This window comes from Kitasatospora sp. NPDC050543 (assembly GCF_044457565.1).
In the GTDB taxonomy this organism is placed as follows: Bacteria; Actinomycetota; Actinomycetes; order Streptomycetales; family Streptomycetaceae; genus Kitasatospora.
The window spans coordinates 1-113,032 of the sequence record NZ_JBITGZ010000003.1 but is presented as its reverse complement, the minus strand read 5'-3'; the positions used below and the strand labels follow the sequence as shown (position 1 = coordinate 113,032).

100 protein-coding genes (1 of these 100 cut by a window edge) are annotated in these 113,032 nt (G+C 74.1%); 65 read left to right on the top strand and 35 right to left on the bottom strand.

Going from position 1 to position 113,032, the window contains the following annotated elements; all coding sequences use genetic code 11:
- Positions 1–108, bottom strand: the 5' end (the start) of a protein-coding gene (locus ACIBH3_RS04895; RefSeq protein WP_396310452.1) for a CDP-glycerol glycerophosphotransferase family protein. 2,202 nt of this gene lie to the left of the window's left edge; 108 of the gene's 2,310 nt are visible here — the first part of the coding sequence; its start codon is at positions 106–108; its stop codon lies off the left edge, out of view.
- A 580-nt stretch (positions 109–688) separates the two neighbouring features.
- Between ACIBH3_RS04895 and ACIBH3_RS04890 the strand changes: the two genes are divergently transcribed.
- The 3 genes from ACIBH3_RS04890 (at position 689) to ACIBH3_RS04880 (ending at position 2,737) form a co-directional block, all read left to right on the top strand.
- Positions 689–1,594: a hypothetical protein gene (locus tag ACIBH3_RS04890; protein ID WP_396310451.1), complete on the top strand. Its 906-nt coding sequence runs from the start codon at positions 689–691 to the stop codon at positions 1,592–1,594.
- A gap of 217 nt (positions 1,595–1,811) precedes the next feature.
- Entirely contained in the window at positions 1,812–2,078 is a 267-nt protein-coding gene (locus ACIBH3_RS04885) for a hypothetical protein (RefSeq protein ID WP_396310450.1), read from the top strand.
- Positions 2,079–2,314: 236 nt separating this feature from the next.
- Positions 2,315–2,737: a YjbQ family protein gene (locus tag ACIBH3_RS04880; RefSeq protein WP_396310449.1), complete on the top strand. Its 423-nt coding sequence runs from the start codon at positions 2,315–2,317 to the stop codon at positions 2,735–2,737.
- A gap of 62 nt (positions 2,738–2,799) precedes the next feature.
- Here the strand turns inward: ACIBH3_RS04880 and ACIBH3_RS04875 are convergent, their stop codons facing one another.
- A complete protein-coding gene (locus tag ACIBH3_RS04875; RefSeq protein ID WP_396310448.1) occupies positions 2,800–3,351 on the bottom strand; it encodes a DUF1990 family protein in 552 nt (183 codons plus the stop codon).
- Between the two features lie 61 nt (positions 3,352–3,412).
- Between ACIBH3_RS04875 and ACIBH3_RS04870 the strand changes: the two genes are divergently transcribed.
- Positions 3,413–3,616 carry a hypothetical protein gene (locus ACIBH3_RS04870; RefSeq protein WP_396310447.1) on the top strand — a complete coding sequence of 68 codons (204 nt, stop codon included), beginning with the start codon at positions 3,413–3,415 and terminating at the stop codon, positions 3,614–3,616.
- 13 nt (positions 3,617–3,629) lie between these two features.
- Here the strand turns inward: ACIBH3_RS04870 and ACIBH3_RS04865 are convergent, their stop codons facing one another.
- Entirely contained in the window at positions 3,630–6,752 is a 3,123-nt protein-coding gene (locus ACIBH3_RS04865; RefSeq protein WP_396310446.1) for an AAA family ATPase, read from the bottom strand.
- A 124-nt stretch (positions 6,753–6,876) separates the two neighbouring features.
- Positions 6,877–8,046, bottom strand: a complete 1,170-nt coding sequence (locus tag ACIBH3_RS04860; protein ID WP_396310445.1) for an exonuclease SbcCD subunit D — start codon at positions 8,044–8,046, stop codon at positions 6,877–6,879.
- Positions 8,047–8,342: 296 nt separating this feature from the next.
- On the opposite strand from ACIBH3_RS04860, the gene ACIBH3_RS04855 reads away from it, so the two are divergent.
- The 4 genes from ACIBH3_RS04855 to ACIBH3_RS04840 all read left to right on the top strand — a co-directional run bounded on the left by ACIBH3_RS04855 (position 8,343) and on the right by ACIBH3_RS04840 (position 11,792).
- Positions 8,343–9,443 carry a hypothetical protein gene (locus ACIBH3_RS04855; RefSeq protein ID WP_396310444.1) on the top strand — a complete coding sequence of 367 codons (1,101 nt, stop codon included), beginning with the start codon at positions 8,343–8,345 and terminating at the stop codon, positions 9,441–9,443.
- A 302-nt stretch (positions 9,444–9,745) separates the two neighbouring features.
- Positions 9,746–10,354 carry a hypothetical protein gene (locus ACIBH3_RS04850; RefSeq protein WP_396310443.1) on the top strand — a complete coding sequence of 203 codons (609 nt, stop codon included), beginning with the start codon at positions 9,746–9,748 and terminating at the stop codon, positions 10,352–10,354.
- Positions 10,355–10,362: 8 nt separating this feature from the next.
- Complete coding sequence (locus ACIBH3_RS04845) at positions 10,363–10,857, top strand: glyoxalase (protein WP_396310442.1); 495 nt, start codon at positions 10,363–10,365, stop codon at positions 10,855–10,857.
- Positions 10,858–10,994: 137 nt separating this feature from the next.
- Entirely contained in the window at positions 10,995–11,792 is a 798-nt protein-coding gene (locus ACIBH3_RS04840) for an SGNH/GDSL hydrolase family protein (protein WP_396310441.1), read from the top strand.
- A gap of 163 nt (positions 11,793–11,955) precedes the next feature.
- Here the strand turns inward: ACIBH3_RS04840 and ACIBH3_RS04835 are convergent, their stop codons facing one another.
- Complete coding sequence (locus ACIBH3_RS04835) at positions 11,956–13,782, bottom strand: AMP-dependent synthetase/ligase (RefSeq protein WP_396310440.1); 1,827 nt, start codon at positions 13,780–13,782, stop codon at positions 11,956–11,958.
- 367 nt (positions 13,783–14,149) lie between these two features.
- Here ACIBH3_RS04835 and ACIBH3_RS04830 point away from each other — a divergent pair, with 367 nt between their 5' ends.
- From ACIBH3_RS04830 to ACIBH3_RS04805, 6 genes are all read left to right on the top strand, one after another.
- Positions 14,150–17,161 (top strand): nitrate- and nitrite sensing domain-containing protein, encoded by a 3,012-nt coding sequence (locus tag ACIBH3_RS04830; protein ID WP_396310439.1) that lies wholly within the window; start codon positions 14,150–14,152, stop codon positions 17,159–17,161.
- Entirely contained in the window at positions 17,158–17,580 is a 423-nt protein-coding gene (locus tag ACIBH3_RS04825; RefSeq protein ID WP_396310438.1) for a roadblock/LC7 domain-containing protein, read from the top strand. The genes ACIBH3_RS04830 and ACIBH3_RS04825 overlap by 4 nt, the downstream gene beginning before the upstream one ends.
- Positions 17,581–17,588: 8 nt before the next feature.
- Positions 17,589–18,020: a DUF742 domain-containing protein gene (locus ACIBH3_RS04820; RefSeq protein ID WP_396310437.1), complete on the top strand. Its 432-nt coding sequence runs from the start codon at positions 17,589–17,591 to the stop codon at positions 18,018–18,020.
- Positions 18,001–18,603 (top strand): GTP-binding protein, encoded by a 603-nt coding sequence (locus tag ACIBH3_RS04815; RefSeq protein WP_396310436.1) that lies wholly within the window; start codon positions 18,001–18,003, stop codon positions 18,601–18,603. Before ACIBH3_RS04820 ends, ACIBH3_RS04815 begins: the two co-directional genes overlap by 20 nt.
- 410 nt (positions 18,604–19,013) lie before the next feature.
- Positions 19,014–19,142, top strand: coding sequence for a hypothetical protein (locus ACIBH3_RS04810; protein ID WP_396310435.1), 129 nt, complete (start codon positions 19,014–19,016; stop codon positions 19,140–19,142).
- An 80-nt stretch (positions 19,143–19,222) separates the two neighbouring features.
- Positions 19,223–19,951 (top strand): winged helix-turn-helix domain-containing protein, encoded by a 729-nt coding sequence (locus ACIBH3_RS04805; RefSeq protein ID WP_396310434.1) that lies wholly within the window; start codon positions 19,223–19,225, stop codon positions 19,949–19,951.
- A 138-nt stretch (positions 19,952–20,089) separates the two neighbouring features.
- Here the strand turns inward: ACIBH3_RS04805 and ACIBH3_RS04800 are convergent, their stop codons facing one another.
- Entirely contained in the window at positions 20,090–21,079 is a 990-nt protein-coding gene (locus ACIBH3_RS04800; RefSeq protein WP_396310433.1) for an aldo/keto reductase, read from the bottom strand.
- 415 nt (positions 21,080–21,494) lie between these two features.
- Here ACIBH3_RS04800 and ACIBH3_RS04795 point away from each other — a divergent pair, with 415 nt between their 5' ends.
- The 7 genes from ACIBH3_RS04795 to ACIBH3_RS04765 all read left to right on the top strand — a co-directional run bounded on the left by ACIBH3_RS04795 (position 21,495) and on the right by ACIBH3_RS04765 (position 31,995).
- A complete protein-coding gene (locus tag ACIBH3_RS04795) occupies positions 21,495–25,190 on the top strand; it encodes a BTAD domain-containing putative transcriptional regulator (RefSeq protein ID WP_396310432.1) in 3,696 nt (1,231 codons plus the stop codon).
- 347 nt (positions 25,191–25,537) lie between these two features.
- Positions 25,538–27,802, top strand: a complete 2,265-nt coding sequence (locus ACIBH3_RS04790; RefSeq protein WP_396310431.1) for an MMPL family transporter — start codon at positions 25,538–25,540, stop codon at positions 27,800–27,802.
- Between the two features lie 110 nt (positions 27,803–27,912).
- A complete protein-coding gene (locus tag ACIBH3_RS04785) occupies positions 27,913–28,479 on the top strand; it encodes a TetR/AcrR family transcriptional regulator (protein ID WP_396310430.1) in 567 nt (188 codons plus the stop codon).
- 17 nt (positions 28,480–28,496) lie between these two features.
- Positions 28,497–29,075: a DUF4865 family protein gene (locus ACIBH3_RS04780; RefSeq protein WP_396310429.1), complete on the top strand. Its 579-nt coding sequence runs from the start codon at positions 28,497–28,499 to the stop codon at positions 29,073–29,075.
- A gap of 17 nt (positions 29,076–29,092) precedes the next feature.
- Positions 29,093–29,560 (top strand): carboxymuconolactone decarboxylase family protein, encoded by a 468-nt coding sequence (locus tag ACIBH3_RS04775; protein ID WP_396310428.1) that lies wholly within the window; start codon positions 29,093–29,095, stop codon positions 29,558–29,560.
- A complete protein-coding gene (locus tag ACIBH3_RS04770; protein ID WP_396310427.1) occupies positions 29,557–30,486 on the top strand; it encodes a phosphotriesterase in 930 nt (309 codons plus the stop codon). Before ACIBH3_RS04775 ends, ACIBH3_RS04770 begins: the two co-directional genes overlap by 4 nt.
- A 360-nt stretch (positions 30,487–30,846) precedes the next feature.
- A complete protein-coding gene (locus ACIBH3_RS04765; RefSeq protein WP_396310426.1) occupies positions 30,847–31,995 on the top strand; it encodes an alpha/beta hydrolase in 1,149 nt (382 codons plus the stop codon).
- 46 nt (positions 31,996–32,041) lie between these two features.
- On the opposite strand, the gene ACIBH3_RS04760 is transcribed toward ACIBH3_RS04765, so the two are convergent.
- Together ACIBH3_RS04760 and ACIBH3_RS04755 are read right to left on the bottom strand one after the other, a co-directional pair.
- On the bottom strand, positions 32,042–32,371 hold the full coding sequence (locus ACIBH3_RS04760) for a MoaF-related domain-containing protein (protein ID WP_396310425.1): 330 nt from the start codon (positions 32,369–32,371) through the stop codon (positions 32,042–32,044).
- 210 nt (positions 32,372–32,581) lie between these two features.
- Positions 32,582–32,977 carry a ribonuclease gene (locus ACIBH3_RS04755; RefSeq protein WP_396310424.1) on the bottom strand — a complete coding sequence of 132 codons (396 nt, stop codon included), beginning with the start codon at positions 32,975–32,977 and terminating at the stop codon, positions 32,582–32,584.
- Positions 32,978–33,205: 228 nt separating this feature from the next.
- Between ACIBH3_RS04755 and ACIBH3_RS04750 the strand changes: the two genes are divergently transcribed.
- Entirely contained in the window at positions 33,206–33,895 is a 690-nt protein-coding gene (locus ACIBH3_RS04750; protein WP_396310423.1) for an HAD family hydrolase, read from the top strand.
- Positions 33,896–33,909: 14 nt separating this feature from the next.
- Positions 33,910–34,410: an NUDIX domain-containing protein gene (locus tag ACIBH3_RS04745; RefSeq protein ID WP_396310422.1), complete on the top strand. Its 501-nt coding sequence runs from the start codon at positions 33,910–33,912 to the stop codon at positions 34,408–34,410.
- 207 nt (positions 34,411–34,617) lie between these two features.
- Here the strand turns inward: ACIBH3_RS04745 and ACIBH3_RS04740 are convergent, their stop codons facing one another.
- Both ACIBH3_RS04740 and ACIBH3_RS04735 read right to left on the bottom strand, forming a co-directional pair.
- Positions 34,618–35,154: a hypothetical protein gene (locus ACIBH3_RS04740; protein ID WP_396310421.1), complete on the bottom strand. Its 537-nt coding sequence runs from the start codon at positions 35,152–35,154 to the stop codon at positions 34,618–34,620.
- Positions 35,155–35,367: 213 nt separating this feature from the next.
- Positions 35,368–36,165, bottom strand: coding sequence for an IclR family transcriptional regulator (locus ACIBH3_RS04735; protein ID WP_396310420.1), 798 nt, complete (start codon positions 36,163–36,165; stop codon positions 35,368–35,370).
- 191 nt (positions 36,166–36,356) lie between these two features.
- Between ACIBH3_RS04735 and aceB the strand changes: the two genes are divergently transcribed.
- Both aceB and ACIBH3_RS04725 read left to right on the top strand, forming a co-directional pair.
- On the top strand, positions 36,357–38,009 hold the full coding sequence (aceB, locus tag ACIBH3_RS04730; RefSeq protein WP_396310419.1) for a malate synthase A: 1,653 nt from the start codon (positions 36,357–36,359) through the stop codon (positions 38,007–38,009).
- A gap of 275 nt (positions 38,010–38,284) precedes the next feature.
- Positions 38,285–38,671 carry a gamma-glutamylcyclotransferase gene (locus tag ACIBH3_RS04725; protein WP_396310418.1) on the top strand — a complete coding sequence of 129 codons (387 nt, stop codon included), beginning with the start codon at positions 38,285–38,287 and terminating at the stop codon, positions 38,669–38,671.
- Here the strand turns inward: ACIBH3_RS04725 and ACIBH3_RS04720 are convergent.
- The 8 genes from ACIBH3_RS04720 to ACIBH3_RS04685 all read right to left on the bottom strand — a co-directional run bounded on the left by ACIBH3_RS04720 (position 38,641) and on the right by ACIBH3_RS04685 (position 45,568).
- Positions 38,641–39,519 carry an MFS transporter gene (locus tag ACIBH3_RS04720; protein ID WP_396310417.1) on the bottom strand — a complete coding sequence of 293 codons (879 nt, stop codon included), beginning with the start codon at positions 39,517–39,519 and terminating at the stop codon, positions 38,641–38,643. The two genes, ACIBH3_RS04725 and ACIBH3_RS04720, sit on opposite strands and share 31 nt — an antisense overlap.
- A 76-nt stretch (positions 39,520–39,595) precedes the next feature.
- A complete protein-coding gene (locus tag ACIBH3_RS04715; RefSeq protein ID WP_396310416.1) occupies positions 39,596–40,978 on the bottom strand; it encodes an 8-oxoguanine deaminase in 1,383 nt (460 codons plus the stop codon).
- A gap of 70 nt (positions 40,979–41,048) precedes the next feature.
- On the bottom strand, positions 41,049–42,527 hold the full coding sequence (locus ACIBH3_RS04710; protein WP_396310415.1) for a nucleobase:cation symporter-2 family protein: 1,479 nt from the start codon (positions 42,525–42,527) through the stop codon (positions 41,049–41,051).
- 324 nt (positions 42,528–42,851) lie between these two features.
- Positions 42,852–43,766, bottom strand: coding sequence for a factor-independent urate hydroxylase (gene pucL / locus ACIBH3_RS04705; RefSeq protein WP_396310414.1), 915 nt, complete (start codon positions 43,764–43,766; stop codon positions 42,852–42,854).
- A gap of 27 nt (positions 43,767–43,793) precedes the next feature.
- A complete protein-coding gene (gene uraH, locus ACIBH3_RS04700) occupies positions 43,794–44,135 on the bottom strand; it encodes a hydroxyisourate hydrolase (RefSeq protein ID WP_396310413.1) in 342 nt (113 codons plus the stop codon).
- A gap of 63 nt (positions 44,136–44,198) precedes the next feature.
- Positions 44,199–44,726: a 2-oxo-4-hydroxy-4-carboxy-5-ureidoimidazoline decarboxylase gene (uraD, locus tag ACIBH3_RS04695; RefSeq protein ID WP_396310412.1), complete on the bottom strand. Its 528-nt coding sequence runs from the start codon at positions 44,724–44,726 to the stop codon at positions 44,199–44,201.
- A gap of 192 nt (positions 44,727–44,918) precedes the next feature.
- Positions 44,919–45,299 (bottom strand): helix-turn-helix domain-containing protein, encoded by a 381-nt coding sequence (locus ACIBH3_RS04690; RefSeq protein WP_396310411.1) that lies wholly within the window; start codon positions 45,297–45,299, stop codon positions 44,919–44,921.
- Complete coding sequence (locus ACIBH3_RS04685; RefSeq protein WP_396310410.1) at positions 45,296–45,568, bottom strand: thiamine-binding protein; 273 nt, start codon at positions 45,566–45,568, stop codon at positions 45,296–45,298. The genes ACIBH3_RS04690 and ACIBH3_RS04685 overlap by 4 nt, the downstream gene beginning before the upstream one ends.
- 232 nt (positions 45,569–45,800) lie before the next feature.
- On the opposite strand from ACIBH3_RS04685, the gene ACIBH3_RS04680 reads away from it, so the two are divergent.
- From ACIBH3_RS04680 to ACIBH3_RS04650, 7 genes are all read left to right on the top strand, one after another.
- Positions 45,801–46,643 (top strand): TIM barrel protein, encoded by an 843-nt coding sequence (locus ACIBH3_RS04680; protein WP_396310409.1) that lies wholly within the window; start codon positions 45,801–45,803, stop codon positions 46,641–46,643.
- 65 nt (positions 46,644–46,708) lie between these two features.
- Complete coding sequence (locus ACIBH3_RS04675; protein WP_396310408.1) at positions 46,709–47,602, top strand: 2-hydroxy-3-oxopropionate reductase; 894 nt, start codon at positions 46,709–46,711, stop codon at positions 47,600–47,602.
- A gap of 445 nt (positions 47,603–48,047) precedes the next feature.
- Entirely contained in the window at positions 48,048–49,190 is a 1,143-nt protein-coding gene (locus ACIBH3_RS04670) for a glycerate kinase (RefSeq protein ID WP_396310407.1), read from the top strand.
- Positions 49,191–49,407: 217 nt separating this feature from the next.
- The gene (gene allB / locus ACIBH3_RS04665) at positions 49,408–50,772 is read left to right on the top strand and encodes an allantoinase AllB (RefSeq protein WP_396310406.1); all 1,365 of its coding nucleotides are present in this window, start codon (positions 49,408–49,410) and stop codon (positions 50,770–50,772) included.
- A gap of 14 nt (positions 50,773–50,786) precedes the next feature.
- Entirely contained in the window at positions 50,787–52,052 is a 1,266-nt protein-coding gene (gene alc, locus ACIBH3_RS04660) for an allantoicase (RefSeq protein WP_396310405.1), read from the top strand.
- 56 nt (positions 52,053–52,108) lie between these two features.
- Complete coding sequence (locus ACIBH3_RS04655) at positions 52,109–53,569, top strand: catalase (RefSeq protein WP_396310404.1); 1,461 nt, start codon at positions 52,109–52,111, stop codon at positions 53,567–53,569.
- Between the two features lie 260 nt (positions 53,570–53,829).
- A complete protein-coding gene (locus ACIBH3_RS04650) occupies positions 53,830–54,609 on the top strand; it encodes an IclR family transcriptional regulator (protein WP_396310403.1) in 780 nt (259 codons plus the stop codon).
- A 163-nt stretch (positions 54,610–54,772) separates the two neighbouring features.
- Here ACIBH3_RS04650 and ACIBH3_RS04645 read toward each other — a convergent pair whose 3' ends face one another.
- Entirely contained in the window at positions 54,773–56,023 is a 1,251-nt protein-coding gene (locus ACIBH3_RS04645) for a Mu transposase domain-containing protein (protein WP_396310402.1), read from the bottom strand.
- 529 nt (positions 56,024–56,552) lie between these two features.
- Here ACIBH3_RS04645 and ACIBH3_RS04640 point away from each other — a divergent pair.
- The gene (locus tag ACIBH3_RS04640; RefSeq protein WP_396310401.1) at positions 56,553–56,744 is read left to right on the top strand and encodes a hypothetical protein; all 192 of its coding nucleotides are present in this window, start codon (positions 56,553–56,555) and stop codon (positions 56,742–56,744) included.
- 72 nt (positions 56,745–56,816) lie between these two features.
- A complete protein-coding gene (locus ACIBH3_RS04635; protein WP_396310400.1) occupies positions 56,817–57,563 on the top strand; it encodes a DUF2637 domain-containing protein in 747 nt (248 codons plus the stop codon).
- 58 nt (positions 57,564–57,621) lie between these two features.
- Here the strand turns inward: ACIBH3_RS04635 and ACIBH3_RS04630 are convergent, their stop codons facing one another.
- Positions 57,622–58,242: an ATP-binding protein gene (locus tag ACIBH3_RS04630; protein WP_396310399.1), complete on the bottom strand. Its 621-nt coding sequence runs from the start codon at positions 58,240–58,242 to the stop codon at positions 57,622–57,624.
- Positions 58,243–59,135: 893 nt separating this feature from the next.
- Between ACIBH3_RS04630 and ACIBH3_RS04625 the strand changes: the two genes are divergently transcribed.
- From ACIBH3_RS04625 to ACIBH3_RS04600, 6 genes are all read left to right on the top strand, one after another.
- The gene (locus ACIBH3_RS04625) at positions 59,136–60,038 is read left to right on the top strand and encodes a metal-dependent hydrolase (protein ID WP_396310398.1); all 903 of its coding nucleotides are present in this window, start codon (positions 59,136–59,138) and stop codon (positions 60,036–60,038) included.
- A gap of 22 nt (positions 60,039–60,060) precedes the next feature.
- The gene (locus tag ACIBH3_RS04620; RefSeq protein WP_396310397.1) at positions 60,061–61,146 is read left to right on the top strand and encodes a PDR/VanB family oxidoreductase; all 1,086 of its coding nucleotides are present in this window, start codon (positions 60,061–60,063) and stop codon (positions 61,144–61,146) included.
- 11 nt (positions 61,147–61,157) lie between these two features.
- Entirely contained in the window at positions 61,158–61,997 is an 840-nt protein-coding gene (locus ACIBH3_RS04615) for a M24 family metallopeptidase (RefSeq protein WP_396310396.1), read from the top strand.
- Complete coding sequence (locus ACIBH3_RS04610) at positions 61,994–63,712, top strand: SDR family oxidoreductase (protein WP_396310395.1); 1,719 nt, start codon at positions 61,994–61,996, stop codon at positions 63,710–63,712. The genes ACIBH3_RS04615 and ACIBH3_RS04610 overlap by 4 nt, the downstream gene beginning before the upstream one ends.
- Before the next feature lie 432 nt (positions 63,713–64,144).
- Complete coding sequence (locus ACIBH3_RS04605) at positions 64,145–64,375, top strand: cold-shock protein (RefSeq protein ID WP_396310394.1); 231 nt, start codon at positions 64,145–64,147, stop codon at positions 64,373–64,375.
- 98 nt (positions 64,376–64,473) lie between these two features.
- On the top strand, positions 64,474–64,767 hold the full coding sequence (locus ACIBH3_RS04600) for a hypothetical protein (protein ID WP_396310393.1): 294 nt from the start codon (positions 64,474–64,476) through the stop codon (positions 64,765–64,767).
- 35 nt (positions 64,768–64,802) lie between these two features.
- Here the strand turns inward: ACIBH3_RS04600 and ACIBH3_RS04595 are convergent, their stop codons facing one another.
- From ACIBH3_RS04595 to ACIBH3_RS04575, 5 genes are all read right to left on the bottom strand, one after another.
- Positions 64,803–65,987 carry an XdhC family protein gene (locus tag ACIBH3_RS04595; protein WP_396310392.1) on the bottom strand — a complete coding sequence of 395 codons (1,185 nt, stop codon included), beginning with the start codon at positions 65,985–65,987 and terminating at the stop codon, positions 64,803–64,805.
- Between the two features lie 97 nt (positions 65,988–66,084).
- Positions 66,085–67,575 carry an NCS2 family permease gene (locus ACIBH3_RS04590; protein ID WP_396310391.1) on the bottom strand — a complete coding sequence of 497 codons (1,491 nt, stop codon included), beginning with the start codon at positions 67,573–67,575 and terminating at the stop codon, positions 66,085–66,087.
- Positions 67,576–67,863: 288 nt separating this feature from the next.
- Complete coding sequence (gene pucD, locus ACIBH3_RS04585) at positions 67,864–70,224, bottom strand: xanthine dehydrogenase subunit D (protein WP_396310390.1); 2,361 nt, start codon at positions 70,222–70,224, stop codon at positions 67,864–67,866.
- Positions 70,221–70,709, bottom strand: coding sequence for a (2Fe-2S)-binding protein (locus tag ACIBH3_RS04580; RefSeq protein ID WP_396310389.1), 489 nt, complete (start codon positions 70,707–70,709; stop codon positions 70,221–70,223). Before ACIBH3_RS04580 ends, pucD begins: the two co-directional genes overlap by 4 nt.
- The gene (locus ACIBH3_RS04575) at positions 70,706–71,593 is read right to left on the bottom strand and encodes an FAD binding domain-containing protein (RefSeq protein WP_396310388.1); all 888 of its coding nucleotides are present in this window, start codon (positions 71,591–71,593) and stop codon (positions 70,706–70,708) included. Before ACIBH3_RS04575 ends, ACIBH3_RS04580 begins: the two co-directional genes overlap by 4 nt.
- Before the next feature lie 497 nt (positions 71,594–72,090).
- Between ACIBH3_RS04575 and ACIBH3_RS04570 the strand changes: the two genes are divergently transcribed.
- Positions 72,091–73,680, top strand: a complete 1,590-nt coding sequence (locus tag ACIBH3_RS04570; RefSeq protein ID WP_396310387.1) for a PucR family transcriptional regulator — start codon at positions 72,091–72,093, stop codon at positions 73,678–73,680.
- Between the two features lie 70 nt (positions 73,681–73,750).
- Here ACIBH3_RS04570 and ACIBH3_RS04565 read toward each other — a convergent pair whose 3' ends face one another.
- On the bottom strand, positions 73,751–74,902 hold the full coding sequence (locus tag ACIBH3_RS04565; protein ID WP_396310386.1) for an alpha/beta hydrolase: 1,152 nt from the start codon (positions 74,900–74,902) through the stop codon (positions 73,751–73,753).
- Positions 74,903–75,212: 310 nt separating this feature from the next.
- On the opposite strand from ACIBH3_RS04565, the gene ACIBH3_RS04560 reads away from it, so the two are divergent.
- From ACIBH3_RS04560 to ACIBH3_RS04525, 8 genes are all read left to right on the top strand, one after another.
- Entirely contained in the window at positions 75,213–76,232 is a 1,020-nt protein-coding gene (locus tag ACIBH3_RS04560; RefSeq protein ID WP_396310385.1) for a substrate-binding domain-containing protein, read from the top strand.
- Positions 76,229–77,257: an ABC transporter permease gene (locus ACIBH3_RS04555; RefSeq protein ID WP_396310384.1), complete on the top strand. Its 1,029-nt coding sequence runs from the start codon at positions 76,229–76,231 to the stop codon at positions 77,255–77,257. The genes ACIBH3_RS04560 and ACIBH3_RS04555 overlap by 4 nt, the downstream gene beginning before the upstream one ends.
- 56 nt (positions 77,258–77,313) lie before the next feature.
- Positions 77,314–78,276 carry an ATP-binding cassette domain-containing protein gene (locus tag ACIBH3_RS04550; protein WP_396310664.1) on the top strand — a complete coding sequence of 321 codons (963 nt, stop codon included), beginning with the start codon at positions 77,314–77,316 and terminating at the stop codon, positions 78,274–78,276.
- Between the two features lie 41 nt (positions 78,277–78,317).
- Entirely contained in the window at positions 78,318–79,379 is a 1,062-nt protein-coding gene (locus ACIBH3_RS04545; protein WP_396310663.1) for an ROK family glucokinase, read from the top strand.
- 363 nt (positions 79,380–79,742) lie between these two features.
- Positions 79,743–81,533 (top strand): gamma-glutamyltransferase, encoded by a 1,791-nt coding sequence (ggt, locus tag ACIBH3_RS04540; protein ID WP_396310383.1) that lies wholly within the window; start codon positions 79,743–79,745, stop codon positions 81,531–81,533.
- Between the two features lie 177 nt (positions 81,534–81,710).
- Positions 81,711–82,514, top strand: a complete 804-nt coding sequence (locus ACIBH3_RS04535) for an exodeoxyribonuclease III (RefSeq protein WP_396310382.1) — start codon at positions 81,711–81,713, stop codon at positions 82,512–82,514.
- A 110-nt stretch (positions 82,515–82,624) separates the two neighbouring features.
- Positions 82,625–84,751 (top strand): FUSC family protein, encoded by a 2,127-nt coding sequence (locus ACIBH3_RS04530; protein WP_396310381.1) that lies wholly within the window; start codon positions 82,625–82,627, stop codon positions 84,749–84,751.
- Between the two features lie 193 nt (positions 84,752–84,944).
- Positions 84,945–85,550: a hypothetical protein gene (locus ACIBH3_RS04525; protein WP_396310380.1), complete on the top strand. Its 606-nt coding sequence runs from the start codon at positions 84,945–84,947 to the stop codon at positions 85,548–85,550.
- A 94-nt stretch (positions 85,551–85,644) separates the two neighbouring features.
- Here the strand turns inward: ACIBH3_RS04525 and ACIBH3_RS04520 are convergent, their stop codons facing one another.
- Positions 85,645–86,358 carry a lysoplasmalogenase gene (locus ACIBH3_RS04520; RefSeq protein WP_396310379.1) on the bottom strand — a complete coding sequence of 238 codons (714 nt, stop codon included), beginning with the start codon at positions 86,356–86,358 and terminating at the stop codon, positions 85,645–85,647.
- Entirely contained in the window at positions 86,355–87,215 is an 861-nt protein-coding gene (locus ACIBH3_RS04515; RefSeq protein ID WP_396310378.1) for a sterol desaturase family protein, read from the bottom strand. Before ACIBH3_RS04515 ends, ACIBH3_RS04520 begins: the two co-directional genes overlap by 4 nt.
- A 273-nt stretch (positions 87,216–87,488) precedes the next feature.
- Between ACIBH3_RS04515 and ACIBH3_RS04510 the strand changes: the two genes are divergently transcribed.
- Positions 87,489–89,393, top strand: a complete 1,905-nt coding sequence (locus ACIBH3_RS04510; protein WP_396310377.1) for a DUF2398 family protein — start codon at positions 87,489–87,491, stop codon at positions 89,391–89,393.
- 40 nt (positions 89,394–89,433) lie between these two features.
- Here ACIBH3_RS04510 and ACIBH3_RS04505 read toward each other — a convergent pair whose 3' ends face one another.
- The 6 genes from ACIBH3_RS04505 to ACIBH3_RS04480 form a co-directional block, all read right to left on the bottom strand.
- Positions 89,434–89,613 carry a hypothetical protein gene (locus ACIBH3_RS04505; RefSeq protein ID WP_396310376.1) on the bottom strand — a complete coding sequence of 60 codons (180 nt, stop codon included), beginning with the start codon at positions 89,611–89,613 and terminating at the stop codon, positions 89,434–89,436.
- A 139-nt stretch (positions 89,614–89,752) separates the two neighbouring features.
- Entirely contained in the window at positions 89,753–90,454 is a 702-nt protein-coding gene (locus ACIBH3_RS04500; RefSeq protein WP_396310375.1) for a TetR/AcrR family transcriptional regulator, read from the bottom strand.
- A gap of 136 nt (positions 90,455–90,590) precedes the next feature.
- Positions 90,591–91,520, bottom strand: a complete 930-nt coding sequence (locus ACIBH3_RS04495; RefSeq protein ID WP_396310374.1) for an acyl-CoA thioesterase — start codon at positions 91,518–91,520, stop codon at positions 90,591–90,593.
- A 148-nt stretch (positions 91,521–91,668) separates the two neighbouring features.
- Complete coding sequence (locus ACIBH3_RS04490) at positions 91,669–92,859, bottom strand: MBL fold metallo-hydrolase (RefSeq protein WP_396310662.1); 1,191 nt, start codon at positions 92,857–92,859, stop codon at positions 91,669–91,671.
- A 313-nt stretch (positions 92,860–93,172) separates the two neighbouring features.
- On the bottom strand, positions 93,173–93,628 hold the full coding sequence (locus tag ACIBH3_RS04485; protein WP_396310373.1) for a MaoC family dehydratase: 456 nt from the start codon (positions 93,626–93,628) through the stop codon (positions 93,173–93,175).
- A gap of 178 nt (positions 93,629–93,806) precedes the next feature.
- Positions 93,807–94,250 (bottom strand): pyridoxamine 5'-phosphate oxidase family protein, encoded by a 444-nt coding sequence (locus tag ACIBH3_RS04480; protein ID WP_396310372.1) that lies wholly within the window; start codon positions 94,248–94,250, stop codon positions 93,807–93,809.
- 264 nt (positions 94,251–94,514) lie between these two features.
- On the opposite strand from ACIBH3_RS04480, the gene ACIBH3_RS04475 reads away from it, so the two are divergent.
- The 13 genes from ACIBH3_RS04475 to ACIBH3_RS04415 all read left to right on the top strand — a co-directional run bounded on the left by ACIBH3_RS04475 (position 94,515) and on the right by ACIBH3_RS04415 (position 108,314).
- On the top strand, positions 94,515–95,366 hold the full coding sequence (locus ACIBH3_RS04475) for a hypothetical protein (RefSeq protein WP_396310371.1): 852 nt from the start codon (positions 94,515–94,517) through the stop codon (positions 95,364–95,366).
- Positions 95,367–95,727: 361 nt separating this feature from the next.
- Positions 95,728–96,126, top strand: coding sequence for a hypothetical protein (locus tag ACIBH3_RS04470; RefSeq protein ID WP_396310370.1), 399 nt, complete (start codon positions 95,728–95,730; stop codon positions 96,124–96,126).
- Positions 96,120–97,082, top strand: coding sequence for a hypothetical protein (locus tag ACIBH3_RS04465; protein WP_396310369.1), 963 nt, complete (start codon positions 96,120–96,122; stop codon positions 97,080–97,082). The genes ACIBH3_RS04470 and ACIBH3_RS04465 overlap by 7 nt, the downstream gene beginning before the upstream one ends.
- A gap of 48 nt (positions 97,083–97,130) precedes the next feature.
- A complete protein-coding gene (locus tag ACIBH3_RS04460; protein ID WP_396310368.1) occupies positions 97,131–97,931 on the top strand; it encodes an SAF domain-containing protein in 801 nt (266 codons plus the stop codon).
- A complete protein-coding gene (locus tag ACIBH3_RS04455) occupies positions 97,931–99,238 on the top strand; it encodes a hypothetical protein (RefSeq protein WP_396310367.1) in 1,308 nt (435 codons plus the stop codon). The genes ACIBH3_RS04460 and ACIBH3_RS04455 overlap by 1 nt, the downstream gene beginning before the upstream one ends.
- On the top strand, positions 99,228–100,826 hold the full coding sequence (locus ACIBH3_RS04450) for a CpaF family protein (RefSeq protein WP_396310366.1): 1,599 nt from the start codon (positions 99,228–99,230) through the stop codon (positions 100,824–100,826). The genes ACIBH3_RS04455 and ACIBH3_RS04450 overlap by 11 nt, the downstream gene beginning before the upstream one ends.
- Complete coding sequence (locus ACIBH3_RS04445) at positions 100,823–101,788, top strand: type II secretion system F family protein (protein ID WP_396310365.1); 966 nt, start codon at positions 100,823–100,825, stop codon at positions 101,786–101,788. The genes ACIBH3_RS04450 and ACIBH3_RS04445 overlap by 4 nt, the downstream gene beginning before the upstream one ends.
- The gene (locus ACIBH3_RS04440; RefSeq protein ID WP_396310364.1) at positions 101,785–102,666 is read left to right on the top strand and encodes a hypothetical protein; all 882 of its coding nucleotides are present in this window, start codon (positions 101,785–101,787) and stop codon (positions 102,664–102,666) included. Before ACIBH3_RS04445 ends, ACIBH3_RS04440 begins: the two co-directional genes overlap by 4 nt.
- Before the next feature lie 60 nt (positions 102,667–102,726).
- Complete coding sequence (locus ACIBH3_RS04435) at positions 102,727–102,990, top strand: hypothetical protein (protein WP_396310363.1); 264 nt, start codon at positions 102,727–102,729, stop codon at positions 102,988–102,990.
- Between the two features lie 35 nt (positions 102,991–103,025).
- On the top strand, positions 103,026–103,406 hold the full coding sequence (locus ACIBH3_RS04430) for a TadE/TadG family type IV pilus assembly protein (protein ID WP_396310362.1): 381 nt from the start codon (positions 103,026–103,028) through the stop codon (positions 103,404–103,406).
- Positions 103,403–103,837 carry a pilus assembly protein gene (locus ACIBH3_RS04425; protein WP_396310361.1) on the top strand — a complete coding sequence of 145 codons (435 nt, stop codon included), beginning with the start codon at positions 103,403–103,405 and terminating at the stop codon, positions 103,835–103,837. The genes ACIBH3_RS04430 and ACIBH3_RS04425 overlap by 4 nt, the downstream gene beginning before the upstream one ends.
- 71 nt (positions 103,838–103,908) lie before the next feature.
- Positions 103,909–104,421, top strand: a complete 513-nt coding sequence (locus tag ACIBH3_RS04420; protein WP_396310360.1) for a hypothetical protein — start codon at positions 103,909–103,911, stop codon at positions 104,419–104,421.
- On the top strand, positions 104,421–108,314 hold the full coding sequence (locus tag ACIBH3_RS04415) for a LysM peptidoglycan-binding domain-containing protein (RefSeq protein ID WP_396310359.1): 3,894 nt from the start codon (positions 104,421–104,423) through the stop codon (positions 108,312–108,314). The genes ACIBH3_RS04420 and ACIBH3_RS04415 overlap by 1 nt, the downstream gene beginning before the upstream one ends.
- A 90-nt stretch (positions 108,315–108,404) precedes the next feature.
- On the opposite strand, the gene ACIBH3_RS04410 is transcribed toward ACIBH3_RS04415, so the two are convergent.
- Positions 108,405–109,373 carry an NADP-dependent oxidoreductase gene (locus tag ACIBH3_RS04410; RefSeq protein ID WP_396310358.1) on the bottom strand — a complete coding sequence of 323 codons (969 nt, stop codon included), beginning with the start codon at positions 109,371–109,373 and terminating at the stop codon, positions 108,405–108,407.
- Positions 109,374–109,586: 213 nt separating this feature from the next.
- On the opposite strand from ACIBH3_RS04410, the gene ACIBH3_RS04405 reads away from it, so the two are divergent.
- Together ACIBH3_RS04405 and ACIBH3_RS04400 are read left to right on the top strand one after the other, a co-directional pair.
- The gene (locus ACIBH3_RS04405) at positions 109,587–109,958 is read left to right on the top strand and encodes a winged helix-turn-helix transcriptional regulator (RefSeq protein WP_396310357.1); all 372 of its coding nucleotides are present in this window, start codon (positions 109,587–109,589) and stop codon (positions 109,956–109,958) included.
- Between the two features lie 223 nt (positions 109,959–110,181).
- Positions 110,182–112,872, top strand: a complete 2,691-nt coding sequence (locus tag ACIBH3_RS04400) for a hypothetical protein (protein WP_396310356.1) — start codon at positions 110,182–110,184, stop codon at positions 112,870–112,872.
- The last annotated feature ends 160 nt before the right edge of the window (positions 112,873–113,032 follow it).

The following is a 113,032-nucleotide window of genomic DNA, read 5'->3' as shown; positions in this document are numbered from 1 at the left end:
GGGCGCGGCGTCACCGGGGCCCGGGGCGCCGAGGATCGAGTCGAGGCAGCGCGGCAGGAAGCGCTCCACCCCGTGGACTGGCAGCACAATGCTGAGGAGGACTGTCACGCTCGTTGGCTCCGCGCTCGGCGAGTTGGGCCTGGCCTGCCGGCCGGCCACGGATTGCTGGGCGAGGCGTGCGGGCGGGTCCGCGCCGGCCGCCCGGCCAGCACACTCTACCGAGTACGGGGGAGCCACCGTGCCGGGGGAGTGGGTGATCGCGGAGGGGTGGCGGAGTGACGGACGCCGCGCGCGGTCAGGGCGGGCCGTCCGGTGGGTGACCGCCGGTGCCGCGCCCCGTGCGAGGGGCGGCACCGGCAGTCGGCGGTGGTGCGGCCGACCCTCAGCGGCCGACCACCAATCCGTACACCGCATCGAGCCGGGCCGCCGCAGCGTCGGGGCGGCCGAGCAGTGACTCACTGCGGGTGTCGGAGGTTCCTTCACCTGTCGAACTCATTCGACGGCCAGGAGCGCCTGGTCGGGGACATCTCCTGTCAGAAGAGATATTGCTTGTAGGTTACGCCGCCGTCAATCCCTCGAATGTGTTCACTTTCCGAACTGATGGTCGGAAGCATTGCCCTGGATGGCGACGACTCCTATATTGACGCCAAGTCTCATAAGGATCGGCAGGCCTTCCCCGGGAGCGCCCGTGAGCCAGCTTCCTCCCCGGCTTTCTCCCCCGTACAGACCCGTCAGCCCGCTGCTCAAGCTCCTGATGCTCGGGCCGCTCGCCCTGGGCGCCGGCTACACCTTCCTCATCCTCACCCTGCTCCCCGGCCGGACCGGCGACTTCTTCGCCTGGCGGATGTCACCGGCCACCGCCGGCCTGCTCGGCGCCGCGTACGGCGGCAGCTGCGCCATGCTCACGCTCGCGCTGCGCGCACGGGAGTGGGTCAACGTGCGGGTCGCGGTGGCCGCCGCCTCGCTCTTCATGATGCTGATGCTCGGCGCCACCCTGCTGGGCCGCGGCACCCTGCACCTGACCTCCGGCACCCTGCCGGCCGTCCTCGCCGCCTGGGGCTGGCTCGCCGTCCACGTCAGCTCCCCCTTCCTCGGCATGGCGGCGCTCGGCGCCCAGTGGCGGACCAGGGGCACCTTCCCGCGCCGGCCTCCGCGCCTGCCCTGGTGGGTCGCCGCACCGATGGCCGGCAACGGCGCCGTGCTCACCGCCGCCGGTCTGGCCCTGTACGCCGCCCCCGGCCCGGCCGCCCGGCACTGGCCCTGGCGGGTGGGCGAGCTGGACGTACGGGTGATCGGCGCCTGGGGCCTGGTCTTCGGAGCCGCACTGCTGCTCAGCCGGCGGGAGGCCGAGCTGCGCCGGGTCCGCGGCGGAATGGCGGCGCTGGTCTGCACCGGCCTCCTGGGCCTGGCCGGACTGCTCCGCCACGCGGACCGCATCGCCTGGGGTTCGCCCGGCGCCTGGCTGGTCGTGCTGGCCCTGCTCACCTTCACCGGGCTGGGCCTCTGCGGCGCCGGCCTCTCCTGGCTGTTCGATCCGCCCGGACTCCGGGCCGGCCGGGCGGCCCCGGTCGCGCGCCCGGCGCGCGCCGGCTGAGCCGGGCGCTGGCGCGGACCCCCTTCTGTCTGCGACGGCTTGTGAAGCTCGTGCACCATCCCGATGCCTGAACGTGACCAGGGCCTCCCGCCCCTGGTGAGGCGTCAGTTGTCGTCGCACGATACGGTGGCAGAACACCAGGACGGTTGCGCGAAGGCCGTCTGTCACGGATAGTCTTCGCCTCACGGCCCTGGCGCCTCGTAGGGGTGGGAAACTGATGGAACACATGCAAGCGCGGACTCGGCCTCGTGTGCCGGCGATCCAATGCGGCGTCGGCGCGACCGGCCGCCGGATCGACCGTCACCTGGCTGTGCTCGGCGCGCCCGCACTCTCGGCGGTCGACACCGCCGAGGCGCTCGGGCTGATAAGGGAGCTGACGCCACGTGGCGTCGGCACCCCGACCGCGCGGCGCCGAACCGCGCGGGTGTCACTGCTGGCACCGCTGCGCCGACTGCGGCGCAGCCTCTTCGGCGGACGCGGCTAGGGCCTACCTGCCCTGGCCCGCGCCCACCGGCACCACCGGCCCGGAGGACCGAAGCGTCCACCGGGTCTTTGGCGTGCCCGGACTCCTGCCCGCGCGGCCGTTACGAGCTGCTCCGGCGGGACCACCCGGGCGGCCCGCCAAAGCCCGCCGGGGTGATCCTGCCGTGCGCCCCTTGTGGCGCCCGGGGGTGGCGGGGCCGAGTGGGCGCCGCGCCGCGGGTGCGTGAGGATGGCGGCATGGCGGACAACTTCCACTCCAGCACCTTCCAGATCACCACCGGTACCCGCGAGGTGGCCCTCGACATCACCGACCGCTGCGCGGAGTTCCTGAACGAGGCGGCCGCCGGCCGTGACGGCCTGCTCAACGTCTTCGTGCCGCACGCCACCGCCGGCATCGCCGTCCTGGAGACCGGCGCCGGCAGCGACGAGGACCTGCTCGCCATCCTGCGCGACCTCCTCCCGGCGGACGACCGCTGGCAGCACCGCCACGGCAGTCCCGGCCACGGCCGCGACCACGTGCTGCCGGGCCTCGTCGCCCCGCACGCCACGCTGCCGGTGATCGGCGGCCAACTCGCGCTCGGGGTGTGGCAGTCGGTGGTGCTGGTCGACACCAACGGTGACAACCTGCGGCGTACGGTCCGGCTCTCGTTCCTCGGCTGAGCCGGGCGCCGGCGGCGGGTGGCGGGTGGCGACGGGGGCGCACGGAGCGCGCAGCGCGGTGGTCAGCCCCTCGCCGCGGCCGCCACCGCGGTGAGGTAGCGCTCGATCGCCAGGTGTTGCAGCAACAGCGCCACCGGGCGTCCCAGTCGGGCGTACCAGGCGGCCAGCCGGGAGAACGCGGCCACCTCGAACCAGACCTCACCGGCCTCGTCCATGCTCACCACGAACGCCTCCTCGCCCTGCTCGGGGTGCCCGGGCAGGGTCCCGTAGGCGAAGCCGATCCGGTTGTCCTCCTCCACCGTCCAGATCACCCGGCACGGGATCACCATCCGGGGCCGGCGCAGTCCGGGCAGGGCCAGGCGCAGCAGCACGGTCGCGCCCGGCTCGGCCGGCGCGTACGGGTACACCGCGAAGCCGGTACCGAGCTGGCTGCCCCAGGCCAGCACATGGCGCCCGGCCCGCTCCAGCACGTCCCGGCCGTGGCCCAGATGCACCCGGCGGCGCAGGTGCGCGTACCCCGGCGGCAGCGCGGCCAGCCGGCTCGCGCCGACCTCCGGATAGCTGGGGGAGGTGGCACGGGCGGCCTGCAGGCGGCGGCGGAGGTCGGAGGGCATGCGGGCCACCGTAGCCTGAGGCGGCTTGCGGCCCGACGGCGGTCCGGAGTAGGAAGGCGCCATGAGCGATGACACCCCGCAGAGCTGCTCCGCGGCCCCGGTCGGCGCGGAACGGGCGCTGACCCACGACCCGGAGCTGACCGGCGCCCGTGCCGACTGTGTCCTGTGCGGCGAGCCCACCGAGCTCCCCGCCGACCACCCCGGCAGCACCCTCTGCCCGGTCTGCACATGGCAGCAGGCCCAGCGCATCGCCTGCTCCGGCTGACACCGCGCGCCCGTCAGGCGTCCTCGCGGCCGGCCAGGGCGAGGGTGGAGCCGTGGCGGCCCTTGCGGACCAGGAGCTGGGCGGGGATGCGGCTGCGCAGGTCGGCGACGTGGCTGACGATCCCCACGGCGCGGTCGCGTTCGCGCAGGCCGTCGAGTACGTCCATGACCTCCTCCAGCGCGTGCTCGTCCAGCGTGCCGAAGCCCTCGTCGATGAAGAGGGTGTCCAGCGGCATACCGCCGGCCTCGTCCGTCACCACGTCCGCCAGGCCCAGGGCCAGCGCCAGTGAGGCGAAGAAGCTCTCACCGCCGGAGAGCGTGGCGGTGTCCCGCTCGGTGCCCGTCCAGGCGTCCACCACGCGCAGCGACAGGCCGGAGCGCTTGCCGCCGGCCGTCCGGTCGTCGCTGTGGACGAGGGTGTACCGGCCGCCCGACATCCGGACCAGCCGGTCGCTGGCCGCCGCCGCGACCTGCTCCAGCCGGGCCGCCAGGACGTACGACTCCAGGCGCATCCGCAGCCGGTTCTCGGCCGAGGTGCCGGCGGCCAGCGCCGCCAGCCGGTTGACCCGGGAGTACTTCTCCAGGGCCGGGGCCAGCGAGGCCGCGAGCTCGGCCAGCTGCCGGCCGATCGCGGTCAGGTCGGTGCAGCGCTCCCGGGCGGCGTGCTGGGCGGCCGCGGCGCGGCGCAGTCGGTCGGTGGCGGCCCGCAGGCAGGCCTCGGCCGCGGCCGGATCGGCGGGCGGCCGCGCCGCCGCCGACACCAGTTCGTCCTGGGCGAGCAGCTCCTCCACGGCGGCCAGCTCGGTGCGGTGGCGCTCCAGACGCCCCTGAAGCTCGGCGCGCGCGGGGGCCGGCAGCAGGACGGCGGCCGCCTGCTGGGGGGTGGCGAAGCCGGCTGCTGCGGCGGCCCTGGCCAGCTCGGCGTCGGCGTCCTTGAGCCGGACGGCGGCCTCGGCGCCGGCCCGGGTGGCGCCCAGCAGTGCGGCCACCCGGTCGGCCAGCCGGCCGAGCGTGGCCGCCCGGTCCGCCACCGACGGGGCGTCGCCCCTGGCCGCCGCGACCCGCTGGGTGAGGTCCTGTTGTTCGGCGTGCAGCGCCTGGAGCCTGGCGGTGAGCGCCGCGGCCCGTTCGCCGGCCTCGCGCAGCCGGGACTGCCGGGTGCTCTGCTCGTGCGTCAGGTGTTCGATTCGCCGGGTGGCGGAGCCGAGGGCGTCGGCCGTGCGAAGCGCCGTGCGGTGCTCCTGTTCCAGGGCCGTCAGTGCTTCGGCGAGCGCCTCGGCGGTCGCGGAGCCGGCGGCTCCGGCGGCGGCGGCCTCCTGCACCTGGAGGCCGGTCAGCGTCTGCTCGGCCGATGCGAGCGTCTGCTCGGCCGCCGCCTGTGCGGCGCGCGCCCGCTCCTCGTCCTGCGCGCCGACCTGACCGCCGGCCGGCTCGGCCGGCGCCGGGTGCTCGGGCGAGCCGCAGACCCGGCAGGCCTCGCCATCGCGCAGCGCGGCCGCCAGCTCGGCGGCCATCCCGGAGAGCCGGCGTTCCCGCAGGTCCTGGGTGTGCTCGCGGGCGTCCAGCGCGCGGGTGCGCAGCGTGAGCAGCTGCGGCCGGGCCCGGTCGATCTCCTCGCGCAGCCCGTCCCGGCGCCGGGCGGCCGCCAGCCGCTCGGTGACCTCGGCGCGGCGGGTGTCCAGCTGCTCCACCTTGGCCCCGGCGGCGCGTGCGGTGGCCTGCTCCTCCTGGAGCACGGCCAGCCGGGCGTCGAAGTCGACCAGCCAGTCCCCGGCCTCCTCGGCCAGCTCCTCGGCCCGGCGGCGCTCGGCGTCGGCGCTCGCCTGCTCGCGGCCGAGGGCGGCGCAGCGCTGCTCGTCCGCCCCGGCGGCCTCCAGCCGCACCACCTCGGCCCGCAGCCGCAGCTCGGCCGCTGCCAGCTCCTCGGCCCCGGCCCGGGCGAGCACGGCGCCGCTGTCGGGTGCGGATGCGGGTGAGGCTGCCTCCGGCGCGCTCGCGCCCGCCCCCGTGGTCCGCGGGCCCGGCCCGCGGGTGTCGGACCGGGCGAGGGCTTCGCGGTGGCGGCGCTCCTCGTGCTCGGCGGCCGTGTACGCCTCGGCAGCCGCGTCGCGCAGCCGTAGCACCGACTCGACGCCGAGCGCCGCCTGCGCCGCCGCCAGCCGCCGGCGGTCCGCCCCCAGCGCGGCCTCCGCCTCCGCGAGCCGGGCCGCCCTGAGCACCGCCTCCCGGTGGCGGCGCTGACGCTCCGCCAGCTCCCCGGCGGAGGACAGCCGCTGCTGCGCCCGTCGGTGGGCCAGCTCCGCGCCCGAGAGCGCGGCGTCGGCGATGGTGAGCTGCTCGGCCGCGCCGCTGCGCAGGATCGCCGCCCAGCCGAGCACGCCCGCGGTGAGGTCGGCCGGGACGCTCGCCGAGTCGTCCTCCGCCGGCAGCCACCCGGCGGCGGGCTCCGCCGCCGGGCCGGCGGCCTGCTCCGCCTTGCTCGCCAGGGCCCGCAGCTGCCGTCGGCCGGCCTGGACGGCGGCCTCCTGGGCCCTGCGCCGCTCGGCGAGCCAGCCCTCCACCTGCCCGAACCGCTGGGTGTCGAACAGCCGACCGAGCAGCTTGGCGCGCTCGACGGCGTCCGCGCGCAGGAAGCGCGCGAAGTCGCCCTGCGGCAGCAGCACCACCTGGCAGAACTGCTCGCGGCTCATCCCGATCAGCCGGTGGATCTCCTCGCCGGCCTCCTGGTGCGAGCGGCTGCCGGCCCGCCAGCCGGGAGTGCCGTCGCCGGTGTCGGCGACCCACTCGCGCAGCAGTGTCTGCGCCTTCTCGGTCGTCCAGCCGTCGCCGCGCTTCTTCGGCCGTTGCTGCTCGGGGATCCGGGTGATCTCCAGCCGTCGCCCGCCGAGGGTGAGCTCCAGCCGGACCTCGGTGAGCAGCAGCGGATCGGCGTGGTCGCTGCGCAGCCGGTTGGCGCGCCGGGTGCCCGGCACCTCGCCGTAGAGGGCGAAGCAGACGGCGTCCAGCACGCTGCTCTTGCCGGCGCCCGTCGCCCCGCGCAGCAGGAAGAGCCCGCCGGTGGAGAGCGCGTCGAAGTCGACCCGCTCGGCGGCGGCGAACGGCCCGAACGCGGTGACGGTCAGCTGGTGCAGTCTCATCGGGGCGGCTCCTGCCGGCGGTGGACGGCGGCACGGACTGCCGGGTGGGCGGTGCGCGGGTGGGCGGTGCGAGGGTGGGTGGCGGGCCGGCCGGCGGTGCGGAGAAGGACGGTCCTGCGGTAGCTCACGTCGGCAGCTCCGCCCTGCGGTCGGTCGCCTGGCGGACGCTCTCGAAGCCCTCGCGCAGCCAGTGCAGCTCCGCGTCGTCCGCCGCCGCGCCGGGGCGTACGTGCCGGACGAAGCTCTCGGCGATCTCCAGGTCGGTGCGGCCGGCGACCCGGGCCGCGTACGAGTGCTGCGGCTCCGACTCCACCTCGTCGGGTTCGAACAGCAGCTGCAGGGTGTGCGGGAAGCGCCGGCGCAGCCGCTCCATCGGCTCGGCGGGCCGGCCGGGATCGGTCAGCGTGACCTGCACCCAGGACTGCTCGTGCAGCTCGTGGGCCGGATCCCCCAGCAGCTGCTCCAGCCGCCCCTTCAGGCGGGCGAGCGGCCGCGGCACGGGGCAGTCGATCCGCTCGGCGGCCACCGAGCCGTCCGCCGCCAGGTCGAGCAGCCACATGGACTTGCGGTGGTGCACCTCGGAGAAGGAGTACGCCAGCGGGGAGCCGCTGTAGCGCAGGTGCGGGGCGAGCGTCTGACATCCGTGCAGGTGGCCGAGCGCGGCGTAGTGCACGCCGTCGAAGGCCGAGGCGGGCACGGCGGCGACCCCGCCGACCGCGATGTCCCGCTCGCTGTCGCTGGGCGTGCCGCCGGTCACGAAGGCGTGCGCCAGCACGACCGCCCGGGTGCCGGCCGGCCGCTGCGCCAGGTCCGCCCTGACCCGGTCCATCGCCGCGCCGAGCACCGCCGCGTGGCCGCCCCGCTCCAGGCCGAAGCGCTCGCGCACCAGGGCGGGCTCCAGGTAGGGCAGCCCGTACACGGCGACGGCGCCGTGCTCGTCGGCCAGCAGGACGGGCTCGGCGCAGCCGGCCGGATCCGTCCGCAGATGGATGCCGGCCCGGCCGATCAGGCCCGCGCCCACGCCCAGCCGGCGGGCCGAGTCGTGATTGCCGCTGATGAAGACGGTGGGGACGCCGAGGCGGGCCAGCCGGTGCAGGACGTCGTCGAACAGTGCGACGGCCTCCAAGCCGGGCAGCGCGCGGTCGTACACGTCGCCGGCGACCAGTACGGCGTCCACCCGTTCGTCCCGGACCACCTCGACCATGTGGTCCAGGAAGGCGCGCTGGGCGTCGTGCAGGCTCTCGCGGTGGAAGGAGCGGCCGAGGTGCCAGTCAGAGGTGTGCAGAAGCCTCACCGCACCGCCCTCACCTGCGTACTTGCCACGTCCGCTCCCTCCAGATCGGTACCCCGCCGGCATCGGGACCACCGGCGGCACCGAGTATCACAGCTGCCACTGACAACACCTGGTCCGCGGCGGCATCCAGCCTCTCATCCGGGCGGGGGCGCCCGGGCCGGATCCGGCAGCACCGACGGAGCCCGCGAGGCCGGGCCGGCCGTCGCGGAGAGTGGATTGTCGGTGACGCTGTGTATGTTCTCGACTGCCGGCCACCCGGGTCCCCGGGTGGCCGTCCGAGAGCACAGGGAGGGCCCATGTCCCAGCCCGATCAGTACCGCTTCTTCGTCGATCCCACCGTCACGCGCCCGCCCGGGGCCGCGGCCTGCTCGCACCCCGCCGCCGCCGGGCGGCATTCGGCGGGTGCCACGCCGCCCAGGGGCGCCAAGCCGCGCGGGGGCGGCAGCAGTGGGCCCGGCCGGGCCGGCGGCTCAGGCCCGGGCGCCGGCTCCGGGGGTGGGGGCTGGGCCAGGGCCGGGCGGGGGCGCTCGCGCGGCGGGCCGCCGCCGCAGCCGGTGGCGCTGGCGCTGGCCGCCGATCACCGCGACTTCGCCTGCCTCAGCCGCTACGGGCTGTTCGGTGCGGTCAGCTTCGAGGGGTACCTGCGGCGGACGGAACGCCAACTCAGGGCGCTCTGCGCGCAGGGTCTGGAGGTGCATCTGCGGATCCTCGAACCGGCGGACTTCGAGGACTTCTGCGAGGAGTCCGGCCTCGAACCCGGGGATCCGGCGGCCCGGGTCGCCTACGCGGCCGATCCGGACCTGGCGGGCGAGCCCTTCGTCTATGCGGGGGAGCGGCTCGGTGAGCTCCTGCCCGTGCTGGTCGAGGACCACCGGGCGCGGGTGCGGATCTCGATCGGCTGCTCGGCACTGCTCACGGCGCTGGAGCGGGGGCGGCGGCCCGAGACGCGACTCGCGGCGGTGCTGCAGTACGTCGCCCGGCTCTACCTGGCGCTGGCGGCGGGCGCGGGGGAGGGCTGCCACCTGCTGACGCTGCGCTCGTACGGCCCGGAGGACGGGGAGCAGCTGACGGCGGCGGTGGAGGTCTGCGTCGAGGGCGGGCGACTGTTCGCCGGCGGGCGGGACGCCGAGGCCTTCTGCGTCACCCTGGCCGCCGGGGTGGCCGCCCGAGGGTCGGGGGTGATGCTCCTGCACAGCCTCACGGTGCCGGGCCGGCCCCCGCAGGTGCGGGGCTGGGGGTTGGCCCAGGGGCGGCCGACCCAGCTCGCGGTGCCCGAGGTGCTCGCCGCGCTGGCGGACGACGCGGCGCTGGGGCTCGGCGGCCCGGCGGAGGTCGAGGCGCGAACGGGCTTCCCGCTCCCCGAGCTGCCCGAGGAGGTGGCGGAGGGCGACGGGTAGCGCCGCCGCCGGATGGCCTGCCGCCCGCGGGCCATCCGGCGGCCGACCATCCGGCCCACCGGTGCGGCCCCCGGGGCGCCGGGGTGCTCCGGTGCGTGGGGGAGCGGAGTGGCCCGGGTACACCCGATGGCAGGGTGGTGGTCGCGCCACGCGGCGCCGGGGCTGTTCATCGACCGCCTGTTCGGGGAAGATTCGGGAAGATCAACAGTCGGATCGGAGGTGGCCCCACCCTGCCGGTCCACAGCCGAGGCGGTCGGCCGGCGAGCGCCGGAGCCGGCCAGGAGACCGGAGAGGGGGGACGGGTGAGCAGTATCGAGTACAGCGCGGAGATCGCCGAGCTGCTCGGCCGAGTGCGTCGGCGTCCCACCGCCGGGTGGCCGTGGCGGCCGGGGGAGTTGGTCCCACCGGGGCTGCCGGTCAAGCAGTCCTGGGGCTGGCTGTTCGCGCCGGACGGGCGGGTGCTCACGCTGGTGAACCCCAGGGACGGCGTCGTCAGCCTGCCGGGCGGGTCGCTGGAGCCCGAGGACGCGGGTGATCCGGGCCTGGCGCTGGCCCGCGAGGCGGGCGAGGAGGCCCAGGCGCTGATCGCCGCGCCGCAGTACCTCGGGTACCTCTACGACCGGGTGGGTTCCGCCAACGGCGGGCACGAGTGCGCGCGGGTGCGGATGGCGGCGGCGCTGCGGGCGGTCGGGCCGACGGCGCCGGACCCGGCCTCCGGCCGGCACTACCGCCGGCTGCTGGTCGCGCCCGGTCTGGCGGTGGAGCTGCTCGGCTGGGGCACGCCGGGGCTGCACCAGGCCCGTGCGGCGGTGGCCGCCGCGGCCCTTCGGTTCGGTGTTCCGGCCGCCGCCAATGAGACCATCGAGGAGCTGCCGGTCGACGGCTGCGTGGTCTTCCCCGGCTGGAGTTGAAGAGAGCGATGACCGAGCAGGCGCAGGGTCAGCAGACCGCGGCTGTCATCCAGGGGCAGGTCCGGGCGCAGACGCAGACAGAGGAGCAGCCGCAGCCAAAGGCGCCGGTGCAGGCGCAGCGCCGGGCGAGCTCGCTCTTCCACCATGTCGAGCTCTGGGTGGACGACCTCGCGCTGGCCGAGGCGCAGTGGGGGCCGGTCCTGCTGGCGCTGGGCTGCGCGCCGTTCCAGCACTGGACGGCCGGCCGCAGCTGGCGGCTGGGCGACTCGTACCTGGTGCTGGAGCAGTCGCCCGCCCTGCTCCCGGGTGGGCACGAGCGGCTGCGCGCCGGGCTCAACCACCTTGCGGTGCACGGTTCCCGTCCGGCGGTGGCCGCGGCACTTGAGGCGGGCTGGGTGCTGCGGGTGGACACCGGCGAGGCCGTCCACCTGATCGATGGTCAGGGCTTCGAGTTGGAGCTCGTCTGCGGCCCCCGACCAGCGTGGCAGTTCCCCCTTGTGTGACCCAACACCGGCTCTCCGTAAAGGAGTTAACCCATCCTTGGGGAGAGTGACCGTCAATATCTTTGGCATGAGCGCTTCTCACGTCGATTACCGGCTGGTATCACGTATGTGACCCACATCACTCCCGTGGAGGTCTCATGCGCTCTACCCGTGCCGTGTTTGTCGCCCTGATGGCGATATGTGTCAGCCTCACCACCTTCTTCGCCGCCTCGTCGGCCAGTGCCGCGACCGTCCGGTACGCCGCGCTCGGTGACTCGTACTCCTCCGGCGTCGGCGCCGGCAGCTACACCAGCGAGAGCGGCGGTTGCAAGCGCAGCACGAACGCGTACCCGTACCTCTGGAAGAACGCCCACGCACCCTCGGCCTTCGCCTTCGTGGCCTGCTCGGGTGCGAGAACCGGCGATGTGATCAACAATCAGCTCTCCGTGCTGGACGCGGGCACCACCCTCGTCAGCATCAGCATCGGCGGCAACGACGCGGGCTTCGCCAGCACCATGCAGACCTGCGTGCTCGACTCCGACAGTGCCTGCCTCAACGCGGTCGCCTCCGCGAAGAGCTACGCCACCAGCACCCTCCCCGGCCTGCTGGACAACGTCTACTCGCAGATCCGCGCCAAGGCGCCCAACGCGCGCGTGGTGGTGCTGGGCTACCCGCACCTGTACAAGATCGGCGGCAGCTGCATCTTCGGGATCGGGGACGCCAAGCGCAGCGCCATCAACAGCGCGGCGGACGTGCTGGACGACGTGATCGCCAAGCGGGCGGCGAACGCGGGCTTCAGCTTCGGTGATGTCCGAGGAGCGTTCACCGGCCACGAGATCTGTGCGAGCGGCACGGTCTGGCTGAACAGCACCACCTGGCCGATCGACGAGAGCTACCACCCCAGGGCCGCCGGTCAGTCGGGCGGCTACCTGCAGGTCTTCTCCGCGCAGGTCTGACCCACCGTGAGCAGGTCGGCCCCCGGAGCCGGTACGACTCCGGGGGCCGACCTGCCGTCGGTGCAGGTAGTAGGTGAGCCTTGCCGGGGTGGGGAGAGAGCAGGGGAAGCGGAGAACAAGGAGCGGCGCCCCGACCGCCCTTGCAGTCGCCCGCGCCGCGCCGCTAAGCCGTGTACAGCTCCTCGATGTCGGCCGCGTAGCGCTCCGCGATCGCCGCCCTGCGCAGCTTCAGTGAGGGCGTCATCAGCCCCTGCTCAAGGCTGAACTCCCGGGGCAGCAGCCGGAACGCCCGGATCGACTCCGCCCGGGAGACGGCGGTGTTGGCGGCCGCCACGGCCCGCTGGATCTCGGTGTGCAGGTCCTCGTCGGTCAGCACGCCCCACTCGTCCGGCTGCTCCCGGCCCCGGGTCTTGAGCCAGTGCGCCAGGGCGGCCTCGTCCAGGGTGATCAGCGCGGCCACGTATGGTCGGTCGTCGCCGACCACCAGGCACTGCGAGACCAGCGGATGGGCCTGGACCCGTGCCTCCAGGGCGGCGGGCGCGAGGTTCTTGCCGCTGCTGGTGACGATCAGGTCCTTCTTGCGGCCGGTGATGGTCAGGTAGCCGTCCTCGTCGAGGCTGCCGAGGTCCCCGGTGCCGAACCACTCGCCGTACAGCGCCTCCGCGGTGCAGCGCGGGTGGTTGAGGTAGCCGCCGAAGACCATCCCGCCGCGTACCCACACCTCGCCGTCGTCGGCGATCGCCACCGAGGCGCCGGGCAGTGGGCGGCCGACCGTGCCGAACTTGGCCCGGCCCGGTGGGTTGGCGGTGACCGCGGCGGAGGTCTCGGTCAGCCCGTACCCCTCGTAGACGGTCAGCCCGGCACCGGCGAAGAACAGCCCCAGCTCGCGGCTGAGTGTGGAGCCGCCGCACATCACGTTGCGCACCCGCCCGCCGAGCACGTCCCGCAGCCGCTGGTAGACCACCCGGTCGTACGCCCGGTGGCGCAGCCGGAGCTTGGGGCCGGGCCCCGGCCCGAGGTCCAGCGCCCGCTGCTCGCGCGCCGCGGCCCAGTCCACCGCCACCTGCCGGGCCTGCTCGAACAGCTCCTGCCGGCCCGCCTGCTCGGCGGCCCGCCGGGCCTGCTGGAAGATCTTCTCGAAGATGTACGGCACGGCGTGCAGGAAGGTCGGCCGGTAGGACGCCAGCGCGGGCAGCAGGGACTCGGTGGCGAGCTCGGGCAGGTGGCCGATCCGGAAGCCGCCGCGCAGCGCCGCGATCTGCACCATCCGCCCGTACACGTGCGCCATCGGCAGGAAGAGCAGGGTGGAGGGGGTCTCCCCGCCGGAGTCGTGGAAGACGTCGTGCCAGCCGCCGAGCAGCGCGTCGGCCTCGGCGGCCAGATTGCCGTGGGTGAGCAGGCAGCCCTTGGGCCGTCCGGTGGTGCCGGAGGTGTAGATCACGGTGGCGATGCTGTCGGCGGTGACCCCGAGGCGCTGACGGTGCACCAGGGAGTCCGGCACGCCCCGGCCGTCCTCGGTGATCACACTCACGCAGTCCCGGTCGAGCTGCCAGATGCCGGCCAGGTCGGGCAGCGCGTCGCAGACCGCGCCGACCGTCATGGCGTGGTCCTCGTTCTCCACCATGCAGGCGACCGCCTGGGTCTCGGCGAGGATCCAGCGCACCTGCTCGGCGGAGGAGGTCGGGTAGATCGGCACCGGGATCGCACCGACCGACCAGAGTGCGTAGTCGAACAGGGTCCACTCGTAGCGGGTCCTGGACATCAGGCCCACCCGGTCGCCGTACCGCACGCCCCGCGTGAGCAGGCCTTTGGCCAGCGCCATCACCTCGTCCCGGAAGGCGCCCGCCGTGACGTCCCGCCACGGTGCGCAGCCGTCGGCGCGGCGGGCCAGCTGGACGAGCCCGGGGGAGCGCTCGGCGGTGTCGTAGAGCGAGTCGGCCAACCCGCCGCCGGCCGGCTCGGACACGGCAGGGCTGCTGACCTCGCGCACGTTGCCCCCATCCCCGTTTGCGGCTGTGCCTGCCGGGGCCCGTTCGGGCCTCCGGTGGGGCGGCGCTGAAGGTCGGGCAGGTGGGAGCGAAGGTATCGGATTGCACCGTCACTGCCCAGGCTTGTGACCGTGGTGGGACGAGATCGGCACGTGCCATCACAGAACCGGTACAGATATCGTCCGGATCCGCTGCGGCGGTCAGGTTTCGGATATGTTCGGGCCTTCGAACGAATGGTCAGGGTGTAGTAGGTTCTTGCAGATCCCGCGGCCGGTCCCCTCCGGCAGCCCTCAGCCCTCAGCCCTCAGCCGTCCCGACCCGTCCCGACCGATCCCTGTCCACGCCTGGCACATCCCGACCGAGGACTCCATGCGTCTGCGCAGCAGCTCGATCCGCGCGAAGATCATCGCGCTGCTCATGGTGCCCATCGTCGCGCTCACGGCCCTGTGGGCGTACGCCACCCTGGCCACCGCCGGCGACGTCTGGACCCAGCTGAAGGTCACCAGCACGTACCAGTCCTTCGGCACGCCCGTCGACCAGTACGCGCGCGACCTGCAGACCGAGCGCCGCGCCGCCGTGCTCAGGCTCGCCGACCCGGGCTCGCGCGCCGCCGCCGACGCCCTCCAGCGGGCCCAGGACATCACCGACCGGGACGCCCAGGCGCTGCGCCAGAAGAACGGCGGCCGGGGCGGCGGGCTGGACGCCAACCAGCAGGCCAAGTTCCAGGACGTGCTGACGGCCGCCGACCAGCTCAAGGGCCTGCGCAGCCAGATCGGACGCTCCGCGCTGGGCTGGGACTACGCGATCCGTCAGTACGGCGACGTGCTCAAGCCCACCTTCGCCTTCCGCTCGGCCTTCGTCTCCCGCCAGAGCGGCCAGCTGCCCCGCCAGGGCACCATCCTGATCGAGCTGGCGCGCGCCCGCGAGTACCTCTCGCAGGAGGACGCCGCGATGGAGGGCCTGCGCTCCTCCGTGGGGCGCGTCACCCCCGACCAGTACCAGATCGCGCTCGACTCGATGCACAACCAGCAGGCGTTGTTCACCGTGTACGTCGGCGAGCTGGAGCCGGGCGACCAGACCGACTACCTCGCCCTGCGCGCCAGCGACAACTGGATCGCGCTGGAGCGCGCGGAGCGCGACTTCAACGAGGCGGGCGGCTACGACAAGGTCGCCGCGGTGATGCGCGGGGACGCCTGGTCGGAGGCCTCCGGGCACGTGCTGGAGGACCTCGGCGCGATCAACACCCGGCTGGCCGCGGGCATCGGCGCCCGCGCCAAGTCCTACGCGGTCGGGTTGCTCTGGCGCGGCGGCATCGCCGGTGCGATCGGTCTGGTCGCGGTGGTCCTGTCGGTCATGATCTCCTTCCGGATCGGCCGGGCCCTGGCCCGCGAGCTGATAGGTCTGCGCAACGCCGCCGAGGAGCTCGCCACCACCCGGCTGCCCTCGGTGATGCTCAGGCTGCGCCGTGGCGAGTCGGTGGACATCGCGGCCGAGGCGCCGGAGCTCCACTTCGGACCGGCCGAGGTCGGCCAGGTCGGCCGGGCGATCAACGCGGTGCAGCGCGCCGCCGTCGAGGCCGCCGTCGAGCAGGCGGAACTGCGGCGCGGTGTCTCGGCCGTGTTCGTGAACCTGGCCCGCCGCAGCCAGGTGCTGCTGCACCGCCAGCTCACCCTGCTGGACACCATGGAGCGGCGCACCGAGGACCCGGCGGAGCTGGAGGACCTCTTCAAGATCGACCACCTCACCACCCGGATGCGCCGCCACGCCGAGGGCCTGATCATCCTCTCCGGCGGTTCGCCGGGCCGCGCCTGGCGCAAGCCGGTGCGGATGGTCGACGTGGTGCGGGCCGCCGTCGGTGAGGTGGAGGACTACGCCCGGGTGATCGTCCGGCCCTTCCCCGGCACCGGGCTGCTCGGCAGCGCGGTCGCGGACGTCACCCACCTGATCGCCGAGCTGGTCGAGAACGCCGCGGTGTTCTCCCCGCCGCAGACCCAGGTCACCGTCCAGGGCGAGGTGGTGGCGCACGGCTTCGCGCTGGAGATCGACGACCGGGGCCTGGGACTGAGCGGGCAGGTGCTCGCGGACATCAACCAGCGGCTCGCGGAGGAGCAGGAGTTCGACCTCGCCGACACCGACCGGCTGGGCCTGTTCGTGGTCAGCCGGCTCGCCCGTCGGCACGGCATCCGGGTGCACCTGCGGCCCTCGCCGTACGGGGGCACCTCGGCCGTCGTACTGATCCCGCGCGAGCTGCTCGCCGAGGCGCCCGACCTGCTGGGCGAGAAGCCCGCCGGCCAGGCCCCGGCCCGACCAGCCCCCGCGGCAGGGGGACGGCGGGGGCAGCGCGAGCTTGTGGCGGTGCCCTCGCTCGGCGAGGGCGGGGCGCACCGGCACGGCGGCGAGGGGACGGCGCCGGACGAGGACCAGCCGGTCCGCCCCGGGCCGCGCGTCAGCGGCGGGCCGCGACCCGCGATGGTCGAGCCGGCCAAGGCGCCCGGTGGGCTGCCCCGCCGGCGGGCGGCCGGGTCCGGGCCGATGCTCGTACCGGCGCCGGCGGTGGCGGTCGCCAAGGGTCAGGCCGGCGCCGGTGCCTCCGGTGCTGGCTCCACCGGTGGCGCCGACGGGCCGGCCGCTGACGGTGCCTCCGGCGAGGCCCCGGCGACGCCCGGCAGGGGCCGACACCGCCGGGCCGGGGAGCCGGCCGACGGGGCTGTCGACGTCGCGGGCTCCGGCGCTACCGCCGAGCCGGCCGTCGACAGCCCCGAGGCCGCCGCCGCGCCCGCCGCCGCGGTGCCCCACGCCGGCGCGCCCGCCGTGGTGCCGCTGCTCGCCGTCCCGGCTGCCGGCGCAGCCGCTGCACCGGCCGCCGGACTGCTGCCGCGGCGGGTCCGCCAGGCCAACCTGGCGCCCCAGCTCAAGGAGCAGCGGCTCAGGGAGCGCGCCGCGCGGGAGGCCGGCGCGGCCGAGCAGGCCGCCGATCCCGTGCGCGAGCGTTCGCCCGAGGAGGCCAGGGCCACCTTCACGTCCTTCCAGCGCGGCTTCACCCGCGGCCGCGGAGCCCGTCCCGGTTCGCTGACCGCGGTGCGGGGTACGGCAGCGGACGCCGCGTCGGGCAAGGGATCGGGCGCCGGGTCGGGCGGTACGGGCGCCGAGCGGCCCGGAGCCGCCGCCCCGGCCGTGCCCCGCCCGCTGCTGTTCGACCTCTCGGCGCCGACCCGCCGGGCCCTCACCTCGGCGCCGGTGCCACCCGCGCTGACCGCCGCGCCCGGTGCGCCCGGTAGGTTCGAACCGTCGGCATCATCCGCATCACCTGCATCACCCGAAGCAAGCGCAGCAACCGCAGCTCCAGCACCACCCGCTCCAGCGGAAGGAACAGATTCATGACCACTACGACGCAGCCGTCCGGAGACCTCAACTGGCTCCTGGACGACCTCGTGGGACGGGTCGCGGCCCTGAGGCATGCGGTGATCCTCTCCGGCGACGGCCTCGCCACCGGGGCCTCCAGCGGCCTCGGCCGCGAGGACGCCGAGCACCTGGCCGCCGTGGCGGCCGGCTTCCACAGCCTCGCCAAGGGCGCCGGCCGGCACTTCGAGGTCGGCGGGGTCCGGCAGACGATGGTCGAGCTGGACGAGGCATTCCTCTTCATCACCGCGGCCGGTGACGGCAGCTGCCTGGCCGTGCTCAGCGAGGCCGAGGCCGACATCGGCCTGATCGCGTACGAGATGGCGCTGCTGGTCAAGCGGGTCGGCGAGCACCTGGCGGCGGAGCCACGGACGGTGCCCGCGACGTCGCCGGGGAGATGAGCGAGCCGATGGCCGAGGGGACGGGGCAGGAGCCCGAGGTCGACCTCTTCGTACCGCGAACCCCGGTGGACGACCGCTGGTTCGACGACGACGCCGGCCCGGTGGTCCGGCTCTTCTCGATGACCAAGGGCCGGACCAGGCCGCCCGAGGAGGGCCTGTTCGACCTGATCTCGCTGATCACCGTGGCCGAGCCCGGTGACGGCGTAGAGCCGGCCCTCCACCCCGAGCACCACGTCATCCTCGACTGGTGCCGGCGCGAGCAGCAGCTCACCGTTGCCGAGCTCGGCTCCTACACCGACCTGCCGGTCAGCGTGGTGCGGGTGCTGCTCGGAGACCTGTACGACGCCGACCTGATCAGCGTCACCCGACCCGTCCCGCTCGCCCAACTGCCGGACGAGCGCCTGCTCCGGGATGTGATCAATGGACTCCGCGCGCTCTGACGCCCGGTGGCCTGGAGGCCCCTCCGTCGCCCTCAAGATCCTCGTCGCCGGGGGCTTCGGCGCGGGCAAGACCACGCTGGTCGGGGCCGTCAGTGAGATCCGTCCGCTGCGCACCGAGGAGCAGCTCAGCGAGGTGAGCCGCCCGCTGGACGACACGGCGGGTGTCGAGGCCAAGCGGACGACCACGGTCGCGATGGACTTCGGCCGGATCGACCTGCGGGCCGGCCTGGCCCTCTACCTCTTCGGCACGCCCGGGCAGGACCGCTTCTGGTTCGTCTGGGACGAGTTGGCGCAGGGCGCGCTGGGGGCGGTGGTGCTCGCCGACACCCGCCGGCTGGCCGACTGCTTCCCGTCGGTGGACTTCTTCGAGCAGCGCGGCGTCCCGTTCGTGGTCGCGGTGAACTGCTTCGAGGGCACCGAGGTGTTCGCACCCGAGGACGTCCGCGCCGCGCTGGACCTCGATCCGGAGGTGCCGGTGGTGCTCTGTGACGCGCGCCGCCGCGAGGACGGCAAGGAGCTGCTGGTCAGGCTGGTCGAGCACGCGGCCGAGCAGCACGCGCTGGCGCGCGCCGCCGCCGGGTGACCTCGGGTCGGGCCGGCAAGGGTCGACTTGCCGGGCCCCGGCGTGGCAGGCGCACCCGAGCACACCGCCGCCACCGCGGCGTGACACCCGGCGAGTACCTGCTGTGACCCGGTCCGCCGGCCGGGAACCAGGTGCCGGCGGACCGGGTCACCCGGGTCGGGCTCGACGCCGACCGGGCCCGTACCGCCTTCGCGGCCGGCGACCTGACGCCTGGGCGGTCTCCGGTGAACCCGTGGCCGACGTGCTCGCCCAGGACTTCGCGACGCAGCGGGTCACGACCTCGCTGGTCGACGTCCGGTCTCACCTGTTGGACGTCTGCCGGCTCCGAAACACCGGCAAATGACCGCCCTGGTCCGCTTGCTGGACCCCGGGGCGGCGCAATGGGCCGTTCATCTGATTCAATGGGGGGCATGAACAACGTCGTGGACAGCAGCCGAGGTCACCTCGACCTCGAGCCGTTCTGGCCGTCCCGGCAGCCGCACCTGTTCGACCAGACGTGTCCGGGCTCGACTCGCGCGTCCCGGCTCTCCGCCCGCTGACCTCGGGTCAGCCACGGCAGCACGCCCGGTCGACGCGCAGACGACTCCCAACCGTCAATCACGCGCGAAAGAGCGGCACCATGTCTTCCTCCACGGCCACCCTCCCCCTGCCCGCCGCGACCCCGCACCTGCGCGCGGTCCGGTCCGTCCCCTCTCCCGCCGACCGCCGGCACGCGGGCGCCCCGCAGACGCACGCCCTGCCGCAGTCGCCGGCCGCGGTGCAACCCGCGTTCCCGCCGCAGGCGCTGCTGACCGGCCTTCCGGAGGGCGCCACCGTCGTGGCGGCGCTCCCGCACTCCGCCCTGCCGCACGGTCTGCTCGCCCAGTACGGAGCCCAGTTCGGCCAGGCGGGTGGCGGCCATCCGATGGTCGGCTACCTGGTCCTCGTCCCGGCCGAGGCCGTGCCGGGCGCCGTCCCGTTCAGCGCGGCGGCCGTCGTCGTGCCGCCTGCCGCCGCCGTGCCGCCCTCCGCCGGAGCGGTCGCGCCGGGTGGCGCCGAAGCCAGGGCGGCCAGGCCCGCCGGGCGCGGCATCAGCGTCGACATCGAACGCCGGAACGCCTACGTGGACGGCAGGTTGCTCGACCTGACGTACCTGGAGTTCGAGCTGCTGGCCCACCTCACCGAGCACCCCCAGCGGGTGCACAGCCGGGACCACCTGGTGTCCGCCGTCTGGGGCTACGGGCACATCGGTGACGGCCGCACGGTGGACGTGCACGTGGCCCGGCTGCGCCGCAAGCTGGGAGCGGCCTACCGGGACAGCATCGTCACCGTCCGCCGGGTCGGGTACAAGTACACGCCCGTCGCATAGCGCACACGTGAGTCAACAGGCTGATGGGCCGGTCGGTCTGACGATCGATCGGCCCATCGCGCGTGGCCACCCGGCGCCGGTCGGCCGGACTCGCCGCCACCTCGGCGCCGCCCATCGACCGGTCGTTCTGACCGGTGGTCAGCTGCTGAGCCGGTCGATCTCCGCCAGCTCCTCCGCCGACAGCGGTGCGCCGTTCAGCGCGTCGATGTTCTGGTCCAGCTGGGCGACTCCGCTGGCGCCGATGATCACCGACACCACCCGGGGGTCACGGAGCACCCAGGACAGCGCCAGCTGGGCCAGGCTCTGCCCGCGGCCCTCGGCGACCTTGTTCAGTGCGCGCAGCTGCTCCAGCTTGGCGCCGGTGAGCGCCTCCTCCCTGAGGAAGTGCCCGACCGACATCCGCGAACCGGCCGGTACGTCGCCGCTCAGGTAGCGGTCGGTCAGCAGTCCCTGGGCGAGCGGGGAGTAGGCGATCAGACTGGTCTGGGTCTCGCCCACCGCGTCCAGCACGCCCTCCTCCACCCCCCGGTCCAGGATCGAGTACCGGGCCTGGTTCATCAGCACCGGCGTACCCAGCTCGCGCAGGATCGCCACCGCCTCGCGGTGCTGCTCCGCAGGGTAGTTGGAGATGCCCGCGTAGAGCGCCTTGCCGGCCCGGACCGCCGAGGCCAGGGCGCCCATGGTCTCCTCCAGCGGGGTCTCCGGGTCGTGGCGGTGCGAGTAGAACACGTCCACGTAGTCCAGGCCCATCCGGTCCAGCGACTGGTCCAGGCTGGCCAGCAGGTACTTGCGGGAGCCGCCGTCGCCGTACGGCCCCGGCCACATGTCGTAGCCGGCCTTGGAGGCGATGAACAGCTCGTCCCGGTACGGGCGGAAGTCCTGCGCGAACAGCGTGCCGAAGTTCTTCTCCGCGCTGCCGTACGGCGGGCCGTAGTTGTTCGCCAGGTCGAAGTGGGTGACGCCGCGGTCGAAGGCGCGGCGCAGCACCGCGCGCTGCACGTCCAGCGGCTGGGTGTCGCCGAAGTTGTGCCAGAGACCGAGCGAGACCGCCGGCAGTTGCACGCCGCTGCGGCCGGCGCGGCGGTAGGTCATCGAGTCGTAGCGGTCATCCGCGGCGAGGTAGGTCATGGGCAGCATCCTGCCAGCCGGGACGGCCGCAGGGCGGGTGCGGCGCACCCGGCGGCGGCGACCTCCCGAGGCACCCGCCGCGCTGCGCGCGGCCCATGTGACGCGCACACACCACATGACGCATGCGCCCCACGCGGCGGCGCACAGGCCGAACATGCCCCACGCGCCCTACGTGACGCACGCCTCACACGGGCAGCCATCCGGCGGGGGTCGGCGGGCCGCCTCAGAGCGGATGATCATGGCGAGGGTCGGATCGCGCAGGTGCCGCGCGGCGGCCTCGGGCCGTGGCCGCCGGGGGGCGGCACACGGCCCGCTGTGCTTCGTACACCTGCCGTGCCCCCGCCGTACGGGGAGACGGCCGACTTGGAAGCCACTTGGAGCGGGCGGCGCGCGGTCGCCTAGGCTGGCGGTCACCATGGTGCGGATTCAGGTTCTCGGAGCTCTCACGGCGGAGGTCGCCGGCTGCCGGGTCGGTCTCGGCGGTCCGCGCCAGCGCGGTGTGCTCGCCCAGCTGCTCGCCGCCCGCGGCGAGGTCGTCCCGGTGGACCGGCTGATCGACGACCTGTGGCGCGGCCGCCCGCCGGCCAAGGCCGGCGCCTCCCTCCAGGCCTACGTCTCCAACCTGCGCCGGCTGCTGGAGCCGGACCGCGGCCCACGCGAGGCCGCCCGGATCCTGGTCAGCGAACCGCCGGGGTACGCGGTGCGGCTGCCCCACGACGCGGTGGACGCCCTGCGGTTCGAGCGGCTGCTCGCCCAGGCCCGCGAGAGCGGCGGCAGCGGCCTGGACGAGGCGCTCGGGCTCTGGCGCGGCGAGGCCTACGCGGAGTTCGCCGACGAACCGTGGGCCGCCACCGAGATCGCCCGGCTGGCGGAGCTGCGGCTCTCGGCCCGGGAGCTGCGGGTCGCGCTCACGCTCGGCTCCGGCCGGGCGGCCGAGGCCGCCGTCGACGCGCTGGTCCTCGCCGAGGAGTACCCGCTACGGGAGGAGGGCTGGCGCCTGCTCGCCCTCGCACTGTGGAACGGCGGCCGGCAGGCGGACGCCCTGGACGCGCTGCGCCGGGCCCGGGCCGTACTCGCCGACGAACTCGGCCTCGACCCGGGCCCGGCCCTGGCCCAGCTCGAAGCCGCCATCCTGCAGCAGCGCACCGATCTGCTCGGGCTGCCCGCCGGCGGCTGGGGCGCCGCGCCGGCGAGGGACGGAGCCGCCGCCCCGGCCACGCCGATCCTGGCTGCTCCGCTCCCGGCTCCTCCGCTCCGGGCCGTTCCGGTCCTGGTGGCACCGGTCCCGGACGGGCCCGGCTCGGCCGGCGCCCGCGCGGTGCGCCGGCCCGGTGCGGGTGCGGTGGGTACGGCGGCGGGGGCGGTGTTCGTCGGACGGGAGGCGGAGTTGCGCGCCCTGCGCCAGGCCGCCGTGGACGTCGACGCGGGCGGGCATGCCGTGGCGATCGTCACGGGCGAGGCGGGCGCGGGCAAGTCCACCCTGCTCGGCCGGTTCTGCGCCGAACTCGCCGACGCCGGCTGGCTGCTCGCCACCGGTCGCTGCCCCGAGACCGAGGGCGCCCCCTCGGCCTGGGCCTGGACCGAGGCCCTGCGCGAACTCGCCCGCCACACACCCCCGCCCGGCCACCTCGCCGCCGCTTTGGCGCCGATCCTCGACGAGGAGCGGCACCGCGGTGCGTCGGCCGCGCCCGGGGTGCCGGCCGTGACCGCGGGCTCCGCCGTCCCGGTCGCGTTCGCCGGGGGCGTGGCTGCGCAGCGCACACCCGATCGGTTCGGAGCCGTCGCGGCAGCTCCGACGCCCTCGCAGCTCCCGCTCACCCAGGCACCGTACGGCACCGACCCGCACCGCAGCACCACCCGTGCCGCCACCGCCACCGCCACCAGTGCCCTCCGCGGCTTCACCAGCCCCGTCCACGCCGGCCGGCCCGCCGAGCGACGCGCCGACGCGCTGGCCGGACGGTTCCGGCTGCACCGTGCCGTCGCCGACTGGCTGCGCGCGGCCGCCGCGGCCCGGCCCGTCGCCATCGTCCTGGACGACCTGCACGCCGCCGACCAGGAGACCCGGGACCTGCTCGCCGACCTCGCGGGCGGCCAGGCCGCGCCGGGCCTGCTGCTGGTCCTCGCGCACCGCCCCGGTGAGGGCGATCTCACCGACGTCCTCGCCCGGCTGGCACGCCGCTCCCCGTACCGGGTGCCGCTGCCCGGTCTCGGCGAGGCGGACGCCGGCCGCCTGATCGAGGCGGTCTGCGCCGCCGCCGTCGACCGGCACACCGTACGGGCCCTGGCCGACCGCACCGGCGGCAACCCGTTCTACCTGGTGGAGAGTGCCCAACTGCTGGCCGGTGAAGGCGCGTTGGTCGCGATCCAGGACGTACCCCAGGGTGTCAGGGACGTCCTGCGCCGGCGCTTCGACCGGCTGCCGCGCCGGGCCGTCGAGGCGCTGCGACTGGCCGCCGTGGTCGGCCGTGAGGCCGACGCCGAAGTGCTGCTCCAGGCCTCGGACGCCGACGAGGACGAGCTGCTCGACGCACTGGAGGCGGCCGTCGACGGCGGCCTGCTCACCGAACCGCGCCCCGGCGCCGTCCGGTTCACCCACGCCCTGGTACGCGACACCCTGTACGCCGACCTCAGCGGGCTGCGCCGGGCCCGCCTGCACGGGCGCGTCGGTGACGCCCTGCGCGTACTGCGCCCCGACCACATCGAGGCGCTCGCCCACCACTACACCCAGGCGGCCAGCGGGGCGAGCGCCGCACTCGCCGTCGACTACTGCGTCCGCGCCGCCGAGGCCGCCGAGCGCCGCTACGCCCACGACGCCTCGGCCGCCCTGCTCCGGCAGGCGCTGGCCGCCCTCGACCGCCTGCCGGCCGACGGCGGCGACCGCGAGGCCCGCCGGATCGCCCTGCTGGGCGGGCTGCTGCGCGCCCAGGTGCGGATGGGCGCGGTGGCTGCCGCGATGGAGACCAAGGCGCAGGCGATCCGGCTCGCCCGGGAGACGGACCGCCGGGACCTGCTCGTCGAGGCCTGGACCGCATGGACCGAACCCACCCCGTGGGTCACCCACCCGTACGGCAGCTTCGACCAGGCCGCCGTCGACTCGCTCTCCGCGCTGCTGGCCCGCACCGCACTGCCGACCGCCACCCGTTGCCGTCTGCTCGACGCCCTCAGCTACGAACTCGACTGCTCCGGCACCCCCGAGGGCTGGGGCATCGGCGACGAGGCGGTCGCTCTCGCCCGGGCCGAGGGCGACCCCCGGCTGCTCGCGATGGCCCTCGCCGCGCAGGCCCGGGTGCACGACTACGAGCTGGGGTCCCAGCTGCGCCGCGCCATCGCCACCGAACTCGCCGCACTGGCCACCGAACACGACCTGCCCGCCTACCGCTGGCACGCCGAGCACCTCGAATGCACGGTGGCCGCCGCGGCCGGCGACCTGCCCGCGCTGCGCGCCCACATGCGCACCGCCGAGGAGATCGCGGTGCGGTACGGGATGGCCGAGCTGCTCGACGTCGGCACCTGCCAGCGCGGCATGCTGGCCTTCGCCGCCGGCCGGATCGAGGAGGCGCGCGGGTTCTACGCCCAGGCCGTGGCCGGGCTGCGCGCCCGGGGATCGTTGCACGCAGAGGGCCTCGCGGCGCTGGTCAGGATCGTCATCTCGATCGAACAGGACACCCTCCCCGACGAACTGACGCTGATTCAGCAGATGCGGGAGCTGTACGGCCCGCTGGTCGCCGACGCGCACGCGCTCGCGCTGCTCCGGCTCGGCCGGATCGCCGAGGCCAGGGCGGCGCGCGCCGAGTCCCACGTCATCCCGCCGGACTACTACCGCTCGCTGTTCCTCGCGATCCGCAGCATGGTGGTGATCGCACTGGGCGAACGCGGGGAGGCGGCCGCCCTGTACGAGGAGATGCTCCCGCTACGCGAGCTGGTCGCGGGCGGTGCCAGTACCTCGATCGCGATGCGTCCGGTCGCGCAGTACCTCGGCGAACTCGCCGTCCTGCTCGGCCGCCGCGAGGAGGCCAGGGAGCAGTTCCGGTACGCGGCCGCCGTCGCGGGCCGGTGGGAGGCCCGCCGCTGGCGCGAGGACGCGGAGCGGGCGCTGGCCGCACTCGGCTGAGCCCCGCTGCGCGGGGGAGTGTGCGCGCTCCTGGACCGGTGCCCGAGCTTGCCGGGCGGCTGAAGCCGGCGCACCGCTGAACCAGCGGAGCGCCCGAGCGTCGGGGGTGCGGGCGGGCTTGGAGCTCGGCCCCAAGCCGTCTCCAAGCCACCGCCGTCAGGCTGGGTGCGACCCTCCGTCCGGCAGGTCGCGGCGAGCCGTGCATGTCCTGCATGTCCGGCACGCCCGGCGCGCACTCCGAACCACGCAGGCCCGGAAGGCCGTGCGCGCCCGGCCTTCCGGGCGTGCCGGACGACAAGCCCGACGACCACCCGACGCCTGTCCCGACCTCGCCGAAAGGCCCCGTCATGCCCTCCCTCCTCGGTCGCCTCGGCGCCGCCTCGGCGGCCCGGCCCTGGCGCACCCTGCTCGCCTGGCTGCTCCTGCTGGTGGCGGCCTTCACCCTCGCCCTCACGGTCGGTGGCACGCCGCGCGACGAGTTCAAGGTGCCCGGCACCCGCTCCCAGGCCGGTGCCGACCTGCTCGCCGAGCGCTTCCCCGAGATGTCCGGCGCCACCGCCCGGGTCGTCGTCCACGACCGAAGCGGCGCCGCGGTGCCCGCCGCCGTCCTGGACGACCTGCGGGCCCGGCTCGCCACCTTGCGCGGGACCCCGGCCGTGGCACCGCCGGTCCTCTCCGGTGCCGGCGACACCGCGCTGATCGGCCTCAGCTACCGCATCCCGGTCACCGACTTCAAGGGCTCCGAGGGTGTCGACGCGCTGCGCGAGGCCGCGAAGCCCGTCGAACAGACCGGCCTCCAGGTCGAGTTCGGCGGTCAGCTGCCGGAGAACTTCAGTGCCCCCTCCGGCTCCGCCGAGGTCATCGGCATCGTCGCCGCGCTGGTCATCCTGGTGGTCGCCCTCGGCACCTTCGTCTCGGCCGGTCTCCCGCTGGTGATCGCCCTGGCCGGCCTGGGCCTGGGCAGTGCGATCATCACCCTGCTGGCGGCCGTGACCAGCATAAGCGCGACCGCGCCCACCGTCGCGAGCATGGTCGGCCTCGGCGTCGGGATCGACTACGCGCTGCTGCTGGTCAGCCGGCACGTCGAGGGCCTGCGCCGCGGGCTGACCAAGGAGCAGGCCGCCGCCGAGGCCACCGCCACCGCCGGATCCTCCGTGGTGGTGGCCGGGCTCACGGTGCTGGTCTCGCTGTTCGGCCTCAAGCTGGCCGGGCTCGCCACCTACGCGTCCTTCGGGTACGCGACCTTCGCGGTGGTCGGCGCCGTGATGCTGGCATCGCTCACCCTGGTGCCCGCCCTCTGCTCGCTGGCCGGCCACCGGCTGCTGCGCCGTGCCGAGCGTCAGGCCCTCGCCGGGTCCGGCGCCGCCGATGCCACGGCCGCTGTCCGCGCCGCCGATGCCACCGTCGACGTCGACGCGTCCGCAGCAGCCGAAGCAGAAGCCGAAGCCGCGACGTCAGCAGCCGTCGTCGCTGCCGCCGTACCCGCTTCGCCCGCCCCCACCCGTACCGAGCGCTGGGCCCGGCTGATCGGCCGCCGCCCGGTGGCGGCCGCGCTGGTCTCGCTGACCGTCCTGCTGGCGCTCGCCGCGCCGATGCTCGGCATGCGCACCTGGCCGCAGGACGCGGGCAGCCAGTCGGCTTCCAACACCACGCGCAAGGCGTACGACCTGATCTCCACGGCCTATGGCCCCGGCGCCAACGGCCCCCTGCTGGTCGCCGTCGACCTGCGCCGGGTGCCCGCCGCCGACCTGCCCGCGCTCACCACCATGATGCTGGCCGACCCGGGCGTCGCCGCGGTCGCCCCTGCGCAGTTCAACCAGTCCTCGGACGCCGCCGTGATCTCCGTCCAGCCGAAGACCGGGCCGCAGGACGAGCGCACCCCGCAGCTGCTGGAGCGGATGCGCTCGCAGGTCCTCCCGGCCGGGGCCGGGGTCACCGGTGTGGTGGCCGTCTTCTCCGACATATCGGACCGGCTGGCCGCCCGCCTCTGGGTGGTCGTCCCGTTCGTGGTCGGGCTGTCGCTGATCCTGCTGACGCTGCTGTTCCGCGCTCCCGTGATCGCGCTCAAGGCCGCCGTGATGAACCTGCTGTCGGTGGCCGCCGCGTACGGGGTGATGACGGCGGTCTTCCAGTCCGACGCGGGTGCCGAGCTGCTCGGGCTGCCGCACTCGGTGCCGGTCTCCTCCTGGGTGCCGATCCTGATGTTCACCGTGCTCTTCGGCCTCTCGATGGACTACGAGGTGTTCCTGCTCTCCCGGGTCCGCGAGGACTGGCTGGTCACGGGCGACGCGCGCGGCAGCGTGGTGCGCGGGCTCTCCGCAACCGGACGGGTGATCAGCAGCGCGGCCGCGATCATGGTGGCGGTGTTCATCGGCTTCGCGATCGACCCGGACATCACCGTCAAGATGATGGGCGTGGGGATGGCCGCGGCCGTCCTGGTGGACGCGACGATCGTCCGCCTGGTGCTCGTCCCCGCGACGATGACACTTCTCGGACGGGCCAACTGGTGGCTGCCGGGCTGGCTGGACCGCCTGCTGCCCGAGCTGAAGGTCGAGCACGGTCACGAGCCGGCCCCCGAGGTTCCCGCCGTGCCGGAGCGGGTCGCCGTCTGACCTCGCACCGACCGTAGGGGCCCGCCGAAGCTGCTCGGCGGGCCCCTCGCGCATCGCGGAGGGCACCGCCGCTCTGGACTCTGTACCTACTGATATGTACAGTGGTGCGCATGGCAACCCAGGACCGTCTGATCGAGAGCACCCAGGAGCTCCTCTGGGAGCGTGGCTACGTCGGCACCAGCCCCAAAGCGATCCAGCGGCACGCCGGTGTCGGCCAGGGCAGCATGTACCACCACTTCACCGGCAAGCCCGACCTGGCCGCGGCCGCCCTTCGCCGCAGCGCCGAGGAGCTGCGCGCCCTCGCCGAGGAGCGGCTGTCCGGCCCCGGCACCGCGTACCAGCGGATCGCCGGCTACCTGCTGCGCGAGCGCGACGTGCTGCGCGGCTGCCGGATCGGCCGGATGGCACAGGACCCGGACGTCATCGCCGACGCGCAGCTGCGCGCCCCCGTGGAGGAGACGCTCGCCTGGCTGCGCGGCCGGATCGCCGAGGTGATCGCCGAAGGCCAGGCCGCCGGCGAGCTCGCCCCGGACCCGGACCCGGCCGACACCGCCGCGGCGCTGATCGCCGTCGTCCAGGGTGGCTATGTGCTCGCCCGCGCGGCCGGCACCGCCGAGCCCTTCCACCAGGCCGTACGCGGCGCCCTCGGCCTGCTGTCGGCCCACGTGCTGCGCTGACGGGAGGGAAGACGACCGTGCATGCGATGCAGTACCGGATCACCCTCCCCGCGAACTACGACATGGGCATCATCCGCGCGCGTGTCGCCGACCGCGGCCACCTGCTCGACGCGTACCCCGGCCTCGGTCTGAAGGCCTATCTGGTCCGGGAGCGCGGGGTGGCGGGCTCGCCCGTCAACGAGTACGCGCCGTTCTACCTCTGGCGCAGCGCCGAGGGCATGAACAGTTTCCTCTGGGGGCCGGGCTTCCAGGGGATCGTCACCGACTTCGGCCGTCCGGCCGTCCGGCACTGGCTGGGCGCCGCCTTCCGGCCCGGCCCGGCGCAGGACACCGCGCCGACCAGCGCCACCCGGCACACCGAGCGCCTGCCCGAGGGTGTCGACCCGGCCGAGGCCGTCGAGCGTGCGATCGCGGCCCTGCCCTCCGGCGGGGAGCTGCACTCTGCGGCGCTCGCCGTCGACCCGAGCCGCTGGGAGCTGCTGCGGCTCGCGCTCTGGCACGGCCCGGCGCCCGACGGCGCGGACGGCGACCGCTACCAGGTGCTGCACCTGTCCCGCCCCGAACTGCCCGGCCTGCCGCCCGGCCGGCACTGGTGAAAGGAACCCCGCCCACGATGGCACCCACCGATCTCCCCGACCCCGACTCACCCGCCACCCAGCCCCCCGTCACCCAGCCCCCCGTCGTCGAGCTGACCCCGGCCACACTCGACCGCGCCGCCGGCCACCGCCTGCTCCACGAACTGGCCGGCCCGCGGGCCCGGGACACCCTGCGCGGCCTGGACGACCTGGCCCCCGGCTTCCCCGACTGGATCGTCACCAGCCTGTTCGGCGGCACCTACCAGCGCCCCGGTCTCGAACCGCGCGAGCGCCAGTTGCTCACCCTCGCCGCCCTCACCGCACTCGGAGGCGTCGAACCCCAGCTCGCCGACCACGTGCGTATCGCCCTGCGAATCGGCCTGACCCGGGAGCAGATCGCCGAGGTGATGGTCCATCTCGCCCCTTACATCGGCCTCCCCAAGGCGCTGGCGGGCCTGCGGACCGCCGCCGCCACCTTCGAGGAGTCCGCGGCGGTGGCGCGGTGACGGCCGCTCGGACCGCCCCGGCTGCCCGGACGGTCCGGACCGTCCTCGGCGACATCGACCCCGCCGACCTCGGAGTCTGCAACTCCCACGACCACCTCTTCCTGGGCAGCCCGCTGCTGCCGGGCCAGGAGCTGGACGACCCGGCGGCCGCCACCGCCGAACTGCACGCCTTCGCCCGCCTCGGCGGGCGCGCGGTGGTGCAGTGGACGCCGCACGGCCTGGGGCGCGGCGGCCCGGAACTCGCCGCGATCTCCCGCGTCACCGGTGTCCACCTGGTCGCGGCCACCGGACTGCACCGCGCCGCGCACTACGGTTCCGACGCCCTGCCGGACGCCCTCACGCAGCTGTTCGTCGCGGAACTGACGACGGGTCTGCGCGGCACCGACGCCACGGCCGGGGTCCGGGCCGGGCTGATCAAGGTGGCCGGCGACTACCACGGACTGGAGCCGCGCACCCGCCGGGTGATGACCGCCGCCGCCGAGGCGTACCACGAGACCGGCGCGCCGATCGCCGTCCACCACGAACTGGGCACCGCCGCGCTCGACGTGCTGGACCTGCTCTGCGGCGGCCTGGACGTACCGCCGGACCGGGTGATCCTCGGCCACCTCAACCGCTTCCCCGACACCCGCCTGCTGCGCGCCGCCGCCGCGTCCGGCGCCTTCCTCGCCCTGGACGGCCCGTCCCTGGCCAACCACGCCACCGACCACCGCCTCTTCGACGCCATCGGTACCCTCGCCGAGGCCGGCCACGGTGCCCGGTTGCTGCTCGGCGGCGACACCACCACCCGCGCCGCCCGCGGCACCCCGGGCATGCCCTTCCTGCTGACCGGCCTCGCCACCCGCATCACCCGCGAGTTCGGCGCGGACCTGACTCACCAGCTGCTCACCAGCAACCCGTCCCGGGCCTTCGCCGCCGCCTGGCCCTGACCCGCCGCGTTGCCGGCACCAGAAGCCGGCGGGTCCGACTTCCTGCTCCGCTCGGGTGACGTCCCGTCGCCCGTGGGCGAGGGGGCGTCAGAGTGGCGTCGGGGTTACGGCGGGGCTGCCGCCGGGCAACGCCGAAGTGCCGCCGTGCCGACGGTGACGGAGTGGGACAGGACGGTGCCCCGTGCCGCCGCACGCTGCGCGCGCCCGAGGCGGAGGGTCTGCGGAAACGCGCCCACCCCACCCGCTAGGGTTGCTCATCGTGTCCCGGCCAGGTGCCGGCCGGCCCGTGGAACCGGGCTGCCGTGCGGGGTGTCGTAGCGGTGGGGGCGGGACTTTCGAGGCGTGGGAGCAAGGTAGGACATGGGCCTGACGAGCCACAAGGTGTTGGCGCTGACCGTTCTGGTCGCCGTCCTGGTGATGGCTGCCACGGTGTGGGTGTGGCCGAAGCTGGCGCGGCCGACCTGGCCGGCGGTGCTCGGCCGGATCGGCACGATCCTGGCCACCCAGCTGGCGGTGCTCGCCGCACTGGGGCTGGTGGCGAACAACTACTTCGCCTTCTACAGCAGTTGGGACGACCTGCTGGGCACGGGGGACAACGGCCCGGTCAGCATCCAGAACAAGGCCGACGCCGCGGCGGCGGGCAGCCCGGTCCGGGTCCAGGCACTCGGCCGGGTGGACGTCCAGGGCGGCGGGGCGATCGGCCGTGACCCGAGGCAGGCCGGGGAGATCCACCAGATCCGGATCGCGGGCGCGTCCACCGGGCTCGCCACCGACGGGTACGTCTACCTGCCGCCGCAGTACTTCCAGCCGGAGTTCGCGCAGAAGCGGTTCCCCACGGTCATCGTCACCACCGGCTTCCCCGGCGACGCCAGGAACCTGGTGACCAGGCTCAACTACCCCGGCGCCGCACTCAGGCTGCTCCAGGCCGGCCGGATGCAGCCGACCGTCATGGTGCTGATGCGCCCCTCGCCGGCGATGCCCACGGACACCGAGTGCGAGGACATCCCGGGCGGCCCGCAGTCCGAGACGTACTTCACCAAGGACGTCCCGCAGGCCATCGAGGCCTCCTACCGGGTCTCGGGAGATCCGCGCGCCTGGGGTCTGATGGGCAACTCCACCGGCGGCTACTGCGCCCTCAAGCTCGCCATGCGGCACCCCGAGGTCTTCCCGACCGCCGTCTCGCTCTCCGGCTACTACCGCGCCGCCGAGGACGCGACCACCGGCGACCTCTTCAAGGGCAGCCAGCGGCGGCGCGACGAGGCCGACCTGATCTGGCGCCTGAAGAACGAGCCGCAGCCCGAGGTCTCCGTACTGCTGGCGGGCACCCGCGAGGGCGACGGCGAGTACCGCCGCGAGACCGAGCAGTTCGTCGCCGCCGCGCACGCCCCGATGAAGGTCTCGTACAGCATGCTGGAGACCGGCGGCCACAACTTCCAGACCTGGGGCAGGCTGCTGCCGTCCTCCCTGGAATGGCTCTCCGAGCACCTCCAGGTCCCGGCCGCGGTCTAGGTCGCCCGCCGGGGCCGGAGGCCTCGGGCCGGCGGTGGGCAGGGGGTCAGTCGACCGGGCGGAGGCTGCCGGTGTGGAGCTCGCCGACCCGGCCGCCCTCACCCTCGTACGTCCAGAAGGCCCGGACGGTCAGCCGGCCGAGGTCCATCACATGGCTGACGGTGATGCCGCTCTGCTCCGTCCAGCTGACGAAGTACAGGTCGGGGCCGACCTGTGCGACGTGCAGGGCCACGTCCTCCCACTGGCCGGCCGACTCGCCCAGCCCCTCCCAGCGCAGCCGCTTGCCGTCGGCCGAGTAGGCGTTGCGGAAGGCCGCGCCGTTGTCGACCTCGAAGAGGTAGGTACGGCCGGCGAAGGCGGGCAGGGGCGCGGTCATGGCTGGTCGGGTCCTCGTCGTCTCGAAGTCGCTCGGGCCGCGGCCGGTCCGTCGGCCACGCCCACCCAACCTATCCGACGACGCCTCGCGAGCGGGCTCACTCCCGGGGGCGGGCCTCCCGCGCCCCGCGGCGCCGCCCCGCCCCCCGGCGGCGTCCCGCACGGCACCGCGTGCGGGACGCCTCCAAGCTCGGGGCGAGGCCCCGGCCGGTCAGCAGCCGAAGTCGACCTTTCTGAAGCTCGCGTAGTGGTCGGCGGTGTAGTAGTCCTCGTGGTACGCCTTGCCGGTGACGATCCGTCGGGCGCCGCGGGTGGTCGAGCCCGGCGTCCTGACGGTGTACTCGTGGTAGTAGCCGGAGGACTTCGAGGGCAGCACGCCCTCCCGGTTCTGGAAGACGATGCCGTCCTGGGAGTACGGGAACGGCCCGCCCTTGGCGATCAGGTTGAGCGTGTCCCTGGCCTGGCTGGGCAGGGCGGTCCGGCAGACGCTTCCGCTGACGGCGGCGTGGGCGTCCGGGGTGAGTACGGCGATGGGGGCCAGGGTGAGCAGGCCGACGGACACGACGGAGGCGGCGCGGGTCTTCCACGCGCGTAGAGGGGTTCGCATGGCAGCAGTCTGGAGTCGCGGCCGCGTCCGGCGGAAGGCATTCCCGGGCCCTCGGGCGACTCTTCATGTACGCGTAACTACCCAGGCGCCAGGGCGACTTCAATCGTCTGCCGGAGTGCCGGGCCGCCGGCCCGGGGCGCGGCCTGGCCGCTCGGAAAACCCGGTGCGTACCCGTACCGGCCCGGCTAGCGTGGCGCACAGTTCCAGTGGAGTTCCGGGAGGTTGTGCGTGAGCCAGGGCCAGACACTCGTTTTCGATGCCGACGACACCCTGTGGGAGAACAACGTCGTCTTCGAGCGGGTCATCGACGACTTCCTCGGCTGGCTGGCGCACCCCACGCTCGACCGGACGGAGCTGCGGGCCGTCCTCGACGAGGTGCAGCGGGCCAACGCGCTCACCCACGGCTACGGCAGCGCCATGCTGCTGCGCAGCCTCGGCGACTGCGCCGAGCGGCTGCGCGGCCGGCCGGCCACCCGCGCCGAGCAGGACGAGGTCGAGGCACTGGCCGCGGTCCTCATCGACCACCGGGTGGAGCTGATCGACGGCGTCGCCGAGACCCTCGCCGAGCTCGGGGGCCGGTACGCGTTGCTGCTGCTCACCAAGGGTGACCTGACGGAGCAGCAGCGCAAGATCGACACCTCCGGGCTCGCCGGGCACTTCCGAGCCGTCGACATCGTGGCGGAGAAGGACGGCGAGACCTACCGCCGGTTCATCGAGAGGCACGGGCTGACGGCGGGCGACAGCTGGATGATCGGCAACTCGCCGAAGTCCGACATCCTCCCGGCCCGCGCGGCGGGCATGAACGCCGTCTTCATTCCCAACGCCCACACCTGGGTGCTGGAGCACAGCGAGCTCGACCCGGCGGACGAGGGCGTGCTGCGCCTGAACGGCTTCCGCGAGCTGCTGAAGCACTTCTGAGAGGCATCACCGTCATGAGCCAGTCACCCGTCGGCCAGTCACCCACGGTTCAGCCAGCCACGGTTCAGCCACCCACCCTTCGGTCACCCACCGTCTCCTGCGTCTTCGTCTGCCACGACGGCCGCGGCCGTGTCCTGCTCGCCCGGCGCGGGGCGGGCGCCCGCGACGAGCCGGGCAGCTGGGACACCGGGGCGGGGGCGCTGGAGTTCGGCGAGTCCTTCGAGGCGGCCGTCACCCGCGAGGTCCGGGAGGAGTACTCGGCGCGTGCCCTCGCCGTCGAGACGATCGGGGTGCGCAACATCCTGCGCGTCGATCCCCGCTCGCACTGGGTCGCGGTGGTGTCGGCCGTCGAGGTCGACCCGGCGGAGGTGGCCATCGGGGAGCCGCACAAGTTCGACGAGCTCGGCTGGTTCGCGCTCGACGGCCTGCCGGAGCCGCAGCACTCGCAGCTGGCCGCGACGCTCGACCTGTACCGGGCCTGGGCGGCCGGCCGGCCCGGCGGCGCCTGGGGCTGACCCGGCGCCGGAGCCGCAGCGTCCGGCCGCCCGGGCGGGCCGGACGCGGCCGGTAGGGTCGCGGCGTCCGGTGGGGCTGCCGCGCCGGGTGGGGCCGAGGCGCCACGCCGGCGCCCACCCCCCGGGTCCCGGGCAAGTCGCTGACCTGCTCCGATGAGTTCAGCAGTGGCATCTCCAGCACCCACTGGACCTCGTTCGAGCTCCAGGTCAGTTCCCCGCGACGACCGGCAGCTCGAACGGCTGCTTGTTGTTGTCCGGGTTCTTGTCGTCCAGGCCTCGCACCGACACCCATCCGCCGGTCAGCGTGCCCACCGGTACGTCCGCGGCGAGGCGGACGTTGATCCGCGCGGTGGCGGTGCGGTACGCCGGCAGCCCGGCGGGGAAGACGCACCGGAGGCGGTGCCCGCCCTGGAAGGCGGCGCAGTTGTCCGGGTAGACCTCGCCCTCCGGCGTGACGCCGGGCGGCAGCGTGATGACCACGTTGAACGGGTTGGCCGTGCGCTGCGGCCCGATGTTCCACACGAGCGCGCGCACCGTGGTGGTCCCGCCGGGCGACGCCGCGTCCGGATCGATCCGCGACACCGCCAGGTCGGACCTGGAGGAGACCGTGGGTGACGTCTCTGGGACCGGCGCTCCCGGTGGAGTGTCGGCGGCTCCGGCGGGGCCCGCCGCCAGCACCACCGCCACCCCGCCGACCGCCATCGACCTCAGTACCAAGCCCCGGGACGTCGAGCTGCGGGACATCGCCCTCACCTGCCTTGCCTCATCGGCCCGTCCCTTGTGCGGGCCGCGCACGCCCAAGACTGACCGACGCACCCCCCACCGGCCAGGAAGCGGGACCGACGCCGCCCGAACGGACGAACGGCGGATCCGAACGGCCGCCGACCAGGGTTTCCGCTCGGAGTACCGCCGGTGACGCCATGTCAGCATGACGCTCCGTCAGCAGGGACTGAGCCGTCAGGGTGCGAGGACCTGGCCCAGCCGGCCGGCGATCTGCCGCATCACCGGCACCAGTGAGGAGCTGCCCGCCTGCTCCTCCAGCGCCCGGATGCGCGCCTCCGGGCCGGAGACCGAGAGCGCCGTCGGGGTCGGTGCGCCGGGCACCGCGACGGCGATGCAGCGTACGCCGATCTCCTGCTCCTGGTCGTCCACCACGTACCCGCGCTCGCGGGCCTCGGCCAGCTGCTCCAGCAGCAGCTGGGGGTCCGTCACGGTGTACGAGGTGTGGGCCGGCAGGGTGTTCGGGCCCAGGATCGCGCGGGCCTCGTCCTCCGGCAGCTGTGCCAGCAGCGCCTTGCCCACGCCGGTGCAGTGCGGCTGCACCCGGCGGCCGACCTCGGTGAACATCCGCATCGAGCGGCGTGACTGCACCTGCCCGACGTACACCACCTCGCCGCCCTCCAGGACGGCCAGGTTCGCGGTCTCGCCGGTGGCCTCCATCAGCTCGGTCAGGTACGGGCGCGCCCAGCTGCCGAGCAGTCGGCCGGCCGTCTCGCCGAGGCGGATCAGCCGGGGGCCGAGGGTGTAGCGGCGCGCGGTGTCCTGGCGGACATATCCCTGCTGGACCAGGGTACGAACCAGTCGGTGGATGGTGGGCATGGGCAGGCCCGAGGAGGTGGAGAGCTCGCTGAGCGTGGCAACGCCGCCGGCGTCGGCCAGCGCCTCCAGCAGCTGGAAGGCGCGCTCGACGGACTGCACTCCGCCGCTCGCGCGGTCGGTGCCTGTCGTCGATGCTGTGTCGGGGGTCGCAACCACCGGCGTTCCCTTCGCTGTCGGGGGAGGAGTAGAGTCCCAGCGATCACCTCAACAAACCGTTGAAATTCTGTATCGCGGAAACTAGTCTCCACCTTACAGAATCGAACCCATCGGTAGGTGGGTTCAGATCGAGGAAGTTCCCATCGGAACCTTCCTTCGCCAGGCTCAACCGTCCAAGGAGTGTCCTGCCCATGGCTACAGATCAGGGACCCGCCGGCGTTTCCCCCGCCGCTCCGGTCGTCACTGTCGCCGGTCCGCGCGTCCCCCGGTCCGAGGAGGTGCTCACCCCCGAGGCGGTCGCCTTCGTGGTCGGGCTCCACCGGGCCTTCGAAGGTCGCCGCCAGGAGCTCCTGACCCGACGAAAGGCCAGGCGCGCCGAGATCGCGAAGGCCGGGACACTCGACTTCCTGCCCGGGACGGCCGAGATCCGGGCCGCCGACTGGAAGGTCGCCGAGGCGCCCCGCGCGCTCCAGGACCGCCGGGTCGAGATCACCGGGCCCACCGACCGCAAGATGGTGATCAACGCCCTCAACTCCGGCGCCAAGGTCTGGCTCGCGGACTTCGAGGACGCCACCGCTCCCACCTGGGAGAACGTGGTCAGCGGCCAGGTGAACCTGATCGACGCCTTCGAGGGGCGGATCGACTTCACCTCCTCGGCCGGAAAGGAGTACAAGCTCAAGGCCGCCGCCCAGCTCGCGACCGTGGTGGTCCGCCCGCGCGGCTGGCACCTCGACGAGAGCCACCTGCTGGTGGACGGCAACCCGGTCGCCGGCGCCTTCGTCGACTTCGGCCTGTACTTCTTCCACAACGCCGCCCGCCTGCTGGCCAGGGGCACCCAGGACCCGAACTCGGGGCCGTACTTCTACCTCCCGAAGACCGAGAGCCACCTGGAGGCACGGCTCTGGAACGACGTGTTCACGCACGCCCAGGCCGCTCTCGGCATCCCGCACGGCACCGTCCGCGCCACCGTGCTGATCGAGACCATCACCGCCGCCTTCGAGATGGACGAGATCCTCTACGAGCTGCGCGAGCACGCCGCCGGTCTCAACGCGGGCCGCTGGGACTACCTGTTCTCGATCGTCAAGAACTTCCGTGACGCCGGTGAGCACTACATCCTGCCCGACCGCAACAGCGTGGGCATGGCCTCGCCGTTCATGGCGGCCTACACCCGGCTGCTGGTGCAGACCTGCCACCGGCGCGGCGCGCACGCCATCGGCGGCATGGCGGCCTTCATCCCCTCCCGCAAGGACCCGGAGGTCAACGCGGCCGCCATGGAGAAGGTCAAGACCGACAAGGACCGGGAGGCCGGGAACGGCTTCGACGGCTCCTGGGTCGCCCACCCCGACCTCGTGCCGGTCGCCCGGGCCTCCTTCGACGCGGTGCTGGGCGATCGCCCCAACCAGAAGGACAACCCCGGCCCCTCGGAGACGGTGACGGCCGACCAGCTGCTCGACATCGCGGGCGCCGGCGGCAGCTGCACCCGGGCCGGGCTGCACAACGCCGTCCAGGTCGGCGTCCGCTACATCGAGGCCTGGCTGCGCGGCCTCGGTGCGGTCGCCATCTTCAACATGATGGAGGACGCGGCCACCGCCGAGATCTCGCGCTCGCAGATCTGGCAGTGGATCCACAACGGGGTCGTGCTCGCCGACACCGGTGAGAAGGCCACCGCCGAGCTGGTCCGCCGGCTCGTGGCCGAGGAGCTCGCCGCGCTGCGCGGCGAACTGGGCGGCGACGTCTACGCCGGTGGGCGCTGGCAGGAGGCCGCCAAGCTCTTCGAGCAGGTCTCGCTCGCCGAGGAGTTCGTGGACTTCCTCACCCTTCCGGCGCTTCCCCTGCTGGGCTGAGCGAGCAGTCCTCCGGCGGGCCGCACCTCCAGCGGGCTGCGTCTCCGGCGGACGGGCTGCGCTCAATCTACCGATCCGCAGCCCCGCTGCCGCCTGCCAGGCTGTAGCACTGGTCGCACCCGATTGCTCCGTTCCGTACGGCTGCCCTCCACCGCTCCGCAGCGGCCGTCCGGAACGGCTCAGCCCCGCGTCCCACCCCCCACGCACACACAGTGGCGGCCCGGCCCAGGGACCCACCCCTCGGCCGGGCCGCCCCCGCTTGTTCAGGAGCCCTCATGGCACGCATCTTCTTCAACGGTCAGGCGATGGTCGGCGGCCCGTTCCACCACCTGGTGGCGGACCTGCTGGTCGGGCCCGTCACCACCGCGCCGGGCTACCGCTTCTTCTCCATCGGGGACGTCTGCCCCGGTCTGCTCCCGGCCCCGGGCGCCGACAGCGCCATCGAGGGCGAGCTGTACGACGTCCCGCTGGAGCTGCTGCGGGACGTGATCCTGCCCGGCGAGCCGCGCGAGCTGGAGCTGGGCGTGATCGAGCTCGCCGACGGCAGCGCCTGCCTGTCGATGCTGCTGGCCCGCGGTGAGCCGGAGCGCGGTGTCCACCGCGAGATCACCGAGTACGGCGGCTGGCGCGCCTACCTGGCGACCCTCGGCCGTACCGCCTGATCCGGCCGTACCGCCTGATCCGGCCGTACCGCCTGATCCGGCTGGACCACCTGACCAGGCCGGCCCGCCTGACCTGCCTCCGGCACGTCGCCGCCGGCCGGGTCGGGCCCCGCCGGCCGGCGCACGCCGGGCACGGCCAGCGTGCCCAGCGAGCTCAGCACGACCAGCGCCGCCGCGCCCAGGAGCGGCGCGGCGCTGCCCCAGGCGTCGGCGGCCAGCGGCGCCAGCGCGTAGCCGAGCGGCATCGCGGCCAGTGAGAGCAGCCAGTCGTAGGAGGTGACCCGGGCCAGCACCCGGGCCGGGACGGCCTGCTGCACCGCCGTCTCCCACACCGGGCCGAGGAAGCCCAGGCCGCCCACCGCCAGCCCGTACGAGGCCACCACGGCCGGCGCCGGCGCGGCCGCGGCGAGCAGCGCGAGCGGCAGCGCGTACAGGGTGAGCCCCAGGTTGGCGGCCAGCACGGGCCGCCGGGGCCGGACCCGGCCGGCGAGCAGTGAGCCGAGCAGCAGCCCGACGGCGCCGGCCTCCGTCATGGCGATCCAGACTCCGTCCCCGCCCAGGCGCTGCGCGGCGATCAGCGGGCCGAGCGTGCTCAGCACGGCGGCCGCGCCGTTCCAGCAGGCGTGGGCGATCAGGCTGGTCCAGTACCAGTCGCGGGCTCGGACCTCGGCCCAGTCCTCCAGCAGTTCGCCGCGCAGTGTCCGCTGAGCCGGTAGTGACGCCGGGCAGCGACGCCGGGCCCGGGGGGCACCCGGCCCGATCCCGGGTACGCCGCAGCCCCGGACCCTCGCCGTGGGTCCGGGGCTGCGGTCCGCTCGCCCGCTGGGGGCTCGCGGAGTCCGGGTCACGCACCGTCCCTGGGCGGCCCGGAGTCTGCGGTGGAGTGGGAGGTCGGACCGGCCGACTTCCCACTCCGGGAGAGGGTCAGCCGCGCGCGGCGAGCTCCTTGGCGGCGCGGGCGCAGTCCTGCGCGATCCGGTCCTCGTTGACCGTGGTCAGGTTGCCCTTCTCCACGACGGCGTTGCCGTTGACCAGGAGCAGCGCCAGCGGCGGGAGGGCGCCCAGGGTGAGGGCGGCCACCGGGTCGGCGATCGAGGAGTGCATGATGCCGTCGACCTTCCACAGCGCCAGGTCGGCGAGCTTGCCGACCTCGATCGAGCCGATCTCGTTCTGACGGCCGAGCACCCGGGCGCCGCCCATGGTGCCCAGGCGCAGCGAGCTGCGGGCGGTCAGCGCGTCCGGGCGGCCGTGCAGACGGTTGATCAGCAGCGCGTTGCGCAGCTCGGTGCCGAGCTCACCGGACTCGTTGGAGGCGGTGCCGTCGACGCCGAGGCCGACCGGGACGCCGGCCTTCAGCATGTCCGGGACGCGGGCGATGCCGGCCGCCAGGCGGGCGTTGGAGGACGGGCAGTGCGCGACACCGGTGCCGGTCTCGGCGAACTTGGCGATGTCCGAGTCGTTCATGTGGACGCAGTGCGCCATCCAGACGTCCTCGCCCAGCCAGCCCGTCGACTCGAAGTAGTCGGTCGGGCCCATGCCGAACAGCTCCTTGCAGAACTGCTCCTCCTCGGCGGTCTCCGAGCCGTGGGTGTGCAGGCGTACGCCCTTGCGGCGGGCCAGCAGGGCGGCCTCGCGCATCAGTTCGGTGGAGACCGAGAACGGGGAGCAGGGCGCGATGGCGATCTGCAGCATCGAGTCGAACGAGGAGTCGTGGTAGCGGTCCACGGCGGCCTCGGACGCGATCAGGATGTCCTCGGTCTTCTCCACCGCGTGGTCCGGCGGCAGGCCGCCGTCCTTCTTGCTGCGGTCCATCGAGCCGCGCAGCGCGGTGAAGCGCATGCCGAGCTCCTGCACGGCCTCGATCTCGGCGCCGAGGATGTCGCCGCCGTCCTCGGGGAAGACGTAGTGGTGGTCGCTGGCCGTGGTGCAGCCGGACTTGAGCAGCGCGGCGGCCGAGCCCTGGGCGGCGGCGTGCACCAGCTTGTCGTCGATCCGGGCCCAGGTCGGGTAGAGCGCGACCAGCCAGTCGAAGAGGATGTTGTCCTGGGCGAGGCCCCGGGTGATCCACTGGTAGAAGTGGTGGTGGGTGTTGACCAGGCCCGGAGTGATCAGGTGGCCCTCGCCGTTGATCCGGCGCACCACGTTGTCCAGCCACTGCGGGGCCGGGCCGTCGCCGACCGACTCGATCTTGTTGCCGAGGACGACGACGTGGCCGCGGGCGTACTCGGTGTCGTTGGCGTCAACCGTCGCGATGGCGACGTTCTCGATCACGATCCGCTGGTCGGCGGGCGGGGGCTGGACTGCCATGGTGTTACTCCTATGGGGGAGGGAGGGTGGGGCGGTACGCGCTTGCGCGTGCGTACCGCCCCACCCCCGGTCAGGACGGTGTCGCCGTCGGCACCGTCGTGCCGGGCGTGTCGCCGGACGGGGACCGGCGGGCCACTCCGACATGGTGGAAGAGCAGGTTGAGCAGGACGGCCGTCACGCAGCCGGCCGAGATCCCGGAGTGCATCAGGGTGCGGACGGCCTCCGGGAAGGCGTCGTAGAAGGTGGGTGCGGCGATCGGGATGATGCCGACCCCGAGCGAGACCGACACCAGGATGGTGTGGGAGCCGGACTCCATCCCGGCCTCGGCGAGGGTGCGGATGCCGCTCGCCGCCACCGTGCCGAACAGCACGATCCCGGCGCCGCCGAGGACGGGCTGAGGTACCAGTGAGACGACTGAGCCGAGTACCGGGAAGAGCCCCAGCAGGATCAGGATGCCTCCGCCGGCCGCGACCACGAAGCGGCTGCGGATCCTGGTCAGCGCCACCAGCCCGATGTTCTGGGCGAAGGCACTCGCCGCGAACCCGTTGAAGACCGGGCTGATCGCGGTGGCCAGGCCGTCCGCCCGAAGGCCGGCGGCCAGGGTCCGCTCGTCGGCCTCCCGCTCGACGATCTGGCCCAGGGCCAGCATGTCCGCGGTGGACTCGGTCATCGAGACCACCATCACGATGCAGAGCGAGATGATCGCCGCCGCGTCGAACACGGGGGCGCCGAAGTGGAACGGCGAGGGGAGCGAGAAGATCTTCGCGTCCCCGACCGCGCCGAAGTCGGCCAGACCCAGCGGGAAGGCGACCAGGGTGCCGACCGCCAGACCGATGAGCAGGGAGAGCTGCTGCCAGAAGCCACGCAGCAGCCGGTTGCACAGGACGACCGCGGCGAGGGTGAACGCCGCGAGGCCGATCGCTCGTACGGAGCCGAAACCGGGGGCGGTGGGCGAGCCGCCGCGGGCCCAGTTCACGGCCACCGGCAGCAGCGACACCCCGATGAGGGTGATCACGGTGCCCTGGACGACCGGTGGGAAGAATCGGATCAGCTTGCAGAAGTACGGCGCCGCGAGGAAGCACAGGAGCCCCGCGACGATCACCGCACCGAAGATCACCGGAAGGGCGTCCTTCGGGCCGTGTTCCTCGGCGATCGCGATCATGGGCGCGACACCGGCGAACGAGACGCCGTTGACGAACGGCATCCGTGCGCCGATCTTCCAGACGCCCAGCGTTTGGAGCAGGGTGGCCAGGCCGGCGGTGAACAGGCTGGCCGAGATCAGCAGGGCGAGCTCGGCGGGGGAGAGCCCCACGCCGGCGCCGACGATGAGCGGGGGCGCCACGACGCCCGCGTACATCGCGGCGACGTGCTGAAGACCGGTGGAGAAGAGTTTCACCGGGGGCAGCAGCTCGTCCACGGGGTGGACCTGCTGCCCGGACGACGTGTCGGAATGGGTGGTTGACACACCGTCCGGGCCGTAAGGCCCGCCAGAGTCGCCTCTGTCAGGGGTGGAACCGCCGTCGGTGTTGCTGGTGCTGCGCAGTGCCATGTCGAGCCCCTCTTGTGCCCATGGCTCTCGGCGCGCCCGTGGCGCTGGAGACTGGCTGAACTCGCCCTGGCCGAGGGCGGGACGGCGGTGCAGGAGTCCCTCGGCCGGTCTCTCCAGCTCGCCGGGCCGGCCGCCGCGAGGCGGGCACGATCTCCGGTTGGCGGGGGTGGAGAAACAGATGGTGCAGGTGAGACAGGAACCTCGGGTACAGCAGGTGGTGCAGGTCGTGCAGGTGGTGCGGGTACTGCGGTCCGCCCCGCATCGTCCGGTCGGCAGGGACCGGAGGGTGCAGCGACGCCGGGCGGGGATCATGGGTGCGTCGGATCAGGCGACCGGGATGACCGGGACGACGCCCTCGCGGTGCACGGTGCCCTCGATCAGGCCGTACATGCGGTCCGCGGCGTAGTAGACCTCGTTGTCGTTCTTGAGGCCGAACGGCTCCAGGTCGACCAGGAAGTGGTGCTTGTTGGGCAGCTCCAGGCGTACCTCGTCCACCTCGGCGCGGTTGTTGAGGACCCGGGTGCCCATCGAGTGCAGGGTCTGCTGGAGCGAGTAGGAGTACGTCTCGGCGAAGGCCTCCAGCAGGTGGCGCCGTACGTGGGTGTAGGAGCGGTTCCAGTTCGGCTGGGGCTCCTCGTCCCGGCCGGAGAAGCCGTACTTCCAGCGGGCCGTCACCTGGGTGGCGAGGATCCGGTCGTACGCCTCCTGGAGGGTGGTGTACTTGTCCTTGATGTAGCCCCAGAACTCCGAGTTGGTGGAGTTCATGACGACCAGGTCCTTGAGGCCCGAGATGACTTCGAAGCTCTCACCGTCGTAGGTGATCTGCGAGGTGCGCACCTCACCGCCGTTGCGGACGAAGGAGTGGCCGACCTCCTCCGAGCCGATGAAGCGGGCGGAGCTGTCCGGGGTCTTGATCCGGTCCCAGGTGTACTCCTCGATCCGGATCCGCGCGCGGTGGATCGGCTCGTTGTTGTCCACGAAGTGCTTCGCCAGCGTGATGCCGAACTGCTCCGCCGACTCGATCCCGTACTCCTTCGCGAACGCGAAGACGGTGTTCTTGGTGGTGTCGGTGGGAAGGCAGTTGGCGTTCGAGCCGGTGAGGTGGACGTCGTCGAGGTCACCGGAGAGGGCGACCGAGACGTTCAGGTCCTTGATCTCGTGACGCGTGGAGTCACGGTAGACGCGGACGATGCGGTTCTCCGCCTTGCCGTACTGGTTCTGACCGAGCACGTGGGCCATGACATGGCTCCCAATCAATCAAGCGGTCTAGCTTCCGCGGTAGACCGAGTATCCGAACGGGTTGAGCAGCAGCGGCACGTGGTAGTGGTGCTGCGCGGGCGCGACCGTGAAGACGATCGAGACCTCGGGGAAGAACGGCGCCTGGTCCGACGTGGCCGCCGAGGCGTAGTACGCCGCGGTGTCGAACAGGAGCCGGACGACCGAGCCCGCCTCCACGGCCGGCAGGTCCTTGGCCCGGCCGTCGGAGTCCGTGGCGGAGGTGCCGAGCACCCTCCAGCCACCCTCGGTGTGCAGTGCGAGCTCGACCGGGACGCCCTCGGCCGGGTGGCCGAGGCTGGTGTCGAGCACGTGCGTGGAGATGCCAGTCATGGGTGAAGTGACCTTACTGATGGCAGGAATGACTACCTGTCAGGAGTCTGCGCGGGGCGCGCCTCAGGCGGACTCGTCGAGCAGGCGGTTGATGCGGATGTCGTTGATCTTGCGCAGCTCGCCCCGGACGATCTCCGCCTCGGTGGCCGCGTCGTTGGGGTAGCGCTCGCGCAGCGAGGCGAGCATGGTGGCCGCGGTGCGGCCGGTCGCGCAGATCAGGAACACGTGGCCGAACTTCGCCTCGTAGGCGGCGTTGGCCTGGTGCAGTTCATCGAGGAGAGCGGTGTCCACTCCCTGGACGCCGGCCTGCTCGCGCTCGGAGATGGCGTCGCCCGCCTTGGGTCTGCCGATCCGGGCGTGGCCGGCCATCGCGTCGTTGAGATCCTGGACCGTCAGCGCGGCCATCGCCGCCGCGTTGGCGGCGAGCAGGGCGTCACGGTCGGACCAGGGCCGCGCCGCCGCGACGGCGGCGGCCCAGCGGGGGCTGGAGCAGATCTCCAGCAGAGTCTTCTCCAGCTCGGCGGCCGGGGCCGCCGCCAGCGTGCCGAGAGCGCCGGTTGCGTCGTTCGACGCTTGGGGGTGGTTGGTCACGGGTGGACCTCCTGAAGAGTGGTGCCACCCGCAAAAGCTAGATCCACCACCCCCGGGCGTCAACACTTTGTTGAATGGTTGGTGGTTACGTTTTGAAGCGTGCCTGGTTACCGGCCCGTTTCGTGTGCGATTCGCCAAGTGTGCCCCGCCGAGGACTCGGACAAGCTGGGGCAACCGGCGGAACTCACCTGGTCAGCCGGACTTCGTGCCGTCCTGGCGGTTGAGGTAGTTGTACACGGTGAAACGGCTGACGCCGAGCGCCGTGGCCACCGTCTCCACTCCGTGGCGGACGGTGAACGCGCCGCGTTCCTCCAAAAGGGCGACGACGCGCTGCTTCTCCCAGCGGTCCAGCTCGTCCAGCGGGCGCCCGCCGAACTGGCGGGTCATCTCGGCGAGCAGGCGGTCCAAGGCGTTGCTCAGGTGTGGCAGGCGGACGGCGATGGCCGGTACGCCCTCCCACTCCAGCAGGATGTCGTCGGACTTGGCCTCGTCGACCGCGACCGGCGTCGCGCCGACCGCGTCCAGCAGCGGCTTTATCGCCGCGGCGAGCGGGTGTTCCAGGGCGTTGCTCACGGCGTACCCACTCCTTCCGGGGTCGTCTCCTCGGCTCCGGCCTTGTCGAGCACGCTGACCTGGACGGAGATCCGGGTGGCCCCGGCGTCCAGGGTCTCCCTGAGCAGCTTGGTCACGGCGGCCAGGACCTGCTCGGCCTCGCCCTCCGCGCCGGTGCCGAACGGCCCGACCGCCACGGCGAGCCCGGCCTCGTCGACCACCCGCCGGGCGGCCACCGCGTGCTCGGGGAACGTGTCCAACTCGAACGGTTCTGTCGTGAACTCCACCATCAATCGCACCTGCTCACTGTATCGAGCGGTGCGTGCGGCGGGAGGGGCTGGTCGATCGAACAGTCGCCGACCGGCGTGATGGGCGGGTTTCGGCCTCTTCAACAAATTGTTGCTTCGGCCTTGACACTCGCTCGGCGGTCCGGCAAAACTTCCATCAAGCAGAATCCATCTTCCGGATCGTGGAAGTTGGGTCTCCCGGTCGAAGGCCGGGCGGATGTCGGAAGAGTGAAAGGTGATTGACGTGACTGCCGCTTCCAAGCACAGCTACACGGTCAACCTGTCGATCCTGTTCAGTGAGCTGCCGCTCCTGGAGCGCCCGGCCGCCGCGGCCGCCGCCGGCTTCAACGCCGCCGAGCTGTGGTGGCCCTTCGGCGAGGACCACACCCCCTCCGCCGCCGAGCTGGACGCGCTGCGCAAGGCGTTCACCGACGCGGGGGTGCGGCTCACCGGCCTCAACTTCGTCGACGACCTCACCAAGGGCGCCCGCGGTACCGTCTCGGTGCCCGCCGACAAGGAGCGCTTCCGCGAGAACATCCCGGTCAGCGTGGCGCTCGCCGAGTCGCTCGGCACCAAGGCGCTGAACGCCCTCTACGGCAACCGCGTCGAGGGCGTCGAGCCGGCCGAGCAGGACGCGCTCGCGCTGGAGAACCTGACCCTGGCCGCCCGCGCCGCGCACGAGATCGGTGCGGTCCTGCTGATCGAGGCCCTCAACAAGCCCGAGTCGCCGCACTACCCGCTGGTGTCCGCGAAGGCCGCCGTCGAGGTCGTCGACCAGGTGAACGCGGCCACCGGCCTTGGCAACGCCAAGTTCCTCTGCGACCTCTACCACCTGGCGAAGAACGGCGAGGACCTGGCCGCCGTCATCGACGGCTACGCCGACCGCTTCGGCCACGTGCAGATCGCCGACAACCCCGGCCGCAACGAGCCGGGCACCGGCGAGCTGGACTTCGAGGACCTCTTCGCCCGCCTCACCGCCGCCGGCTACACGGGCCGCATCGGCCTGGAGTACCGCCCCTCCACCGGCGTCAGCGCCGACAGCTTCGCGTGGCTGCCGCGCGAGCTGCGCGCCGACTGAGCGCGGATCCGGCGCCCCGCCGGGCAGTCACCACCCACCCTCCAACGTACGAAGGAACGCGACGCATGAGCGCCTCCCGCAAGATCGCCTTCATCGGCCTCGGCATCATGGGCAGCCCGATGGCCGCCAGCCTGGTCAAGGCCGGCCACCAGGTGACCGGCTTCAACCTGACCCAGCCCCCGATCGACGCGCTGGTCGCGGCCGGCGGCAAGGGCGCGTCCTCGATCGCCGAGGCCGTGGCCGACGCCGAGGTCGTGATCACCATGGTCCCCGCCGACCCGCACGTCGAGCAGGTCATCCTCGGTGAGGGTGGTGTCCTGGAGAACGTCGGGGCCGGCACCCTCGTGATCGACATGTCCTCGATCACCCCGCAGACCTCGATCAAGGTCGAGGCCGCCGCCAAGGAGAAGGGCGTCCGCACCCTGGACGCCCCGGTCTCCGGCGGCGAGGCCGGCGCCATCGAGGCCGTGCTCTCCATCATGGTCGGCGGCGACGCGGCCGACTTCGCCGAGGCCAAGCCGCTCTTCGACGCGCTGGGCACCACGGTCATCCACGTCGGCCCGGCCGGCGCCGGCCAGACCGTGAAGGCCGCCAACCAGCTGATCGTGGCCGTCAACATCCAGGTCCTGGCCGAGGCCGTGGTCTTCCTGGAGAACGCGGGTGTCGACCTCGGCGCGGCGCTGGACGTACTCGGCGGCGGTCTGGCCGGCTCGACCGTGCTGAACCGCAAGAAGGCCAACATGATCGACCGGGAGTTCGCCCCCGGCTTCCGTATCGACCTGCACCACAAGGACATGGGCATCGTCACCGACGCCGCCCGGGCCGTCGGTGCCGCCCTGCCGGTCGGCGCGGTCGTCGCCCAGCTGGTCGCCTCCGCCCGTGCCAACGGTGACGGCTCGCTCGACCACTCCGCGCTGCTGCGCGGCGTCGAGCGCCTCTCCGGCCGCCCGGTGGCCTGAGCAAGCGGTACTCGGCGGTGGCCGCGCGGCGGCCCCCGCCCCCGAGACTCCTCCTGATGGCGTGTACCTATCCGGTCGTGCCCGCGCCATCAGGAGGCCAGGTCCGATCGGCAGGCGGGCTGGGGCTCATCCGCCCCCTGCCGATCGTCCCAAGCCGGTAGCGCGCACGTCCCTGTCGGGGGCACTTCGGTCGTGCCTGCGCGCGCTGCCCGGCCCCCTCCTTCGCCGAGGGGAGCCCCCACTCGTACGTCGGAAGCGGGACGAGCGGGGGTACCTCCCAGCCGAAGGCCGGGAGAGAACGGCGGGGAGGGGGCCGCCCCCCGGGGATCGCACTCCTGCGGGAGCGCAACCCCGACAGGCCCCGGAACCACCCCAGCAGGCGGAGACTCGAACCAGCCGCTCCGCCGGCGGATCAGCAGCCCGACCCGGAAGTGAGGCCCACGCCATGCCCGCCACCCCCACCCAGGGCCATGTCGTCGTAGCCCCCGACAAGTTCAAGGGCACCCTGGAGGGTGCCGAGGTCGCCGCCCGCATCGCGGCTGGCATCCGGCGCAGCGCCCCGGGCGTCGAGGTCCGCGAGCTGCCCGTCGCCGACGGCGGCGAGGGCACCCTGGCCGCCGCCCTGGCGGCCGGCTTCACCCGCATCCCGGTCAAGGTGGCCGGCCCGACCGGCCTGCCGGTGGACGCGGCGATCGCCGTCAAGGGCGACACCGCCGTGGTGGAGCTCGCCCAGTCCTCCGGGCTGGCCCGGCTGCCCGGCGGCCGTACCGCGCCGCTCGCGGCGGGCTCGTACGGGGTGGGTCAGCTGATCGGCCGGGCCGTGGCCCTGGGCGCCGAGCGGGTCGTGCTCGGCCTCGGCGGCAGCGCCAGCACCGACGGCGGCGCCGGCATGGTCCAGGCACTGGGCGTCGGCCTGTACGACGCGGACGGCGGTGAGCTGCCGCCGGGCGGCGCCGCGCTGCGCCGGCTCACCAGGCTCGACCCGGGCTCGCTCGCCGACACCCTGACGGGTGTGGAGGTGGTGGTCGCCTGCGACGTCGACAACCCGCTGCTCGGCGCCCGCGGCGCGAGCGCCGTCTACGGCCCGCAGAAGGGTGCGGACGGCGATGACCTGCTGGTTCTTGAGGATGGCCTGACCCGCTTCGCCGACGTCGTCGGTGCGGCGACCGGTCGGGACCTGCGGAACGCCCCCGGCGCCGGGGCCGCAGGCGGGGTCGGCTTCGCCGCCCTGGCCCTGCTCGGCGCCACCATGCGACCCGGCATCGAGCTCATGCTCGAGCTGCTGGGTTTCGACGAGGCCGTGCGTGGGGCACGCCTCGTCGTGACGGGCGAGGGCTGCCTGGATGCGCAGACGCTCCATGGCAAGGCTCCCGCCGGCGTTGCCGCGGCGGCCACTCGGGCGGGGGTTCGGGTGGCCGCTGTGGCAGGGCGTCTGGAACTGTCGGAGGACGAGTGGCGGGCGGCGGGCTTCGCCGCCGCGTACGCGCTCACCGACCTCGCCGAACAGCCCGGCGACAGCATGACCAAGGCCGCGGAGCTCTCCGAGCTCGCGGGGGAGCGGCTGGCGGACGCGCTGCTGGCCGGCTGAGCCCGGGGTGCGGCCGGCGGCCGACGGGTGAAGGCTCGCCCCGATGTCACCGGCCGAACTCCTCGTATCTTCCTACATTGACGATTTGTTGAAGGCGGGCCTAGGCTCCGATCCATCGCAGTCCCGGCAGTGTGATGAGCAGACCTCAACTCCCGCCCCGGCGGTGCCCGCCCGCCTTCAGCGGCCCCCTTTGCAGAGCCCCATCCCGGAGGTCCAGATGCCCCTCAGCGAGACGCCACCCGAGACCATGGTGATCCGCTCCCGCCGTGTGGTCCTGCCGGACGGCGAGCGCCCCGCTGACGTGCTGATCCGGGACGGCAGGATCGAGCAGATCGCCGCGCACGGCTCCCTGCTCGCGGGCGACCAGCTGCTGACCGACCTCGGCGACACCGCCCTGCTGCCCGGCCTGGTCGACACCCACGTCCATGTGAACGAGCCCGGCCGCACCGAGTGGGAGGGCTTCGCCACCGCCACCCGGGCCGCCGCCGCCGGCGGTGTCACCACCATCATCGACATGCCGCTCAACTCCGTCCCGCCGACCACCACGGTCGAGGGGCTGGAGGCCAAGCGGAAGACCGCCGAGGGCCAGGCCTGGGTCGACCTCGGCTTCTGGGGCGGCGCCATCCCCGGCAACGCCGCGGACCTGGAGCCGCTGCACCGGGCCGGCGTCTTCGGCTTCAAGAGCTTCCTCGCCCCCTCCGGGGTGGAGGAGTTCCCGCACGTCGAGCAGGCCGACCTGGAGACGGCGCTGGCCGAGCAGGCCAGGATCGGCGCGCTGGCGATCATCCACGCGGAGGACCCGGCCGTCCTGGCGGCCGCGCCCCAGCAGCCCGGCGTGCACTACCGGGACTTCCTGGCCTCCCGCCCGGCCGACGCCGAGGCCGCGGCCGTCGCCCGGCTGCTGGACACCGCCCGCCGCACCGGCGCCCGGGTGCACATCCTGCACGTGTCCTCCGCCGCGGTGCTGCCGCTGCTGCGCCAGGCCCGTGCGGACGGTGTCCGGGTGACGGCGGAGACCTGCCCGCACTACCTCACCCTCGCGGCCGAGGAGATACCGGACGGCGACACCGCCTTCAAGTGCTGCCCGCCGATCCGGGACGAGTCCAACCGGGACCAGCTCTGGGCGGCGCTGGCCGCCGGCGAGTTCATCGCCGTCGTCTCCGACCACTCGCCCTCCACCCCGGACCTCAAGCTGCTGCCCGAGTACGGCGGCAGCGGGGACTTCGCGGCGGCCTGGGGCGGCATCGCCTCCCTCCAGATCGGCCTCCCGGCGATCTGGACCGAGGCCCGCCGCCGCGGGCACCGGCTGGGCGACCTGGCCCGCTGGATGTCCGCCGGCCCGGCCTCGCTGGCCGCACTGGCCGGCAGCAAGGGCGCCATCGCGGTCGGGCACGACGCCGACCTGGTGGCCTTCGACCCGGACGCCGAGTTCGCGGTCGTCGCGAACCGCCTGCACCACCGCAACCCCGTCACCCCGTACGCGGGCAAGACCCTGACCGGCGTGGTCCGCACCACCTGGCTGCGCGGGCGGGTCGTCGACGTGGACGCCGAGCCGTTCGGCCGTCAGATCACTCGTCCCTGAATCAGGAGACTCACATGAGCACCAGTCGGACCCCGAGCGCTCCCTTCACCGAGCTGGTCGACCTCGCCTCCCGGCTGCTGGGCGCCGGCGTGGTGGCCACCAACGAGGACACCTTCGCGGACGCGGAGAACCTCCTGGTCGCCAGGCCCGCCGAGTTCCGCCCGCACACCTTCGGCCACAAGGGCCAGATCATGGACGGCTGGGAGAGCAAGCGCCGGCGCGGCATATCCGCCGAGCAGCCGCACCCCACCGACGAGGACCACGACTGGGCGATCGTCCGGCTCGGCGTGGCGGGTGTGATCCGCGGCGTGATCGTGGACACCGCGCACTTCACCGGCAACTACCCCGAGACGGCCTCCGTGCAGGGCGCCTCCGTACCCGGTCACCCCTCGGTGGAGGAACTGGCGGACGCCGACTGGGTGGACCTGGTACCGCGCACCGCGCTCCGGGGCGACACCGCCCACGCGTTCGAGGTGACGGACGGGACCCGCTTCACCCACGTGCGCCTCAACATCTGGCCGGACGGCGGTGTCGCCCGGCTGCGTGTGCACGGCGAGGTGCTGCCCGACCCCCGCGAGCTGGACGGTCTGACCTTCGACCTCGCCGCGCAGGAGTACGGCGGCGTCGCCGAGGCCGCCTCCGACCGCTACTTCTCCTCCCCGCACAACCTGAACGCTCCCGGCCGCGCCTCCGTCATGGGCGACGGTTGGGAGACCCGGCGTCGGCGCGACAAGGCCAACGACTGGGTACAGATCGCCCTGGCCGGGGGCGGCGAGGTCCTTGCCGCCGAGGTGGACACGTCCTGCTTCGTCGCCAACGCCCCCGGCTGGGCCGACCTGGCCGGCTACGACGCCTCGCAGGGCGGCAATCCGTCCGCGGACGCCGACGGCTGGTTCGAGATCCTGCCGCGCACGCGGCTCCAGCCCGACACCCGCCACCGCCTGCGCCTGGACGTCGGCCGCACCGTCACCCATGTGCGGATCAACGTCTACCCCGACGGCGGCCTGGCCCGCCTGCGGCTGACCGGCAGGCTCACCGAGGCCGGCCGGACGGCCCTCGCGCTGCGCTGGTTCAACGCCCTGCCGGCCGTCGAGGCCGGGTCGGCGCTCGTCGAGGCCGGTCTCGACGCGGAGGAGGCCATCGCGCTGACCGCCGCCCGCCCGCTCGCGGACGCCGCCGCGACCACCGCCGCCGTGTCCGCGCTCCGGCCGGCCGACGGCCCCGACGGTGAGCAGTCCTCGCGCCGCCGTTCGGCGATCTGGCGCCTGCTCGGCGTCTGACCGGCCGTCTCCTTCCTTCTCCACGCACCGCCTTATCGACCTGAAGGACCCCTCACATGTCCAAGATCCTGACCACGGAGTCCGGCGCCCCGGTCGCCGACAACCAGAACTCGGCCTCGGCCGGCGAGTACGGCCCGCTGCTCATCCAGGACCAGCAGCTCCTGGAGAAGCTCGCCCGCTTCAACCGTGAGCGCATCCCGGAGCGCGTGGTGCACGCCCGTGGCTCGGGCGCCTACGGCTACTTCGAGGTCACCGACGAGGTCTCGCAGTTCACCCGCGCCGACTTCCTCGCCGAGGTGGGCAGGCGGACCGAGGTCTTCCTGCGGTTCTCGACCGTGGCGGGCAACCTGGGCTCCAGCGACGCCGTCCGTGACCCGCGCGGTTTCGCGCTGAAGTTCTACACCGCCGAGGGCAACTACGACCTCGTCGGCAACAACACCCCGGTGTTCTTCATCAAGGACCCGATCAAGTTCCCCGACTTCATCCACTCCCAGAAGCGCGACCCGTTCACCGGCGTGCAGGAGGCGGACAACGTCTGGGACTTCTGGGCGCACTCGCCCGCGTCCACCCACCAGATCACCTGGCTGTTCGGCGACCGCGGCATCCCGGCCTCCTACCGCCACATGAACGGCTACGGCTCGCACACCTACCAGTGGGTCAACGCCCAGGGCGAGGCGTACTGGGTGAAGTACCACTTCAAGACCAACCAGGGCATCCGCTCGCTGGACGGCGACCAGTCCGCCGAGGTGCTCGGCGCGGACGCCGACAGCCACCAGCGCGACCTGCACCAGGCCATCGAGCGCGGGGTGTTCCCGTCCTGGACCCTCTACGTCCAGCTGATGCCGGTCGCCGAGGCGGCGGACTACCGCTTCAACCCGTTCGACCTCACCAAGGTGTGGCCGCACGCCGACTACCCGCTGCAGAAGGTCGGCCGCCTGGTCCTGAACCGGAACCCGGAGAACGTCTTCGCCGACGTCGAGCAGTCCGCCTTCTCGCCGAACAACTTCGTCCCCGGCATCGGTCCCTCCCCGGACAAGATGCTCCAGGGCCGCCTGTTCGCGTACGCGGACGCCCAGCGCTACCGTCTCGGCGTCAACCACACCCTGCTCGCCGTGAACGCCCCCAGGGCGACCGAGGCGAACAACTACGGCCGCGACGGCTTCTCGGCCGTCAACAAGTCCGGCCGCGGCAAGAACTACGAGCCCAACTCGTACGACGGCCCGGCCCAGACGGACGAGGCGCTGGCCGCGCCGCTCGCGCTGGGCGGCCACACCGGCACCTACACCACGCCGGCGCACACCAAGGACGACGACTTCTTCCAGGCCGGTGAGCTCTACCGGCTGATGTCGGCCGGTGAGAAGACCCGCCTGATCAACAACATCGCGGGCTTCCTGGCGCAGGTCACCCGGGACGACATCGTCGAGAAGAACCTGGCGCACTTCCACGCGGCGGACGAGGAGTACGGCGCACGCCTGGCGGCGGCCGTCGCCAAGCTCCGCGCCGGCGACGAGGGCTGACACCGCGTCGGCTGCGCCGAGGGCCGACTGACCACCCTCACCGGCCGTCCGTGCCCGCACGAGGGCGGCCGGCGATCGGGTCTCTCCCCCCAGGGCAGTGGGGGAGGGGCCCTTTCGCATGCTCCCCTCGGGCATCGGCCCGTTGCGCTGCTCACATGATCTGCACAAATATCGGCGGTCCGGTGCGTGCCGGTGCCCCGCGGTGGATAGGCTGGAGACGCCCGCGGCCGGTCCGCGAGCGGACAGCGGAAGGGGACGTCATGTCGACACCAGCCCGGGGTCGTCAGGTCACGCTGGACCAGGGAGGACCTGGCCGGTTCACCTCGCTGCAGCACGCGCTGAGACTGCTGGAGGCGGTCGACCGGCACCCCGGCGGAGCGAGTCAGGCCGCGCTTGCCCGGGAGACGGCGCTGCCGCTGCCGGACGTCCGCAAGCTGGTCGAGATCCTGGAGATCGAGGGCTATCTCCAGTGCCAGGACGGCGGTTGGGTGCTCGGCGGCACCTTCGCCCTGCTCGGGCAGTACAACCGCGAACAGGTGGTACGGGTCCGGCTCAACCACAAACTCGCCGAGCTGCGGGACGAGTTGGGCGCGGCGGTGTACTTCGCCCGGTACCACGAGGGCGAGTTGTCCATCGAGGCGGTCTCCGCGGCCGAGCACGCACCGGCCGTCCAGGAATGGGTGGACTTCAGGGCCACCGCGCACGCCAGTGCGATAGGGAAGTGCCTGCTCGCCCAGCTCGACCACGACAGCGTGCGAGACCACCTCGCCCGGCACCCCACCGCCCGCCTCACCTCGCGCACCATCACCGACCCCGAGCAGCTGATGCAGCGCCTGGAGCGCCAGCCGGCCAGCGTCCCGGTGCTGGACATCCAGGAATACGCGCTCGGCACCGTCTGCGCGGCCGTCCCGGTCATGGCGGGCAACACCGTCGGCTGCCTGGCCACCTCGATGCCCGTGGACAACGCACACCGCCTGCGGGCCGCCGCCGAACTGCTCGCCGAGCGGGCCGCGCCGCTGATGCTGGCGATGGCGGTCTGAGTCCGCGCCCGACGCGGGCCCGCCCGCGGGCGGGCCGGACGGCGTCAGCGTCGAGGCGGTCTGTGCTGAAGCCGGGCCGCCTCGCAGCCGCACGTCCCGGCGCGGCGGCGGTGCCGGTACGCGCGCAGGACGGCTTCGTCGGCCCCTGGCAAGGGCCCGGCTCTCACCGCGGGCGCTGCGCGCGCAGTGCGTCGGCCTTCGCCAGCGCGGCCGGGGTGAGGGGATGATGGCCGCCGGCCGGGCACGGCGTGCCCGCGCCGGTGCGGCTGGGGCGCTCCAGGGTGATGCTGTGGCCGCGGCCGGTCACCGCGAGGCCGGCTCCCCGCGGTGCGAGGACATGGCGGGCGATGACCGCTCCGCGCGTGGTGGAGATCGACAGGTACGGTTCGTCCAGCCGCCAGTGGACCTCCACGGCGGCGCCGGCCAGATCGGGCGGGACGGCGTAGGCGTTGCCGCGGAACGGCACCAGGTTGCCCCGGGTGACCGTGCGGATGACGCGGACCCGGGCGGGGAAGGGCGCCTCCGGAAGGTTCAGCAGGCCGCCCGTGCCGCCCACGGCTTCGGGGGCGGCCTGAGTACCGCGGACCGCCGGGTGCGGCCGGTCCATCCGCGCCGCGAGGTCATCCAGGTGCTGCTGTGCGGTGCGGATCCGGGTGTCACCGCACACGGCCGGCCACCACTGGCGGGTTGCCCGGCGGGCGGCTTCGTCCGCCGGGCCGTGCCGCTCGCCGTGGACGGGGCGGCAGGTGATCGCGACGTGGTAGTACCTGGCCACCTGGGTGAACGCCGGCGTCACCCGGCCGGTCACCGGAGAGCAGGCGGCCGGCGTCCGGTGGAAGCGCCAGCGCCCGGCGGTGCCGCCCAGACGCCGCAGAGCCTGGTCCATGGCTTCGACGACCTGCGGGAACTCCTCGTTCTCGGCGAGCACCGCGCGCCAGCGCCCGGTCCGCGCGAGCGTGGCGACCAGCACGTGGGCACGGCTCCCACCGCCCCACTGCGGGGGTGCGTCGGGAAGCGTCAGCCAGTCGAAGCGCACCTCCTCGCCTCCCTGCTGCGCAGTGTCCGGGGCGTGGCCGAGGGGAAGGCGCCGGCACCGGTCGCAGACCGGCCGCAGTTGGTACCTGCGCAGGGCACGCGTGAAGGTCGAGTACCCGCCGGGATACCCCAGCTCGACGAGTTCGTCGAACAGCGTGGTCGCCGGCAGGTGCCGGTCGTCGGCGAGGCGCTGGCGGCAGTACGGAGCGAACGGCAGGAACTCGTCCTGCGTGCGGCTGCGGACGCCGGCGGTGCGCTCCCCGCCGAGGTGCGAGCGCACGGTCTTGCGATCGCGGCCCAGATGCCGGGCGATGGCCGAGATGGACCACCCCCGGGAGCGGAGTGAGCAGGCCTCGTCGTATTCCTCCCTGGTGATCATCCAAATCCCCTCGTGGTCCGTTCCCCCGACCATGTGGACCCTGGCGTAATGCCTGCTCCAATGAGGCGGGAAATATAGCACGGTGCCGGGTGCGGCATGCAGGAGAAAGGTTCGCTCGTTGCCCGGGCAGGCCGCCCGGGGAACTTCGCGGAGCAGCTCGTACGGCTGGGAATGGTGCGCCCGATGGCGGCCGGTCGATGGTCCCGGATCAGTTGCGTCGGCGCGGAACGGGTTGGTCGATATGGCCCGCGCGCCCCCTGGGGAGTTTCACCGAGCAGCATCGAGGCTAATGCGGTACGTGGCCGCGGGTGGTCGTTCCCGTGCGGTCGGGAGGTCGTCCGGGAAGTGGTTGACGGGGTGGCGCGCGCCACCCGGGGAATTTCGCCGAGTGGTATCCGTGATGAATATGGAAGGACGCCCGTACGCCGTACATGCCGGGTCCGGCGGCCGTCGTTGATGGGGCATGAGTGCAACGAGCCAGCCAGAACCTTCACCACGCCCGGAACGGGAACCGGTCTGCCCCATCGGGGTGTGGCTCTTCGTTCCCGACCGCCGCAACCCTGCGGGCGATGTGCGGACCGGCTACCTGTCCGGCAACGGCGAGCGGGTCGTCCTGCAGCACTGCTCGCGCCTGCTCGCCGACTTCCTGCGGACGATCCGTCAGATCGAGGAGGACTTCACCGCCAGGTGCGGCGCCGAGCCCGCGCAGGCCGGAGCGTGAGGGCCGTGTTGCGACGGGGCGTGGCGTCAGCGGCCGGGCGCCTGCTCCGTGGGGCGCGCGGGGTGGGTCGGCATGTATGACTGGACGGACGGGTGCCCACTCTCGTACGGGACCGCCTGGTACGACGCGGGACCGAACCCGCCGCAGGCTGCGCCGGGTGAGCAGCCTGGCCTCTGCGACGAGCGTGACGTCCCGGGCGGACTGTGGTCCCTGTTCGCGCCCACGGAGGTGTTGGACCCGTGGAACCCGGGGCTCTTCGTGCCGCCTCCGCGTGCCCCCTCCGACGAGCCCGCGCGGACCGCCGTCGGCGTGGGAGCCGCGCTGCCGCTGCGGCCCAGGCGGCGGCCCGCGCCGGCGGCGGTGTCCCTCACCTGGCCGCAGGTCGTCGGCCCGCTGCTCGGGGTGCTGAGCGCGGTGACGTTCACCGCCGTGTGCCTGTTGGGCTGGCTGCTCTCCTACGATCCACTGCGGGGTCTGGCGATATCCCGCGTCCCGCACGGGCTGTCACTGTTCTGGCCGGCCATCGTCATCGGGCCGTGGCTCGTGGGCTGTCTCTCGGTGCTGCGGGCGGCGCTGGACGGGCGGCGGGTGGTGCACTCCTGGGTCGTGGTGGTCCTCTTCACCGGCATCGCCATCTGGCTCTGCTCTGCCGGGGTGGCCCGGACCATGCCCGATCTCGTGGTCGCAGGCCTGCCCCCGGTCACCGCCGTGGTGTCGCTGCACCAGCTGGTACGCCAGCTCGCCTCCGGCCGGGGCCCTCGGCGGGCCGCCACCCCCCGCAGGCCGTCCCGTCACGTGTCCCATCGGGCCCGCCGCTGACTCGGCGGTGCGACGGCCTCGGGCCTGGGTCTGGGCCTGGGCCGCCTGGGCCTGGGACCTAGGCCGAGGACAGCGGTGCGGAGCGATGCGGGCGTTCGCGGTTGTCGAAGCTCTCGGGGCCGCTCGGCTGCCGGGCGGGGACGTGCGGCCGGTCGCGGTCGCCGTCCCGGACGGCCAACCGGAACGAGACGGTCTTGCTTCCGTCGGCATGGGCTTCGTACGACCACGAGTCGGCGAGGTGCTCGACGAGGAACAGGCCGCGGCCGCTCTCGTGGGACCAGCCGGCCCTGGTCGGCCGGGGCAGGCCCAGCGAGCGGTCCCTGACGGCGATGGACAGCCACCGGCCGTCATGAGCGACCAGGACGGTGATCGGCTGCTGGTCGGGGGTGCGGATGGCGTTGGTCACCAGCTCGCTCGTCAGGAGTTCGGCGTCGTCCCGCAGGTGCTCCAGGCACCAGCGGGTGAGCATCGTGGTGACCATCCGCCGGGCCTGGCGTACACGATCGGGGTGCGGGCTGATCAGCACGGTGTGCGTGCGTCTCGCGTCGCTGGTGGTGGAGTCGGGCCTGCCGGGGGCGGTCGCCGGTCGCTCCGGTGGCAGCTGGGTGGGGCGCCCGCGCGCAGGCCCGCCGTCGGCTTCGATGCCGGTCGAGGCGGGGGAATGGTGATCCGTGTTCATCGGTCCCTTCCTGGGGCGTGCCGGCCGCCGGTCACCGCCCGTGGCGGCCGACGGCTGTTCCCGTCCCGCGGCCGGGAGAGCTCCCGCCGGGGGCCGGCGAATGCCCCGCGCTTTCGATGGTGTGGGTCGTGGACCGTCGCAGGCGGCGGTCGAGGGGCGGGTTCGGCCGTGGCCGGGACGCCGGTGCGCTCCTCGCGGATATCGCGGGCTTTGCCGCTTCTTCGCGAGGGCCTCGCTCATGCGGTGGTCCCGCCGGCAGGCGCCGCCCGGGGCAGCGGAAGAAGTCCGGTCCTTTCCTGGAGGCCGTTGCCCGCGAATCAAGATAGTCGCCGGCCGGCCGGCCGGAAGCGCTTTATCGCGATGCGAGGGGAGCGGAAGGGGTGTGGCGGCGGCGCGCGGAAAGGACCGGTCGGGGGTTTCCCGGCGGAGCGCTCGAATTCTCGACGAATCCCATCGAGGTATGGCTGCTTCCACTATCCTGTGACCCGGGCGCGCCGGTATCACATCATTTCTTTGCATGAGTAGGATTTCCGCCGCTCGCCCCGCTCGCAGGTCCTGATTGCCGGGGCCTGCGATTCCTGCCGTTGCCGGATGGTCTCCGTTCAGGGATGGGGGATCCGGCGGGGTTCATTCGGGGCGGGGACGGCAGCTCGCTCCGTGGCCGGTGGCCGGTGGCCGGCCTGGGCGCGCGGTCGGTTCGCCTCTATGCCCGTACGCGGCCGGCCCAACGGCGGGCGGCCGGTGGCCGGTGGGCCGGGGCCTGACCCGCCGGCCACCCGCGGAGCCACTATTAGACTCAATGTCGATAAGACTGGGCGAAACCCTTGTAGCCGGGCCTACCCGCGAGTACGTTTCCCAGAGCCGAGCCGCCGCCCGCAGGTCAGGAGGGCCCCATGCCCAGCTCCACATCCGCCACCGCAGCCACCGCCGTCCACGACAACCTCGTCCTGGAGCCCCGTGACGTCCGCTTCGACTGGTCCCGGCTGCCGCTGCACTGGATCCCCGACGAGCCGATCGCCACCCACACCATCAACGTCCTGCACCTGCTGCTCCCCGAGGGCGAGCGGTGGTTCGTCCGGGTCTTCAAGGACGCCCTGCCGATGATCACCGACGAGCAGCTGCGCGAGGAGGTGCTCGGCTTCATCGGCCAGGAGTCCATCCACGCCGAGGCCCACCAGGAGGTCCTGGACCACCTGCTCGCCCAGGGGCTCGACCCCCGCCCGTATGTGCGCCAGCTCGCCTGGCTGTTCCAGCGCATCCTCGGCGAGAAGCCCGGCCTGACGCCCACCCAGCGCCGCGAGAACATCATCGAGCGGGTCGCCTTCGTCGCCGCGATCGAGCACTTCACCGCGTTCCTCGGCGACTGGGCGCTCAACTCCCCGGGCCTGGACCGCGCCGGGGCCGACCCCGCGATGCTCGACCTGCTGCGCTGGCACGGCGCCGAGGAGGTCGAGCATCGCAGCGTCGCCTACGACCTGATGGTCCACCTCGACCCCGGCTACCTGCGCCGGGTGCGCGGCATGCTGGTCTCCGGCCCCCTGCTGGTGCACCTGTGGGTCCGCGGCGTGCGCTTCCTGCTCGCCGCCGACCCCACCCTGGAGGGCCGGCTGCGGCCCAGCTGGCGCGAGGCCTACCGGATCGCCCAGCGCGGACTGCTGCCCGACCCGGTGAAGTCCCTGCGTTCGGGCCTGCGCTACCTCAGGCGCGGCTACCACCCCACCCAGGAGGGCTCCTCCAGCCAGGCGCTCGGCTACCTCGCCGCCTCCCCCGCCGCCCGCGCCGCCGCCACCCACTGAACCCTCGCCAGGAGCCTGCCGGATGGACCTCACCACCCCGCCCCCGGACCTCTACGGGCGCCCCGGCGCCGACCGCTTCATGCGGCGCGTCACCGCCTTCGGGGACCGCTACACCCCCGCCCTCGGCCGCCCGCTGCTGCGCCGCAACCCTCGCCGCCCGCCCAGCCGCCCCACCCCGCCACTGCACCTGGTCGTCACCACCCACCGCGCCGTCGCCACCGACATCGTCGAACTGCGGCTGGCCGATCCCGGCGGCGACCCGCTGCCCGCCTGGCAGCCCGGCGCCCACATCCGCCTCGTCCTGCCCTCCGGCCGCGAACGCCACTACTCGCTGTGCGGCGACCCCGCGGACCGCGCCGGCTACCGGATCGCCGTCCGCCGCCTGCCGAACGGCGGCGGCGGCTCCGTCGAGGTGCACGACGAACTGCACGTAGGCGCCCGGCTCACCGTCCGCCGCCCCCGCAACGGCTTCGCCTTCTGCGGTGAGCGAGCCGTCCTGCTGCTGGCCGGCGGCATCGGCATCACCCCGCTGCTGCCGATGGCCCGCGAGGCCCGGCGCCTCGGCCTGGACTGGCGCCTGGTCCACACCGGCCGCAGCGCCGACACCCTGCCCTTCACCGAGGAGCTGCGCGCCCTCGACCCGAGCCGCGTCGAGCTGCGCACCGACCAGGAGCACGGGGTGCCCACCGGCGCCGAACTGCTCGCCCACGCGCCCGCCGGCGCCGCCGTCTACTGCTGCGGCCCGGCCCCGATGCTCGCCGCCGTCCGGGACGCGCTGGCCGCCCAGCCCGCCCGCGCCCTGCACTTCGAACGCTTCGGCGCCGCGCCGATCCAGGGCGGCCACCCCTTCACCCTGCGCCTGGGCGCGCAAGGGCCGCTGCTGGACGTCCCCGCCGACCGCTCCGCCCTGGACGTCGCCCGCGAGCTGCGCCCCGACCTGCCGTACTCCTGCCACCAGGGCTTCTGCGGCACCTGCAAGGTCCGGGTGCTCGCCGGCACGCCCGAGCACCGCGACCGGCGGCTGACCGAGCAGGACCGCACGGCCGGCGACCTGCTGCCCTGCGTCTCCCGCGCCGCCGAGGGCGAGACCCTCGTCCTGGACATCTAGAGGAGCCCGCCATGGCCGAACCCGCCTTCCCGTACGACGAGCGCGACCTGGCCCGGTTCCGGGAGACCCAGCAGCTCGCCTACCACTGCGCCGAACAGGTCGGCGCCTGGATCGAGCCCGGGGTGACCGAGCGCCAGGCCACCGCCGAGCTGCGCCGCCGCCTGGTCGCCGCCGGGGTGCAGGACTTCTTCCACATCCCGTTCGCCTGGTTCGGCGACCGCACCGCGTTCCGTCGCTTCCACACCCCGCTGCAGTTCTTCGCCGGCAACCGCAGGCTCACCGAGGGCATGCCGTACGTCCTGGACTGCGCACCGGTCGTCGACGGCTACACCGCCGACATCGGCTACGGCGGCAAGGTCGGCGACAACCCGGTCTGGGACGTCCTCGCCGCCGACCTCCGGGTCTACCGCGAGCTGATCCTGCGCGAGGTGCGGGCCCGCAGACCGCTCGACGAGGTGTACGCCGCCGTCGACGCGCAGATCGCCGCGCACGGCTACGACAACCGCCACCGGGTCTACCCGGGCCGGGTGATCGGCCACCAGGTGACCAGGACCACCACCCGCGGCCCGGCCGGGGTCAACCTGCTCGGCTTCGGGGTGCGTACACTCCAGACCCTCGGCCGGGAGCTGATCAGCGAGCGCCTGCACGGCCGTTCACCGCTCTGGGCGGACGGCCGGGCCTCCCGGCACGCCCCCACCCCGGGCCTGTGGGCGGTCGAACCGCACATCGGCTTCCGGGACGTGGGCATCAAGTTCGAGGAGCTGCTGGTGGTCACCGAGGACGACGCCTACTGGCTCGACGACGACCTGCCGCACGTGCGGCGCTGGACCAAGCCGGAGGAGACCCGATGACGCCGACCCGCCTGACCGTCCGCTCGGCGGGCCTGCCGCTGGCCGTCTTCGAGCAGGGCGAGCGCGACGCACCCACCGTCCTGCTGGTGCACGGCTACCCGGACACCCACCGGGTCTGGGACGACGTCGCCGAGGACCTCGCCCGCGACCACCACGTGGTGCGCTACGACGTCCGCGGCGCCGGCGAATCCGGCGTGCCGAACTCCCGGGCCGGCTACCGGCTGGAGCTGTTGGCCGCCGACCTGCTCGCGGTCGCCGACGCCGTCAGCCCGGACCGCCCGGTGCACGTGGTGGCGCACGACTGGGGATCGCTCCAGGCCTGGGAGGCCGTCACGGCGCCCGGCGCGCAGCACCGGATCGCCGCCTACACCACGATGTCCGGGCCCTGCCTGGACCACGTCGGCCACTGGATGCGCGAGCGCCTGCGCCGCCCCACCCCCCGCCACCTGCGCCAGCTGCTCACCCAGGGCGCGCAGTCCTGGTACATCACCGCCTTCCACCTGCCCTACCTCGCCCCCGCCGCCTGGCGGCTCTGGCTGGCCCGCACCTGGCCCAGGGTGCTGCGCGACCTGGAGGCCGTCACCCCGCGCCCCGGCCACCCGCAGCCCACCCTGCGCCGGGACGCCGTCCGGGGTATCGAGCTGTACCGGGCCAACATGCGGCCCACCCTGCGCAGCCCCCGCGAGCGGCGCACCGAGGTGCCCGTCCAGCTGGTCACCCTCACCCGGGACCACTACGTCGGCCCGCACCTGTCCGAGGGCCTGGAGCGGTGGGCGCCCGACCTGACCCGCCGCTCGCTGAACGCCACCCACTGGTCCGCACTGCTGGAGAAGGGGCCCGCCGTGGCCGAGCTGGTCCGTACGTTCACCGCCCGGATCGAGGGCGGGCAGCCGGCCGGGCAGCCGGACGACGGCCGCCTGGTGGTGGTGACCGGCGCCGGCAGCGGCATCGGCCGCGCCACCGCGCTGGCCTTCGCCGAGCAGGGCTCCCGCGTGGTGGTCTGCGACGTCGACCTGGAGGCCGCCGAGCGCACCGCGCAGCTCGCCGCCCTGCTCGGCCCGGGCGCGTACGCCTACCGGGTGGACGTCAGCGACGGCGAGGCCGTGGACGCCTTCGCCAAGCAGGTCGCCGCCGGGCACGGTGTGCCCGACGTGGTGGTCAACAACGCGGGCATCGGCCACTCCGGGACCTTCCTGCAGACCACCGAGAAGGAGTGGCAGCGGGTCCTGGACGTCAACCTGTGGGGCGTCATCCACGGCTGCCGGGCGTTCGGCACCATGATGGCCGAGCGCGGCGAGGGCGGGCACATCGTCAACCTGGCCTCGGCCGCCGCCTACCTGCCCTCCAAGGTGCTGGCCGCCTACGCCACCAGCAAGGCCGCCGTGCTGATGCTCTCCGACTGCCTGCGTGCCGAGCTCGCCCCGGCGGGCATCGGCGTCAGCGCGATCTGCCCGGGCATCATCAACACCAACATCACCCGCACCTCCACCTTCTCCGGCGTCACCGCGGCCCAGCAGCACGCCAAGCAGCAGCGCGCCGCGAAGCTGTACGCCCGCCGCGGCTTCCCACCCGAGAAGGTCGCCGCCGAGATCCTGCGCGCGGTCCGTACCAACACGCCGGTCGTCCCCGTCACCCTGGAGGCCAAGGCCGCCCGCCTGTTGGGCCGCCTCTCCCCGGGCCTGCTGCGCCTGGCCGCCCGCCTGAACGTGGGCTGAGCGAGCGGTGTGCTGCCCGATGGTCGGAGATCATCGGGCAGCACACGGAATGCCCTGTGGGTCGTCAGCGGGCGGATCGCCCGGAAGGCCCGGTGGTCCAGGGTCAGCACGATGTCCGTCCGGAACCCGGCGACGAGTGCCGCGTTGACGGCACCCGCGAGATCGAGGTCGAGTCCGGCGTACCGGGCCCGGACCACCTGCGCTGTCCAGCGTGTCGGCGGTGATCCCGGGGAGGACCGCGCGCCCGGTCCGGACCCGGCGGCGGATGTCGTCGATGGCCCCGAACGCCGCTCCGGGCCCGAGGATCCGCCGGGCGAGGTGGTCGACCTCGCTCGGCAGAACCGGGGAGATGACGCGTGTCAGGTGGCGGCCCGGGTGGTGTCGTTTGGTACTCCTGGTGGGCATCACTCGCGCGCCCGAAGGAGCGGCACCATGGCCACCGGAATCGTGACGTCGTACCACGAGGAGCTCGGCTACGGGGTGATCCAGCCCGACGACGGCGGGCCGGAGGTGACCGTCTACTACGACTCGGTGCTCGGTGAGGGCGGCCGGGTCCCGATCGCAGGACCGGAGAACCAGGTCCTGGCCGTCGGTCAGAAGGTCTCCTACGAACCCACCGTGCAGGAGGGCCGCCCGGTCGCCGAGCACGTCAGGCTGCTCTAGCCGCGGCCCGTCACCCGGGTGGCGCCCAGCGGGTGCCGGGGCGGCGGGCCGGCGCTGCACTGGAGGCTGCGGACCACCGGCGGACTCAGGAGCAGATCATGGCGGTCATCGTGACATTCGACATGCCCGGCGCCACCCAGGCGATGTACGACGAGGGCATGGACCGCCTCAGTGGCGGTGCGGGCTTCGCCTCCCGTACGGAGTGGCCCGTCCCGGGCATGATCGCGCACATCGCGGGCCCGAGCCCGGCCGGGTGGTTCGTGACGGACGTCTGGGAGTCCAAGGAGGCGTTCGAGCGCTTCGCCGCGGTGCTGGTGCCGGTCCTGAAGGAGCTCGGCTACCCGGACAGCCCGCCGCTGGTGTTCCCCGCGTACAACGTCGTGATCGACTGAGCGGACGGCCCGAGGCCCGCCCGGCCGGGCGGGCCTCAGGCCGCGGTGGAGCGCGCCTCGGCGGCCTCGGCGCCGGCCGAGCGGGCCAGATCGTGGTGGATCGGCCCCTGCCCGGCGGAGAGCGGCAGGCAGCTGCCGCCGCGGCGGTGGGCGACGATCTCGGCGGCGACCGAGACGGCCGTCTCCTCGGGCGTACGGGCGCCGAGGTCCAGCCCGATGGGGGAGCGCAGCTGCCCGATCTCGGCCTCGGTCAGCCCGACCTCGCGCAGCCGGGCGTTGCGGTCGCGGTGGGTGCGGCGCGAGCCCATCGCGCCGACGTAACCGACCGGCAGCCGCAGGGCGCGCTCCAGCAACGGGATGTCGAACTTGGCGTCGTGGGTGAGCACACAGAGCACCGTGCGGCCGTCGATCTTCTCCAGCTGGGAGTCCAGGTAGCGGTGCGGCCAGTCGACCACGACCTCGTCGGCGTCGGGGAAGCGGCGTTCGGTGGCGAAGACCGGCCGGGCGTCGCAGACCGTGACCCGGTAGCCGAGGAACTTGCCGATCCGCACCACGGCGGCGGCGAAGTCGATCGCGCCGAAGACCAGCATCCGCGGCGCGGGCACGTACGCCTCGACGAAGAAGGTGACGGTGCCCTGCTCATCGTCGTCGCACGGGCGGCCGTCCAGGCCGAGCACGACCCGGCCGGTGCGGCCGGCGTCCAGCATGGCCCGGGCCTCGGCGACGGCGGCGCGCTCCAGGGAACCGGTGGTGGTGGGGGCGGGGGAGAGCGAGCCGTGGTGGGTGTCGGCGGTGACGGCGACGGTGGCGCCGAGCAGGGCCGGCGGCCCGGCGATCACCCGGGCGAGGGCGACCGGGGTGCCGGAGGCGATGTAGGTGATGCCCGCGTCGAGCGCGGGGTCGGTGCCGGGGACGATCGGCTGGACGAACACGTCGAGGATTCCGCCGCAGGTCAGACCCACCGCGAAGGCGTCCTCGTCGCTGTAGCCGAAGCGCTCCAGCACCGGCGTGCCGGAGGCGATCGCCTGCTCGCACAGCTCGTAGACGGCGCCCTCGACGCAGCCGCCCGACACGCTGCCGATCGCCTCGCCCGCGGCGTCGACGGCCAGCGCCGCGCCCGGGTCGCGCGGCGCGCTGCCCGAGACACCGACGACCGTCGCCACGGCGAAGGAGCGCCCGGACGCGTGCCAGGCCTGCAACTGCTCGGCGATGTCCTGCATGTCAGGTGCTCCTTACCAAGTCCAGTGTGCACGGTGTACGGGAGGTGCCGCGGTACGGGAGCGGGTGCCCCGTACCGCGGCGGGCGGTGGGTGGTGCCTAGTGCACGCCCAGCCAGTCCTTGATCGGGACGAGGGCGAAGTAGACCACGAAGACCCCGGTCAGGATCCACATCAGCGGGCCGGGCTCGCGCCACTTGCCGGTGCCGGCCTTGATGACCGTGTAGGAGATGACACCGGCGGCCACACCGGCGGTGATGCTGTAGGTGAACGGCATCAGGACGCAGGTGAGGAAGGCCGGGATGGCGACCTCGCGGTCGGACCAGTCGATGTGCCGGGCCTGGCTCATCATCATCGAGCCGATGACCACCAGGGCCGCGGCGGCGACCTCGACCGGGACGATCGCGGCGAGCGGCGAGAAGAACAGCATCAGGGCGAACATCGCGCCGGTGACGGTGGAGGCGAGGCCGGTGCGGGCGCCGTCGCCGACGCCGGTGGCCGACTCCACGAACACGGTCTGGCCGGAGGCGCCCGCGACGCCGCCGATGGCGCCGCCGGCGCCGTCGATGAACAGCGCCTTGGAAAGGCCGGGCATCCGCCCCTGCTTGTCCGCGAGGCCGGCCTCGGTGCCGACGCCGATGATGGTGGCCATCGCGTCGAAGAAGCCGGCCAGCACCAGGGTGAAGACCGCGACCGTGGCGCTGATCGCGCCCAGGCCCTGGCCGCCGAACGCGCCGAACAGATCGACGCTGCCGAACAGGCCGAAGTCGGGTGCCGAGACCGGGCTGCCGGGCCACACCGGGGCGGAGCTGCTCCAGGTCTTGGCCGGCAGGTCGACGACCGCGTTGACGACGAACGCGACCACGGTGCCGCCGGCGATGCCGATCAGGATCGCGCCGCGGACGTTGCGGGCGAGCAGGACGAAGATCGTCAGCAGGGTGAGGCAGAAGACCAGGACGGGCCAGCCGGAGAGCTCACCGAACGCGCCGAGCGAGACGGGGGTCGGGCCGCCGGTGTGCACGAAGCCGGCCTTGACCAGGCCGATCAGCGCGACGAACAGGCCGATGCCGATGGTGATGGCGTGCTTGAGCGGCAGCGGGATGCCGTTCATGATCTTCTCGCGCAGTCCCGAGACGACCAGCAGCACGATCAGCAGGCCGTAGATCACACAGAGGCCCATGGCCTGCGGCCAGGTGGTGTGCGGTACGACCAGCGCGGATATCGCGCCGGAGACCGAGAGGCCCGCGGCCACCGCCAGCGGGACGTTGCCGACCACGCCCATAAGGATCGTGGTGACGGCCGCGGCGAGCGCGGTCGCCGTGGTGAGCTGCGCGTGGTCCAGCTTGAGACCGTCGACGTCGGCGCCGCTCAGGATGATCGGGTTGAGCAGGACGATGTAGGCCATCGCCATGAAGGTGGTGAGGCCACCGCGGAGCTCGTTGCCGAAGGTCGAGCCCCGGGCCGAGATCTTGAAGTAGGCGTCGAGCCGGTTCTTCGGCGAAGTCGCTGGTGCTGCCTCGGGCGACGTGGGGGCGTCGTCCGTGGCGGGTCTGTCGTCAGTGGTACCTGGCTCCGTCGGGATCCGGGTCATGTCCACTCCCAAGGTTCATAGGGGGTTGGGGTGGGCGAGCCGACCTGGTGGCCAGACCGAGCTGGCGCAGGGGGACTGTTCGACTCACGAGGCGCACTCTGTGGCAGTGCCTGCGGTGCGTGGGCTGCCCCGGCCGGTGGCCGGGGGAGGGTGGTGCGCACCGCTGCAGAACCCCGGCGTGGGAGAGGCAGCGGATTGATGCGTTCGCTTTGCGTGAGGTGGTGCTCTTCGGTGCTGCCCCGGGGCGGCGGGGAAGACTGACGCCGCCCCGGGGAGGTTCGGTCGGGACTAGAGGGTCCCGGTGAGGTGCTCGGGTCGGACCGGGATCCGGTTGAGCGCGATGCCGGTGGCCTGGCGGATGGCCGCCACGATCGACGGCGTGGCGGAGACGGTGGGGGCCTCGCCGACGCCGCGCAGCCCGTACGGGGCGTGCGGGTCGGGCAGCTCCAGTACGTCGACCGGGATCGGCGGGACGTCCAGGATGGTGGGGATCAGGTAGTCGGTGAAGGACGCGTTGCGTACCTTCCCGTCCTTCACGATGATCTCCTCCATCACGGCGAGGCCGAGCGCCTGGGTGCAGCCGCCCTGGATCTGGCCGACCACCGAGAGCGGGTTCAGCGCCTTGCCGACGTCCTGGGCGGCGGTCAGCTCGACCACCTTGACCAGGCCGAGCTCGACGTCCACGTCGACCACCGCGCGGTTGGCGCAGAAGGTGTACTGGACGTGGCCGAAGCCCTGCCCGGTCTCCTTGTCGAACGGGACGGTCGGACGGTGGTGGTGCTCACGGGTGAGGTCGATCGCGTCGTCGCCCAGCAGGTCGACGATGGAGATCAGCACACCCGCGGACTCCGAGACCACCTTGCCGCCGACGAGCGACAGGTCGTTCTGGGTCCAGCCGTAGCGCCGGCGGCCCTTGTCGAACACCGCCTGCTTGACGGCCTCTGCGGCGAGCTTCACCGCACCACCGGTCATGTACGTCTGACGCGAGGCGGAGGTGGAGCCGGCCGAGCCGACCTCGGTGTTGGCCGGGTGGATGGTGACCTGCTCCACGCCCAGCTCGGTACGGGCGATCTGGGCGTGCACGGTGATGCCGCCCTGGCCGACCTCGGCCATCGCGGTGTGCACCATGGCGACCGGCTCGCCGCCGATGACCTCCAGGCGGACCCGGGCGGTGGAGTAGTCGTCGAAGCCCTCGGAGAAGCCGACGTTCTTGATACCGACCGAATAGCCGATGCCGCGCACGATGCCCTCACCGTGCGAGGTGTTGGACAGGGCACCGGGCAGCGTGCGGACGTCGAGGTCGTCCAGGTCCAGCGGCGGCGGGAGCGGCATGTCCTTGACCCGCTGGAGCAGCTCGGCGACCGGGGCCGGCGAGTCGATGACCTGGCCGGTGGGCATCGGGTCGCCCTCCGACATGGCGTTCAGCTGGCGCAGCTCCACCGGGTCCATGCCCAGCTCGGCGGCGAGCTTGTCCATCTGCGTCTCGTAGCCGAAGCAGGCCTGGACGGCGCCGAAGCCGCGCATCGCGCCGCAGGAGGGGTTGTTGCTGTAGAGGGCGATGGCCTCCATCCGCACGTTCGGGATGTTGTACGGGCCGTGGCCGAGCGAGGCGGCGTTGCCGACGACGGCGGGCGAGGCGGAGGCGTAGGCGCCGCCGTCCAGCACGATCCGGGCGTCCGCGTAGACCAGCTTGCCGTCGCGGGTGGCGCCGTGCTCGTAGTACATCTTCGCCGGGTGGCGGTGCACGTGACCGAAGAAGGACTCGTCGCGGGCGTAGACGATCTTGACGGGTTTGCCGGTGCGCTGGGCGAGCAGGCAGGCGTGGATCTGCATCGACAGGTCCTCGCGGCCGCCGAAGGCGCCGCCGACGCCGGCGAGGGTCAGGCGGACCTTCTCCTCCGGCAGGCCGAGCACCGGGGCGACCTGCTGGCGGTCCACGTGCAGCCACTGGGTGGCGACGTAGAGGTCGATGCCGCCGTCCTCGGCGGGCACGGCCAGGCCGGACTCGGGGCCGAGGAAGGCCTGGTCCTGCATGCCGACCTCGTAGTGGCCGCTGACGACCACGTCCGCGAGGGCGCGGATCTCGTCGGTCACGCCGCCGCCGTGCACCAGCTTCTGGCTGTGGCAGATGTTGCCGTACCCGTGCGACTTGAACTCGTGCGGCTCGTGGACGTAGCCGTACACCTCGGGGTGGAGGCACTGCTCCTCGGTGACGATCGGGGTGAGCACCTCGTACTCGACCTTGATCTTCTTCACCGCGCGGCGCGCCGTCTCCGGGTGGTCCGCCGCGACGATCGCGATGGCCTCACCGTGGTAGCGGACCTTGTCGATGGCCAGCGCCGGCTGGTCCTGGATCTCCAGGCCGTAGAACTTGCTGCCGGGGATGTCCTCGTGGGTGAGCACCGCGTAGACGCCGGGGAGCTTGAGCGCCTCGGAGATGTCCACACCGAGGATGTTGGCCCGGGGGTGCGGCGAGCGCAGCGCCATACCCCAGAGCATGTCCTCGTGCCACAGGTCGGAGGAGTACGCGAACTCGCCCTTGACCTTCAGCGTGCCGTCGGGGCGCAGCGGCGAGCCGCCGATGCCGTCCGGGCTGCCGGTGCGGATTTCCTGCAGGTTCTTCTGACCCTGGATGGTACGAGTGCTCATTCGGAGGTACCCGCCTTCTGGCACTTGCGGGCGGAAGCCAGCCGCACCGCGTCCATGATCTTCTCGTAGCCGGTGCAGCGGCACAGGTTGCCGGACAGCGCCTCGCGGATGTCGGTGTCGCTGGGCTGGGCGTCCTGCTCCAGCAGCGCGTCGGTCTGCACCAGCAGCCCCGGGGTGCAGAAGCCGCACTGCACGGCTCCGGCGTCGATGAACGCCTGCTGGACGTAGCCCAGCTCGCCGTTCTCGTCGGTCAGGCCCTCGACGGTGCGGACCTCACGGCCCTGCACCTGGCCGGCCGCGACCAGACAACTGCAGACCGGGGTGCCGTCCAGGTACACCGTGCAGGAGCCGCACTCGCCCTGCTCGCAGGCGTTCTTGGAGCCCGGCAGACCCACCCGCTCGCGCAGCACGTACAGGAGGCTCTCGCCCTCCCAGACGTCGTCCGCCTCGACCGGCTTGCCGTTGGCGGTGAATGTGACCCTCATGCCGCGCTCCTGATCTGCTTGCTGTAGTCGTTCCACGTCCAGGTGAGCGTGCGGCGGGCCATCACGGCCAGGGAGTGCCGGCGGTAGTCGGCCGTGCCGCGGACGTCGTCGATCGGGGAGGCGGCGGCCTTCACCAGCTCACCGAACCTCTGGATCACCTCGGTGCCCAGCAGGTCACCGGACTCCCACAGGCCGCGCTCGGCGAGCACGCCCTGCAGGTACTCCTCGGCCTCCACGGCGCGGCGCGGCGTGGGGGCAGCCGAACCGATCCCGGTACCGACGGTGCCGTTCTTGGGGTGCAGGGCGAAGCCGAAGGCGCAGACGGCGATGACCATCGCGTTCCGGGTGCCGATCTTGGAGAACTGCTGCGGGCCGTCGGCGACCGGGATGTGGACGGCGCGGATCAGCTCGTCCTGCTCCAGCGAGTTGCGCTTCACCCCGACGTAGAAGTCGTCGATCGCGATCATCCGGGTACCGCGTACGGAGGCCGCCTCGACGAAGACGTCACGGCCGGCCGCCAGCAGCGCGGGGTGCGCGTCACCGGCCGGGGAGGCACCGCCGAGGTTGCCGCCGACGCCGCCGCGGTTGCGGATCTGCGGGGAGCCGACGGTGTGCGCCGCGAGCGCCAGCCCGGGGAGGGGCCCGGACAGCTCGTTGATGATCCTGGTGTAGGGCACCGAGGCGCCGAGCCTCACCACGTCGCCGGTGGTCTCCCACTCCGACAGCTCGGTGATGCGGTTCAGATCGAGAATCGCGGATGGCCGGTGCACGTCGAAGTTCATCTCGACCATGACGTCCGTACCGCCCGAGATGGGCAGCGCGGTCGGGTACTCAGCCTTCGCCGCGAGTGCCTCGTCCCACGTAGCGGGCCGAAGGAACTCCATGCGGGTGTCTCCTCAAGTCGTTGCCAGCTCGAACATCTGGGCACTGTGCCCGAGATCCGACGGGGGCTCGCCCGATCGGGCGCGTCTACGCGGGTCTCAAACCCTTGTGTGTCGGACTTTGCTACCGCTCCGTTGCCGGGGCGTAGTGTCCTGGTCACCGGGGTGTGTCCGGCGGCGTGTGGCCAGTGAACCGCTGTGACCCCGCCCACTGGCAGTCACCGATGGCATGAAGCCCTTGCCATGGTGCCGCCCGGCATCCTGTACGTTCCTCTAAGGCGGACAATTGCCCAGCCCAGCGGTAACTGGGCCGTCACCTACGACCGTAATCCGGCCGTGATTCCCAAGCTATGGGCCCGTGACCCGGGAGCCGGTTGAACGTAACGCCGAGCACTGATGTTCGGGCACACTGTGAGCCCCCCACCCCGATCGGCTCACCCCCGCCCGCCGTCGTCCCCCGTCCTGCCCACCCTCCCCACCTCAGTCGAAGGAGTCCGCGGATGCGCGTCCGTGACCTGCTCGCCCCCGGAGCCCCGGGACTGCGCCTGCTCGCAGCCGAGGACGAGCTCGACCGCCAGGTCAGCGGTGTCATGACCACGGACCTGCACGACCCCGGCCGCTACCTCCACGGCGGCGAGCTGGTGCTCACCGGCATGCTCTGGCGCACCGGCCCCGAGGACTCCGAGCGCTTCGTACGCACCGTCGTGGCCGGCGGGGCGGTGGCCCTGGCGGCCGGCGAGGCCGAGGTCGGGCCGGTGCCCGACGACCTCGTCGAGGCCTGCCGCCGGCACCGGATGCCGCTGCTGGCGGTGCCCGACGACGTCGCCTTCGCCGCCGTGGCCGAGTTCATCGGCCGGCAGGTCTCCGCCGACCGCGCCGCCGACCTCGCCGCCCTGGTCGACCGCCACCGGCTGCTGGTCTCGGCGGCCGGCGGCGGCGGGCTGGACGCCGTGCTCGACCTGCTCGGCGGCGACCTCGACCTGGACTGCTGGGTGCTCACCCCCACCGGCGCGGTGATCGCCGGGCCCGCCGACCGGCTCTCCGCCGAGGACCGCGACCAGCTGGTCCGCGCCCACCTCGGCGCCCAGCGCCAGCGCCGCCGCCCCCCGCACCGGGCCCGGCTGAGCTCCGGCTCGTACTCGCTGCTGCCCGCCTCCGCCACGCCCGACGCCGAGGCACAGCTCGCCGACTGGGTGCTCGCGGTCGCCGGGGACGTCACCGAGTGGACCGGCAAGCGCCAGCAGCTCGCCGAGAACCTGGCCCGGCTGGTGGCCGCCGAGCGCACCCGCCGCGACGAGGGCCGCCGGCTGCGTCGCCGGATCGCCGACGAGGTGCTGACGCTGCTTCAGCGCGACGCCGACCCGGCCGAGATCAGCCGCGCCCTGTACGCCTCCTCCGCGATGGCCGCCCGCTACGAGGGCGATGAGAAGGCGCAGGGCCCCGAGGGCTCCTGGCTGGTCATCAGCGTCGAGGGGACGGGGCTGCCCGAGGGGGCCGTCCGCTCCGTCCTGGAGGAGGCGCTCACCGAGGCCACCGACCGCGCGCTGGTCGCGTCCGCCGGGACGGGCGCCGTCGTGGTGATGCCCGCGCTCGACACCCCGGTGCCCGCGGACACCCTGCGCGACCTGCTCGCCCCGCTGGAGGCCGGCCTCGGCTCCGAGGGCCGGATCACCCTGGGTGTCTCCGCCCCCGCCCCGGAGGCCGGCGGGCTGCGCGGCGCCCTGGAGGAGGCCCGGCACGCCCGCCGGATCGCCGCCGCCCGGGTGGGCCGGGTCTGCGTGGCCGGCCCCGAGGAGCTGGCCTCGCACGTCCTGCTGCTCGCCGCCGTCCCGGACGAGGTGCGCCGGGCCTTCCGCAGCCGGCTGCTGGACCGCGTCATCGCCTACGACATCGAGCACCAGGCGGACCTGGTCCGCACCCTGGAGGCCTTCCTGCGCTCGGACGGCTCCTGGACCCGCTGCGCCGCCCAGCTGCACGTCCACGTCAACACCCTGCGCTACCGGATCGGCCGGATCGAGGAGCTGACCGGCCGTGACCTCTCCCGCCTGGAGGACCGGGTGGACTTCTACCTGGCGCTGGAACTGGCCTGACGGCGGCCCGGGCCGAGCGAAGGGGCCCGCCGAACCGTGGTGGTTCGGCGGGCCCCTCGGGTGCAGAGGACTACGGCTGGACCGGGATCACACCGGTGATCCACTCGAAGACGCTCGGCACCATCTGCTTCCAGACGTCGCTGGAGTGCGGCCCGGTGGTCTCCACCGGCTGGACGGTGGTCGGGGCCTTGGCGACGTCCTTCATGGCCACCGCGCCCTCGTAGCCGTCACCCTTGTTGCCGCTCATGTACAGCGCGACCTTCGGGGGCTGGGTGGCGTTCTTGAGCATGTTGACGGGGTTGTTGGCGTCGCGCAGCTTCTGGTCCTTGCCGACCAGCGAGTCCGGCTCGGCGGCCGGGTCGTTGTAGCCGGAGAGGCTGACGCCCGCGCGGTAGCGGTTGGGGTGGGCGACGGCCAGCTTGGTCGCGCAGTGCGCACCGGCCGAGTACCCGGCGACGGCCCAGCGGTCGGCGGACGGGTCGGCGCGGAAGTTGTCCAGGATCATCTGCGGGACGTCCCGGCTGAGCCAGGTGTCGGCGTTGACCTTGCCGGCGACGTCGGTGCAGCCGGCGTCCTGGTGGTTGTTCAGCAGCAGGGTGCGCGGCGAGACCAGGATGAAGGGGGCCACCTTGCCCTGCTGCATCAGCGGCTTCAGCTGGTCGGAGACCTTCAGCGTGCCGTACCAGGTGCTGGAGGAGCCCGGGTAGCCCGGGATCAGTTCGACGACCGGGAACTTCTTGTCCTTGAACGCCGGGTCGTTGTACTGCGGCGGGAGCCAGACCAGCACCTCGCCGTCCACGCCGGACAGCTGGCCCTTGAGCTCCGTCCTCTGCACGTCGCCCGGCACCTTGGGGTCGTCCACACCCTTGAACGACTGGAGCACCTTCGCGGGCGGCTTGGCGTCACCGCCGGGCGCCGGGCTGCCGGTGGCCGTCCCCCCGCCCGGCGCCGGGTCCGCCGGCGGGACGGAGGGCACGGCGCGGACGTGGTTGCCGGTGCCGAGCAGGTCGTCCCAGTTGCCGTAGATGAGGTTGGCGTTGTTCACCATGACGAAGACCATCAGCACGGCGGTGACCTGGCAGAACAGGATCATGGCAAGTCTGGACAGGATCCGCACCGGCTCGGGTCCGCGGACCTTGCCCCAGAGCAGCATCGCCACCGCGATGGAGATCGGCACGAGGATCACCGTGCAGACGAAGAATGGCGTACCTGTCAGTTGCATCAAGTTCTCGTATCCGGGTTGCAAGCCGTCCGGGCCCCACTCGCCCGGAACGCACTCCAATGGCATCAGACGGTATGGAACGGCCGGTCGGTTGCCGTCCGAATCTGTGCGGAACCTGAGAGGAACATCACGCTTCCGTGGTGATCCGCTTTCGGGTCGGACATAGTCTGCCACTATGGCGGGCCCGGCCCGCAGCCCCACCCGGCGATCCTCCGGATCGCCCCCGGAGGGGCACGATACCGCCCGGGCGGAGTGCGCCGTCAGGCGAGGCGGTGCAATCGTCCGTGCACGGGCCAGCCAGACTATGCGGATGAGCCATACCCGCTTTCGCCCGTCCCGCCGGCTCCGGCCCGTCTGTGCGGCCCTCGTACTGCTGGCCGCCGTCGCCGGTTGCAGCAGTACCGGAGGCCTGCGCGCCGAGCAGGCGCGCAGCCGCGCCGCGGCCGCCGCCGGCAGCGCCGTCGACACCCCGCGCTGGAAGATCGCCATGGTCACCCACGCCGGTGCCGGCGACGCCTTCTGGGACACCGTCCGCAAGGGCGCCGAGCAGGCCGCCGCGAAGGACAACATCACCCTGCTGTACTCCAACGACGCGCAGACCCAGAACCAGGTCCAGCTCGTCCAGGCCGCCATCGACCAGCGGGTGGACGGCCTGCTGGTCACCCTCGCCAAGGGCGACGCGCTCGGCGACGTGCTCGGCAAGGCCAAGGCGGCCGGCATCCCGGTGATCACCATCAACTCCGGACAGGAGTTCTCCGCCAGGTTCGGCGCCCTCACCCACATCGGCCAGGACGAGGCCACCGCCGGCCAGGCCGCGGGCGCCACGCTCGCCACGCGCGGGCGCAAGAACGTCCTGTGCGTCATCCACGAGCAGGGCAACGTCGGCCAGGAGCAGCGCTGCTCCGGCGCCCAGTCGAAGTTCGGCGGGCCGTTCCAGGTGCTGTACGTGGACGGCGTGAACATGCCCGACGCGCGCGCCGCCATAGCCGCCAAGCTCCAGGCCGACCCGGCCGTGGACACCGTCCTCACCCTCAGCGGCTCGATGGCCGCCACCGGCCTCCAGGCCGTCCAGGACGCCCGCCGCAGCGTCGAGCTCGACACCTTCGACCTCGGTACCCAGGTGGTGAGCGGCCTCAAGTCCGGCAGCGTCGGCTTCGCCGTCGACCAGCAGCCCTATCTCCAGGGCTACGAGGGCGTCGACCTGCTCTGGCTCCACCGCTCCAACCTGGACATGCTCGGCGGCGGCAAGCCCGTGCTGACCGGCCCGCAGATCCTCACCCGCGACAATGCCGACGCACTCGCCGAGTACGTGGCGAGGGGGACCAGGTGAGCGCCGACATCCTCGTCCAGGACCGCCCGGCGGCCCTGCGCCGGGTCTTCGCCCGCCCCGAGGTCGGCTCGCTGATCGCCGCCGGCGCGGTGTTCCTGATCTTCGCGGCCGTTGCCGAACCGTTCCTGCGGCTCTCCTCGCTGGGCACCGTGCTGTACGCGGCCTCGACCATCGGCATCATGGCCGTGCCGGTGTCGCTGCTGATGATCGGCGGCGAGTTCGACCTCTCGGCGGGCGTGCTGGTCACCACCGCCGCGCTCACCTCGTCGATGGTCTCCTACCAGCTCACCGCGGTGACCTGGGTCGGCGTGCTGGTCTCGCTGCTGGTCACGCTTGCCGTCGGCGGCTTCAACGGCTGGATGCTCGGCCGCACCAGGCTGCCCAGCTTCATCGTCACCCTCGGCACCTTCCTGATGCTCACCGGCATCAACCTGGGCGTCACCAAGCTGGTCGCCGGCACCGTCACCACCAAGTCGATCTCCGACATGGAGGGCTTCGAGGCCTGCCGCCGGCTGTTCGCCTCCGAGCTCACCGTCGGCGGGCTGACGATCAAGGCGACGGTCTGGTGGTGGCTCGGCCTGCTGGCCGTCGGCAGCTGGGTGCTGCTGCGCACCCGCTTCGGCAACTGGATCTTCGCGGTCGGCGGCGACGCGGCCGCGGCGCGGGCGGTCGGCGTGCCCGTCGCCCGTACGAAGACGCTGCTCTACCTGGGCGTCGGCTTCTGCGCCTGGGTGCTCGGCCAGCACCTGCTGTTCTCCTTCGACACCGTGCAGTCCGGTGAGGGCATCGGCAACGAGCTGATCTACATCGTCGCAGCCGTCATCGGCGGCTGCCTGATCACCGGCGGCTACGGCTCGGTGGCCGGGTCCGCGCTCGGCGCCCTGATCTTCGGCATGACCAGCAAGGGCATCGTGTACGCGCAGTGGAACCCGGACTGGTTCAAGTTCTTCCTCGGGGCGATGCTGCTGCTCGCCGCGTTGCTGAACTCCTGGGTCAAGCGCCGTGCCGAACGGGGGCCGCGATGAGCGGGATGTCGATGAGCGAGCCACCGGTGAGCGAGCCACGGGGTAAGGGGACGACGATGGCGGACGGGACGACGGCGGTGGACGGGGCGACGGCGAACGGGACGGCGGCCGATGCGCTGCTGACCCTGACCGGCGTCGGCAAGACGTACGGCTCGGTGCGCGCCCTGCAGGATGTCTCGCTCACCCTGCGCGCCGGCGAGATCAGCTGCGTGCTGGGCGACAACGGGGCCGGCAAGTCCACCCTGATCAAGATCATTGCCGGGCTGCACCAGCACGACGAGGGCAGCTACGCCATCGGCGGCGAGCACGTGCGGCTGGACTCCCCGCGCCAGGCCCTGGACCGCGGCATCGCCACCGTCTACCAGGACCTCGCCGTGGTGCCGCTGATGCCCGTGTGGCGCAACTTCTTCCTCGGCTCCGAACGGGGCACCAGACGGTGGGGCCGGCTCGGCCCGCTGCGCCTGGACGCCGACGGCATGCGCGCCACCACCCGCGAGGCGCTGCTGCGGATGGGGATCGACCTGCACGACGTCGACCGGCCCATCGGCACCCTCTCCGGCGGCCAGCGCCAGTGCGTCGCCATCGCCAGGGCGGTCCACTTCGGCGCGAAGGTGTTGATCCTGGACGAGCCGACGGCCGCGCTGGGCGTCAAGCAGTCCGGCGTGGTGCTCAAGTACGTCACCGCCGCCCGCGACGCCGGGCTCGGCGTCGTGCTGATCACCCACAACCCGCACCACGCCTATCTGGTCGGCGACCACTTCACCCTGCTCAAAAGAGGGAGGATGGCCGGGAGCCACCCGCGCGGGGAGATCAGCCTCGAAGAGCTCACCACGGAGATGGCGGGCGGCTCCGACCTCGACGAGCTCAGCCACGAGCTCGCCCGTACCGACGAGCCCCGTACCGACGGGCCCCGCACGCGCGGGCCCCGCACGCGCGGGCCCCGCACGTACGGGCCCGGCACGCGCGGGCCCGGCGCGGACGGGCCCGGCACCGATCCGAAGGAGCGTCCGACGCAGTGACCAGTCCCTCAGCCAACGCCAGGCCCGCGGGCCTGCCCACGCTGCTCGGCCTCGGACCACGCGCCGAGCGGCGCCGGCGGGCCCTGCCAGCGAGCATCCTGCGGTTGCCGACGATCGGCATCGACATCGGCGGCACCAAGGTGGTCGCGGGCGTCGTGGACGGCGAGGGCAGGATCCTGGAGAAGCTGCGCACCGACACCCCGGACAAGAGCAAGTCCCCCCGGGTGGTCGAGGACGTCATCGTGGACCTCGTGCTCACCCTCGCCGACCGGCACGACGTGCACGCGGTGGGCATCGGCGCGGCCGGCTGGGTGGACGCCGAACGCTCGCGGGTGCTCTTCGCCCCGCACCTCAACTGGCGCAACGAGCCGCTCCAGCAGGCACTCAGCGAGCGGCTGCGGTTCCCGGTGATCGTCGAGAACGACGCCAACGCGGCCGCCTGGGCCGAGTGGCGCTTCGGCGCGGGGCGCGGCGAGGACCTGATGGTGATGCTGACGCTGGGCACCGGCATCGGCGGCGCCGTGGTCCGCGACGGGTACGTGGACCGGGGCAAGTACGGGCTGGCCGGCGAGTTCGGCCACATGCAGGTGGTGCCCGGCGGTCACCGCTGCCCGTGCGGCAACCGGGGCTGCTGGGAGCAGTACTCCTCGGGCAACGCGCTGGTGAGGGACGCCCGGGAGCTGGTCGCCGAGGAGTCCCCGGTGGTCCAGCCGCTGCTGGCGCTGGCCGGCGGCACGGCCGAGGGCATCACCGGCCCGCTGGTCACCGAGGCCGCGCGCGGCGGCGACCCGGTGGCCACCGAGCTGCTCTACGAGGTCGGAACCTGGCTGGGCGTGGGGATCGCCAACCTGGCCGCCGCGCTCGACCCGGGCCGCTTCGTGATCGGCGGCGGCGTCTCGGAGGCCGGCGACCTGCTGGTCGGGCCGGCCCGCAGCGCCTTCCGGCGCACCCTCACCGGCCGGGGCTTCAGGCCGGAGGCGACCATCGCACACGCCGCCCTGGGCAACGAGGCCGGCCTGGTCGGCGCCGCCGACCTGGCCCGGCAGGTCGCCCGCCGGTTCCGGACCATCAAGCGCCACCGGGTGGAGCGGGCTGCTGTTTAGTCAGGCGCCCGCTCGCCTCCGGGGCGCGCCGCTCTAAGGGGCGCCCGCTCGCCTCCGGGGCGCGCCGCTCTAAGGGGCGCCCGCTCGCCTCCGGGGCGCTCTGGTCCGGTGCCGACGGTCGGCGCTCCCGCGTTCGCTTCGCTCTCTTCCTCGCTTCTCCCTTTCGGCACCGGCGCGCCCCTTCGGCTCGGGGCGCGGGCGGCGGGGGTGAAGGTCAAGACGCGGGGGCGGGGGTGGCGAGCGACTCTGGCGCGCGGACGCGTGCCTCCGGGGTGGCTACCGGACGGTAGGGCCGGAGGCACTGTTGTCCCGCTCATGCCTCCTGTGAAACAACGGAGCTGACGCCGTCTCAGGAGGCCCCGTATGAGAGCTCTGGCCCGACTCGCCCCGCCGCTGCTGCTCGCCACCGCGCTGGTCTGTGCCACCGTCGGCCCGGCGGGTGCGAGTGCCTTACCACCGCCCAAGGTGCCCGAGGCCGTCGGCTACGGCGGAGCGGTGGCCAGCGTGGACGCGGACGCCACCGCGGCCGGCATCGAGGTGCTGCGCCGGGGCGGCAACGCGGTGGACGCCGCCGTCGCCACCGCCGCCGCGCTCGGTGTCACCGAGCCGTACTCGGCGGGCATCGGCGGCGGCGGGTACTTCGTCCACTACGACGTGGCCACCGGCCGGGTCTCCACCCTGGACGGCCGGGAGACGGCCTCCCGAAGCGCCGACCAGAACCTCTTCCTGGAGAACGGCAAGCCGCTGCCCTTCAACGACGCCGTGACCAGCGGTCTCTCGGTCGGCGTCCCCGGCACCTCCGCGACCTGGGAGAAGGCCCTCCAGCTCTGGGGCACCCGCTCGCTCGGTGAGGTGCTGAAGCCCGCCGAGCGGATCGCCGACCAGGGCTTCACCGTCGACCAGACCTTCCAGGACCAGACCGTCGCCAACCAGGACCGCTTCAAGGACTTCCCGGCCACCGCCGCGTTGTTCCTGCCCGGCGGTCGGCCGCCCGCCGTCGGCTCCACCCTGCGCAACCCCGACCTCGCCGCCACCTACCGCGAACTCGGCGACCAGGGCACCCAGGCGCTCTACCGGGGCCCGATCGGCGCGGACATCGTCCGTACCGTCCAGCAGCCGCCGGTGGACCCCGGCTCCGGGCGGTCGGCCCGCCCCGGCAAGGTGGACGCCGCGGACCTGGCGGCCTACCAGGTCAGCCACCAGCGGCCCACCCACGTCGCCTACCGCGACTACGACGTGTACGGCATCGCGCCCTCCAGCTCGGGCGGCACCACCACCGGCGAGGCGCTCGGGATCCTGGAGGACACCGAGCTCTCCCGGGCCGACTCCACCCAGTACTACCACCGGTTCCTGGAGTCCAGCCGGATCGCCTTCGCCGACCGCAACCGCTGGGTGGGCGACCCGCGCTTCTTCGACGTCCCCACCGCGCAGCTGCTCTCACCGCGCTTCGCGCAGGCCCGCGCCTGCCTGATCAGCCCCGACCACGCGCTGACCAGCCCGCTCGCCCCGGGCGACCCGCGACACCCGGCCGACTGCGCGAGCGAGGGCCCGGCCGTCGCCGAGAGCTACGAGGGGACGAGCACCACCCACCTGACCGTTGCCGACCGCTGGGGCAACATCGTCTCGTACACCTTGACCATCGAGCAGACCGGCGGCAGCGGCATCACCGTGCCCGGGCGGGGCTTCCTGCTCAACAACGAGCTGACGGACTTCTCCTTCACGCCCGTCACCCCCGGGGTGCCCGACCCCAACCTGCCCGGGCCCGGCAAGCGCCCGCGCTCCTCGCTCTCGCCGACCATCGTGCTGCGTGACGGCGAGCCGCTGCTGGCGGCGGGCTCGCCCGGCGGGGCGACGATCATCACCACGGTGCTCCAGGTGCTGCTCGGGCGGCTGGACCGGGGGCTGAGCCTGGAGCAGGCCATCGCCGCGCCCCGGGCCAGCCAGCGCAACAACGCCCTCACCCAGGCCGAGCCGGCCTTCCTGGCGCTGCCGGAGCGGGCGAGGCTGGAGGCCCTCGGGCACGCCTTCGCCTCCACCCCCGAGATCGGGGCCGCGACCGGGGTCGAGCGGCTGCCGGACGGCCGGTGGGCCGCGGCGGCCGAGCCGGTGCGGCGCGGCGGTGGATCGGCGGCGGTGGTCAGGCCGGTCGGCTGAGGCTGCTGCCCGAGGCCGAGGGCTGAGGCCCGCTGATTGTCAGTGCCGGGCGGTAGATTCGGGGTGGGCGTCCGCAGGGGCGTCCACCCCGCTTTCGTACCACCGCACCCCCGTCCGTACCTCCACGCTCCGTCCGCTCCACGCCCTCGTCCGCACCACCCGGGAAGGCCGCCCGCCGTGACCGTCCGCATCGCCACCTGGAACATCAACTCCGTCACCGCGCGGCTGCCCAAGCTGCTGGAATGGCTGGAGAGCGCCAAGCCGGACGTGCTCTGCCTCCAGGAGCTCAAGTGCTCCGCCGACGCCTTCCCGTACGACGAGGTCCGCGCGCTCGGCTACGAGACGGCCGCGCACGGTACCGGCCGGTGGAACGGCGTCGCCATCCTCTCCCGCCTGGGCCTGGACGACGTGCTGCGCGGCCTGCCCGACCAGCCGGGCTACCTCGCCGACGACGCCATGCTGGCGGACGTCGAGCCCCGCGCCATCGCGGCGACCTGCGGGCCCGTCCGGGTCTGGTCGGTGTACGTGCCCAACGGCCGCGAGGTCGACCACGCGCACTACCGCTACAAGCTGGAGTGGCTGGCCGCGCTGCGGGCCGCCGCCCTGGAGGACGCGGCGGGCGAGCGGCCGTTCGCCGTCCTCGGCGACTTCAACATCGCCCCCACGGACGAGGACGTCTTCGACCCGGCGGCCTTCGTGGGCCTCACCCATGTCACCCCGGTCGAGCGCGCGGCGCTGGAGAGCCTCAAGGAGGCCGGCCTCGCGGACATCATGCCGCGCGCCCTGAAGTACGACCGCCCCTACACCTACTGGGACTACCGCCAGCTGGCCTTCCCCAAGAACCGTGGCATGCGGATCGACCTCACCTACGGCAACAAGCCCTTCGCGGACGCGGTCACCGACAGCTACGTGGACCGCGAGGCCCGCAAGGGCAAGGGCACGTCGGACCACGCCCCGGTGGTGGTGGACCTCGACCTCTGAGCTCCGGGCTCTCACCTCTGCGCCTGCGCTGCCGGGGCCGGTGGCCGTGTCCGGGGCCGGCCGTCGCGGGCCCGGTTGCATCCGGCCCGCGGCGGGGGTGGTCTGGTGCCATGACCGAGCGAGCGGGCGTGGCTGAAGGGCGGCCGGGGCCGCTTGCGCCGCCGCAGTGGCTCACCCGGACGCTGCACGTACAGCCGCTACCGGTGCCCAGGGCCGCGGCCGCCCGGGCCGCGGTCGGGATGGCGCTGCCGGTCGCGGTCGGGGCCGCCACCGGGCAGATCGCCTCGGGCGCGCTGGTGTCGATGGGCGCGCTCGGAGCCGTCATCGGTGACACCGCGGACGCCTACCGGCTGCGGGTGCTGCACATCGGCGTGCCGCAGCTGGTCGGCGCGGCCGGCCTCGCGCTCGGCGAGCGGGTGTACGGGCACGGCTGGGCGGCCGTCGCCGCGCTGACCGCCCTGGCGCTGGTTGCCGGGATGATCAGCACGATCGGCGCGGTCGCCTCCGCCGCCGGGCTCAGCCTGATGCTGCTGGCCATCATCGGCGCCGGCCTGCCGATGCCCACGCCCTGGTGGCGCGGCCCCGCACTGGTCCTGCTGGGCACCCTGCTGGTGCTGGCCATGGCCCTGCTCGCCTGGCCGCGACGCGCCCGGGTACCCGAGCGGTCCGCGGTCGCGGCCGCGTACCGGGTCACGGCGGAGCTGCTGGCCGCGGCCGGCACCGAGCGCTGGGAGCAGGCCCGAGCGCCCGTCACCCAGAGCCTCAACCACGCCTACGACCTGCTGTTGGGCCGCCGCGCCGTGGCGCCCGGCCGAAGCCGCGGCATGTCCCGCCTGGTCGCGTTGCTCAACGCCGTGACGGTGCTGCTGGAGGCCGCGCCCGCCGTCCAGGCCGCCGGCCGCCCGCTGCCGCCGCACATCCCGCAGGAGGTACGGGCGATCGCGGACGCCGTCGAGGGCGGCCCCGCTCCGCCGGACACCGTGCCACCGCTGCCCGCCGACCCGGCGGAACGCGCGGTGGAGGCCGCCGTCCGGCACGCGCGCGAGGTGCTGGCGGGCGCCCACTGGCACGCCGACCGGCTCGGCCGGCCGCCCGCGTTGCCCGCCCGGCTGCGCTCGCTGGCCCACGACCTGCTGCTCACCGGCAACCCCTGGCGTCAGGGCGTGCGGCTCGCCCTGTGCGTCGGGCTCGCCCAGGCGCTGGTCTCGCTGGTGCCCGTACCCCGCTCGTACTGGGTGCCGCTGACCGTGGTGCTGGTACTGAAACCCGACTTCGGCTCGGTCTTCTCGCGTGCGGTGCTGCGCTCGATCGGCACGGCCGCCGGCCTGGTGGTGGCGGCCGTCGCCCTCGCCGTGGTGCCGCGCGGCGGCTGGGAGGTGCCGGTCGTCGCGGTGCTGGCGGCCGCGCTGCCGGTGGTGTCCCGGCGCAACTACGCGTTGCAGACCGCGGTGATCACCCCGCTGATCCTGATCTTCACCGACCTGCTCGGCCATCAGGGCGTCCGCCTGGTCGCCCCGCGGATGCTGGACGACCTGATCGGCTGCGCGATCGTGCTCCTGGCCGGGTACGCGCTGTGGCCGGAGAGCTGGCACACCCGGGTCGGCGCCCGGTTGGCGGCCGCCGTGGACGACACCGCCCGCTATGTGGAGTGCGCCTTCGCGCCCGCTCCCGGCAGCGCCGGAGCCTGGTCCGCCACCGGTCCAGGCCGGCCCGCCGGCGGCACGGCTCCCGGTGCCGTCGGTGGAGGCAGCGCCGGAAGCCCCCTGGGAACCGCCGCCTCCGCCGCCGACCAGGCCGCGCGGGCCAGGTTGCGCCGACGGGTGTACCGCGACGTCTCGGTGGTCCGGACGGAGTTCCAGCGGGCCCTGGGAGAGCCGCCGCCGGTGGGTGCCCGGGCAGCCGCCTGGTGGCCGCTGCTGGTCGCCGTGGAGCGGGTGATCGAGGCGACCACCGCGGCTGCCGTCCATGCCGTCCACGGCGCGCCCGCGCCGGCGCCCGCCGAGACCGCCCGGATCGCCGCGGAGCTGCGCGAGCTCACCCACGCGATCCGTACCGGCACCCCGCTGCCGCCCACCGAGCCGGGCCGAGAGCGCGGTGGCGAAGCCAGCGGCCACGGCGGGGACGGGGGCGGTGACGACGGAGCCCCGGTGCTGGCGGCGCTGCACCGCGAGGTCCGCGCCGCCCACGCGGTGCTGACCGGCCCCGCCGGGGGCCCGCCGCCGGCCGACGGCAGGTGACGGCCGTGCCGGCGCGGCGGCGACGTCGGCAAGGAGGACGGCACCACGGTGGGTCACCTCGGTCCCCCGGACGGCCCTGCGCGGTCGCCGCCGGGGCCCGCCGCGCCTAGCGTCGTGGGTGACTGGGTGTAGTTGATCGTTCACGTGGACGGCACCGTCCCCGGCTGCGCCCGAGAATCCTGGAGGTCCCGGCATGCGCCCCACGCGTACCGCCGCAGCGGCCCTGATAGGCGCGACTGCACTGATCGGCCTCACCGCCCCGAGCGCGCTGGCCAAGGACGGTGAGCGGGCTTCGGTCAGCCCGTCCCAGGCAGCGCCCGGCCAGACCGTCACCGTCTCGGTCTCCTGCGGGAGCACCACCGCGAAGACCATCACCGCCAGCTCGCCGGCCTTCGAGGGCGGCCCGGCCACCCTGACCCTCGGCTCGGACGGCCGGCACACCGGCTCCGCCCGGCTGGCCGGCAAGTCCTCCGGCGACGAGAAGGTCGACGGCCAGTGTCCCGACGGGGTCACCTTCTCCACCACCGTCACCGTGACCACGGCCGCGGCCTCGCTGCCGGCCACCGCGACCCCCGGCGGCGCGCTCGACGAGTGGAGCAAGGCCGCGGGCGAGTGGGCCGGCGGCGCGATCGGCCAGCCGGCCTCCGGTCAGGAGGGTCCGCACGGGGCCGTGGAGACCGGCCTCGGCGGCTCGGTGGCGAGCAGTCCGGCCGAGCTCACGGCCGGTGCGCTGCTGGTCGCCTCCGGTATCGGCGGCTTCTGGCTGCTGCGCCGGCGCGGCGGCACCGGATCCGCCTGAGGCCGCTCCGGCAGCCCCCTGCCCGCGCATCGCACCGCCCGGCGCCGTCGGACCACCCGGTCCGGCGGCGCCGGGGCGGTGGCGGGCGGTGTCGTCAGGCGGTGGCCGGTTCGACGGCGCCCTGATCCTCGTCCTCGTCCTGGTAGGCCTTGAGCGTGCCGCTGGCCAGCAGGTACTGGGCCAGGATGTACGTCGCCATGATCCAGAAGTGGTGTGCGGGCAGCTCCCGCCACTTGGCCAGCTGGGTGGCGATCAGCGTGTCCGAGAGCAGGAACAGCGCCCCGCCCAGGCCGGTACGCCACCCCAGACCGGCCGAGCTCACCGCGGTCGAGGTGAGCAGCAGACTGTAGCCCGCGACCGGGATCTGCAGGTCGCCCAGGCCCGGCCAGAGCTGGCTGATCATGGTCGCCCAGGCCGCCGCGTACGCGGCCGCGAGCAGGGCGGTCCGCCGCCGGTCGGTCAGTGCCCCGCGCTGGACGAACATCGTCACGTAGCAGACGTGCGCGGCCGCGAAGGAGCCCATGCCGGCCAGGAACGCGGGGTCGTTGCCGAGCTGGAGCAGCACGTCGCCGCCGGCGCTCAGCAGCAGCGCGGGGGCCAGCAGCTTGGGCGCCCGCTCGGTGGCCGCGACGCTGTGCGCGGCCAGCAGCGGCATCAGCGCGGGCTTGGTGGCGTGCCGGAGCGCGGGGGTGTCGGTCAGCAGCGCGCCGAGGTGGGCGGCCGAGGTGGCGGCGAAGCCGGTGAGCAGGCCGCGAGCGGCGCGCAGCCGGCCGCCGACGGCGCTGCGGGTGGTGGTGCTGAGGCTCATGCGGCGTTGCCCTCCGGGCGGTCGGGGCGTACCGGCTGCCAGCCGGGGCCCTTGGTGAGATGGCGTACCCGGTCGCGCCAGCTGTCGGCGGCGGCCAGGTCGCGGGCGATCGAGACGTACTCGTGGGTGGCCACCCGCAGCGGGCTGAAGGTGGCCAGATTCTTCGTCAGTCCGTACACGGGCCGGGTGGTCTCCGGCGTGAAGGAGCCGAACAGGCGGTCCCAGACGATCAGGATGCCGCCGAAGTTGCGGTCCAGGTAGCCGCCCTGCGAGGCGTGGTGGACGCGGTGGTGCGAGGGGGTGTTGAAGACGGACTCGACGGGGCGCGGGAGCCGGCCGATCCGCTCGGTGTGGATCCAGAACTGGTACACCAGGTTGACCGAGAAGCAGAAGGCCAGGGCGGCGGGGTGCACACCGGCCAGGATCATCGGGACGTAGAAGACCCAGCTGGTGGCGCTGGTCCAGGGCTGGCGCAGTGCGGTGGAGAGGTTGTAGTGCCGGCTGGAGTGGTGCACCACGTGACAGGCCCACAGGATCCGGACCACGTGGTGGCCGCGGTGCGACCAGTAGTAGCAGAAGTCCTGCGCCAGCAGCATCAGCGGCAGCGTCCACCAGAGCACGGGCACCCGAAGCGGCGTCAACTCGTACAGGGCCGTGTAGAGGGCCACCACCGGGATCTTCCACAGCGCGTCGAAGAGCAGGCTGCCGGCGCCCATGCTGAGGCTGGTGGCGGTGTCCCGGGCGGCGTAGCCCTGCTCGTCCCCGTCCGGACGGAACCGGAAGGAGAGCATCTCCAGGACGGTGAGCAGCACGAACGCGGGTATCGACCACAGGACGACATCGGGCAGGTTCGGCATGTCCGGCACCCTAGGCGACGGCGGGGCGGCGGGGGAAGGGGTTGTTACCCGCGCGTAGCCACCGACGTCCGGTGCCGGCCGACGGTGGGCCGGCGGGCGCGCCCGTGGCGGCGGGCGGCGGGTGGGTGACGGCCCCGGCCGGCGAGCCTCGGCCGCCGGGTGGGCCGGGAGCCGGGTGGGCCGGAGGCTGCGGGCGGGGTGTCCGGACAATTCACCGCGTCACCCGGTTGCTGCCACGGGGCCACTCGGCCACCGTCTAATCTGGTTCACGACATGAAGCAGCAGGAGTACGCGACCGGCATCCAGTGGGTGCCGGGCGGCACGTCCGACGGACGTGAGGGCGGGGCGCGGCGGGGGACCACCGACGCCTGCCTCGCCGTGCGCGCGACCCGTCCTGACGATGTGCCCGGCCAGCTGCGGCCAACGGCTTCGGGCGGCACCGGCGGCTCGCACGGGGGCTTCGTGGCCGCTCACGCGCCCACGCTCCCGCCGGTCGGCCCGGCGCAGGCCGGGGCCGCCGCGCCCGCGCCGCCGCCGGCCGGCTCCGAGACCTCGCCCGACCCCGGACTGCTGCGGCTGGCGGGCTGGTTCGCCGCCGCCGCGCCGCAGACCGCCCACGACCTGTTCACCGCCGCCTTCGGCCTGTACGGCGCCCGGCACTTCTCGGTCGTCGCCGCCCCCGAGGCCGACCACCACGGCGCGCCCTGCGCCCCGGCCGAGGTCAGCTGGTGGCACGGCCCGACCGCCCACGCCTCCCTGTCCGTACGGACCGGTGAGCCCCGCCCGCCGCGCGGCCTGCGCCGGGCCCGGCGCACCGCCGCCGTACCGGCCGTCCCCGGCGCGGGGCCCGCCACGGTGGCCGGGCGCCCGGGCAAGCACCGCAGGCCCGAACCCGCCCGGGCCGCCGCGGCCCCGCAGGACCGCTCCGCCACCGCCGAACGCCGGATCGCCGCCCGGCTGCTGCTCGCCCACCCGCTGGTCACGGCGGCCGGCCCGCACGGCGACGGGTTCCCGCTGATCCGCCGTCACCGCGACTGGCTGACGGAACGGTTCGCGGCCCTGCTCGGTTACCGCCTGGTGGTCGGCCCCTGGCACGCCCGGCTCCGCAAGGCCGGCCTCGGCCCCGGTGGCGGCCGCCGCCTGGAGCGACCGGACACCGGAGCACCGTTCACCCCGGCCGGGTACGCCCAGCTGGCCCTCGCGCTGGCCGTGTTGGTGGACGCGCCCGAGCAGCTCCCGCTCGGCCGGCTCACGGCCGCCGTCCGCGCCGCCGCCGCACCCACGGTCGCCCCGGCGGCGTCCGACGCCGACCTCGCCGCCGCGCTGCGGGTGCTGGCCGACTGGCAGGTCCTCAGCGGCCCGGTACCGGACACCACGGACCCGGCCGCCGTCCTGACGGTCGACCGGGAGCTGGCCCGCGCGGTGCCGGCCGGCCCGCCGGCACTCGCCGCCGACACCGAGGACCTGATCCGCCGAGCCGCCGAGGGCACCCCGGAGGTCGTGGTACGCCGCCTGCTCGCCGAGAACCCGGTCGTGCTGGCCGAGGATCTGAGCGCCGAGCAGCGCGCCTGGCTGCCCGCACACCGGCTCGGCGCGGCCCACGCCCTCGCCGAGTTCCTCGGCCTGGAGCCGGAGCTGCGGGCCGAGGGCGTCGCGCTGCTCGACCCGGCCGGCGAACTCACCGACCTCGCGCTGACCGGCACCGGCACCCTGACCCGGGCCGCGCTGCTGCTGGTGGAGCGCCTGGTCGAGGAGCTGCGCCCGCTGCCCGGCGAGTGCCCGGGCGCCGGCGTACCGATACCCGACGCCCTGATAGACGGAGCCCTCGGCGACATCGCTGACGAGTACGGCCTGACGGCCGGCTGGGGCCGGGACTACCTCGCCGACCGGACGGCGCTGCGCCGCGGCGCGCTGGACCTGCTGCACCGGATGAGCCTGATCACCCCCGCCCCGCGCGGGACCTTCCCCCCGGGCTGGCTGCTTCGTGCCCCCGCGGCCCGCTACGCGCCACAGGCCGAGCTGCTGCCCGCCCCGGGCACCGGCCGCCACTCGCGTCCGGACCGCCCCGGCGACGACCCGGCGCCGGCCCACGCTCCGGCACCGGCCGCCGCCCTCGTCCCGGCCCAGGCCCGGGCGCCCCACGCGGACAGCCGGAGCCAGCAGGAACTACCGGCCTGAGGCGGCGCCGCGCGGTCACCGGCCGGCCGGGAGAGGCCGGTCAGCGGGTCGCGGTGGCGATCGCGACGGTGCCCTGTCTGACGCTCTCCACGGTCGCCGCGACGCCGAGGGTGCCGAGCACGACCGAGGCGGCGACGGCGGTGCAGGCGAGGAACCGGCGGTGGCGCTTGGGCAGCGGGAAGCGCGGTTCCTGGGAGATGGCCGGAGGTCGGGCGTTCATGCCGGTGAGCATTCCAGCGCGGTCTTAACGGGAGCTACGGGTGGGTGAAGTCTGGACGGGGTCCGGACGTCGAGACGTCTGCGCAGGTCGCCGGGGTGCGGGAGCGGCATGCCGGGCAGGGCTGCCGCCCCCGGGGCGGTCAGGCGCCGATCGGCGGCGCGGCCGAGGGGGTGTCGCGATCGGGCGGCAGCAGGGCCGCCGGTACGCCGGGCAGGCCCGCCGGGTGGCCCGTCTCGTACGGGGTGAGCACCAGCCGCACCACGTCCTCCAGCCGGCGGCGGGCGTCCCCGAGGGTCGTGCGGCCGGTCACCCAGGCCGTCAGCTCGCCCTGCCAGGCGTGGCCGACGATGTGCCGTACGAGATCGCTCGCGGCCGGCGGCACCTCCGCCATCACCGCCTGGAGCGCCGCGCTGTCGGCCCGGGCCATGCCCTGGAGGGTCTCGCTGGCGAACGGGTCGGTGGAGGCGGCCACCGCCACCCGCAGCCGGGCCAGCTGGGGCTGGCGCTGGTAGGCCCGCATGCCGTGGCGGACGAAGCGCACCACCCGGTCCGTTGCCCCCAGCCCGGCACGTGGCCCGCGCAGCTCCGCCACCACGTCGGCCAGCAGCAGCCGGTGCCACTCGGCGATCGCGGCGGCCAGCAGATGATCCTTGGAGGAGAAGTAGCGGTACGCCGTCCCCAGGGCGACTCCGGACCGCTCGCAGACCTGCTTCATCTGCAACCGTTCGACGCCGATCTCGTTCACCAGGGCGAGCGCGGCCGCGATCAGGCTCTGGCGGCGTTCGAGCTGACGGGGGGACATCGCCTCCACCGGCCGTGGTGACAGGTCAACCTTGGTCACCCGCACCATGATACGGCTCAGGGCGTTGCGGGAGTATGACGTCCGGGCAGCTTACCGACCGAGCGGGCGGGCCGCCGAGCGGTCCGGCGCGGTTGCGCGCGGTCCGCCCGGCGCCGGGCCGGTCCCGGGCCGGGCCTCAGGCGGGCCCGGGGTGGGGGCGGCGGTCGCGCACCAGCGCCTCCTGGACGGCGGAGGCCACCAGCAGGCCGTCCCGGTTGTAGAACTCGCCGTGGGACAGGCCGCGTCCGTCGCCGGCCGAGGGGCTGCGCTGGGCGAACAGCAGCCACTCGTCGGCCCGGAACGGGCGGTGGAACCACATCGCGTGATCCAGCGAGGCCAGCACGATCGTGGCCGGCTCGGTGCGCTGGAAGCGGTGCGGTTGCAGGTGCAGCGTGGCGGTCGAGGCGAGGGTGAGGTCCGACAGGTAGGTGAGCGCGCAGACCTGGAGCAGCGGGTCGTCCTCGGGCAGCGGGGTGCCCGTCCGCAGCCAGACGAACTGCTGGGGTACGCCGGGTACTTCGGGCGGCAGGCCGGGTGCGTCCGGCGGGATGAACCGCAGGTCAAGGGTGCGGAAGCCGCCCGCCTTGGCGTAGTCCTCCGGGTCCGTCCGCTCCCAGAGCAGGAAGGGGTCGGGCAACTCCTCGGGGCCCGGCACCGGCGGCATGGTGCGCTGGCGGCCGTCGTCCTGCTCCGGGTGTTTGAAGGAGGCGGAGAGCGTGAAGATCGCCTCGCCGCGCTGGAGGGCCGTCACCCGGCGGGTGGCGTAGGTGAGCCCGTCGCGGATCCGGTCCACCTCGTAGCTGATCGGGCGGGCCGGGTCGCCGGGGCGCAGGAAGTAGCCGTGCAGCGAGTGCACGAGCCGTCCGCCGCCGATGGTTCGGCCTGCGGCGGTCAGCGCCTGTGCGGCCACCTGCCCGCCGAACGCCCGGGTCGGTGCGCCGGCGTGGCACCAGCCGAGGAACATGTTCTCGTCCAGCTGCTCGATCCGCAGCAGATCGGCGAACGGGCCGATGGTCGCGCGGTCCGCGCCGGCTGCCTGCGCGTCCTGTTCGGTGGCTTCTCTCACGCGCTCATAGTGGCAGACCACGCCCGGGCGGCGATGTGACCTGGGTTACTGTCGGGTTGCCGAATATAGAACTCGTTCTCATTCGCCGCCGCCCGTCATGGCCGCCCGCTGCGGCCCGGCCGCGACGGGCGGCGCCTCGGGTCTGGCCTCAGACGGTCACGCCGTCGTCCTCGGCCGCGGCGCTCGCGCCGGGCGTGGCCGGGGTGGCGGCGATCGGGCCGACCTCGGGGACGAGCAGCTCCGGGCCGCCGGGCACCGCGGCGGCCGCGCGCCACCACAGCTTCAGCGCCGGTGGGGCGGCCGGCTCGAAGGGCCTGCCCGGGCGCGGCACGGTCACTGTCGCGCCGAGCGCCTGCGCCGCGGCGACGACCCGCTCGGCGGGCTCCTCCCACGGGTGCGGGGCGAGGTTGAAGGTGCACCAGTGGATCGGCAGCAGCACCTCGCCGCTCACGTCCAGGTGTGCCCGCACGCCCTCCTCCGGCGTCATGTGCACCTCGGGCCAGAACCGGCTGTACGCACCGACCTGCATCATCGTCGCGTCGAACGGGCCGAGCCGGCGGCCGATCTCGGCGAAGCCGGGGAAGTACCCGGTGTCGCCGCTGTGGAAGACCCGGTGCTCGGGCCCGGCGACCACCCAGGAGGCCCAGAGGAAGAGCGCGCTGGTGCGCGGGCCCCGGCTGCAGTAGTGGCGGGCGGGGGTGGCCGTCAGGGTCAGCCCCGCGACCTGGGCCGACTCCCACCAGTCCAGCTCCACGATCCTCCCGGCGGGTACTCCCCAGTGCTCCAGGTGCGCGCCGACGCCCAGCGGGACGGCGAAGACGGCGCCGGTGGCGTTCAGTTCGCGCACCGTGGCCATGTCGAGGTGGTCGTAGTGGTCGTGCGAGACCACCACGACGTCGACCGGGCCGAGTTCGCCCAGCGGGATCGGGGCGGGGTGCAGCCGCTTGGGGCCCGTCCATCCGAACGGCGAGCAGCGCTCGCCCCAGACCGGGTCGAACAGCACCCGGCGGCCGTCCAGCTCGGCGAGCACGGTGGCGTGGCCCAGCCAGGTCAGCCGCAGGCCGGAGGCCGGGGGCTGCGCCAGCTCGGCGGGCCGCAGCCGGTGCAGCGGCACGGCCGCGGCCGGCGCCCGGCGCGCCCGGTGGGCGGTGAGCTGTTCGCGGGTGACCTCCAGCGGGCTGCGCTCGTAGACGATGCGCCGGGTCGGTACGGGATTGCGGAAGGCGCCGTCGGCGAACTGCGGCGAGCGGTGGATGCGGGCCAGCCGGGCGCCCCTGGGCTCGGCCCCGAAGGCGTCCGTCCGGACCCGGTGCCAGGTGGCGCGCGGCAGGCCGGTCAGGCCGGGGGGAGACGTGAGGCCGATGACGCGGGAGTACCAGGGGACGGAGCTGGGCACGGCACCTCCAAGGACGGGACCACCCGGTCCGCATGAACGGAAGTCGTCGTACGGCCCGGGCGGGCCCGGGGTACGTAGCGGCTTCTGCCCACCTGACGCGGAACGAATACCGGCATGCCGAGGTGTGTACGGAGCCGGCCTGGGCCGTCAAGGTACGACAACCATCTTGTCGGACCTTACCGGTCGGGGTGCGCCCGGACATGGCGGGACGGCGCGCGGCACGCCGAACGGCGTACCGCGCGCCGTCCCGGGTGGGTCAGGCGTGCAGGAACCGGGTGATCGTCTCCGCGACGCAGTGCGGCTTGGCGCTCTCCGCGCTGCTTATGGTGAACCGCACCACGGCCTGGACACCGCCCGGCACCTCCGTCGCCGAGACCAGCTCGGCCGTCGCCCGCACGGCGGTACCGACCGGCAGCGGCGCGGGGAAGCGGACCTTCTCGGAGCCGTAGTTCAGCGCCATCCGCACGCCCTCGACGCCGTAGCACTCCTTGGCGAGCACCGGGATCAGCGAGAGGGTCAGGTAGCCGTGTGCGATGGTCGAGCCGAAGGGGCTCTCCTTGGCGCGCGCCGGGTCGACGTGGATCCACTGGTGGTCGCCGGTGGCCTCGGCGAACAGGTTCACCCGCGCCTGGTCGATGGTGTGCCACTCGCTGGTGCCGAGCTCGGAGCCGACGGCGGCGGTCAGGTCGGCGAGCGAGGCGAAGGTCGTCAAGGTGCGCTCCTGGGGCGGCAGAGGTGGCCCGGTGGGGGAGTGGAGTCCGTGCCTGGGCAGAGTATGCCCACTCGTCCGTCCGCTGTCAGGGGTGCTGGAGCTCGCTCAGGGGTGCCCAACCGGGGCGGGAGGGCCGGACCCGGGCGGCCCGGCCCCGGTCGGGAGAGCCGTGTCCCGGTCAGGAGGGCCGGGCCTCGCGGCCGGGCGCGGCCAGCAGCCGGCCGGTGACCAGCTCGGGGGTGATCGCCACGAACATCGGCTCGGCCTCGCCCACCCAGCAGCGCGGGCCCTGGCGCAGCAGCCGCTCGTGCAGCACCGGGTCGGTGACCACCTCCGCCCGCCCGCGCACCAGGACACTCCAGCCCGTCCGGGAGGCCGGGTCCAGCCGGTCCGCCTGGAACGCGGCGACCGTGTCGTCCAGGGCGCGTGAGACGGTGCCGCCCCGGCGCAGCGCCAGCAGCAGCCGCCCGTCGGCGTCGACCTCGAAGGCCACCGGCAGCACGGCGGGCAGCGCGTGAGCGGTGTACACCACCCGCCCCACGGGCACGGTGGCGAGCAGGTGCAGGCACTCGGCCTCGCTGAGGGTCTCCACCCGGGGGTCGAGGTCACGGTCGCGGTCCATGCGTCCGATGGTGCGCCGCCGCCCGGGCCGTCCACCAGGGCCCATGGTCCCTGACCTGCCGCCCCCGCCCACCGGGCGGCGCGGGCCGCCGGCCGGCCGCTCCGCGAGCCCCGGCGCCGCCGTTCGGGCGGCCTCGCTGGTCACGGTTGTGTCCAGCGGCGGTCCGGCGCGCGGCGCGGCGGTAGCTTGTCGGCGGTACGGGGCACACCGTACGCGGTACGGCACAGCGGTCCGCGGTACACCGGGGGCCGGCAAGGAGGGGGTGTGCGGATGGTCAGTGGGGTCGACCTCGTGGTGATCGGGGCGGACGGCGGGCCCGAGCGCAGCTACGGCGGCTCGGCGCTGGCGGCGGCGGGGGCGCAGCTGCTGGCCGGGGCGCTGCCGGGCAGCTGCTTCGACGCCGGCGCGGCCGGCTGCCGGGTCAGCGTGGTGGAGCCGGACGCCGACGCCAACACCATGCTCACGGTGCTGCGCGAGGCCGCGCGCCGGCGCGGCCGCTGGCTGGTGGTCTGCCTGCTCGGCCAGCTGGTCACCGACCCGAAGGCCCGCCGCCTCGCCCTGGTGACCGGGGGCAGCACGCCCGACAACGCCTACCGGCGCGGGCTGGCCTGGGACTGGGTGGTCAGCGCGATGGTCCACGGCGACCAGGAGGAGACCCTGCTGCTGGTCGACGCCGTCGCCGACCGGGACACCTGGGCGGCCCTGGAACGCGGTGGCGAGGACGGCATCGGTGAGCTGCTCAGCTACTCCCGGGTGCCGCTCTGGGGGCGGGTGGCCAGATACGCCCCTGGGCGGCGCGGGCGCGACGCCGTACTGCCAGGGGGCGAGGGCTCGTTCAGCTGGGCGCTGGCCAGGGTGCTGGAGCACGGGGTGCCCGGCGCCCCCGCCGCGGTCGGGCCGCTGGAGCTGCAACCGGCCGTCGCGGCGCAGCTGGAGTGCGGCGAGCTGGCGGCCGGTGCGAGCGGGGCGCGGCTGCTGGTACCGCCGCAGGGCGGGCGGTTGTTGATGCGCAATCGGGCGGCCGTGCGGGGCGCATTGGCCGGATTGTCGCTTTCTGAAGAACTGTTGGCCGTTCTGTGGCGGGAAAGTGCCCCGACGGATCCGCCTTCCGCGTAAGGTCAGGGGGCCCAAGGTGTTGCCGTGCTGGGCTGGGTTGGCGAAGAATCGATGCCCTCGCGGCAAGTCGGCGGGGCGGCGGATTTCTTCTGGCGACCACGGATCACCGATGGTTCGGTCGCGACGAGGTGGGGCGATGCGGCAGCGCGGAATTGTGTTGCGCCCGGGGGCGGTTGGGGTTGGTGGGGCGGTATTGGTGGTGCTGCTGAGCTCCTGCGCGAGCAGTGGTGGCGCCGGTTCCGCTGATCGGCTCGGGACCTCCGCGCCCAGTGTTGCGACAGTGACTCCAGTACCTCCTTCGGGTGGTTCCGGTGCGGATCGCACCGCCCCCACGGACGGCCCCGAAGGGGCGGTCGCCCGAGTGGTGCTGAGGTCGTATCAGGACTGGTGGCAGGCCAGGATCGGGGCGTACGCGCACCCGGCGGCCGACACCGGAATCCTCGCCGGCCGCTCCGCCGGCCAGGCCCAGGCGGAGGCTCTCACCAACCTGCACAGGCTGATTGAGGCCAATCTTGTGATGAGCGGTTCGCCGCGGAACAGCGCGGTGGTGAAGTCCCTCGATCTGCGCGCCGCACCCCGGACGGCGGAGATCGAGGATTGTGTGGACATCACGGACTGGCACCAGGTGGATGCGAAGACCGGAGCGCTGAAAGATCCGGAGCAGAGGCTGACCCGCTACGTCCTTTCGGTCGCTCTCCGGGAGGACAACAATGGCTGGCTGGTCACCCGTAGCAATCGTCTGACGGAGAAGACATGCTGACCAAATCCCAGCGGGTGGCGGTTCGTTCGGTAACGGCCGTGCTGATCTCACTCGGCCTGGCCGCGCCGGCCGCAGCCGACGGCGGCCCGGGAAGCGACGTGTACCCCTGCGCCAATGCCGATATCTGCGTCGTCGCCACCAAACCGGGCGGCAGCTCGACCACCACACCACCGCCCGGCGGCGGCAGCGGTGGCGGGGGCGCGGGAGGCGGCGGCACCGGGAAGTGCTTCGCGTACGGGGCGGAGGTCCCGTGCTGGAGCGACGACCTCGGCTGGTACAGCGAGCCCTGCTACTACAAGGCCGCCAGCCCGCAGCCGCCGGCCTCCGACCCGGCGTGGGCGGGCAACGACCCGGCCAAGGGCGCCCTGTACTCCGTCACCTGCCGTGAACCACCGGCCGGCCTGGGCATCCCCAGGCTGGAGTTCTTCGCCCAGCCGCCGGTCGGGCCGGCCCCGGTCACCCCCCAGACCCTCCAGGAGCAGGCGCTGACCGACATGGCGGGGCTGGTGGCGGCCAGGCCGGTGCCGCGGACGGCGCCGACGGGGCAGCCCGTGGTCGGGGTTCCGGTCTGGCTCTGGTACGAGACCCCCGGTCAGGCCACCCCGCCGGCACCGGTCCGCGCCAGCGTCCCCGGGATCGTCGTCACGGCCACCGCCGAGCTGGTGAGCGCCGACTGGGACATGGGGGACCACGCCCCCGGCCAGCCGCACTGCCTCGTCCCCGGTACGCCCTACCAGGCCGGCCGCACCGGGCCCTCACCGGACTGCGGCTACACCTACACCAGGTCGGCGGCCGGGCAGCCCGAGGGCGCCTTCTACCCGACCGTGACCCTGCACTGGAAGATCACCGCCAAGGTGACCGAAGGTCCGACGGGCACCCCCGTCAGGGAGAAGACGGTGGACAAGACCAGCAACGAGTTCGAGCTGCGGGTCGCCGAGGTCCAGGTGCTCAACTGACCCTCGGCGCAGCAGATCCACGACCGACGTACGAAAGGCCGAAGCCCGGTGGAGAACCGTACATTCGCGACGCCGGGCCCCGGCACGTCCACGTCCACGCTGGTGCCGGAGCCGGCGCGCGGGGCGCCGCTCGCGCCGCCGCGCACGCTCCGGGCCCGGCGGCGCCGCCCGGCGGTGCTGGCGATGGCGGTGGCGCTGATCGCGGCGGGCGGGCTGGGCGGAGCGGTGCTGTACAACAGCACCGGGCAGCGGATCGCCGTGCTGGCGCTGGCGCGTGACGTGCCGTACGGGCAGGTGCTGACGGCGGACGACCTGGTGGTCGCCCGGATCGCCAGCGACCCGGTGCTCAAGCCGCTGGCCGCCGCCGACCGGGCCAGGACCATCGGCATGCGGGCCACCACCGACCTGCGGCGCGGCGCGCTGCTGCTGGGCGCGGACGTGGCCCAGGCGCTCACCGTGCAGCCCGGCCAGCTGGTCGTCGGCATCGCCGCCAAGCGGACCCAGCTGCCCGCCACCAGACTGCAACCGGGCGCGATGGTGGTGGTGGTGTCCACCCCCGAGGCCTCCTCCGGGCAGGCCGGCGGCACCAGCCGGACGCCGGAGAGCCTGTCGGCCGTCGTCACGGCGGTGGGCAAGGTCGACACGGACGGCAGCCAGGTGGTCGACGTGGCCCTCGCGTCCGCCGACGGACCCCGGCTGGCGTCCTGGGTGCAGAGCGGGCGGTTCCAGGTGGTGCTCGCCCCCCGCGCCGGCGCCTCACCCGCACCGGGGACGGGGACGGGGACGCCCGCGCCCGGCGCCGGCACGCCCACACCCTCGGGCTCCTCCGGCGCGGGGAGTGGCGTCTGATGGCGGTGATCGCGGTGGTCGGCGGCCCGGGCGCGCCGGGTGCCACCACGACCGCTCTCGCGCTGCTGCTCGCCTGGCCGCTGCAACCCGGGCGCAAGGTCCTGCTGGTGGAGTGCGACCCGGACGGCGGCGCCGTGCTCGCGGGCGCCCTGGAGGGCCGGGTCGAGGCCGTCTACGGGCTGCGCAACCTCGCCGTCGCGGACCGCCGCGGGCTGCTCGCCCAGACCCTCTGGGAGCAGCTGATCGACCTCTCGCCGGACGGCCGGGCCGAACGGCTGCTGCTGCCCGGGCTGACCGACCCGACCCAGGCCCCCGGCCTCGCCTACACCTGGGAGCCGCTGGTGGAGACCCTGCACGCACTCGAACCGCAGGGCTACGACGTGATCCTGGACCTCGGCCGTTCGGGCGCCACCGGCCCCAGCGCGGTGCTCGCCCGCCGGGCCGACGTGGTCGCCGTGACGCTGCGCACCACCCTGCGCGGCCTGAGCTCGGCCCGGCCCCGGCTGGCCGCGCTGCGCGAGGACCTTGCGAACTCCGGCGGCGGCGCCGACGCGCTGGGCCTGCTGCTGGTCGCCGAGGGCCCGTACTCGGCCTCGGAGGTGTCCCGCGAGTTCGGACTGCCCACACTGGGGCTGCTGCCGCACGCGCCGCGCACCGCCCGCGTCCTGTCGGACGGCGGGGACACCGCCGACCGCCGGTTCATCCGCTCCGAGCTGATGCGCACCGCCCGCTCGGCGGCCGACCAGATCGAGCTGCTGACCCGCCGCCGGCGCCAGCGGCTGGCCCCCGCGGCGCAGCCGCTCACCCCGGGCGGGTCCGGTGCCCCGCCCGCGCCCCTGCCGCTGGAGCACCAGCCGCCGGCGGCGGGGTGGCGGCCGGCGCCCGAGACGCACCCGCTGTCCTACCCGCAGCAGCCCGCCGCGGCGTACGCCCAGGCGCCGCTGGCCGGGCTCGCTCCGCAGCCGGCCGCGCCGGCGCCCTTCCCGGCGCAGGGCGCCCAGCCGGGGTACCAGTACACCCAGGCGATCCAGCAGGCCCAGCAACCGCAGTACGCCCAGCAGCCCCAGCAGGCCCAGCCGGTTCGGCAGGCTCAGCAGTCCCAGCAGCCCGCGCAGGCCGGTCACCCGGGCCCGGGGCACGAGAGCCCGGGACACGAGAGCCCCGGCCCCGACGGCCCCGACGGCCCCGACGGCCCCGACGGCCCCGACCGCATCGGCCGGCCCGGTCCGCAGCAGCCGCAGGCCCTGCGCCCCGGCCCGGTCCGCCCGCAGCAGGTCGCGTACGGCGAGGTGCTCCGTGCGCGGTAGCCCCCTGCACCAGCGCCCGTCCGGCGACCCGGCGGCACTGCCGTGGACGGCCCAGCCCCCGTTCGTCCCCGGGCCGGTGCCTCCGGGCCAGGGCCCCGCCGCCGGCCCCGCCCACCCGCAGGCCGGGTACGCGGCCTCCGCCACCCCCACCGCGGTGCCCTCCGCGTTGCCCTCGCTCGACAAGCGCGGCGCCGGCACCCGCCCCGCGGTGGACCCGCAGGTCGCGCGCGAGCTCAAGCGCCAGGTCGCCGCCGAACTGCACCAGCAGCTCTCCCGGCTGGCCGCCGGCTCCGGCGTCGAGGCCGACCGTGCCACCCGCCGCCAGCGCGGCCGGGCCCTGATCGAGGAGGCCGTCGCCCGCTGGTCCGACGCGTACGCGCAGACCCACGGCATCCCGCCCACCCGCGACCAGGACCGGGCCCTCGCCGAGGCCGTCTTCGACCTGCTGTTCCGCGCCGGGCGCCTCCAGCCGTACCTGGACGACCCCGAGATCGAGAACATCCTGATCAACGGCTGCGACGACGTCTGGATCTCCCGGGTGCACCAACCGCTGCGCCAGGTACCGCCGGTGGCCGACAGCGACGCCGAGCTCGTCGAGCTCCTCCAGGACCTGGCCCGCCAGCACGGCGGCGGCGAGCGCAGCCTCTCCACCGCCAGCCCGACCCTGGCGCTGCGCCTGGAGGGCGGGATGCGCCTCCAGGCACTGACCGAGGTCACCCCCCGCCCCTATGTGGCGATCCGCCGTCACCGGGTCGCCTCCGCGACGCTCGCCGACCTGGTGGCGCTGGGTACCGTGGACACCACCCTGGCCGCCTTCCTGGGCGCCGCGATCCGGGCCCGGAAGAACGTGATGATCACCGGCACCCAGGGTGTCGGCAAGACCAGCCTGCTGCGCGCGATGGCCGCCGAGATCCCGCCGGACGAGCGGGTCGGCACCCTGGAGTCGGAGTTCGAGCTCTGGCTGCACACCCTGGGCCACTTGCGCCAGGTCGTCCCGATGGAGGCCCGCGAGGGCAACGGCGAGCGCGTCGACGGCCGGCAGGCCGGTGAACTGACGATCGGTGAGCTGATCCCGGCCGCGCTCCGGATGACCCTCTCCCGGATCATCGTCGGTGAGGTCCGCTCCGGTGAGGTCGTCCCGATGCTGCGGGTGATGACCAACGGCGAGGGCGGCTCGATGTGCACCCTGCACGCGCGCGGCCCGCACATGGTGGTCGACCGGATCGCCGAACTCTGCCTGGAGTACGGCGCCCACATGACCGACAGCCTCGCCTACCGCCTCACCGCCAACGCCGTCGACCTCATCGTGCACGTCTCGATGGTCGACGAGACCGCCGTCGGCGGACGCCGCCACCGCTTCGTCTCGCACGTCCTGGAGGTCACCGGACTCGGCGAGCACGGCCGCCCGGCGATGAACACCGTCTTCGGCCCGCGCGCCGACCAGGGTGAGCCCAGGGCCGTCCCGCACACCCCGCCCAACTGCCTGGACGACCTGCGCCGGGCCGGCTTCGACGCCGCGCTGCTGGGCTCCCGGTACGGCAGCTGGGCCGAGCCGCTCCAGCTGCGGATCGGCGGTGGTCCGAGGTGATCCTGCTGTTCGTGCTCTGCGGCCTGCTGGTCGGCGCCGGGGTGATCACCCTGGCGGTCGGTCTGCGCGGCACCGACCCGGCCGCCGAGCCGCGCCCAGCCAACCCGCTGGCGAGCCGCGCCCACACCCTCTGGTACGGCGCGCCGGGCGCCGCGCCGGCGCGGGTGGTGCGGATGCGCCGGGTCCAGCTGCCACTGGCGCTCGCCGGCGCCCCGCTGGCCTGGCTGTTCACCGGCATCCCGCTGACCGCGCTGCTGGTGCCGCTCGCCGTGTTCGGCCTGCCGTGGCTCTTCGACTCCACCCGCCCCGACACCCACCGGGTCGAACGGCTGGAGGCACTCGCCGAATGGACCCAGCGGCTGGCGGACGTCCTGCTGCTCGGCGTCGGCCTCAACCAGGCCATCATCACCAGCCGCCGTACCGCCCCCGCCGCCCTGGAGCCGGAGATCGCCGAACTCGCCGCCCGCCTGCAGTCCCGCTGGCGCCCCGAGGACGCGCTGCGCGCCTTCGCCGACAGCCTCGCCGACGCCACCGCCGACAAGGTGCTCGCCGCCCTGCTGCTGCGCTCCGGGGACAGCGGCCCCGGCCTGGCCAAGGCGCTCGCCGACATGGCCGACTCCGTGCGCGACGAGGTCCGCCAGCGCCGCGCCATCGAGGCGGACCGGGCCAAGCACCGCACCACCATCCGCTGGCTCGTCGGCATCATCCTGCTGGTGATCGCCATCGGCTCGTTCAACGAGCGCTACACCGCGCCCTACGGCACGCTGGCCGGGCAGCTCGTGCTGGGCGTGCTCGCCGCCGCCTTCGTCGCGGTGATCGCCTGGATGCGCGCCCTGGCCTCCCACCCGCCGCTGCCGCGCCTGATCGAACCCGACCGGCGCAGCAAGGCCGGCACCCTGCCGGCCCTGCGCGAGGCCGAGGCCGCCGAGACCGAGGACCCGCTGCTCAGGGAGGCCCGGTGATCTCCCCCTGGGCCGTCCTGGCCGGCGCCGCCGCGGCCGGCGGAGTCGCCGTACTGGTTTCCGAACTGCGGCCCGCCGCACCGGACCTGAGCCAGGCGCTGGAGCGGCTGCACCGCGCGCCGGGCGGTCGCGGCACCGACGGAGCGGAGGAGGAGCCCCGCTGGTACGACCGGGTCGGGGCGCACTCCACCACCCTGCCCGGCGTGCGCATCCCGCACCGGCAGCTGGCGCTGATCGGCCGCACCCCGGCCCGGTTCATGGCGCACAAGCTGCTGTTCGCCCTGCTCGGCCTGGTCCTGCCGGCCTACGTGGTCGCGGTGGCCGCCTTCGTGGACACCGAACTGCCGGTCGCCGTCCCCTTCGTGGTCGGCCCGCTGCTCGGCGCCGTGCTCTGGTTCGTCCCCGACGGTGTGGTGCACGGCGAGGCCAAGGAGGCCAGGACCGAGTACCTGCACGGCATCGCCGCCTACCTGGAACTCGTCGCGCTGGAGCGGGCCGCGGACTGCGGCCCCGCCGAGGCGCTGCGCCGCGCCGCGGCCGTCGGCCGGGGCACCGTCTTCCGCCGCATCCGCGACGCCCTGGAGCGTGCGGCCACCGACCGGCTGCCGCCCTGGGAGGGCCTGGACGCGCTCGCCGTCGAGCTCGGCCTCACCCCGCTCCAGGACGTCGCCGACATCATGCGGATCTCCGGCACCGACGGCGCCGCCGTCTACGACACCCTCCGCGCCCGGGCCAAGGGCCTGCGCGGGGAGTTGCTCGCCGAGGACCTGGCCCGGGCCAACGCCGACAGCGAGCGGATGGTCGCCCCCGGCTCGGTCCTGACCCTGCTGATGACCGTGCTGATCGTCTTCCCCGCGCTCTACCAGATGCTCAACTGACCGCCCGCCCCCGGGCGGTCACCGCCCCAGCTCCTCCCACACCACACCTGGAGTCCCCCGATGACACACCGACTGAAGCAGCTGGCCGGTGCCCTGCTCCTCCCGGCGCTGCTCCCGATCCAGCTCCTCACCATGCTCTTCCACCTGCGGGCCGGCCGGCTGCGGGCCGCCCGGGCCCGGGGCGACCGCGGCGCCATCAGCATCGAGCTGGCGCTCGCGATCGTCGCCCTGGTCGTCATCTCGATCGGAGTGGTGGCCGCCCTGACCTCGCTGGCCGGCCGGGTCGAGACCAAGGTCAACAACCAGGTGCCCGCGGGCCAGTGATCCGACCACCACGCCGCGCCCGGGACGGGGGGACGATGAGCCTGAGCCTGGCCATCGTCTTCCCCGCCGTGCTGACCCTCGTCCTGCTCGTCGTCCAGGGCTCAATGTGGTGGTACGCCCGCCAGGTCGCGCTCACCGCCGCCCGCGAGGGCGTGGACGCCGGGCGTCACCAGGGCCGGATCGCCGACGCCGAGAAGGACGCGGCGGCCAGGCGCCAGGCCGCGGACTTCCTCGGCCGCCAGGGCGGCGTGGTCGACGGCTACCGGGTGAGCACCGACGGCAGCACCGCCGAACTGATCAGGGTGAGTGTGACGGTCAAGCCGCTCTTCCTGATCCCCGGCGTCGCCGGCGTCGAGCTGACCCAGCACGCCTCCGCGCCGCGCGAACGCTTCGTCCCGCAGGTCGGTGGCCCGTGAGGCGCGCACGGCGGCGCCGCGACGCGGGCGGCGTACCGATCGACGCGGTGATCGTCGCCCCCGGCGTGGTCCTGCTCATCCTGCTCGCCGTCGTCGGCGGCCGGATCCAGACCGCGGCCGGCACCGTCGACGCCGCGGCCAGGGCCGCCGCCCGTACGGCCTCGCTCGCCCGCAGCGTGGACGGTATGGAGAGCGCCGCGCGAGAATCGGCGCAGGGTCTGCTGGCGCAGGAGGGGGTGCACTGCCGGCGCGTGGACATCGCCGTGCAGCACGGCGAGTTGACGGCCCCGGCCGGGCAGCTCGACACCGTCCGGGTCACCGTGAGCTGCGAGATTCCGCTGGCGGATCTCTCCCTGGTGCCCGGCCTGCCCGGAGCCAAGACCCTGGTCGGCGAGTTCACCTCGGTGGTCGACCGCTTCCGGGGCCGGTGAGCCGGGGTTGGGGGCGGCGCGCGCGGGGGAGACGCAATCGGGGGACACGCATGTGGGGGAGGGAAGCTGAGATGCTGCGCCGATTCGGCCGGCCGGGGGACCCGGAACGAAGTGCCCGACGGGCCCGGGGTGCGGGGCGGCGCCGGGGCGTCCAGGGGGACCGGGGCGCTCGACGGGACCGGGGTGCGACCTCGATCTTCGTCGGGATCTGCGCCGGAGCACTGGTCGTCGTCATCGGCATCGTCGTCGACGCGGGCGGCAGGCTGCGGGCGATCGAGAACACCGACGCCCGCGCCATGGAGGCCGCCCGGGTGGCCGGCCAGCAGCTCGACGAGGCCGCGGTGCTCCAGGGCCAGGGCTACCGGGTCAAGCTGGACGACGCCCAGAAGGCCGCCGACGCCTACCTCGCACTGTACGGCCTCTCCGGTCACGTCGCGCTCGGCGACGGCGGTACCGAGGTCACCGTCACGGTGAACACCACCTACGAACCAGTCCTGTTGAGCGTGGTCACGTCCGGGATGGCAGTCACGGGCAAGGGCACAGCCACGCTCGTCCACGGAGTCAAAGAAGCGGAGAACGGCTGATGGCCGCGCCACGTGCCAAGGACCAAGCCCGTACGGACCGTCCGGCCCCGCCCGGACGCCGCCCGGCACCCGTACCGCACCGTCGCCACCGCAGGAGCGGCGGCGGCCGGGCGGGCGGGCTGCTCGCCGCGCTCGCCGCGCTGGTCGCCCTGATCGTCCTGCTGGCCGGCGTACCCGCCCTGCTGCTGTACGGCACGGGGGCGGTCGCCGGGATGGGCGAGCTCGCACCCGACGGCGTCTGGCAGCTGCTGACCAGCCCGGACGACGGGCGGCTCTTCCTCTGGGCGCTGGTGGTGATCGGCTGGATCGGCTGGCTCTGCTTCGCGCTCTCGGTGCTGCTGGAGATCCCGGCGCAGCTGCGCGGGCGGATCGCCCGCCGGATCCCGGCCTTCGGCTGGAGCCAGCGGATCGCCGCCGGCCTGGTCGGCTCGGTGATCGCGCTGCTCCCGGTGGCGGGCTCCGCCTTCGCTGCCGCACCCGCCCAGACGCTCGCCGCGCCCGCGCAGTTGCCCACCGCCGTACAGCGCACGGCGCTGCCCGCGGCGCAGGCGGCGCCCGCCGTGGCACCGGCCGCCGAGCAGCAGCCCCGGTACACCGTGCGCGACAGCCGGCCCGCGGACAGCCTCTGGTCGATCGCCGAACGCCAACTCGGCTCGGGCGAACGGTGGGTGGAGATCGCCAAGCTCAACGACGGCCGGGTGATGGACGATTCGGGCCTGCGCTTCGATGCGGAGCGGGCGATCCAGCCGGGCTGGGAACTGCTGATGCCGGGCGATGCCAAGCGCGACGACGCCCCGGCGCCGCCGACGGCTCCGGCCACCCCGCAGCCGGGCGGCGCAGCGACGGCGCCGGGCGGTGCCGGGCGGCACGCGAGCGTCACCGTGGCCGAGGGGGACACCCTCTCGGCGATCGCCGAGCGTGAGCTGGGCAGCGCGGAGGGCTGGCCGCAGCTCTTCGAGGCCAACAAGGGTGTCCAGGCGCCGGACGGGGAGCGGCTGACCGACCCGGACGTGGTGCTGCCGGGGATGGTCCTCGCCGTCCCGGGCGCGGCCGAGCCCGCTCCCGTTCCGGCTCCCGCTCAGGCGACGCCCACACCCGCTCCGCCCACACCCGCTCCGCCCACGCCCGCTCCGGCGACACCCGCTCCGGCGACGCCCGCGCCCCCGCAGACTCAGGCACCCGCGCCCCCGCAGGCCAAGACGCCGGCACCCGCGCACGCCTCACCGAGCACGCCGGGCGCGTCCGCCGCCGGAACACCCCGGATGGAGAAGACGGACGCCCCCAGCGACGACTACACCGTCGCCCTCGCGGCCTCCACCGTCAGCGTGCTGCTGGCCGCGATGATGATCGGCACCGTCGCACACCGCCGTGGCGCCCAGCAGCGTGCCCGCCGCCCCCGGCACCGGATCGCCATGCCCGCCGAACCCGCCGCAGCCTTCGAGGCCGAGCTGAAGGCGCGCCAGGACAGCGCCGGACTCGACCTCCTGGACCGCGCCCTGCGCACCATGGCCCGCAACACCACCCGCCTCGGCAAGCGGCTGCCCACGCTGGTCGCGGCCCGGGTCACCCCCGGCCGTACCGTCGAGCTGCACCTGTCCGCGCCGACCGCCCCGGTCGCGCCGTTCCGCGCCGCGCACGCGCCCAACGTCTGGTGGTGTCCCGCCGACGCCGGCGACCTGCTCTCACCGCACCAGGCCGCCAAGACCGCCGCGCCCTACCCGGCGCTGGTCACCCTCGGGGCCTCACCGGACGGCTCGGTGGTGCTCACCGACCTGGAGACGGTCCGGCTGCTGCATCTGTCCGGCCACCCCGACGACGCCCGGGACGTGCTGCGCACCCTCGCCCTGGAACTCGCCCACAGCCCGCTCGCCGACCGCCTCCACCTGCACCTGGTGGACCTCGCGGAGGAGCTGCCGATCACCGGTCCGGCGGCCGAGCGGGTGCACCGCCACCCGACCCTGGAGGCGGCGCTGGCGGCCCTCGGCCCGCGCACCGCCAAGGCGCGCGCGACCCTGGTCGCCGCCAACGCGGCCAGCCCCCGGGACGCGCGCAGCCGGGGCCAGGCGGACGAGTCATGGGTCCCGGAGATCGTGCTCTGCGCCCAGCAGCCCGGCGGCGACGTGCCGGCGGAGCTCGGCCGGCTGCTCGACGCCCGCCCGCGTACCTGCCTCGCCGTCATCACCCGGGCACCCGAGCGCGGCACCGGCCCGGTGGCCCGCTGGACGCTGCCGAGCAGCGGCCAGGCCACCCTGCCCGGCCTGCACCTCAGCGTGGAGCTCCAGCGGCTGACCGGCCGGCAGTACGACCAGGTCGCCGAGTTGCTGCACACCTCCGTCGACGAGACCCAGCACCCGGCGCCGGCCTGGACCATCGACGGCCCCGGCGTCGACCTGGACCCGACCGAACTGCCCGCGCCGATGCCGGTGCTGGCCGCCGTCGGTGCCGGCGCGGGTGCCGGTGCCGCTGCCGGGCCGCGGCTGCTCACCCGGGTGATCGGCACCGGGGCCAGCCCCTTCGCGAGCACCGACCCGTCCGCGCCCGCCGCGAGCCCGGCGGCCCAGCCCCCGGGCGGCCGCTACATCGTCAACGGCCTCGGCCGGCAGGCGAGCGGGGGCACCCTCAGGCCGCTGCTGCCCAGCGCCGCCGCGCCGGACGTGATCGAGCCGGCCGAGGCAGCGGCGCCAGCCGAGGCGGAGCCCGACCTCGCCGAGGCGGACGCCGGCGCGGGGGAGGACACCCGGACGCTCCCGCTGGCCCTGCCCCAGTCCGACCCGGCCGACCCGGCCGAGGCCGGCAAGCCCGTTCAGCCCGTTCAGCTCGTCGAGCCGGTCCGGCCCGTCGGTCCGGTCGAGCCCGACCTCGTACCCGTGTCCGAGCCCGTGTCCGACCCCGACCCCGAGTCCGCCCCCGAGCCCGGGCGCGGGTCCGGCCCCGATCCCGAGCCGGTGCCGACCCACGACCCGGCCCCCGCCCCCGCGGCCTCCGAGCCGCACACCCCGCCCCGCCCGGCCCCCGGCGACCACCCGCTCCCGGCCCCCGCCGCCACCGCGGCCGTCTCCGGCGTCGGCGCCGGCCGCACGGACAGCGACGACCTGCTCGCGATCCTGCGCTCACCGGAGGCCCACGCCACCCGTACCGCGCCCCGGATCCGGCTGCTCGGGCCCGTCGACGTGGTCGGTGCCGCCGGCCCCGCCGATCCCGGCGCGCTGGCCCGTCTCACCGAGCTGGCCGCCTACCTCGCGCTGCGCCCGGGCGCCGAGCACCACACGCTGGACCACGACCTGCACCCCGGCGCCGCCCATCTGGACCCGCACCCCACCGCCGACGGCCCGCAGACCCCGCTGCCCGCCAAGCTCGACGACCTGGCCGGCTGGTTCGGCAGCTCACCCGAGGGCCGCGCCTTCCTGCGGACCGACAACACCGAGGGCTACGCGTTCGCGCCCACCGTCACCTGCGACTGGGACGAGTTCCGCAGCCTCTACCGCCGCGGTATGCGCAGCACCAGCACCACCGCCGACGCGGCACTCGCCCACGCGCTCGCGCTGGTGCGCGGCGCCCCGTTCGCCGAGGCCCCGCCCGCCGCCTACGCCTGGGCGGAGCCGGAGCGGCAGGACATGATCGCGGCCATCGTGGACACCGCCCACGAGCTCGCCGCCCGCCGCCTCCAGTACGGCGACCACCGCAGCGCCGAGGCCGCCGTCTTCCGCGGTCTCGCCGTCGCCCCGGACGTCGAGCTGCTCCACCGCGACCTGTTCTACGCCTACGCCTCGGCCGGCGCCCGCGACCAGCTGGTCAGGGCCGTCAACCGGCTGGACGCGCTCAGCCGCCGGACCGGCCGCGATCTCGACGCCGACACGGTCGCACTGCTGCGCGACCTGTTGTCCGGCTCCTGAGGTGCGTGCTCGCACCGGTCGGCGGGGTCCGGCCCGCCGACCGGTGCGGTGCGTCGCCGGCCGGTCGGGCGGGGCTGAGCCGGGCGGGGCTCAGTCGGTCACGCGCAGGACGAGCTTGCCGCGGGTCCGCCCGGCCTCGCCGCGGACGTGGGCCCGGGCGGCCTGCTCCAGCGGGAAGACCTCCTCGACCTCCACGCTCACCTCGCCCGCGTCGATGAGCGCGGCGATCGTGGCCAGCGCCGGTCCGTCCGGCTCGACCAGGAAGGCGCTGGCGCGCAGCCCCCGGGCCTCGGCGGCCGCCAGCAGCTCGGGCGAGACACCGGAGGGCACGGCGACGAGCAGGCCGCCGGGGCGCAGCACCTCCAGTGAGCGGGTGCTGGTGCCGTGGTGCTCGTCGCCCACGAGATCGATGACGACGTCGACGTCCCGGACGGCCTCCTCGAAGCGGACGGCGGTGTAGTCGATCAGCTCGTCGGCGCCGAGGGCGGTCAGCCAGTCGTGGCGGCCGCTGCTGGCGGTGCCGATCACGTACGCGCCCAGGTGCCTGGCGAACTGGACGGCGAAGTGGCCGACGCCCCCGGCGGCCGCGTGGATCAGCACCCGCTGGCCGGGGCGGACGCCGGCGGTGTCCACCAGGGCCTGCCAGGCGGTGAGAGCGGCCAGCGGGACGGCGGCGGCCTGCTCGTGGCCGATCTTCGCGGGCTTGCGGGCGAACTGCCGGGCCGGCGCCGTCACGTACTCGGCGTAGCCGCCGGCGGCTCGGGGGAACCAGGGCATCCCGTACACCTCGTCGCCGGGCGCCAGCGTGGTGACGCCGAAGCCGACCGCCTCGACCACGCCGGAGACGTCCCAGCCCAGCACGAACGGCGGCTCGCCGAGCACCCCGGCCATGCCCCCGCCCTTGCGGGTCTTCCAGTCGACGGGGTTGATCCCGGCGGCGTTCACCCGTACCAGGACCTCGGTCGGCAGCGGCTCGGGCCGGGGCACGTCCTCCACCCGGAGGACCTCCGGGCCGCCGAAGCCGTGCTGGACCACCGCGCGCATCGAGTTTGCGGACATGTGTCACTCTCCTGGAGCTGGAATGTCTGGAATATACCGAACAGGCCCGTTGTGTGGGCCTTCCTTCACTTGGTGGCGACGATATCCCCGGGGTGGTAGTTACCATCAAGGGAACCTACTTCCCGATGGGAAGTGACCAGCTGGGAAGCGCCTGGCTGGGAGGCGTCCAGCCGGAGAGCGCGCCCCGCCGGGGTGAATACCGAGGAGAGCCCGATGAGCACCACCTGTACGACCGGCCAGCACGACGACCACGACGTGTACGCGCCCCTGTGCCCCTGTCGGGCCATGCTGGACCTGCTCGCGAACAAGTGGTCCGCTCTGGCGATCGGAGCGCTGGAGGCCGGCCCGCAGCGCTTCGGGGCGTTGCAGCGGGTGCTTCAGGGCATCAGCCCCAAGGTGCTCACCCAGACCCTGCGGCGACTGGAGGACGCCGGCCTGGTCGACCGGACCATCTACCCGGCCGTACCCCTGCACGTCGAGTACTCGCTGACCGACCTCGGCCGGGGCGCCGCCGTGCCACTGGGCCTGCTGCGCGCGTGGGTCGAGGAGAACCTCGACAACACGGCACCCGCCCGCACCCCGTGACGGCGCGGTACCCGGTGCCGCCGCCGGGCGGGTGGACCGCCAACGGATGCCGCCGCGCGGCGGCAACCCACCGTCAGGCCGGGCGCCCGGTCGGGTGGATCGCCCACCCGGCCTGGATCAGCCGACCGGAGACCCCGTAGGGTGGCGCAATCGGGAGTGGTGGACGTCACCACGGTGGACGGGCTGACGCCGCGGGAGCGGCGGGGCGGGGCGGTGACCAGAGGTGGCGGAGGCAACAGCTATCCCCGGGGCCCCCGACCCCTGGGCCGACGGTCCGTCGGCCGTCGAGGAGACCGCCCGGCTGCCGCTGATCGCGGCCGAGGACATCCCGGTGACGGAGCGGACGGCGCCGGTGCCGGTGGTCGCCGACCAGGCGTCCGAGCGGGCAGCCGAGCAGCCAACCGAGCGGGCAGCCGAGCAGCCGGCCGCCCGTAACCCCTTCGACGCGCCGTTCGACGCGCCGAACCCGTTCGACTCGCCCTTCGCCGCCCGCAACCCCTTCGACGCGCCCGGGCCGTTCGACGGCCCGGCGCCGGCGGACCCCGGCTCTCCCATGGCCCGGACGGTGCGGATCGACCGCTCCGCGCCGCTCTCGCGGACGGTGCCGATGGAGCGCCCGCCGCTGGGCGTGCCCATCTCCGAGATGGCGCGGACGGTGCCGATGGACCGCCCGCCGCTGGGGGTGCCCGCGTCCGAGACGGCGCGGACGGTGCCGATGGACCGCCCACCGCTCGGCGCGCCCGCGCCCGGGCCGGTGCCCGGGCCGGTGTCCGTGCCCGCCCCGCCTGTGGACGTGCCGCCGCCGCCCTCGGCCCCGCCGGCGCCGATGCCGTCCACGGGCTGGACCGTCACCATGCCGGTCGTGACCCCCGGGCCCCCGCCGCAGTCCGCGCCGGAACCGCCGGTGCAGGTCCCCGGCCCGGTGTCGGCCCCTGCCCCGGCTCCGGTGCCCGCCCAGGCCCCGGTGCAGGTGCCGGCCCTCGGCCCGCGAGCCGAGCTGCCGGCGGCCTCGGGCCTCGGCGCCGCGCCCCGCGGGCGGATCCTCGTCATCGAGGGCGGCTACGGTACGTCAGGCCGCCGCCACTGGGGCCGCGGAGGCGGCGGCCAGGCGCCGGTGCTGTCCGCCATGCTCGCCGCCGTCTCGCCGCAGCTGCTGCTCGCCGCGGACGCCGTCGACGCCGTCCACCTGCCGGGCGCCAGCGACGCGCAGACCGTGCTGGCCCACCTGCGAGCCGCCTCCCGCCACCCGGGCCCGCTCCTCGTCCACCTCGGCGGACACCTGCTGGCCGACAAGCGCAGCGGCCAGCTCCACCTGACCCTGCGTGACACCAAGCAGAGCACCCTGCGCCAGGAGGGCCTGCCCTGGCAGGCCATCGCCGTCGAACTGGGCAACCGCCCGGCGGAGTGGCCCACGCTGGTGATCGCCGACCTGAGCGCCGATCAGCACGCCTGGCCGCTGGTCCAGGGCACCGTCTCGCCGCTCACCGACGGCATCCCGCTCTGGGCGGTCGTCAGCCCCGACCCGGAGCAGATCGGCACCTTCACCCGCGCGTTGATCGAGGCGCTGCACGGCGGACGGCCCGGCGCCGACGCCGTCCTGGCGCCCGAGCAGCTGCGCGAGCAGGTGTACTCGGTGCTGCGCCCGGACGTGGTGATCCTCGCCTCGCACGCCGCCGACCGGCAGCTGTTCCGGAACACCGCCCGCCGTACCGACGGCCCGGCGCTCGACTCCGTACCGTACGAGGGCCCTCGCCCCGCGGCCGTCATGCCCCGTCCGGCAGCCCGCCGCGAGGCGCCGGTGGCCAAGCCGCCGCGCGTCCGGCTGGACAAGCCGGCTGTCGCTCCACCGACGCCGGACAGCGCCTCGTCGGCGGGGCCGGCGCCGGTGCCCGCGGACGTGGTGGCTCCGCCACGGGTGGACTTCGAGAAGGCGGCTGCACCGCAGGACGCCCGGCCGCGGGTCCGGCTCGACAAGCCGGGCGTGCCGCCCACGGCCGCCGACCCGGTGCGGACGCCGGTCACCCTGCACAAGGACGACGCGTGGCAGCCTCCGCAGGACGAGCCCGCTGCGGCCGGCGGCCGGCCGGTCAGGCTCGCCAAGCCCGCCGCGGACGTGCTGCCGCCGCAGGACGAGCCAGTCGTGACCGTTGACCGTGATCCCGTCGCGCCCGCTCACGGCGGTCGGCCGGTCAGGCTCGCCAAGCCCGCCGCGGACGTGCTGCCGCCAGCTGCTCCCGCCGTGTCGCCGGCCGGGGACGTCGAGGCCGCCGAGCCGGCCACCGACGCCGCCGACACGACCGACACCACCGAACCCGCCGCCGTCCCCGAGCCGGCGGCACCGGAACCCGCGTCTGCCGAGCCGGCCGAACCGGCCGAGCCAGCCGAACCGGCTGCGGCCGCCGCTTCGGTACCGGAGAGCCCAACCGCCGAGCCCGAGGCTCAGCCGGAGCAGCAGGCCCCTGCCTCCCCCGCGCCCCTCGCCGACTACCGCGAGGCGATCGGCCGTATCGTCCGCAGCGCCGACGCGGGGCAGCACGAGACCGCCGCCGAACTCGCGCTCGCCCTGGAGCGGGACGCCGTCGAGGCACACGGGCCGGTGGCGGCACCCGTCCTACAGGTCCGCCAGGTGCGGGCACACGTGTGCCGACTGGCGGGCCGACCGGGCGAGGCCGCCGACCTCTACCGCGAGGTGGCACTGACGCTGCTGCGCTCCCAGGGCGCGGACGACCCGGAGACCCAGCAGGCCGCCACCAACGCCGAGGCCTGCTGGCGGGCTGTCCCCGACCGGGCCGAGGCCCTCAGGCTCGCCCCCGAGATCATCGAGCTGCGCGCCTACCTGCCCGGCCCCGAGGGCCGCAAGCTCCGCGCGGCCGAGCGCTACCTCGCCCAGCTGGCCGCCGCCGACCAAGCCTGACACCCGGCTCGCCAGGCTGCGGAGCGGGGAGTGGGGGGGGGGGCGCGCCCCCACCCCCCCCCCCCCGGCCCCCCCGGGGGGCCCCCCCCCCGCGGGGGGGGGGGGGAAGCGGGGGGCGGCGCTGGGGGCGCGGCCCGGTGGCAGGGGCGAGCCCGACCCG

What these genes read in the sequence shown, in the direction of transcription:
- ACIBH3_RS04885 (WP_396310450.1), top strand. Translation starts at nt 1,812, where the DNA reads ATGGAACACATGCAAGCGCGGACTCGGCCTCGTGTGCCGGCGATCCAA.
- ACIBH3_RS04880 (WP_396310449.1), top strand. Translation starts at nt 2,315, where the DNA reads ATGGCGGACAACTTCCACTCCAGCACCTTCCAGATCACCACCGGTACC.
- ACIBH3_RS04875 (WP_396310448.1), bottom strand. Translation starts at nt 3,351, where the DNA reads ATGCCCTCCGACCTCCGCCGCCGCCTGCAGGCCGCCCGTGCCACCTCC.
- ACIBH3_RS04870 (WP_396310447.1), top strand. Translation starts at nt 3,413, where the DNA reads ATGAGCGATGACACCCCGCAGAGCTGCTCCGCGGCCCCGGTCGGCGCG.
- ACIBH3_RS04865 (WP_396310446.1), bottom strand. Translation starts at nt 6,752, where the DNA reads ATGAGACTGCACCAGCTGACCGTCACCGCGTTCGGGCCGTTCGCCGCC.
- ACIBH3_RS04855 (WP_396310444.1), top strand. Translation starts at nt 8,343, where the DNA reads ATGTCCCAGCCCGATCAGTACCGCTTCTTCGTCGATCCCACCGTCACG.
- ACIBH3_RS04845 (WP_396310442.1), top strand. Translation starts at nt 10,363, where the DNA reads ATGACCGAGCAGGCGCAGGGTCAGCAGACCGCGGCTGTCATCCAGGGG.
- ACIBH3_RS04840 (WP_396310441.1), top strand. Translation starts at nt 10,995, where the DNA reads ATGCGCTCTACCCGTGCCGTGTTTGTCGCCCTGATGGCGATATGTGTC.
- ACIBH3_RS04830 (WP_396310439.1), top strand. Translation starts at nt 14,150, where the DNA reads ATGCGTCTGCGCAGCAGCTCGATCCGCGCGAAGATCATCGCGCTGCTC.
- ACIBH3_RS04825 (WP_396310438.1), top strand. Translation starts at nt 17,158, where the DNA reads ATGACCACTACGACGCAGCCGTCCGGAGACCTCAACTGGCTCCTGGAC.
- ACIBH3_RS04820 (WP_396310437.1), top strand. Translation starts at nt 17,589, where the DNA reads ATGGCCGAGGGGACGGGGCAGGAGCCCGAGGTCGACCTCTTCGTACCG.
- ACIBH3_RS04815 (WP_396310436.1), top strand. Translation starts at nt 18,001, where the DNA reads ATGGACTCCGCGCGCTCTGACGCCCGGTGGCCTGGAGGCCCCTCCGTC.
- ACIBH3_RS04810 (WP_396310435.1), top strand. Translation starts at nt 19,014, where the DNA reads ATGAACAACGTCGTGGACAGCAGCCGAGGTCACCTCGACCTCGAGCCG.
- ACIBH3_RS04805 (WP_396310434.1), top strand. Translation starts at nt 19,223, where the DNA reads ATGTCTTCCTCCACGGCCACCCTCCCCCTGCCCGCCGCGACCCCGCAC.
- ACIBH3_RS04800 (WP_396310433.1), bottom strand. Translation starts at nt 21,079, where the DNA reads ATGACCTACCTCGCCGCGGATGACCGCTACGACTCGATGACCTACCGC.
- ACIBH3_RS04795 (WP_396310432.1), top strand. Translation starts at nt 21,495, where the DNA reads ATGGTGCGGATTCAGGTTCTCGGAGCTCTCACGGCGGAGGTCGCCGGC.
- ACIBH3_RS04790 (WP_396310431.1), top strand. Translation starts at nt 25,538, where the DNA reads ATGCCCTCCCTCCTCGGTCGCCTCGGCGCCGCCTCGGCGGCCCGGCCC.
- ACIBH3_RS04785 (WP_396310430.1), top strand. Translation starts at nt 27,913, where the DNA reads ATGGCAACCCAGGACCGTCTGATCGAGAGCACCCAGGAGCTCCTCTGG.
- ACIBH3_RS04775 (WP_396310428.1), top strand. Translation starts at nt 29,093, where the DNA reads ATGGCACCCACCGATCTCCCCGACCCCGACTCACCCGCCACCCAGCCC.
- ACIBH3_RS04765 (WP_396310426.1), top strand. Translation starts at nt 30,847, where the DNA reads ATGGGCCTGACGAGCCACAAGGTGTTGGCGCTGACCGTTCTGGTCGCC.
- ACIBH3_RS04760 (WP_396310425.1), bottom strand. Translation starts at nt 32,371, where the DNA reads ATGACCGCGCCCCTGCCCGCCTTCGCCGGCCGTACCTACCTCTTCGAG.
- ACIBH3_RS04755 (WP_396310424.1), bottom strand. Translation starts at nt 32,977, where the DNA reads ATGCGAACCCCTCTACGCGCGTGGAAGACCCGCGCCGCCTCCGTCGTG.
- ACIBH3_RS04745 (WP_396310422.1), top strand. Translation starts at nt 33,910, where the DNA reads ATGAGCCAGTCACCCGTCGGCCAGTCACCCACGGTTCAGCCAGCCACG.
- ACIBH3_RS04740 (WP_396310421.1), bottom strand. Translation starts at nt 35,154, where the DNA reads ATGTCCCGCAGCTCGACGTCCCGGGGCTTGGTACTGAGGTCGATGGCG.
- aceB (WP_396310419.1), top strand. Translation starts at nt 36,357, where the DNA reads ATGGCTACAGATCAGGGACCCGCCGGCGTTTCCCCCGCCGCTCCGGTC.
- ACIBH3_RS04725 (WP_396310418.1), top strand. Translation starts at nt 38,285, where the DNA reads ATGGCACGCATCTTCTTCAACGGTCAGGCGATGGTCGGCGGCCCGTTC.
- ACIBH3_RS04715 (WP_396310416.1), bottom strand. Translation starts at nt 40,978, where the DNA reads ATGGCAGTCCAGCCCCCGCCCGCCGACCAGCGGATCGTGATCGAGAAC.
- ACIBH3_RS04710 (WP_396310415.1), bottom strand. Translation starts at nt 42,527, where the DNA reads ATGGCACTGCGCAGCACCAGCAACACCGACGGCGGTTCCACCCCTGAC.
- pucL (WP_396310414.1), bottom strand. Translation starts at nt 43,766, where the DNA reads ATGGCCCACGTGCTCGGTCAGAACCAGTACGGCAAGGCGGAGAACCGC.
- uraH (WP_396310413.1), bottom strand. Translation starts at nt 44,135, where the DNA reads ATGACTGGCATCTCCACGCACGTGCTCGACACCAGCCTCGGCCACCCG.
- ACIBH3_RS04685 (WP_396310410.1), bottom strand. Translation starts at nt 45,568, where the DNA reads ATGGTGGAGTTCACGACAGAACCGTTCGAGTTGGACACGTTCCCCGAG.
- ACIBH3_RS04675 (WP_396310408.1), top strand. Translation starts at nt 46,709, where the DNA reads ATGAGCGCCTCCCGCAAGATCGCCTTCATCGGCCTCGGCATCATGGGC.
- ACIBH3_RS04670 (WP_396310407.1), top strand. Translation starts at nt 48,048, where the DNA reads ATGCCCGCCACCCCCACCCAGGGCCATGTCGTCGTAGCCCCCGACAAG.
- allB (WP_396310406.1), top strand. Translation starts at nt 49,408, where the DNA reads ATGCCCCTCAGCGAGACGCCACCCGAGACCATGGTGATCCGCTCCCGC.
- alc (WP_396310405.1), top strand. Translation starts at nt 50,787, where the DNA reads ATGAGCACCAGTCGGACCCCGAGCGCTCCCTTCACCGAGCTGGTCGAC.
- ACIBH3_RS04655 (WP_396310404.1), top strand. Translation starts at nt 52,109, where the DNA reads ATGTCCAAGATCCTGACCACGGAGTCCGGCGCCCCGGTCGCCGACAAC.
- ACIBH3_RS04650 (WP_396310403.1), top strand. Translation starts at nt 53,830, where the DNA reads ATGTCGACACCAGCCCGGGGTCGTCAGGTCACGCTGGACCAGGGAGGA.
- ACIBH3_RS04645 (WP_396310402.1), bottom strand. Translation starts at nt 56,023, where the DNA reads ATGATCACCAGGGAGGAATACGACGAGGCCTGCTCACTCCGCTCCCGG.
- ACIBH3_RS04635 (WP_396310400.1), top strand. Translation starts at nt 56,817, where the DNA reads ATGTATGACTGGACGGACGGGTGCCCACTCTCGTACGGGACCGCCTGG.
- ACIBH3_RS04630 (WP_396310399.1), bottom strand. Translation starts at nt 58,242, where the DNA reads ATGAACACGGATCACCATTCCCCCGCCTCGACCGGCATCGAAGCCGAC.
- ACIBH3_RS04625 (WP_396310398.1), top strand. Translation starts at nt 59,136, where the DNA reads ATGCCCAGCTCCACATCCGCCACCGCAGCCACCGCCGTCCACGACAAC.
- ACIBH3_RS04620 (WP_396310397.1), top strand. Translation starts at nt 60,061, where the DNA reads ATGGACCTCACCACCCCGCCCCCGGACCTCTACGGGCGCCCCGGCGCC.
- ACIBH3_RS04615 (WP_396310396.1), top strand. Translation starts at nt 61,158, where the DNA reads ATGGCCGAACCCGCCTTCCCGTACGACGAGCGCGACCTGGCCCGGTTC.
- ACIBH3_RS04610 (WP_396310395.1), top strand. Translation starts at nt 61,994, where the DNA reads ATGACGCCGACCCGCCTGACCGTCCGCTCGGCGGGCCTGCCGCTGGCC.
- ACIBH3_RS04605 (WP_396310394.1), top strand. Translation starts at nt 64,145, where the DNA reads ATGGCCACCGGAATCGTGACGTCGTACCACGAGGAGCTCGGCTACGGG.
- ACIBH3_RS04600 (WP_396310393.1), top strand. Translation starts at nt 64,474, where the DNA reads ATGGCGGTCATCGTGACATTCGACATGCCCGGCGCCACCCAGGCGATG.
- ACIBH3_RS04595 (WP_396310392.1), bottom strand. Translation starts at nt 65,987, where the DNA reads ATGCAGGACATCGCCGAGCAGTTGCAGGCCTGGCACGCGTCCGGGCGC.
- ACIBH3_RS04590 (WP_396310391.1), bottom strand. Translation starts at nt 67,575, where the DNA reads ATGACCCGGATCCCGACGGAGCCAGGTACCACTGACGACAGACCCGCC.
- pucD (WP_396310390.1), bottom strand. Translation starts at nt 70,224, where the DNA reads ATGAGCACTCGTACCATCCAGGGTCAGAAGAACCTGCAGGAAATCCGC.
- ACIBH3_RS04580 (WP_396310389.1), bottom strand. Translation starts at nt 70,709, where the DNA reads ATGAGGGTCACATTCACCGCCAACGGCAAGCCGGTCGAGGCGGACGAC.
- ACIBH3_RS04575 (WP_396310388.1), bottom strand. Translation starts at nt 71,593, where the DNA reads ATGGAGTTCCTTCGGCCCGCTACGTGGGACGAGGCACTCGCGGCGAAG.
- ACIBH3_RS04570 (WP_396310387.1), top strand. Translation starts at nt 72,091, where the DNA reads ATGCGCGTCCGTGACCTGCTCGCCCCCGGAGCCCCGGGACTGCGCCTG.
- ACIBH3_RS04565 (WP_396310386.1), bottom strand. Translation starts at nt 74,902, where the DNA reads ATGCAACTGACAGGTACGCCATTCTTCGTCTGCACGGTGATCCTCGTG.
- ACIBH3_RS04560 (WP_396310385.1), top strand. Translation starts at nt 75,213, where the DNA reads ATGAGCCATACCCGCTTTCGCCCGTCCCGCCGGCTCCGGCCCGTCTGT.
- ACIBH3_RS04550 (WP_396310664.1), top strand. Translation starts at nt 77,314, where the DNA reads ATGGCGGACGGGACGACGGCGGTGGACGGGGCGACGGCGAACGGGACG.
- ggt (WP_396310383.1), top strand. Translation starts at nt 79,743, where the DNA reads ATGAGAGCTCTGGCCCGACTCGCCCCGCCGCTGCTGCTCGCCACCGCG.
- ACIBH3_RS04530 (WP_396310381.1), top strand. Translation starts at nt 82,625, where the DNA reads ATGACCGAGCGAGCGGGCGTGGCTGAAGGGCGGCCGGGGCCGCTTGCG.
- ACIBH3_RS04525 (WP_396310380.1), top strand. Translation starts at nt 84,945, where the DNA reads ATGCGCCCCACGCGTACCGCCGCAGCGGCCCTGATAGGCGCGACTGCA.
- ACIBH3_RS04520 (WP_396310379.1), bottom strand. Translation starts at nt 86,358, where the DNA reads ATGAGCCTCAGCACCACCACCCGCAGCGCCGTCGGCGGCCGGCTGCGC.
- ACIBH3_RS04515 (WP_396310378.1), bottom strand. Translation starts at nt 87,215, where the DNA reads ATGCCGAACCTGCCCGATGTCGTCCTGTGGTCGATACCCGCGTTCGTG.
- ACIBH3_RS04510 (WP_396310377.1), top strand. Translation starts at nt 87,489, where the DNA reads ATGAAGCAGCAGGAGTACGCGACCGGCATCCAGTGGGTGCCGGGCGGC.
- ACIBH3_RS04505 (WP_396310376.1), bottom strand. Translation starts at nt 89,613, where the DNA reads ATGAACGCCCGACCTCCGGCCATCTCCCAGGAACCGCGCTTCCCGCTG.
- ACIBH3_RS04480 (WP_396310372.1), bottom strand. Translation starts at nt 94,250, where the DNA reads ATGGACCGCGACCGTGACCTCGACCCCCGGGTGGAGACCCTCAGCGAG.
- ACIBH3_RS04465 (WP_396310369.1), top strand. Translation starts at nt 96,120, where the DNA reads ATGCTGACCAAATCCCAGCGGGTGGCGGTTCGTTCGGTAACGGCCGTG.
- ACIBH3_RS04455 (WP_396310367.1), top strand. Translation starts at nt 97,931, where the DNA reads ATGGCGGTGATCGCGGTGGTCGGCGGCCCGGGCGCGCCGGGTGCCACC.
- ACIBH3_RS04435 (WP_396310363.1), top strand. Translation starts at nt 102,727, where the DNA reads ATGACACACCGACTGAAGCAGCTGGCCGGTGCCCTGCTCCTCCCGGCG.
- ACIBH3_RS04430 (WP_396310362.1), top strand. Translation starts at nt 103,026, where the DNA reads ATGAGCCTGAGCCTGGCCATCGTCTTCCCCGCCGTGCTGACCCTCGTC.
- ACIBH3_RS04420 (WP_396310360.1), top strand. Translation starts at nt 103,909, where the DNA reads ATGCTGCGCCGATTCGGCCGGCCGGGGGACCCGGAACGAAGTGCCCGA.
- ACIBH3_RS04415 (WP_396310359.1), top strand. Translation starts at nt 104,421, where the DNA reads ATGGCCGCGCCACGTGCCAAGGACCAAGCCCGTACGGACCGTCCGGCC.
- ACIBH3_RS04410 (WP_396310358.1), bottom strand. Translation starts at nt 109,373, where the DNA reads ATGTCCGCAAACTCGATGCGCGCGGTGGTCCAGCACGGCTTCGGCGGC.
- ACIBH3_RS04405 (WP_396310357.1), top strand. Translation starts at nt 109,587, where the DNA reads ATGAGCACCACCTGTACGACCGGCCAGCACGACGACCACGACGTGTAC.